The organism is Paenibacillus sp. (assembly GCF_031177825.1).
Taxonomy (GTDB): domain Bacteria; phylum Bacillota; class Bacilli; order Paenibacillales; family YIM-B00363; genus Paenibacillus_AE.
Genome location: NZ_JAPSKE010000001.1, coordinates 230,687 through 345,391, shown reverse-complemented (window position 1 = coordinate 345,391; position 114,705 = coordinate 230,687). Strand labels below are relative to the sequence as shown.

General features: G+C 60.5%; 111 protein-coding genes, 2 pseudogenes and 2 riboswitches (2 of these 115 only partly in view). Of the genes and pseudogenes, 79 read left to right on the top strand and 34 right to left on the bottom strand.

The window, feature by feature from the left end; translation table 11 throughout:
- Window positions 1–1,313, bottom strand: the 5' portion of a protein-coding gene (gene pulA / locus RIN49_RS01535; RefSeq protein WP_309118395.1) for a type I pullulanase. 1,198 nt of this gene lie to the left of the window's left edge; only the first 1,313 of its 2,511 coding nucleotides appear in the window; it begins with the start codon at window positions 1,311–1,313; its stop codon lies beyond the left edge, outside the window.
- Window positions 1,314–1,494: 181 nt separating this feature from the next.
- Between pulA and RIN49_RS01530 the strand changes: the two genes are divergently transcribed.
- Window positions 1,495–2,178 (top strand): metal-dependent hydrolase, encoded by a 684-nt coding sequence (locus RIN49_RS01530; protein WP_309118394.1) that lies wholly within the window; start codon window positions 1,495–1,497, stop codon window positions 2,176–2,178.
- 34 nt (window positions 2,179–2,212) lie between these two features.
- On the top strand, window positions 2,213–3,091 hold the full coding sequence (locus RIN49_RS01525) for a patatin-like phospholipase family protein (RefSeq protein ID WP_309118393.1): 879 nt from the start codon (window positions 2,213–2,215) through the stop codon (window positions 3,089–3,091).
- 343 nt (window positions 3,092–3,434) lie between these two features.
- On the opposite strand, the gene RIN49_RS01520 is transcribed toward RIN49_RS01525, so the two are convergent.
- From RIN49_RS01520 to RIN49_RS01510, 3 genes are read right to left on the bottom strand one after another with little or no spacing between them, the layout of a single operon-like run.
- Complete coding sequence (locus RIN49_RS01520; RefSeq protein WP_309118392.1) at window positions 3,435–4,436, bottom strand: ABC transporter permease; 1,002 nt, start codon at window positions 4,434–4,436, stop codon at window positions 3,435–3,437.
- The gene (locus RIN49_RS01515; protein WP_309118391.1) at window positions 4,433–5,383 is read right to left on the bottom strand and encodes an ABC transporter ATP-binding protein; all 951 of its coding nucleotides are present in this window, start codon (window positions 5,381–5,383) and stop codon (window positions 4,433–4,435) included. Before RIN49_RS01515 ends, RIN49_RS01520 begins: the two co-directional genes overlap by 4 nt.
- Before the next feature lie 3 nt (window positions 5,384–5,386).
- A complete protein-coding gene (locus RIN49_RS01510) occupies window positions 5,387–6,538 on the bottom strand; it encodes a COG1470 family protein (RefSeq protein ID WP_309118390.1) in 1,152 nt (383 codons plus the stop codon).
- A gap of 273 nt (window positions 6,539–6,811) precedes the next feature.
- Here RIN49_RS01510 and acsA point away from each other — a divergent pair, with 273 nt between their 5' ends.
- The 7 genes from acsA (at window position 6,812) to RIN49_RS01475 (ending at window position 15,144) form a co-directional block, all read left to right on the top strand.
- The gene (gene acsA, locus RIN49_RS01505) at window positions 6,812–8,539 is read left to right on the top strand and encodes an acetate--CoA ligase (protein WP_309118389.1); all 1,728 of its coding nucleotides are present in this window, start codon (window positions 6,812–6,814) and stop codon (window positions 8,537–8,539) included.
- Window positions 8,540–8,611: 72 nt separating this feature from the next.
- Window positions 8,612–9,358: an NAD-dependent protein deacylase gene (locus RIN49_RS01500; RefSeq protein WP_309118388.1), complete on the top strand. Its 747-nt coding sequence runs from the start codon at window positions 8,612–8,614 to the stop codon at window positions 9,356–9,358.
- A gap of 69 nt (window positions 9,359–9,427) precedes the next feature.
- Window positions 9,428–10,801 (top strand): DUF2252 domain-containing protein, encoded by a 1,374-nt coding sequence (locus RIN49_RS01495; protein ID WP_309118387.1) that lies wholly within the window; start codon window positions 9,428–9,430, stop codon window positions 10,799–10,801.
- 76 nt (window positions 10,802–10,877) lie between these two features.
- Window positions 10,878–12,131 carry a threonine ammonia-lyase IlvA gene (gene ilvA / locus RIN49_RS01490; RefSeq protein ID WP_309118386.1) on the top strand — a complete coding sequence of 418 codons (1,254 nt, stop codon included), beginning with the start codon at window positions 10,878–10,880 and terminating at the stop codon, window positions 12,129–12,131.
- A 66-nt stretch (window positions 12,132–12,197) separates the two neighbouring features.
- Window positions 12,198–13,595: an ABC transporter substrate-binding protein gene (locus RIN49_RS01485; protein ID WP_309118385.1), complete on the top strand. Its 1,398-nt coding sequence runs from the start codon at window positions 12,198–12,200 to the stop codon at window positions 13,593–13,595.
- A 390-nt stretch (window positions 13,596–13,985) separates the two neighbouring features.
- Window positions 13,986–14,783 (top strand): DUF2087 domain-containing protein, encoded by a 798-nt coding sequence (locus tag RIN49_RS01480; RefSeq protein WP_309118384.1) that lies wholly within the window; start codon window positions 13,986–13,988, stop codon window positions 14,781–14,783.
- Window positions 14,776–15,144: a GIY-YIG nuclease family protein gene (locus RIN49_RS01475; RefSeq protein ID WP_309118383.1), complete on the top strand. Its 369-nt coding sequence runs from the start codon at window positions 14,776–14,778 to the stop codon at window positions 15,142–15,144. Before RIN49_RS01480 ends, RIN49_RS01475 begins: the two co-directional genes overlap by 8 nt.
- Before the next feature lie 54 nt (window positions 15,145–15,198).
- Here the strand turns inward: RIN49_RS01475 and gcvPB are convergent, their stop codons facing one another.
- The 3 genes from gcvPB to gcvT are packed head-to-tail and all read right to left on the bottom strand — an operon-like array spanning window position 15,199 to window position 19,201.
- The gene (gcvPB, locus tag RIN49_RS01470) at window positions 15,199–16,662 is read right to left on the bottom strand and encodes an aminomethyl-transferring glycine dehydrogenase subunit GcvPB (RefSeq protein ID WP_309118382.1); all 1,464 of its coding nucleotides are present in this window, start codon (window positions 16,660–16,662) and stop codon (window positions 15,199–15,201) included.
- Window positions 16,659–18,035 carry an aminomethyl-transferring glycine dehydrogenase subunit GcvPA gene (gene gcvPA / locus RIN49_RS01465; RefSeq protein ID WP_309118381.1) on the bottom strand — a complete coding sequence of 459 codons (1,377 nt, stop codon included), beginning with the start codon at window positions 18,033–18,035 and terminating at the stop codon, window positions 16,659–16,661. Before gcvPA ends, gcvPB begins: the two co-directional genes overlap by 4 nt.
- A gap of 23 nt (window positions 18,036–18,058) precedes the next feature.
- Window positions 18,059–19,201 carry a glycine cleavage system aminomethyltransferase GcvT gene (gcvT, locus tag RIN49_RS01460; protein ID WP_309118380.1) on the bottom strand — a complete coding sequence of 381 codons (1,143 nt, stop codon included), beginning with the start codon at window positions 19,199–19,201 and terminating at the stop codon, window positions 18,059–18,061.
- A gap of 210 nt (window positions 19,202–19,411) precedes the next feature.
- Window positions 19,412–19,529, bottom strand: a riboswitch (glycine riboswitch).
- Window positions 19,530–19,640: 111 nt separating this feature from the next.
- On the opposite strand from gcvT, the gene RIN49_RS01455 reads away from it, so the two are divergent.
- Window positions 19,641–20,189 (top strand): mismatch-specific DNA-glycosylase, encoded by a 549-nt coding sequence (locus RIN49_RS01455; RefSeq protein WP_309118379.1) that lies wholly within the window; start codon window positions 19,641–19,643, stop codon window positions 20,187–20,189.
- Window positions 20,190–20,220: 31 nt separating this feature from the next.
- Here RIN49_RS01455 and RIN49_RS01450 read toward each other — a convergent pair.
- Window positions 20,221–20,493: pseudogene (locus RIN49_RS01450) on the bottom strand (calcium/proton exchanger); the annotation flags it as partial.
- Window positions 20,472–20,606: a hypothetical protein gene (locus RIN49_RS01445; RefSeq protein WP_309118509.1), complete on the bottom strand. Its 135-nt coding sequence runs from the start codon at window positions 20,604–20,606 to the stop codon at window positions 20,472–20,474. The pseudogene RIN49_RS01450 and the gene RIN49_RS01445, both read right to left, overlap by 22 nt.
- A gap of 121 nt (window positions 20,607–20,727) precedes the next feature.
- Between RIN49_RS01445 and helD the strand changes: the two genes are divergently transcribed.
- The 3 genes from helD (at window position 20,728) to RIN49_RS01430 (ending at window position 23,840) form a co-directional block, all read left to right on the top strand.
- Entirely contained in the window at window positions 20,728–23,004 is a 2,277-nt protein-coding gene (gene helD / locus RIN49_RS01440) for an RNA polymerase recycling motor HelD (protein ID WP_309118378.1), read from the top strand.
- A gap of 84 nt (window positions 23,005–23,088) precedes the next feature.
- Window positions 23,089–23,352, top strand: a complete 264-nt coding sequence (locus tag RIN49_RS01435) for a hypothetical protein (protein ID WP_309118377.1) — start codon at window positions 23,089–23,091, stop codon at window positions 23,350–23,352.
- Between the two features lie 98 nt (window positions 23,353–23,450).
- Window positions 23,451–23,840, top strand: coding sequence for a hypothetical protein (locus RIN49_RS01430; RefSeq protein ID WP_309118376.1), 390 nt, complete (start codon window positions 23,451–23,453; stop codon window positions 23,838–23,840).
- On the opposite strand, the gene RIN49_RS01425 is transcribed toward RIN49_RS01430, so the two are convergent.
- Both RIN49_RS01425 and RIN49_RS01420 read right to left on the bottom strand, forming a co-directional pair.
- A complete protein-coding gene (locus tag RIN49_RS01425; protein WP_309118375.1) occupies window positions 23,837–24,505 on the bottom strand; it encodes a potassium channel family protein in 669 nt (222 codons plus the stop codon). The two genes, RIN49_RS01430 and RIN49_RS01425, sit on opposite strands and share 4 nt — an antisense overlap.
- Before the next feature lie 22 nt (window positions 24,506–24,527).
- Window positions 24,528–25,850, bottom strand: coding sequence for a TrkH family potassium uptake protein (locus RIN49_RS01420; RefSeq protein WP_309118374.1), 1,323 nt, complete (start codon window positions 25,848–25,850; stop codon window positions 24,528–24,530).
- A gap of 101 nt (window positions 25,851–25,951) precedes the next feature.
- On the opposite strand from RIN49_RS01420, the gene RIN49_RS01415 reads away from it, so the two are divergent.
- The 13 genes from RIN49_RS01415 (at window position 25,952) to RIN49_RS01355 (ending at window position 38,777) form a co-directional block, all read left to right on the top strand.
- The gene (locus RIN49_RS01415; protein ID WP_309118373.1) at window positions 25,952–26,911 is read left to right on the top strand and encodes a phosphotransferase; all 960 of its coding nucleotides are present in this window, start codon (window positions 25,952–25,954) and stop codon (window positions 26,909–26,911) included.
- A gap of 97 nt (window positions 26,912–27,008) precedes the next feature.
- The gene (locus RIN49_RS01410) at window positions 27,009–28,217 is read left to right on the top strand and encodes a DUF445 domain-containing protein (protein WP_483874273.1); all 1,209 of its coding nucleotides are present in this window, start codon (window positions 27,009–27,011) and stop codon (window positions 28,215–28,217) included.
- A gap of 301 nt (window positions 28,218–28,518) precedes the next feature.
- The gene (locus tag RIN49_RS01405; protein ID WP_309118371.1) at window positions 28,519–29,241 is read left to right on the top strand and encodes a response regulator; all 723 of its coding nucleotides are present in this window, start codon (window positions 28,519–28,521) and stop codon (window positions 29,239–29,241) included.
- A 119-nt stretch (window positions 29,242–29,360) separates the two neighbouring features.
- The gene (locus RIN49_RS01400; RefSeq protein ID WP_309118370.1) at window positions 29,361–30,398 is read left to right on the top strand and encodes an HD-GYP domain-containing protein; all 1,038 of its coding nucleotides are present in this window, start codon (window positions 29,361–29,363) and stop codon (window positions 30,396–30,398) included.
- A gap of 207 nt (window positions 30,399–30,605) precedes the next feature.
- A complete protein-coding gene (locus tag RIN49_RS01395; RefSeq protein WP_309118369.1) occupies window positions 30,606–31,613 on the top strand; it encodes a 2-oxoacid:acceptor oxidoreductase family protein in 1,008 nt (335 codons plus the stop codon).
- 35 nt (window positions 31,614–31,648) lie between these two features.
- Window positions 31,649–33,955 carry a thiamine pyrophosphate-dependent enzyme gene (locus RIN49_RS01390; protein ID WP_309118368.1) on the top strand — a complete coding sequence of 769 codons (2,307 nt, stop codon included), beginning with the start codon at window positions 31,649–31,651 and terminating at the stop codon, window positions 33,953–33,955.
- 16 nt (window positions 33,956–33,971) lie between these two features.
- Window positions 33,972–34,241 carry a hypothetical protein gene (locus RIN49_RS01385; RefSeq protein WP_309118367.1) on the top strand — a complete coding sequence of 90 codons (270 nt, stop codon included), beginning with the start codon at window positions 33,972–33,974 and terminating at the stop codon, window positions 34,239–34,241.
- 51 nt (window positions 34,242–34,292) lie between these two features.
- Entirely contained in the window at window positions 34,293–34,781 is a 489-nt protein-coding gene (locus tag RIN49_RS01380; RefSeq protein WP_309118366.1) for a hypothetical protein, read from the top strand.
- Window positions 34,782–34,893: 112 nt separating this feature from the next.
- On the top strand, window positions 34,894–35,082 hold the full coding sequence (gene yhfH / locus RIN49_RS01375) for a protein YhfH (RefSeq protein ID WP_309118365.1): 189 nt from the start codon (window positions 34,894–34,896) through the stop codon (window positions 35,080–35,082).
- 163 nt (window positions 35,083–35,245) lie between these two features.
- Window positions 35,246–35,770, top strand: a complete 525-nt coding sequence (locus RIN49_RS01370) for an ADP-heptose synthase (protein ID WP_138196405.1) — start codon at window positions 35,246–35,248, stop codon at window positions 35,768–35,770.
- Between the two features lie 195 nt (window positions 35,771–35,965).
- The gene (locus RIN49_RS01365; RefSeq protein WP_309118364.1) at window positions 35,966–36,991 is read left to right on the top strand and encodes an ABC transporter substrate-binding protein; all 1,026 of its coding nucleotides are present in this window, start codon (window positions 35,966–35,968) and stop codon (window positions 36,989–36,991) included.
- A gap of 61 nt (window positions 36,992–37,052) precedes the next feature.
- Window positions 37,053–37,982, top strand: coding sequence for an ABC transporter permease (locus RIN49_RS01360; RefSeq protein ID WP_309118363.1), 930 nt, complete (start codon window positions 37,053–37,055; stop codon window positions 37,980–37,982).
- A complete protein-coding gene (locus tag RIN49_RS01355; protein WP_309118362.1) occupies window positions 37,983–38,777 on the top strand; it encodes an ABC transporter ATP-binding protein in 795 nt (264 codons plus the stop codon).
- Window positions 38,778–38,788: 11 nt separating this feature from the next.
- Here the strand turns inward: RIN49_RS01355 and RIN49_RS01350 are convergent, their stop codons facing one another.
- The 5 genes from RIN49_RS01350 to RIN49_RS01330 form a co-directional block, all read right to left on the bottom strand.
- Window positions 38,789–39,769 (bottom strand): YpdA family putative bacillithiol disulfide reductase, encoded by a 981-nt coding sequence (locus tag RIN49_RS01350; RefSeq protein WP_309118361.1) that lies wholly within the window; start codon window positions 39,767–39,769, stop codon window positions 38,789–38,791.
- Window positions 39,770–39,810: 41 nt separating this feature from the next.
- Window positions 39,811–40,269 carry a cobalamin B12-binding domain-containing protein gene (locus RIN49_RS01345; protein ID WP_309118360.1) on the bottom strand — a complete coding sequence of 153 codons (459 nt, stop codon included), beginning with the start codon at window positions 40,267–40,269 and terminating at the stop codon, window positions 39,811–39,813.
- Window positions 40,266–41,807, bottom strand: a complete 1,542-nt coding sequence (locus RIN49_RS01340; protein ID WP_309118359.1) for an acyl-CoA mutase large subunit family protein — start codon at window positions 41,805–41,807, stop codon at window positions 40,266–40,268. The genes RIN49_RS01345 and RIN49_RS01340 overlap by 4 nt, the downstream gene beginning before the upstream one ends.
- Window positions 41,808–41,873: 66 nt before the next feature.
- Window positions 41,874–42,386 (bottom strand): isoprenylcysteine carboxyl methyltransferase family protein, encoded by a 513-nt coding sequence (locus RIN49_RS01335; protein WP_309118358.1) that lies wholly within the window; start codon window positions 42,384–42,386, stop codon window positions 41,874–41,876.
- Window positions 42,387–42,430: 44 nt separating this feature from the next.
- A complete protein-coding gene (locus RIN49_RS01330; RefSeq protein ID WP_309118357.1) occupies window positions 42,431–43,513 on the bottom strand; it encodes a type III polyketide synthase in 1,083 nt (360 codons plus the stop codon).
- 125 nt (window positions 43,514–43,638) lie between these two features.
- Here RIN49_RS01330 and RIN49_RS01325 point away from each other — a divergent pair, with 125 nt between their 5' ends.
- The 4 genes from RIN49_RS01325 to RIN49_RS01310 all read left to right on the top strand — a co-directional run bounded on the left by RIN49_RS01325 (window position 43,639) and on the right by RIN49_RS01310 (window position 47,781).
- Complete coding sequence (locus RIN49_RS01325; RefSeq protein WP_309118356.1) at window positions 43,639–44,526, top strand: AraC family transcriptional regulator; 888 nt, start codon at window positions 43,639–43,641, stop codon at window positions 44,524–44,526.
- Window positions 44,527–44,637: 111 nt separating this feature from the next.
- Window positions 44,638–45,516 carry a phytanoyl-CoA dioxygenase family protein gene (locus tag RIN49_RS01320; protein WP_309118355.1) on the top strand — a complete coding sequence of 293 codons (879 nt, stop codon included), beginning with the start codon at window positions 44,638–44,640 and terminating at the stop codon, window positions 45,514–45,516.
- Window positions 45,517–45,694: 178 nt separating this feature from the next.
- The gene (locus RIN49_RS01315) at window positions 45,695–46,228 is read left to right on the top strand and encodes an NfeD family membrane protein (protein WP_309118354.1); all 534 of its coding nucleotides are present in this window, start codon (window positions 45,695–45,697) and stop codon (window positions 46,226–46,228) included.
- Between the two features lie 11 nt (window positions 46,229–46,239).
- A complete protein-coding gene (locus RIN49_RS01310) occupies window positions 46,240–47,781 on the top strand; it encodes a flotillin lipid rafts scaffold protein FloT (protein ID WP_309118353.1) in 1,542 nt (513 codons plus the stop codon).
- 70 nt (window positions 47,782–47,851) lie between these two features.
- On the opposite strand, the gene RIN49_RS01305 is transcribed toward RIN49_RS01310, so the two are convergent.
- Complete coding sequence (locus tag RIN49_RS01305; RefSeq protein WP_309118352.1) at window positions 47,852–48,112, bottom strand: DUF2533 family protein; 261 nt, start codon at window positions 48,110–48,112, stop codon at window positions 47,852–47,854.
- A 93-nt stretch (window positions 48,113–48,205) separates the two neighbouring features.
- Here RIN49_RS01305 and RIN49_RS01300 point away from each other — a divergent pair, with 93 nt between their 5' ends.
- Genes RIN49_RS01300 through RIN49_RS01290 form a run of 3 tightly spaced genes read left to right on the top strand, consistent with a single transcriptional unit; the run spans window position 48,206 to window position 50,944 of the window.
- Complete coding sequence (locus RIN49_RS01300; RefSeq protein WP_309118351.1) at window positions 48,206–48,940, top strand: ZIP family metal transporter; 735 nt, start codon at window positions 48,206–48,208, stop codon at window positions 48,938–48,940.
- 26 nt (window positions 48,941–48,966) lie between these two features.
- Entirely contained in the window at window positions 48,967–50,283 is a 1,317-nt protein-coding gene (locus tag RIN49_RS01295; protein WP_309118350.1) for a M48 family metallopeptidase, read from the top strand.
- Complete coding sequence (locus RIN49_RS01290; RefSeq protein WP_309118349.1) at window positions 50,264–50,944, top strand: hypothetical protein; 681 nt, start codon at window positions 50,264–50,266, stop codon at window positions 50,942–50,944. Before RIN49_RS01295 ends, RIN49_RS01290 begins: the two co-directional genes overlap by 20 nt.
- A gap of 6 nt (window positions 50,945–50,950) precedes the next feature.
- Here the strand turns inward: RIN49_RS01290 and RIN49_RS01285 are convergent, their stop codons facing one another.
- Window positions 50,951–51,277, bottom strand: coding sequence for a hypothetical protein (locus RIN49_RS01285; RefSeq protein WP_309118348.1), 327 nt, complete (start codon window positions 51,275–51,277; stop codon window positions 50,951–50,953).
- A gap of 252 nt (window positions 51,278–51,529) precedes the next feature.
- Between RIN49_RS01285 and RIN49_RS01280 the strand changes: the two genes are divergently transcribed.
- The 5 genes from RIN49_RS01280 to RIN49_RS01260 all read left to right on the top strand — a co-directional run bounded on the left by RIN49_RS01280 (window position 51,530) and on the right by RIN49_RS01260 (window position 57,424).
- Entirely contained in the window at window positions 51,530–52,519 is a 990-nt protein-coding gene (locus RIN49_RS01280) for a Gfo/Idh/MocA family protein (RefSeq protein WP_309118347.1), read from the top strand.
- Window positions 52,520–52,550: 31 nt separating this feature from the next.
- A complete protein-coding gene (locus tag RIN49_RS01275; protein ID WP_309118501.1) occupies window positions 52,551–53,474 on the top strand; it encodes an aldo/keto reductase in 924 nt (307 codons plus the stop codon).
- An 84-nt stretch (window positions 53,475–53,558) separates the two neighbouring features.
- Entirely contained in the window at window positions 53,559–54,632 is a 1,074-nt protein-coding gene (locus RIN49_RS01270; RefSeq protein ID WP_309118346.1) for a Gfo/Idh/MocA family protein, read from the top strand.
- A 12-nt stretch (window positions 54,633–54,644) separates the two neighbouring features.
- Window positions 54,645–55,574 (top strand): RluA family pseudouridine synthase, encoded by a 930-nt coding sequence (locus RIN49_RS01265; RefSeq protein WP_309118345.1) that lies wholly within the window; start codon window positions 54,645–54,647, stop codon window positions 55,572–55,574.
- Window positions 55,575–55,720: 146 nt separating this feature from the next.
- Entirely contained in the window at window positions 55,721–57,424 is a 1,704-nt protein-coding gene (locus RIN49_RS01260; RefSeq protein ID WP_309118344.1) for a putative bifunctional diguanylate cyclase/phosphodiesterase, read from the top strand.
- A gap of 7 nt (window positions 57,425–57,431) precedes the next feature.
- Here the strand turns inward: RIN49_RS01260 and RIN49_RS01255 are convergent, their stop codons facing one another.
- A complete protein-coding gene (locus RIN49_RS01255) occupies window positions 57,432–59,282 on the bottom strand; it encodes an LTA synthase family protein (RefSeq protein ID WP_309118343.1) in 1,851 nt (616 codons plus the stop codon).
- A gap of 120 nt (window positions 59,283–59,402) precedes the next feature.
- Between RIN49_RS01255 and RIN49_RS01250 the strand changes: the two genes are divergently transcribed.
- Window positions 59,403–61,094, top strand: a complete 1,692-nt coding sequence (locus RIN49_RS01250; RefSeq protein ID WP_309118342.1) for a DUF6044 family protein — start codon at window positions 59,403–59,405, stop codon at window positions 61,092–61,094.
- A gap of 39 nt (window positions 61,095–61,133) precedes the next feature.
- Window positions 61,134–61,352: a small acid-soluble spore protein Tlp gene (tlp, locus tag RIN49_RS01245; RefSeq protein ID WP_309118341.1), complete on the top strand. Its 219-nt coding sequence runs from the start codon at window positions 61,134–61,136 to the stop codon at window positions 61,350–61,352.
- 52 nt (window positions 61,353–61,404) lie between these two features.
- Here the strand turns inward: tlp and RIN49_RS01240 are convergent, their stop codons facing one another.
- The 4 genes from RIN49_RS01240 to RIN49_RS01225 form a co-directional block, all read right to left on the bottom strand.
- Window positions 61,405–62,418, bottom strand: a complete 1,014-nt coding sequence (locus tag RIN49_RS01240; protein ID WP_309118340.1) for an LLM class flavin-dependent oxidoreductase — start codon at window positions 62,416–62,418, stop codon at window positions 61,405–61,407.
- An 82-nt stretch (window positions 62,419–62,500) separates the two neighbouring features.
- The gene (locus tag RIN49_RS01235) at window positions 62,501–63,943 is read right to left on the bottom strand and encodes an adenylate/guanylate cyclase domain-containing protein (protein WP_309118339.1); all 1,443 of its coding nucleotides are present in this window, start codon (window positions 63,941–63,943) and stop codon (window positions 62,501–62,503) included.
- On the bottom strand, window positions 63,940–64,692 hold the full coding sequence (locus tag RIN49_RS28745; protein WP_375295192.1) for a response regulator: 753 nt from the start codon (window positions 64,690–64,692) through the stop codon (window positions 63,940–63,942). The genes RIN49_RS01235 and RIN49_RS28745 overlap by 4 nt, the downstream gene beginning before the upstream one ends.
- 40 nt (window positions 64,693–64,732) lie before the next feature.
- On the bottom strand, window positions 64,733–67,564 hold the full coding sequence (locus RIN49_RS01225; protein WP_309118338.1) for an ATP-binding protein: 2,832 nt from the start codon (window positions 67,562–67,564) through the stop codon (window positions 64,733–64,735).
- A 265-nt stretch (window positions 67,565–67,829) separates the two neighbouring features.
- Here RIN49_RS01225 and RIN49_RS01220 point away from each other — a divergent pair, with 265 nt between their 5' ends.
- From RIN49_RS01220 to RIN49_RS01175, 10 genes are all read left to right on the top strand, one after another.
- A complete protein-coding gene (locus RIN49_RS01220) occupies window positions 67,830–68,006 on the top strand; it encodes a YjfB family protein (RefSeq protein ID WP_309118337.1) in 177 nt (58 codons plus the stop codon).
- A 74-nt stretch (window positions 68,007–68,080) separates the two neighbouring features.
- Window positions 68,081–69,037: a D-2-hydroxyacid dehydrogenase gene (locus RIN49_RS01215; RefSeq protein ID WP_309118336.1), complete on the top strand. Its 957-nt coding sequence runs from the start codon at window positions 68,081–68,083 to the stop codon at window positions 69,035–69,037.
- Window positions 69,038–69,066: 29 nt separating this feature from the next.
- Window positions 69,067–69,789: a YwaF family protein gene (locus RIN49_RS01210; protein WP_309118335.1), complete on the top strand. Its 723-nt coding sequence runs from the start codon at window positions 69,067–69,069 to the stop codon at window positions 69,787–69,789.
- Between the two features lie 118 nt (window positions 69,790–69,907).
- On the top strand, window positions 69,908–71,371 hold the full coding sequence (locus RIN49_RS01205; protein ID WP_309118334.1) for a circularly permuted type 2 ATP-grasp protein: 1,464 nt from the start codon (window positions 69,908–69,910) through the stop codon (window positions 71,369–71,371).
- 35 nt (window positions 71,372–71,406) lie between these two features.
- Window positions 71,407–72,354, top strand: a complete 948-nt coding sequence (locus tag RIN49_RS01200; protein WP_309118333.1) for an alpha-E domain-containing protein — start codon at window positions 71,407–71,409, stop codon at window positions 72,352–72,354.
- Window positions 72,351–73,214 carry a transglutaminase family protein gene (locus RIN49_RS01195; protein WP_309118332.1) on the top strand — a complete coding sequence of 288 codons (864 nt, stop codon included), beginning with the start codon at window positions 72,351–72,353 and terminating at the stop codon, window positions 73,212–73,214. The genes RIN49_RS01200 and RIN49_RS01195 overlap by 4 nt, the downstream gene beginning before the upstream one ends.
- A gap of 83 nt (window positions 73,215–73,297) precedes the next feature.
- Window positions 73,298–73,379: riboswitch (cyclic di-GMP riboswitch) on the top strand.
- A gap of 94 nt (window positions 73,380–73,473) precedes the next feature.
- Complete coding sequence (locus RIN49_RS01190; RefSeq protein WP_309118331.1) at window positions 73,474–73,923, top strand: chemotaxis protein CheX; 450 nt, start codon at window positions 73,474–73,476, stop codon at window positions 73,921–73,923.
- Window positions 73,924–73,949: 26 nt separating this feature from the next.
- Entirely contained in the window at window positions 73,950–74,858 is a 909-nt protein-coding gene (locus RIN49_RS01185; protein ID WP_309118330.1) for a diacylglycerol/lipid kinase family protein, read from the top strand.
- A gap of 124 nt (window positions 74,859–74,982) precedes the next feature.
- Window positions 74,983–75,390 (top strand): VOC family protein, encoded by a 408-nt coding sequence (locus RIN49_RS01180; RefSeq protein WP_309118329.1) that lies wholly within the window; start codon window positions 74,983–74,985, stop codon window positions 75,388–75,390.
- Window positions 75,387–76,022 carry a ThuA domain-containing protein gene (locus tag RIN49_RS01175; protein ID WP_309118328.1) on the top strand — a complete coding sequence of 212 codons (636 nt, stop codon included), beginning with the start codon at window positions 75,387–75,389 and terminating at the stop codon, window positions 76,020–76,022. Before RIN49_RS01180 ends, RIN49_RS01175 begins: the two co-directional genes overlap by 4 nt.
- A gap of 12 nt (window positions 76,023–76,034) precedes the next feature.
- Here RIN49_RS01175 and RIN49_RS01170 read toward each other — a convergent pair whose 3' ends face one another.
- Window positions 76,035–76,229 (bottom strand): hypothetical protein, encoded by a 195-nt coding sequence (locus RIN49_RS01170; RefSeq protein ID WP_138196440.1) that lies wholly within the window; start codon window positions 76,227–76,229, stop codon window positions 76,035–76,037.
- A 34-nt stretch (window positions 76,230–76,263) separates the two neighbouring features.
- Window positions 76,264–77,571 (bottom strand): sensor domain-containing diguanylate cyclase, encoded by a 1,308-nt coding sequence (locus RIN49_RS01165; protein WP_309118327.1) that lies wholly within the window; start codon window positions 77,569–77,571, stop codon window positions 76,264–76,266.
- A gap of 110 nt (window positions 77,572–77,681) precedes the next feature.
- Between RIN49_RS01165 and RIN49_RS01160 the strand changes: the two genes are divergently transcribed.
- From RIN49_RS01160 to RIN49_RS01135, 6 genes are all read left to right on the top strand, one after another.
- Window positions 77,682–78,758 (top strand): TlpA family protein disulfide reductase, encoded by a 1,077-nt coding sequence (locus RIN49_RS01160; protein WP_309118326.1) that lies wholly within the window; start codon window positions 77,682–77,684, stop codon window positions 78,756–78,758.
- Between the two features lie 129 nt (window positions 78,759–78,887).
- Entirely contained in the window at window positions 78,888–79,103 is a 216-nt protein-coding gene (locus RIN49_RS01155) for a tautomerase family protein (protein WP_309118325.1), read from the top strand.
- A gap of 15 nt (window positions 79,104–79,118) precedes the next feature.
- Window positions 79,119–79,865, top strand: coding sequence for an alpha/beta hydrolase (locus RIN49_RS01150; protein ID WP_309118324.1), 747 nt, complete (start codon window positions 79,119–79,121; stop codon window positions 79,863–79,865).
- On the top strand, window positions 79,862–80,689 hold the full coding sequence (locus tag RIN49_RS01145; RefSeq protein WP_309118323.1) for a sulfite exporter TauE/SafE family protein: 828 nt from the start codon (window positions 79,862–79,864) through the stop codon (window positions 80,687–80,689). The genes RIN49_RS01150 and RIN49_RS01145 overlap by 4 nt, the downstream gene beginning before the upstream one ends.
- Before the next feature lie 77 nt (window positions 80,690–80,766).
- The gene (locus tag RIN49_RS01140) at window positions 80,767–81,657 is read left to right on the top strand and encodes a PhzF family phenazine biosynthesis protein (RefSeq protein WP_309118322.1); all 891 of its coding nucleotides are present in this window, start codon (window positions 80,767–80,769) and stop codon (window positions 81,655–81,657) included.
- 39 nt (window positions 81,658–81,696) lie between these two features.
- The gene (locus RIN49_RS01135) at window positions 81,697–82,362 is read left to right on the top strand and encodes an HAD family hydrolase (protein WP_309118321.1); all 666 of its coding nucleotides are present in this window, start codon (window positions 81,697–81,699) and stop codon (window positions 82,360–82,362) included.
- Here the strand turns inward: RIN49_RS01135 and ant(6) are convergent.
- On the bottom strand, window positions 82,342–83,217 hold the full coding sequence (ant(6), locus tag RIN49_RS01130) for an aminoglycoside 6-adenylyltransferase (protein ID WP_309118320.1): 876 nt from the start codon (window positions 83,215–83,217) through the stop codon (window positions 82,342–82,344). The genes RIN49_RS01135 and ant(6) overlap by 21 nt on opposite strands.
- Before the next feature lie 110 nt (window positions 83,218–83,327).
- On the opposite strand from ant(6), the gene RIN49_RS01125 reads away from it, so the two are divergent.
- Window positions 83,328–84,110 carry a Cof-type HAD-IIB family hydrolase gene (locus RIN49_RS01125; RefSeq protein ID WP_309118319.1) on the top strand — a complete coding sequence of 261 codons (783 nt, stop codon included), beginning with the start codon at window positions 83,328–83,330 and terminating at the stop codon, window positions 84,108–84,110.
- 61 nt (window positions 84,111–84,171) lie between these two features.
- Window positions 84,172–84,690 (top strand): DinB family protein, encoded by a 519-nt coding sequence (locus RIN49_RS01120; RefSeq protein ID WP_309118318.1) that lies wholly within the window; start codon window positions 84,172–84,174, stop codon window positions 84,688–84,690.
- 62 nt (window positions 84,691–84,752) lie between these two features.
- Here the strand turns inward: RIN49_RS01120 and RIN49_RS01115 are convergent, their stop codons facing one another.
- Complete coding sequence (locus RIN49_RS01115) at window positions 84,753–87,170, bottom strand: YcdB/YcdC domain-containing protein (protein ID WP_309118317.1); 2,418 nt, start codon at window positions 87,168–87,170, stop codon at window positions 84,753–84,755.
- A gap of 362 nt (window positions 87,171–87,532) precedes the next feature.
- Between RIN49_RS01115 and RIN49_RS01110 the strand changes: the two are divergent.
- The 11 genes and pseudogenes from RIN49_RS01110 to RIN49_RS01065 form a co-directional block, all read left to right on the top strand.
- Window positions 87,533–87,958: pseudogene (locus tag RIN49_RS01110) on the top strand (GNAT family N-acetyltransferase); the annotation flags it as partial.
- A gap of 10 nt (window positions 87,959–87,968) precedes the next feature.
- Entirely contained in the window at window positions 87,969–88,385 is a 417-nt protein-coding gene (locus tag RIN49_RS01105) for an NUDIX hydrolase (protein WP_309118316.1), read from the top strand.
- Between the two features lies 1 nt (window position 88,386).
- On the top strand, window positions 88,387–88,851 hold the full coding sequence (locus RIN49_RS28740) for a GNAT family N-acetyltransferase (protein WP_375295191.1): 465 nt from the start codon (window positions 88,387–88,389) through the stop codon (window positions 88,849–88,851).
- A 103-nt stretch (window positions 88,852–88,954) separates the two neighbouring features.
- The gene (locus RIN49_RS01100; RefSeq protein ID WP_309118315.1) at window positions 88,955–89,050 is read left to right on the top strand and encodes a putative holin-like toxin; all 96 of its coding nucleotides are present in this window, start codon (window positions 88,955–88,957) and stop codon (window positions 89,048–89,050) included.
- A gap of 229 nt (window positions 89,051–89,279) precedes the next feature.
- Window positions 89,280–90,095 carry a GNAT family N-acetyltransferase gene (locus tag RIN49_RS01095; RefSeq protein WP_309118314.1) on the top strand — a complete coding sequence of 272 codons (816 nt, stop codon included), beginning with the start codon at window positions 89,280–89,282 and terminating at the stop codon, window positions 90,093–90,095.
- Between the two features lie 9 nt (window positions 90,096–90,104).
- Entirely contained in the window at window positions 90,105–90,551 is a 447-nt protein-coding gene (locus RIN49_RS01090; RefSeq protein ID WP_309118313.1) for an NUDIX hydrolase, read from the top strand.
- Window positions 90,548–91,105, top strand: a complete 558-nt coding sequence (locus tag RIN49_RS01085) for a histidine phosphatase family protein (RefSeq protein WP_309118312.1) — start codon at window positions 90,548–90,550, stop codon at window positions 91,103–91,105. Before RIN49_RS01090 ends, RIN49_RS01085 begins: the two co-directional genes overlap by 4 nt.
- Before the next feature lie 15 nt (window positions 91,106–91,120).
- On the top strand, window positions 91,121–91,621 hold the full coding sequence (locus RIN49_RS01080; RefSeq protein ID WP_309118311.1) for an SRPBCC family protein: 501 nt from the start codon (window positions 91,121–91,123) through the stop codon (window positions 91,619–91,621).
- Between the two features lie 61 nt (window positions 91,622–91,682).
- The gene (locus tag RIN49_RS01075; RefSeq protein ID WP_309118310.1) at window positions 91,683–92,279 is read left to right on the top strand and encodes an AAA family ATPase; all 597 of its coding nucleotides are present in this window, start codon (window positions 91,683–91,685) and stop codon (window positions 92,277–92,279) included.
- Window positions 92,280–92,401: 122 nt separating this feature from the next.
- Window positions 92,402–92,872 carry a WapI family immunity protein gene (locus RIN49_RS01070; RefSeq protein WP_309118309.1) on the top strand — a complete coding sequence of 157 codons (471 nt, stop codon included), beginning with the start codon at window positions 92,402–92,404 and terminating at the stop codon, window positions 92,870–92,872.
- 27 nt (window positions 92,873–92,899) lie between these two features.
- The gene (locus RIN49_RS01065) at window positions 92,900–93,484 is read left to right on the top strand and encodes a histidine phosphatase family protein (protein WP_309118308.1); all 585 of its coding nucleotides are present in this window, start codon (window positions 92,900–92,902) and stop codon (window positions 93,482–93,484) included.
- A gap of 78 nt (window positions 93,485–93,562) precedes the next feature.
- On the opposite strand, the gene RIN49_RS01060 is transcribed toward RIN49_RS01065, so the two are convergent.
- A complete protein-coding gene (locus tag RIN49_RS01060; protein ID WP_309118307.1) occupies window positions 93,563–94,084 on the bottom strand; it encodes a hypothetical protein in 522 nt (173 codons plus the stop codon).
- Between the two features lie 115 nt (window positions 94,085–94,199).
- Between RIN49_RS01060 and RIN49_RS01055 the strand changes: the two genes are divergently transcribed.
- The gene (locus tag RIN49_RS01055) at window positions 94,200–95,285 is read left to right on the top strand and encodes a glycosyltransferase (RefSeq protein WP_309118306.1); all 1,086 of its coding nucleotides are present in this window, start codon (window positions 94,200–94,202) and stop codon (window positions 95,283–95,285) included.
- Window positions 95,275–95,772, top strand: coding sequence for a PIG-L family deacetylase (locus RIN49_RS01050; protein WP_309118305.1), 498 nt, complete (start codon window positions 95,275–95,277; stop codon window positions 95,770–95,772). Before RIN49_RS01055 ends, RIN49_RS01050 begins: the two co-directional genes overlap by 11 nt.
- Window positions 95,773–95,825: 53 nt before the next feature.
- On the opposite strand, the gene RIN49_RS01045 is transcribed toward RIN49_RS01050, so the two are convergent.
- Window positions 95,826–96,734, bottom strand: coding sequence for an NAD(P)/FAD-dependent oxidoreductase (locus RIN49_RS01045; protein ID WP_309118304.1), 909 nt, complete (start codon window positions 96,732–96,734; stop codon window positions 95,826–95,828).
- Complete coding sequence (locus RIN49_RS01040; RefSeq protein ID WP_309118500.1) at window positions 96,718–97,143, bottom strand: RrF2 family transcriptional regulator; 426 nt, start codon at window positions 97,141–97,143, stop codon at window positions 96,718–96,720. The genes RIN49_RS01045 and RIN49_RS01040 overlap by 17 nt, the downstream gene beginning before the upstream one ends.
- Window positions 97,144–97,364: 221 nt before the next feature.
- Between RIN49_RS01040 and RIN49_RS01035 the strand changes: the two genes are divergently transcribed.
- The 4 genes from RIN49_RS01035 (at window position 97,365) to RIN49_RS01020 (ending at window position 105,490) form a co-directional block, all read left to right on the top strand.
- On the top strand, window positions 97,365–100,259 hold the full coding sequence (locus RIN49_RS01035; RefSeq protein ID WP_309118303.1) for a PD-(D/E)XK nuclease family protein: 2,895 nt from the start codon (window positions 97,365–97,367) through the stop codon (window positions 100,257–100,259).
- Window positions 100,252–103,530 carry a UvrD-helicase domain-containing protein gene (locus tag RIN49_RS01030; RefSeq protein ID WP_309118302.1) on the top strand — a complete coding sequence of 1,093 codons (3,279 nt, stop codon included), beginning with the start codon at window positions 100,252–100,254 and terminating at the stop codon, window positions 103,528–103,530. Before RIN49_RS01035 ends, RIN49_RS01030 begins: the two co-directional genes overlap by 8 nt.
- A 146-nt stretch (window positions 103,531–103,676) precedes the next feature.
- Entirely contained in the window at window positions 103,677–104,000 is a 324-nt protein-coding gene (locus RIN49_RS01025; RefSeq protein WP_309118301.1) for a hypothetical protein, read from the top strand.
- A gap of 173 nt (window positions 104,001–104,173) precedes the next feature.
- Window positions 104,174–105,490 (top strand): deoxyguanosinetriphosphate triphosphohydrolase family protein, encoded by a 1,317-nt coding sequence (locus RIN49_RS01020; protein ID WP_309118300.1) that lies wholly within the window; start codon window positions 104,174–104,176, stop codon window positions 105,488–105,490.
- A 94-nt stretch (window positions 105,491–105,584) separates the two neighbouring features.
- Here RIN49_RS01020 and RIN49_RS01015 read toward each other — a convergent pair whose 3' ends face one another.
- A complete protein-coding gene (locus RIN49_RS01015) occupies window positions 105,585–105,878 on the bottom strand; it encodes a hypothetical protein (RefSeq protein ID WP_309118299.1) in 294 nt (97 codons plus the stop codon).
- Window positions 105,879–106,088: 210 nt separating this feature from the next.
- Between RIN49_RS01015 and add the strand changes: the two genes are divergently transcribed.
- Entirely contained in the window at window positions 106,089–107,111 is a 1,023-nt protein-coding gene (gene add, locus RIN49_RS01010) for an adenosine deaminase (protein WP_309118298.1), read from the top strand.
- A 2-nt stretch (window positions 107,112–107,113) separates the two neighbouring features.
- Here the strand turns inward: add and RIN49_RS01005 are convergent, their stop codons facing one another.
- On the bottom strand, window positions 107,114–108,142 hold the full coding sequence (locus tag RIN49_RS01005; RefSeq protein ID WP_309118297.1) for a phosphatidylglycerol lysyltransferase domain-containing protein: 1,029 nt from the start codon (window positions 108,140–108,142) through the stop codon (window positions 107,114–107,116).
- 207 nt (window positions 108,143–108,349) lie between these two features.
- Here RIN49_RS01005 and RIN49_RS01000 point away from each other — a divergent pair, with 207 nt between their 5' ends.
- A complete protein-coding gene (locus RIN49_RS01000) occupies window positions 108,350–109,459 on the top strand; it encodes a S1C family serine protease (protein ID WP_309118296.1) in 1,110 nt (369 codons plus the stop codon).
- 20 nt (window positions 109,460–109,479) lie between these two features.
- Entirely contained in the window at window positions 109,480–111,393 is a 1,914-nt protein-coding gene (locus tag RIN49_RS00995; RefSeq protein ID WP_309118295.1) for a stalk domain-containing protein, read from the top strand.
- Window positions 111,394–111,419: 26 nt separating this feature from the next.
- Here RIN49_RS00995 and RIN49_RS00990 read toward each other — a convergent pair whose 3' ends face one another.
- A complete protein-coding gene (locus RIN49_RS00990; protein WP_309118294.1) occupies window positions 111,420–113,708 on the bottom strand; it encodes a type IA DNA topoisomerase in 2,289 nt (762 codons plus the stop codon).
- Window positions 113,709–113,888: 180 nt separating this feature from the next.
- Here RIN49_RS00990 and RIN49_RS00985 point away from each other — a divergent pair, with 180 nt between their 5' ends.
- Entirely contained in the window at window positions 113,889–114,422 is a 534-nt protein-coding gene (locus tag RIN49_RS00985) for a YceI family protein (RefSeq protein WP_309118293.1), read from the top strand.
- Window positions 114,423–114,500: 78 nt separating this feature from the next.
- On the opposite strand, the gene RIN49_RS00980 is transcribed toward RIN49_RS00985, so the two are convergent.
- Window positions 114,501–114,705: the 3' end of an erythromycin esterase family protein gene (locus tag RIN49_RS00980; RefSeq protein ID WP_309118499.1), read on the bottom strand. It continues 1,076 nt past the right edge of the window; 205 of the gene's 1,281 nt are visible here — the last part of the coding sequence; the start codon falls outside the window, past its right edge — the gene reads right to left on this strand; the stop codon is at window positions 114,501–114,503.

Sequence of the window (114,705 nt, the reverse complement as noted above, 5' to 3'; positions counted from 1 at the left end):
AGCTCCCGTACGCGAGCGGCGGGATCCTGCGGGTCCGTCGCATAGGAGCCTTCCGGCGAGAACCAAAACGCGGGGTCGTACCCCCAGTTATACAGCCGCTCCCGATCCGTCTCGTCGACCGAGACGAAATCGTTCACCGGCAGCAACTGAATATGGGTGACGCCGAGCTCCGACAGGTAGTCGACCCCGGTCGGCAGGCCGTCTTGCGTCCGGGTGCCCTCCTCCGCCAAGCCCAAGAACGTACCGGGTCGCGAGGCGCCGCTGTCCGGGTGCATCGTCGCGTCGCGTACGTGCAGCTCGTATAGGACGGCGTCGGTCGCGGCGGACAGGGGGGGACGAACGTGCGCCGCCCAGCCGTCCGGCGCCGCGCGCGCCGGATCGATGACCGCGCCCCGGCGGCCGTTCGCCGACAAGGAGCGGGCGTACGGGTCGACCGCTTCGCGCCATTCCCCGTCGATCAACACCTTATATGTATAGAAGAGACCATGCCGATCCCCCGGCAGACGATGCATCCACGTCCCTTGACGCGAAGGCGTCATCGTTCTCTCCTCCGCCGCGTCGTTCGAACCGCCGGAATAGAGCGCAAGCGTCGCTTTCTCGGCCGTCGGGGCCCATAAGCGGAACGTCGTTTCGTCCGGGGCGTACGTCGCGCCGAGATCGTCGCCGTCGTATGCATATTGACGCTCGAACTCGGGATCGTCGAACCTCCCGCGGAGCGTGACGTTCGCCTCGGGCAGTTCTCCGAAGCGGACGACGTATCGCTCCAGGACGGACAGCGCCGCGGCCGTCTCGATCCGGTATGCGCGCGGACCGACGGCGACCGTCTCGACGACGGGGACGACCGCTCCGTCCGCCGTCGTCAGCGTCGGTTCGGGTCGCCGGTCGCCGCTCGGACGCCGGTTGATCGTCGCGCGAATCGTGCGCGGCGACGTCATCGTCGCTTCGACGACGCGGGGCCGTCTGCGCCGCCACGCCAGTTCGGCGTCCGTATATAACCGTTCGTCGCCTTCGACGACCCATACCTCCGCCGCGTCCCTCTCGTCCAGCTCCTCGACGTACCGGTCGTGTCCGACTTCCCGCTCGGCCCAGTCGTCGCCGCCGGCGGATCGGCGCAGCAGGAAGCCGATGCGGGTGACGCCGGCCATATCGTGCAAGTCGACGACGCACCTCGCCCCGAACGCGTCGCGCTCCCCGAACGGGAAGGCGCGGCCCTCCGCGCCGTCCGGCCAAGCCCAGACGTTCCATTGCTCGTAATTTTCATCGAAGCGGTAATAATGCACGATCACTCTCGCTCGTTCCGTTTGCATGAACATGATGTCGACTTCGCCTCTTTTCTGGATGTCCGTCCGCCCGGGTCGTCCTACCTCGCTGATACTCATTGTAAGCGAATCGAAACGGCATTACACTCGCGATTTTTCGATTTCGAGACGAGTATGTTATCGTTAAGGTAAGCCGTACTAATCATTCTATGGAACAAGCGAAGGAGAGATGAAATTGCGGATTACGTTTTTAGGGCATGCCTGCTTCTTGGTCGAAGCGGACGGCAAGCGCGTGGTTATCGACCCTTTCCTGACGGGGAACCCGACGGCGCCGATCAAGCCGGAAGAGCTGAACGTCGACGGCATCGTGCTGACGCACGGTCATGGCGACCATACGTCGGACGCCGTCGCCGTAGCGAAGGCGAACGACTGCCCGATCGTCGCGGTCGTGGAGCTGGCGACCCTGCTTGCGCGGAAGGGGGCCGAGACCGTCGGTATGAACACCGGCGGAACCTACGAGTGGAACGGGATTCGCGTGAAGATGACGCAGGCGTTCCACAGCTCTTCCTACGAGGATGAAGACGGATTGCATTACGCGGGGCAACCCGTAGGCGTCCTGCTGACGATGGGCGGGAAGACGATGTACCATACCGGGGATACGGCGCTGTTTTCCGACCTGAAGCTGATCGGGGAGCGGCATCGCATCGACGTGACGGCGCTGCCGATCGGCGGACACTTCACCATGGATCCCGTCGACGCGCTGGATGCGGCGACGTGGATCGGCGCGAAGCACGTCATCCCGATGCATTACGATACGTTCCCCCCGATTCGGCAGGACGGCGCGTCGTTCGTTCGACGTCTCGAGGAGCGAGGTTTGATCGGACACGCCCTGAAGCCGGGAGATACGTTAGAGGTGTAAGAGCAGAGAAGGATCGAGGGGCGGTTGGACAAGGATGGGGGAGAAACTGGGACTGGTGCTGGAAGGCGGAGGCATGCGCGGGGTGTATACCGGCGGCGTCCTCGAACGATTCATGGAAGACGATTTGTATTTTCCTTACGTGATCGGCGTCTCGGCCGGAGCGTGCAACGCCGTCTCGTACTTGTCGAGGCAGCGGGGCCGCAACCGGCGCGTCACGATCGATTACGTCGGGCACCCGGAATACTTAAGCATTCGCAACTGGATTCGTAAAGGAAGCATGTTCGGCATGGATTTCATCTTCGATCGCATCCCGAACGAAATCGATCTGCTCGATTACGAGACGTTATTCAAGATTCCAGAGACGTTCGTCGCCGGGACGACCGACCCGGAGACGGGGGAGGCGTCGTATTACGCGAACGACGTCTGGGCGCGGGACAAGCAGAGCTTCATGGCGGTGCTGCGCGCCTCCAGCAGCCTGCCGTTCTTCTCGCCGCCGGTGAACGTCGGCGGCAAGCCGATGTACGACGGCGGCGTCGCCGATCCGATTCCCGTGCGGAAGGCGCTCGAAGACGGCTGCGACCGCGTCGTCGTCGTGCTGACGAAGGATGCGACGTATCGGATCAAACCGTTCAAGCGGAAGCGGCTGGCGGGGTGGATTTATCGAAAATACCCGAAGCTCGTCGAGGCGATGGTCCGGAGGGAGCGCGTCTACAACGATACGATGGCGCTCGTGCGGCAGTTGGAGGCGGAGGGGCGCGCGTTCGTCGTTCAACCTTCGAAGGCGCTGCCGGTAGGCCGGATGGAGAAGGACCAGTCGCTGCTCGGTTCGCTGTACGAGTTGGGCGAAGCGGACGCCGAAGCGGCGCGCGAGAAGCTGCGCTCGTGGATCGCAGCGGGGGCGCCGGCGCGGTAGTGCGGATGCCCTCGAGTGTTTTCGAAGGCCACGATTGATTTCGTGGTCTTTTTCTTTTGCTGACCCGTGAATCGAGGCACTCCTCCTCAATTTTTAGGGGCACGTTGCCCCAATAATGGGAGGAAACCGTCCCCAATTGTACTCGCAACACAGGTCTCGGCTCGGCAGGCAGCATTGAATCGGGGCGATGCTCCTCAATTTTTGAGGCATGCCGACCCAATATTTGAGGAACTCCTCCCCAATTGCGGCCACATCACAAGTCTTGTTTGCAGCGTTACATCATGGCTTGAAAATGAAAAAGGAGCTCTCCGTTGGAGACGGAGAGCTCCTTTTTGCGTCCCGATCAACGCGCGCGAATTTCTTGGCGCATGAAGCCGAGATAGGAGATGCCGAAGCAGATCAAGGTGCCCGCGACGAGCGCCGTCATTTGCGGCCAGACGAGAAGCAGGCTCTGGCCGAGCGGCAGCGGCGCCGGAATGGCGCCGACCGCTTGCTCCATCGTCAGGAAGCCGCTGATCGTGCGCATCTCCGGCACGAGCAGCGTGCTGGTCGCCTCTTGGAACAGCGCGTTCGGGCTGGCGCGCAGCAGCCACTGCGTCCAGGTCGCCGCTTCGTATTCGGTCGGCGGCGAAAGCGCGCCGACGACGACGTTCACGAGAATCGGGTAGAACAGGACGAAGAAAATCCATAACCCGAGCCCCGACAACGCCGACGTCGCGGCGCTGCGCATCCGGACGGAGAACAGGATCGACAGGTTGAGCCAGAAGGCGACGTAGACGACGGACGCGAGCAGGAACAGGAACATGCGCGCGAATTGCTCCGGCGTCGGCGGAATGCCGGTCATCAGGATGCCGAGCGCCATGACGAGGAATCCCATCGCGACGAACAGCGTGCCGACGATGGCGAGCGCCGCGACGAACTTCGCGTTGATGATATAGTCGCGCGGCACCGGCTGCGCCAGCGTCCGGCTCAGCGTGCCGCGGCCGCGCTCGTTCTGGATCGCGTCGAACCCCATGCCGATGCCGAGCAGCGGGCCGAGGAAGCCGACGAACGTAATGAACGACGGGATCGTTCCGTCGGTCGCGGTGAACAGCCGCAAGAACAGAAACTGCTTCACCGTATCGTCCAACTCCGCGTTGCGGTCGAGTCCGTTCAGCACCGCGTAGATGGAGGCGATGCAGGTAAGGCCGACGATCAAGAGCAGGATGTTCGTGCGCCAGCTGCGGATATGATCCGACAGCTCCTTGCGCACCATCGCGGAGAACGGGTGGTACGTCCGGTCCCGTTCGGGGGCGGCGAGCCGCGCGCGCAGCGCGGCCGGCCAAGAAGCGAGCGGCGTCTTCACGCCGAACCCCTCCCTTCGAAATACCGGTGATAGATTTCGTCCAAGCCGAACGTCTTGCGCTTTAGCTCATGCAGCTTCGCGCCTCGTCCGACAACGAGGTTCGCTACGTCCGCGGCCACGTCTCGCTCCGCGTCGATGACGAAGCCGCCGTCGCTCGGTTCGGCGCGGATGACGCCGTCGATGGCCCGGACGGCTTCCAGCATCGCGTCGTCCGCCGGTTCGACCGTCGACTCGATGCGAATCGATTCTTCGCCGAACAACTCGCGGGACAGCTCGGGGATGCCGCCGAGTCCGACGAGCTTGCCCTTGACGAACAGGCCGACGCGATCGCAGATCGACTGCACCTGATGCAGGTGGTGAGAAGAGAGCAGCACCGTCATTTGCCGTTCGCGCGACAGCGCCTTAATGAGGTCGAGCAGCTGCCTCATCCCCTCCGGGTCAAGGCCGAGCGTCGGCTCGTCGAGGATCATGACCTCGGGCTCCTTCATGAGCACGTCGGCGAGCCCGAGCCGCTGCCGCATCCCGCGCGAGTAGGCGCCCACCGGCTTGTCGCGCGCATCCGTTAGGCCGACGCGCGTCAGCCATTTCTCGGCCCGCTCGCGAGCCTCGAACTCCGACAGCCGGTTCAGCCTTGCGGTGTACATTAAATTTTCGAAACCGGTCCGGTCTTCGTAAAATCCGACGTCGTCGGGAAGATACCCGACCTTGCGCTTCACTTCGATCGATTGGCGTACCGAATCGAGGCCGCAGACGCTGACCTTGCCGTCCGTCGGCTCCGAGAGGCCGAGCAGCATCAAGATCGTCGTCGACTTGCCCGCGCCGTTCGGGCCGAGCAATCCGAAGATTTCGCCCGGGTAAATCGACAGGTTCAAGTCGTCGACCGCTTTCTGTTCGCCGTATTGCTTCGTGACGTGGTACAGGCGGATGATCGGTTCCTTCGCCGTCATCGCTTATCGCCTCCCGTACGTACGGAACAGATAGCCGAGCCCCCCGAGGACGACGACGATGATCAGAATGCCGAACCAGCCCCATACGACGGACGTCTTGACGCTGACGCGGAACTGCGCGTCGGAAGACGCTTCCGGAGCGGAAGCCGTAACGCTAAGCGCATAGTCGCCCGCGAGCGCGGCGCCTGCGGCATTCAGCGTCGCGACGACGGTCCGCGATTCTCCCGGCGGAATGGCGTCGATCGTCGCAGGCTCGAATTCGACCGTCCAATCGATCGGCGTGCTGGAGGACAGGTTGACGTCCGTCAGCTCGACGGAGCCGGTGTTTTTCACGAGAAGCTCCAGCTTCTTGTCGCCTCCCGCCGTAACGTCCGTGCTGAGCAGTCCCGAAGGCGTCGTAAGTTCGATGTCGTATCGCCCGATAATCGCGGTTTGCAGCTCGAGCGTAGCCGACGTCGCACTCGTCTCCGCGACGATCGGAATCGTGTACGTGCCGGCTTCGACCTGCTGCGGCGGCGTGACCTTCACCGACACCGTCTCGGTCGCGCCCGCTTCGACGTCGACGGAGGAGACGCGTTCGCCGGAGACGGTGAACGACACTTCCCAGCCGGCGCCAGGCGTCTCCGCGCGGAGCGCGTACATTTGATTTTCCGCGGTGCGGTTTCGAAGCGAAGCGCTATAGGTGAAGGACGCGTCGGCATGGCCTTCGATGTTCGGCTGCTCCGTCGTGAGCTCTGTCTCGTAGATGCCTTGTTCCGTCACTTCGACGGCGAGAGGGAGCGTGTTGCCGTTGCCGGCCGACAGCGTGAACCGATAGACGCCGCGTTCCACCTGCAGCGGGACGTCGATGTCGAGCGTCGCCGTCGACGAGGCGTCCGGCTTCACCGCGATTTCGCGGGCGTTCTTGCCGCCGCTCGTCAACTCGTACGTCCAGCCGTCCGGGAGGCCCGTAACGGACAGCGTCGCCTTCTGCACGACGTCCGTCTCGTTGATCAGCTCGACGCTGTGGGTGACCGATTCGCCCGGCGTCACCGCGATGAACGGCTGGGCGGCGTAGACGGTCAATTCGCCCGCCGCTCCGGCGGTTCCGGCCGGCAGCAGCGAGCCGACGAGCAGTAAGCCCGTCAACATCCATTTTCTCTTTGTTTTCCTCATCTTTCGAAAACCCTCCTTGGCGCGTTGTGGAAAATTTCCGATTACGATAGTAGGGGAGAAAGCTGAAACGAAGATGAAAGAAAACTTAAAAAAAAGTAAAATGTGACCGTTTTGTGACCCGGAGATCTGTGGTATGGTGGTAAATGAAGGGGTGCTTTCGGCGGATTTCTCATTTTTGGACGAGAAATGGACTGGCGCATCTTTGGAAACGCTTATATAATGCTTATAAAACGCTTACTTTACCAACCGTCGGATCGAGAGGAGTGCAACGCCATGCAAGAGATGCATACGCACGAAATTATTCCAAGCGCAGGCAAGCCATCGAACTTATCTTCTTACGAACAAACTTACGCTACTTTCCGGTGGGAGGACATCCATGCCGAGTTTTCCTGGCACGCCACAGGAAAGGTGAATATGGGGTACGAAGCGATCGACAAGCACACGACGACGCATCGCCGGGATAAGACGGCGCTCATCTACGCGGACGACGGCGGCGCTCAGACGTTCACGTTCGAGGAGATGCGCAAGTTCTCGAACCGGTTCGGCAACGCGTTCCGCTCGCTCGGCGTGCAGAAGGGCGACCGCATCTTCTTCTTCATGCCGCGGACGCCGGAAATTTACGCGGGCGTCATCGGCGCGCTGAAAATCGGCGCGATCGTCGGACCGCTGTTCGAAGCGTTCATGGAAGGCGCGGTGGAAGACCGCCTCGCCGACGCGGAAGCTTCCGTCATCGTGACGACGAACGCGCTGAAGTCGCGCATTCCGAAGGAGCGTCTGCCGCATCTGAAGCATATCGTGTTGATCGACGGCGAGGGCGAGCTCGAAGACCGCGAGGCGAGCTACAAGGCGTTGATCGACGCGGCTTCCGAAGAGCTGGACATCGAATGGGTCGACCTCGAGCATCCGATGATTTTGCACTACACGTCCGGATCGACGGGTAAGCCTAAGGGCGTGCTGCACGTGCACGGCGCGATGCTGCAGCAGTATATCACGGGCCACTGGGTGCTGGACCTGCGGGAAGACGACGTCTACTGGTGTACGGCCGATCCGGGCTGGGTAACGGGCACGTCGTACGGCATCTTCGCGCCGTGGCTGAACGGGGCGACGAACCTGATCCGCGGCGGACGGTATTCGGCGGACCGCTGGTATTCGACGATTCAGGATTATAAGGTTACGGTGTGGTACAGCGCGCCGACCGCCTTCCGGATGCTGATGTCCGCGGGAGACGACGACGCGGAGCGATATGATCTGACCAGTCTTCGTCACGTCTTGTCCGTCGGCGAGCCGCTGAATCCGGAAGTGATCCGCTGGGGCATGAAGGTGTACAAACAGCGGATTCACGATACGTGGTGGATGACGGAGACCGGGGCGCACATGATCGTAAACACGCCGTGCATGGATATCCGCCCGGGCTCGATGGGGAAGCCCATTCCGGGTACGAAGGCGGCGATCATCGACGACGAAGGCAACGAAGTGCCGCCGTACACCCTCGGCAACCTGGCGCTGCAAGTCGGTTGGCCGTCGATGATGCGTCGCATCTGGAACAACCCGGCGAAGTACGAGGAGTACTTCAAGCTGAAGGGCTGGTACGTCTCCGGCGATTCGGCATACATGGACGAGGACGGATACTTCTGGTTCCAAGGCCGCGTCGACGACGTCATCAATACGTCCGGCGAGCGGGTCGGACCGTTCGAGGTCGAGAGCAAGCTCGTCGAACATCCGGCGGTCGCGGAGGCGGGCGTCATCGGCAAGCCGGATCCGCTGCGCGGCTCGATCATTAAAGCGTTCGTCTCCCTCCGGGAGGATTACGTCGAAACGCCGGAGCTCCTCGAAGAGCTCAAGCAGCACGTGAAGACGGGGCTCGCCGCGCACGCGGCGCCGCGGGAGATCGAAGTGATCGACAAGCTGCCGAAGACGCGTTCGGGCAAGATCATGCGCCGGGTATTGAAGGCGAAGGAGCTGGGCTTGCCGCTCGGCGACCTTTCCACGATCGACGACTAATGGTATCGTTATAGCAGGGCGGAGCGGGCTGAAGAGCCCGTTCCTTTTTTTGTAGAGGAGGCTTCTGGCGAGATGGACAACGGAACCGAGTTGAAAAAGGTGAAAGAATGGATCGCGGACAGCGAACGCATCGTCTTCTTCGGCGGCGCCGGGACGTCGACCGAAAGCGGCATTCCCGACTTCCGGTCCGCGGCGGGCTTATACAACGAGGCGCAAGGGAAAGGCGTGCCGCCGGAGGTCATGCTGTCGCATACGTACTTCATGGAGCATACGGAGTCGTTCTTCGAGTTTTACAAGAGCCGGATGATATATAAAGATGCGGCTCCGAACGCGGCGCATCGCGCGTTGGCGGCGCTCGAGCGGGGCGGAAAGCTGAAGGCGGTCGTCACGCAAAACATCGACGGGCTTCATCAAGCGGCGGGAAGCCGGACGGTGTTCGAGCTGCACGGGTCCGTTCGCCGGAACCGGTGTATAGATTGCGGCGCGTTCTACGATCTTGAGAGCATGCTGGCGCTCGACGGCGTCGTCCCACGGTGTTCGGCGTGCGCCGGCGTCGTGAAACCGGACGTCGTACTGTACGAGGAGCCGCTCGATCAAGCGACATGGGCGGGGGCGCTCGAGGCGATTCGCGGGGCGGATCTGCTGATCGTCGGAGGAACGTCGTTGACCGTATATCCGGCGGCGGGACTCGTCGATGAATTCCGCGGGGCGCGTCTCGTTCTGATCAACCGCGACGAGACGGGGTACGACCGCCGGGCCGGAGCGATCTTCCGCGAATCGATCGGCGAGACGCTGCGGGAATTGACGTCCGCGACATGAGACGGTTGTGGAGGGAACCTTTTCCATGTATGATGACTCCATAAACCGACGGGAAGAGGTGGAAGCTCGATGAATCGGTATAACCCCGAACGCGTTCGTAAGATGCGCAGCACGATCCGCGCCCAGATCGTCGAGGCGATTTTGGACGACTTCGACGAAGGGCTGATGGAGCTGACGACGGAAGCCCGCGCCGCGAAATACAAGAAGATGGCGGAGAGCGCCTTCCGCTTTTACCGCGGAAGCGCGTATTTGTTTTATTTCGACGTGGCGCACGTGCCGTTCCCGTACCATACGCCGACGGATAAGCCGACTTGGATACAGGGAGACTTGCATTTCGAAAATTTCGGCGCGTTCCGAAGCGGCGGCGGCGAGATCGTTTACGACATTAATGATTTCGATGAAGGCTATCTAGGCTCTTATTTGTACGATCTGCTTCGGATGAGCGTCAGCATTAAGCTTGTTTGCGAGTCGCTCCAGTTCGACGAGGAACAGACGGACGAGGCGATCCATACGTATCTGAAGTCCTATAACAAGCAGATTCGCCGGTTCGCTGCGCGGAAGGACGATATGCAGTCGATGCTGTTCACGGCGGAGCATACGTCGGGTCCGATCCGCAAGCTGCTGAAGAAGCAGGAAAGCCGTTCATCCGCCGCGTTCCTCGAAGAGGTGACGGAACGAACGTCGGCGCTGCGGAAGTTCAGCCGCACCGCGGAGCTCGTGCCCGCCGAAGCGGAGGAGCGCAATGAATTAGAAAATTCATGGCGTGAATATTTAACAACTTTAAATGAATCGACGCGGGCTGCCGACGAGATGTTTTATGCCATTAAAGATGTGGCGGTCAAACACGGCTCGGGCACGGCATCGATCGGCCTCGACCGGTATTACGTGCTTATCGAGGGCCATCGGGATACAGAAGGAACCGACGACATCGTACTCGAAGCGAAGGAGGTACGGGCGCCGGTACCTGCGTACTTCCTGCCGTACAGCGAGCCGTTCTGGGAGCGCTACGCGCATCACGGTCGCCGCGTCGCCGCCACGCAGCGGGCGATGCAGCACGCGGCCGATCCGTTCTTGGGGTGGTTTACGATCGCCGATCGGCACTTCTACGTCCGCGAGCGATCTCCGTTCAAGAAGCGGCTGAAGCTCGAGAAAATCCGTACGCACGACGATCTATTGACGACGCTGAAGCTGATGGGACGCATCACGGCGAAAATTCATTCCCGCGCCGACAACGAGTTGCGGGATCGCGAGGGCATCCTCGATTACCATGCGGAGGCGGAAATCGCCGAAGCGATGGGGCCGGATCCGGACAAGTTCGCGGATACGCTGTCGCTATGGGCGATGAATTACGCCGCGCAAGTACACGAGGATTACGGAATTTTCCAACAGCTCGTCCAGCGCCGATTCGACGAGCGGCGGCTTGATAAATCGGAGCTCGTATGAAATTATGGTTTCACAGGCGGCTCGGCCGGCGAGCCGGGTCCCCGCTCAATTCATAGACAGAAGGTGTCATGCCGCAGTGGACGCTCCCCTTATCCGAATCGAAGATATTCTCATCGCCCATTCCCGGGTGAAGGAACAGATCGTAGAAACCCCGTTGCAGCGCAACGCGGTGCTGTCGCAGCGGTACGGCTGCAACGTCTATTTGAAACGCGAAGATTTGCAAATCGTGCGCTCCTTCAAAATTCGCGGAGCCTATAACTTTATTCGAAGCTTGCCGGAGGACGTCGCGCGCCGCGGCGTCGTCTGCGCCAGCGCGGGCAACCATGCGCAGGGCGTCGCCTATTCCTGCAGCGCTCTCGGCATTCCCGGCGCGATCTTCATGCCGGCGACGACGCCGAAGCAGAAGGTGTCGCAGGTCGAGCGATTCGGCGGGAAGCAGGTCGCGATCCGGCTCGTCGGCGATACGTTCGACGATGCCCTGGCGGAGGCGGTCCGCTACGGCGAGGAGCGCGACATGACGTTCGTGCATCCGTTCGACCATCCGGCGATCATCGCCGGACAAGGCACGGTAGGCGCGGAGATCGTCGGCGCCTCGCAGGAGCCGATCGACTACGTGTTCGTCGGCGTCGGCGGCGGCGGTCTCGCGGCCGGCGTCGCGTCGTACGTGAAGAAGCTGAGCCCGGGGACGCGCCTCATCGGCGTCGAGGCGACGGGCGCGCCGACGATGCGGACCGCGCTCGACCGCGGCGAGATCGTCTCGCTCGAGGAGATCGACCGATTCGTCGACGGCGCCGCGGTGAAGCGGGCGGGCGAGCTGACGTACGCGATTTGCCGGGAGCTGCTTGACGACATGATCGTCGTGCCCGAGGGCAAGGTATGTACGACGATGCTGGAGCTGTACAACGAGAATGCGATCGTCGTCGAGCCCGCGGGCGCGCTGCCGGTCGCAGCGTTGGACGCGTACCGCGACGCTCTGAAGGGCAAGACGGTCGTCTGCGTCATCAGCGGCGGAAACAATGACATCGACCGCATGCAAGAGGTTAAAGAGCGGTCGCTGTTGTACGAAGGGTTGAAGCACTACTTCGTCATTAACTTCCCGCAGCGCGCCGGGGCTTTGCGAGAATTTCTGGATGGCGTCCTCGGGCCGGACGACGATATCGCCCGCTTCGAGTATACGAAGAAGAGCAGCAAGGAGAACGGCCCGGCACTCGTCGGCATCGAGCTGAAGTCGCCGAGCGACTACGAGCCGCTCGTGTCCCGAATGCGGGAGAAGGGGATCTCCTTTCTAACGTTGAAGGATCACCCGGATTTATTTCAGTTATTGGTGTGAACCTTTTCCGCTTTCCGTACGTCTATATTTTTGGAAAAGATAGGCGGACTACGGAGGGGAAACGAATTGACTTTTGGAAGGTTCACTTGGAAAATCGGGACGGCGATCGCGCTGATCCTGACGTTAGGGGCGGCGCTGGCCGCATGTTCGTTCGGAGGCGCGCCGGACGATCCGGAAGAAGAGAGCGCAACGATTAAAGTGATGTATTGGGACGAGCGAGCGTTCTATCAACAGTTCGGGAACCTGTTCATGATGCAGCACCCGAATATCGAGCTCGAGGTCGTCTCGACGCAAGGGATGTACAGTCCCGATACGAACCCGATCGACGCGATGCGTAAGCTGATCGAAGAAGAGCAGCCGGACGTCCTGCTCATTAACGAATATTTCTTCGATCCGTTGTTCCAAGACGGTATGCTGTACGAGCTCGAGACGTTGGTCGCTCAAGACGAAGGCTGGATCGAGGGGATGCTGCCGGCGGCGTTGGACAAGCTTCGGACCCTCGGGAACGGGAAGCTGTACGGTCTTGCGCCGAGCTTCTCCAGCAAAGCGATTTTCTACAACAAGGCGATGTTCGAAAGTTACGGCATCGCTCCGCCGACCGACGGCATGACTTGGGACGAGTTGATCGCGAAAGCGGAGCTATTCCCGACAGACGGCGAAGCGGACGAGCGGGTGTACGGCTTGGACGCGTTCGGCGGCGCCGGCGTCGGCGCATTTCTGCAGCTGGGCCGGGAGCAGGGGCTGCAGTATCTCGACTTGAACGCGAAGAAGGTCACGCTCGACACCGACGCCTGGAGACGCGTCGCGGAGACGGCCCTGCGTCTGACCTCCTCGGAAGCGATGTACGCGCCGGAACCGTTCAACCCGCAAATGGGCCAAACGTACGAGGATCACTTGCGCATGGATTTGTTTTTGACCGGACGGCTCGCGATGAAGCTTAGTTATTCGTATTATTTGCAAGAGTTGGCCGAAGGCATGAATCGGTTGGAGGAAGCTGCCGAGCTCGATTGGGACGTCGTGACGGAACCGATCAACCCGGATGCGCCGAACGAGACGTCGTCGTTCCAATTCAACGACATCTTCGCGATTCATGCCCGCTCGACGAACGTAGACGCGGCATGGGCGTTCGTCAAGTTCGTTCATTCCGACGAGTTTACGAAAGCGACGTCCCGGTTCCCGGTCGTGAGCGGACTGCCGATCCGGACGGAATATATCCGGAACGACGAGGGCAAACGCCTTGAAGCGTTCTATGCGTTATCGCCGAGCTCGGAGAGGCAGACGATTCCGGGGGTCGAAAAGATTCCTTCGGGGTTCGACGCGGCGTTCTACCCGTTGATGGAGAAGCATTGGACGGCGCTGACGAAAGAAGAAACGACGATCGACGAGGCACTCGCGTTCATGGAGACGGAAGGGCAAGCGGCGTTGGATGCAGCGTTCGCTAACGAAGAAGAAGGAACCGAATGACTGGAGGCCGGGGCGCGCAACGCGCTCCGGTCTTTTTTTTCTATGGCTGACCATGGAAAAGAGGATTTTCGTAATATTCCTCAGAGCGACTTGCCCAAAATTGCGAGGAGTAGCGCCCCAATATGTTGGCTGCTTACCGAGACGAACTTACGTTAGGGATGCAATTGGGGAGCAGTTCCTCAATTATCGGGGCGGAGTGCCCTAAAAATTGAGGAGAGGCGCTCCAATTCACGAAGTCCGAACTCTATTAGCGGATCTGGTCGCTAGAAAGGTTTGATTCACAAACAAAATGAAAATATGTTGGTGAAATGTTGACCCGGTTCCAACATCGGTGTATATTGTTTGTATGGTGGCAAACAGATACAAACCATGTAGGGAGAGTGTAAAGAGGTGGATTTGGAACGGCAGTTTTGGAACGCAAGCCCTGAAGAGCTGAAGCGCGGATACGGCACGTACCCGGAACAAGGCGGTCACCGCTGCCTCGTGTGCGGCGAGTTCGCCGAATTCGGGCGGGTATTCCCGATCGGCGAGCACTGGTACGACGCGGAAGCGTACATGAAGCGGCATATCGCGGCGGCGCATAAATCGATGTTCGAGTATTTACTGTCGCTCGACAAGAAGTGGACCGGTCTGACGGACGTGCAGCGGGAAGTGCTTCAGCTGTTCTACGAAGGGCGCAGCGACGCGGACACGGCCAAGACGCTGGGAAGCAAGCCGGCGACGGTGCGGTATCATCGGTTTCATCTTCGGGAGAAAGAGAAGCAAGCCAAGGTATTCCTCGCGTTGATGGCGCTGCTCGACGAGCGGCCGAAGGCGAACGCGAGCGCAGGCGACAACGATCAAGAGGAGTTCGTCCCGATTCACCGGACCGCGACGACGATCGACGAACGGTACGCCATGACCGCGGAAGAGAACGAGAAGGTGCTGAAGACGTACTTCCCGTACGGCCTCGAGGGACCGCTCAAGGAGTTCCCGTCCAAGGAGAAGCGGAAGATCGCCGTGCTGCGTCACCTGATGACGCGGTTCGAACGCAATCGGATATATTCGGAGAAGGAAGTGAACGCGGTGCTAAAAGACGCGTTCTCGGACTATGTGACGCTGCGCCGATATATGATCGAGTACGGCTTCATGGATCGCAAGGACGACGGCAGCGAATATTGGGCGAAGGGAGAAGCGATGCATGGATAAGGAAAAGAAGAAGGCGTTGGCCGCGGAATACGTGCTCTCGGAGAGGCCGGCCGGCGCGTTTCGGCTCGTGCACGTCGAGAGCGGCAAGTCGTTCGTCGGAACGACGCCGGACGTGAACGCGATGAAAAATCGAATTTTGTTCCAGCTGAAGATGGGATCCAATTGGATCAAGGCGTTGCAGAACGATTGGAACGAGTATGGCGAGGACGCTTTCCGTTACGAAGTGTTGGAGTTGTTTAAACCGCCGGAGGACGGCATGTACAATTTGAAGAAAGAGCTGGAACGAATGGAGCTCGAATGGCTCGAACGGTTGCAGCCGTACGGAGACAAAGGGTACAACAAACCGCCGAACGATTCCTAATCGGGGCCGCCCCCGCAGACGTCGACAACGTCCGCGAGGGCGGCCCCTCCTTCGTTACGGGACGCCGCAGACGCAGTGGAGGACCGGCCGCCGCGCCGCCGTCGCTTCGTCCAACCGTCTGACGTCCGTCGTATACGGCGCGTTCTTGACGAGTTCCGGATCCGACTTCGCTTCCTCGACGATCCGAAGCAGCGTATCGGCGAACGCGTCGAGCGTCTGTTTGCTTTCGGTTTCCGTCGGCTCGATCATGAGGCACTCCTCGATATTGATCGGGAAGTAAATCGTCGGCGGGTGGTACCCGAAGTCGAGCAACCGCTTCGCGACGTCCAACGTTCGCACGCCGGTCGACGTCTTCAGCGACTTCGCCGACAATACGAATTCGTGCTTGCAGATCCGGTCGAACGGCACGTCGAATGCGGACGCCAGTCGGCGGAACAAGTAGTTCGCGTTCAACACGGCGAGCTCGGAGACGCGGCGCAGGCCGTCCGGACCGTACGTTCGAATATATGCGTACGCGCGGACCAGGATGCCGAAGTTCCCGTAATACGCCTTTACGCGGCCGATCGTGGCCGGGCGGTAATAATCGAAATAATACGTTCCGTCCTCGCGACGCTCGACCGTCGGGGTCGGGAGGAACGGCGCGAGATGCGCCTTCACCCCGACCGGGCCTGCGCCGGGACCGCCGCCCCCGTGCGGCGTGCTCATCGTCTTATGCAGATTCAGGTGCACGACGTCGAACCCCATGTCGCCGGGGCGCGCGATGCCGAGGATGGCGTTCGAATTCGCGCCGTCGTAATACAACAGCCCGCCGGCGTCATGCACGATCGATGCGATCTCTTCGATATGCTCCTCGAACAAGCCGAGCGTATTCGGGTTCGTCAGCATGAGCGCCGCCGTGTCGTCGCCGACCGCCGCTCGCAGCGCGTCGAGATCGACGAGGCCCCGATCGTTCGACGGGATCGTCACCGTCTCGTAGCCGGCCGCCGTTGCACTTGCCGGGTTCGTGCCGTGGGACGAGTCCGGTACGATCACTTTCGTGCGCGTCTCGCCGCGGCTTTCGTGGTACGCCCGGATGAGCATGAGGCCGGTGAACTCCCCGTGCGCGCCGGCCGCCGGCTGCAGCGTCACCCGGTCCATGCCGGTCACCGCCGCGAGGTCTCGCTGCAGCGCGTAGAGCAGCTCGAGCGCGCCTTGCATCGACGATTCCGGCTGGTACGGATGGATGCGAGCGAAGCCGGGATACCGCGCGACGTCTTCGTTCAGTTTCGGATTGTATTTCATCGTACAGGAGCCTAGGGGATAAAAGCCGTTGTCGACGCCGAAGTTCCGCCGCGACAACGCCGTATAATGACGGATAACGTCGACCTCGTACACCTCCGGCAGCGCCGGCGGCTCGGGCCGAAGCAGAGAGGCCGGGATCCACTCGTCGAGCGGCGTCTCCGGCACGTCGCAGGCGGGGAGCGAGTAGGCGACGCGTCCCGGTGCGCTGCGTTCGAAAATGAGCGGCATGTCTGTCATCCCAAGATCGCCTCCAATGCCGACGCGAATGCGTCGATCTCCTCTTTCGTTCGCTGTTCCGTCACGGCGACGAGCATGCAACCGGCGAGCGCCGGATCGTCCCGGCCGAGATCGTACCCGCCGAGGAAGCCTTCCGCGAGCAGCCGTTCGTTCGCTTCGCGCACGGTCGGCCCGCCGTCGGGCAGCCGAATGACGAACTCGTTGAAGAACGGAGCGGAGAAGGGGCGCGTCACACCGGGAACGGACGCCAGCCGCGCGGCCGCATAATGCGCCTTCCGGACGTTGAGCTCGGCCACGTCGCGCATGCCTTGCTTCCCCATGACCGACAAATACACGGAAGCGCACAGCGCGAGCAACGCTTGGTTGGAGCAAATGTTCGACGTCGCTTTCTCGCGCCGGATATGCTGCTCGCGCGCCTGCAGCGTGAGCACGAAGCCGCGCTTGCCGTCCCTGTCGACCGTCTGCCCGACGACGCGGCCGGGAATGCGCCGCATCAGCGCTTCGGAGACGGCGAAGAAGCCGCACGTCGGTCCGCCGAGCGACGGCGCGATCCCGAGCGGCTGCGCGTCGCCGACGACGATGTCCGCGCCGCGCTTGCCCGGCGGCTGCAGCGCGCCGAGCGACAACGGATTGGCGCTGACGACGAGCAGCGCGCCAGCGGCGTGCGCGGCGGCGGCGAGCGCCGCCGTATCCTCGATGCCTCCATAGAAGTTGGGGGACTGAATCATCACGGCGGCGAATGCGCCGCCGCCGCCTGCCCCCAACGCCGCGGCCAAGGCGGTCGCGTCCGTCGCGCCGCTAGCGTCGACGGGGACGACCGCAAGCTCGAGCCCGAGGCCGCGCGCCGTCGTCGCCAGCACCTGCCTCGCCTCGGGATGCACAGCGGCGGACACGGCGAGGCGCTTCCGCTTCGCGGCGCCCGCCGCAAGCGCCCCCGCCTCGGCGAAGGCGGTCGCGCCGTCGTACATGCTCGCATTGGCGACGGAGAGGCCGGTCAGCTCGCAGATATACGACTGGAATTCGAAGATGGCCTGCAGCTCGCCCTGCGAAATCTCCGGCTGATACGGCGTATACGCCGTATAAAACTCCGACCTTGACGCGATATGCTGAATGACGACGGGGAGGTGGTGGTCGTATACGCCGGCGCCGAGAAAGCTGACGTACGATTCCAAATCCGCGTTGCGCGCGGCCAGCGACTTCATATGCCGCAGCAGCGCCCCTTCGCCGAGCGCCTCCGAGACGTCGAGCCGCCCCCGGAAGCGGACCGACGCCGGGACGTCCGCGAACAGCGCTTCGATCGAGTCGACCCCGATCGCTTCGAGCATCGCCCGTTCATCGTCCGCCGTCGCCGGCAAATATCGATGATTCCGCATCTGCATCGAGCTCCTCTCTATCCTTATAACGGCTTGCGCGCGCGATCCGCCCGTCGATAAAACGGCGTCGAGACGACCTTCGCCTTCAGCCGCTTGCCTCGCACGTCGACGTACAGCTCCGTTCCCTCCGCGGCGTACGCGGCGTCCACGAGCGCGAGGCCCAGATTGCGTCGCAGCGTGGGCGACTGCGTGCCGGTCGTCACCTCGCCGACCCGCGCGCCGTCCGCGGCGAACACCGCGTAATGCGTCCGCGGTATGCCGCGGTCGATCATCTCGAGCCCGACCAGTCGCCGAGCCGGGCCCGACGCCTTCTGCGCGGCGAGTGCGTCCCGGCCGATGAAGTCGCCCTTCTCCAGCTTCACGAACGCGCCGAGTCCGGCTTCGAGCGGCGTGATCGAGGGCGACAGCTCCTGACCGTACAACGGCAGCCGCGCCTCGAAGCGCAGCGTATCGCGCGCCCCGAGGCCGACCGGCGCAAGTCCGTGCGGCGCGCCTGCGGCGAACAGCGCGCGCCAGACGTCCGGCGCGCGCGAGGCGTCGACGTACAGCTCGAAGCCGTCCTCGCCGGTGTAGCCGGTGCGCGAGACGAGCGCCGGGACGCCGCCGACGCGCACGCCTTCCGCGAAGCGGAACGGTCGCAGCGCGGCGGGGTCGAACCCGTCGACGCCGTCGCCTCCGCAAGAGGCGTCGCGCACGACATCGACGGCCGCGGGGCCTTGCACCGCGAGCAGCGCCGTCTCCGCGGAGACGTCCCGAATCGTGACGTCGCCCGAAGCGTGCCTCAACATCCACGCCAGATCCGTCTCGACGTTCGACGCGTTCACGACGAGCAGGAACCGATCTTCGCCGAGCCGGTAGACGAGCAGGTCGTCGACCGTGCCGCCGTCCGGGTAACACATCGGCGTATACATCGCCGCGCCGGCGGAAAGCTTCGCGACGTCGTTCGCGACGAGCCGCTGCAGGAACGCAACCGCTTCGGCGCCCGTCACCAGCAATTCGCCCATGTGCGAGACGTCGAACAAGCCCGCCCGGTGCCGCACCGCTTCATGCTCCTTCAGAATGCCTTCGAATTGCACCGGCAGCTCCCAGCCGCCGAAATCGATCGTCTTCGCGCCGAGCGGCGCATAGAGGGGATAGAGGGGCGTTCGCTTCAACGGTTCCGCCATGTCGGACAACACCTCCGCTTCGTTTGGGGGAAAACAGAAAAGGACACAGCTAAAGCGTATTGAATACGATCTCAATACAATCCTTAGCTCTGTCCCTTGTACCTGAGAGTTGCCCCGCCCGGTCTCGGTAGGACCGCGCAAGTTTCCCCTTGGGTGATTCGGCCCGCGCCGCGAGGAGATCCCGCCGCCGCCGAATGCTCTCCAGAGTCGCGTCCGGCACAGGTCCTTTTGCCTGAGAGATTCTCCCGAATCCGGGGTTACTCCTTCGGCGCCTCCGCCCGCCCCGCTTAGCGCGACGGCGAGCGTCGATCTCTCCCTGTACCCTCATTCGCTGTTATGCCGTTGCGTGTCGACCCGTTTAGCGACTTGCGCGCTTGCGCCGCCGCGCGAGCGACTCTACACTAAGTATATCCACCAATGCCCAGGAAGGTGACCGCCAATGCGCGAAGAAGAACGACTGCAACCGATTCCGGACCATCTCGCGCCGGGGCTCGACGTCTTGTTCGTCGGCTACAACCCCAGTATCCGCTCGAGCCGAACGGGCCACCATTACGCCAACCCGAGCAATCGATTTTGGAAAATGATCCACGGCGCCGGCCTCACGCCGAGATTGTACGCCTCCCACGAAGGGGAGGCGATGCTGGAGCTCGGCTACGGCTTCACGAACATCGTGCCGCGCCCCACGCGGACGGCGGAAGAGATTACGAAAGAAGAATATGCGGCGGGACGGCGGGAGTTGCTACAAAAATTGAAGTTGTACCGCCCGAGGGCCGCTTGTTTCGTGGGCAAAGGCGTATACGAGCAATTTTCCGGACGGAAGACGTCGGGGTGGGGCTTTCAGCCGGAAGCCTCGGAGCAGGTGCCGGGGGTGCGCGAGTTCGTCGGGCCGTCGTCGAGCGGTCTCGTTCGGATGAGGCTCGAGGAGATGGTCGACGTCTACGCGGAGCTCGCCCGCTGGAGGCGAGAAGAGCTCGGCCGCCGTTCGTAGGGAACGAGACCGAGCTCTCCATTTTCCAAAGTTATAACAAGTAGAAGCCGATCCCCATGATGAGGTAGGCGCCTAACAGCGTCAAGCCTTCGAACCAGTTCGTGTCGCCGTCGTTCGTAATGCTGATCGTCAGCAGCACGGCGGTCGCCATCGCGATAAGTTCCGGCAAGGAGAAGACGAGCGGCATCGGCGTCTCGAAAACCAACGACACGAATACGAGCACCGGCGCGACGAACATGGCGACCTGCAGCGTCGAACCGACGGCGATCTCCACCGCGACGTTCATCTTGTACTTGAACGCAAAATGGTGACGCAGTAGATGACGAACAGCATCGTCGGCTCCCAATGGAGCAGGCTGCCGGCGATCGATAACGGAAGGCCGGCGGCCAATAAAACGAAGAACAAACGATTGCCCATCGTAGGCGAAACCTCGCTCCCGCAGTAAAGTCGGACTATATGATAATGGTTTCGCCACATCTATGGAATAATATAACTTTCAAGAAGAAAACAGGTTTTACGCATGGGGGGAACATACGTCATGAGTTTGCCGGAAGAAGAACTAAGGCGCGAGGAGCGAAGGCTCGAGGCTGTGTTGGAGCGGGTCGAGCAAGAGATCGAGGAGGCCGGATTGACGGCCGGCGGCCGCAAAGAGCAGCTCGTCGGCGGCAAGCGCGAGCTGTGGGAAGACCTCGTTTACGATACGGACGATTGGTTCGAAGCGGCGGTGCAGCTGACCCAGCAGGCGCAGGAGCTGTCTCAGCACGCGACGAGCTACCGGCTCGCTCAAGGCCGAGCCGAACATCTGCAGCGGCTGCTGTCGAATCCGTATTTCGCCCGGTTCGATTTCCGCGAGACGGGGAGCGGAACGGACGAGCCGATCTATCTCGGCACGATGTCCATCGCCGACGAGGAGACGCACGAGGTCATCGTGTACGACTGGCGCGCGCCGGTAGCGGGCATGTACTACGATTATGGGCCGGGACCGGCGTCGTACGAGGCGCCGGATGGGAAGGTGACCGGCGAGATGACGCTAAAGCGCCAGTTCGTCATCCGCGGCGGCAAGCTGCTCGCCGCGTTCGATACCGGCGTCACGATCGGCGACGAAATGCTGCAGCGGATGCTCGGTCAAGGCGCCGACGATAAGATGAAGTCGATCGTCACGACGATCCAGCGCGAGCAAAATCGAATCATCCGGGAGACGGATCATCGATTCGTGTTCGTTCAAGGCGCCGCCGGCAGCGGGAAGACGTCGGCCGCGCTGCAGCGGGTCGCCTATCTATTATACAAGTACCGGAATTATTGGGAGCCGGAGCAGGTCGTGTTGTTTTCGCCGAACGACGTGTTTAACGATTACGTCTCTAACGTCCTGCCCGAGCTCGGGGAAGACGCGATTCCGCAGACGACGTTTTACGATTACGTCTGGCGCCGGCTTCGCCACGTCGGCGACGTGGAGCATCCGTACGATCAGTTGGAGTACTTGTTGTCTTCGCCGGAGGCGGACGATCCGCGCCGGGAGGGCATCCGCGTCAAGGCGTCGCTCGCGTTCGCGGAGCGGATCGACGCGTACGCGAAGACGCTGGCGGAGCGGGGCGTCGTCTTCCGCTCGTTAACGCGGAAGGACAAGGTCGTGTTCGACGCCGCCGAGCTCGAAGCGATGTTCTACGTCGAGTTCGCGAAGCAGCGCCCGCCGCACCGGCTGGAATCGATGAAGGAACGACTGCTCGAGCGGCTGACGGAGCTGGAGCGCAAGCGCGCGGTAGCCTTGTACCGCAAGTGGTTGAAGGAGCCGAACTATCTCGGCACGGAGCAGGAGCTTAAGCGCCTCGGACTCGCCAAGGCGAAGAAGGCGTATGCGCCGCTCCGCGAGCAAGTCGCGGCGTACGCGTTCCTCGACGTCGTCGGCACGTATCGGCGGCTGCTCGCGGACATCGACGCCGGCGGCGCTTCGTTCCCCGTCGCGGAGGCGGAGTGGGACGCGATCGCCCGGGATACGAACGATCGGCTGGACGTCTCCGCCGCGTTGCCGTACGAGGATGCCGTGCCGATGCTGTATTTGCTCGAAGCGCTGCACGGCGCCTCGCGCATGAACCGGGTCCGGCACGTCGTCGTGGACGAAGCGCAAGATTACACGCCGCTGCAGTGGGCGTATTTGCGCCGGCTGTTCCCGAACGCGGGGGTGACGGCCGTCGGCGACGCGAATCAGGCGATCCACGGCGTGGAGCTCGAGGGCGGCCATATGGCGTCGGCCAAGGCGTTCCCGGCGGAGGAAACCGTGGAGATTCGGCTGAAGAAGAGCTATCGGTCCACGCGGCAGATCGTCGCGTTCGCTTCGGCGATGCTTCCGGACGCCGCGGAGAACGAGCCGTTCGAACGCGACGGTCCGCCGCCGGACGTAACGGTCGTTCCCGAAGCGGCGGAGGCGTCGGACTTCGGGAATCTCGCGGCCGAACGGATTCGGAAGCTCCTCGCCGAAGGCAGCGGTTCGGTCGCCGTCGTGGCGAAGACGGCCGCGGCGGCCGAGGACGCGCATCGGCTGCTCGCCGCGCAAGGCGTCTCGGCGTCCCGTCTGACGAAGGAGACGAAGACGTTCCCGTCCGGGATCGTCGTGCTGCCGTCGTACCTCGCCAAAGGGCTCGAATTCGACGCGGTCGTCGTTTGGGACGCCGGAGCGGACGCGTATGCCCGGGAGAGCGAGCGGAAGCTGCTGTACACAGTATGCACTCGCGCGCTGCATCGGCTCGTCGTCCTCGCTAGAGGCGAACCTTCGCCGTTCCTCCGCGTCGTTCCGGAACGATTGTACGCGAGTTCAAGATAAGTTCACGATTTCGACACACTCCCTGACGCTTCGACAATTTATAATGGATTGTAAAGAGCCTTAACAAACGGGGAGGGCGTCGTGGTGAGCTTGGCGGAACCGACGGTGGTGGATGTGGCGTTAGAAGAAGCGGCGATCGAGGAACGGGCGATGCTGAAGCAGGACGTACATACTCGGCTCGTGCAATTGAGAAAGTTGACCGAGTTGGGCGTGACCGGCGGGCTTTCCGATTCGCTCGACGACGTGAACCGGAAGATCGAACGATACAACGAACTCGTCCCGGACAGCCAGCGTCGACCGTTCGTCTCGTGCGAGACGTTCGTCGCTCAGATCGATTCTTGGGAATAACTTCCTTCTATGGAGCCGACTCTTGTTTTGTGATACACTCGACAAAACATGAGGCGGCTTTTTTTTTATTCCGCTTTCCGGCAAGGAGGGGTCCGGCGATGGATTACGGGTTCATGCAAATCAAGTCGCTCGAAGGCGAATTAAAACTGTCGCATAAGAAAAGAGACTTCGGAATCACCGTCTCCACGAAGGAATTAGTGTATCAGAAGCCTCATGTCAATTATGTGATTCGACTGGACGCGATCGTCACGATCACGCCGTTCGAAGAAGCGGGATCGCCCGGCGCGCGGCGCGGGTGGAAAGGCATTCCGACGTATGAATTAAGCGGTCTGGCGATCGGCAAGGATCACTATCGCATCTATGCGAGGGAAGCCGTCATGCATTCCCGCAGCGGCATCTACACGCTTGGCGCGACCGAATTCATTTTGCCGATGGCTCCGGATTTGCTCCGCGCCGTCGCGATGTACGGACAGCTGAACGCGTTCTAGCTCGTATAGTGTTCTTGGAAACGGTCGACGTCCCTCGGTTCCCCGACGACGAAGAGCGTATCGCCCGGTTGGAACGTCTCCGACGGGGCGGGGGAGACGATCGGCTTTTGCATATGTTCTCGATTGATCAGAAGGACGGTAACGCCGAACTTCTTGCGCAAATCCAAATCCATGAGGCTCCGGTGCAGGAATGACGCCGGGGCCTTTAATTCGATGCCGCTGCAATACGGGGATAATTGAATATATTCCATCAGCCCCGGCATCGAGAGCTGCCTTGCGGTGCGGCGTCCCGACTCTTCTTCGGGATAGACGACGCTGTCCGCGCCGACGATCTCCGATAAGATTTCCCCGCGGAAGTGGTCGTTCGACTTCACGACGACATGCTTGCAGCCCCGCTTCTTCAGCTTCGCCACGATGACGAGCGACGCTTCGAATTCGGTCGCCATGGCGACCACGATCGAATGAAACACCTCGACGTTCAACTCGTCCAACACCGCGTCGTCCGTCGCGTTGCCTTGGACGACATACTCGGCGTACGCCTCTACGGCCTCGAGCAGCGCCTCGTTCTTGTCGCAGCCTACGACGTGGTGCCCCGCTTGGTGCAGTTCTTTCATTACGGCGCTGCCGAAGCGTCCGAGTCCGATGACTAAATACTTCCTTCGCATGGTTTCCGTTCCTCCCGGTTTCTTACCCGACGATAATCGATTCTTTAATATATTTAACCGCTGACTTCTTAGGTTTCACGATACTGTAGATGATCGAGATGATGCCGATGCGGCCGACCATCATCATCAGGATGAGCCACAGCTTGCCGAACGGCGACAGACCGCCGGTCACCCCGTGCGAAAAGCCGTTGTTCGTGATGGCCGACATCGCTTCGAACACGATGGCGAGCGTATCCGTGTCGCTTTCGCTGACGAATAGGACGAAGCAGGACAAGAAGAAGAAGATCAAGACGAAGAAAAAGATGAGGTACGCCTTCTGTACGTCTTCTTCGTATAGCGACTTGCGGAACAGGATGACGTCGCTGTTCCGCGTGATCGCGCTCCGCGCCTTCGCGAGAAGAATCGCGAACGTCGTGATCCGGATGCCGCCGGCGGTGCTGCTCGCGGAGCCGCCGATGAACATGAGCACCATCAGCAGCAAGACGGTCGCCGGCATCGCCGCGCCGAGATCGACGTTGCCGAGGCCGCCGCTTCGGGAGACCACGGACAGGAACAACGTGTTCAACGCCCGCAGCCCGTACGGCATGTCGCCGACGGTGCCTCGGTTTCCCCATTCGAGCGCCGTGATCAGCACGGCGCCGACGACGAGCAGCACGGCGTGGAACAGCAAATTCACCTTCGTGTATAAGCTTTTCTTTTTCCCGCGGAGATAGATCAGCTCCCAGACGGTAGGGAAGCCGAGGACCCCGAGGAATACGAGCAGCGCGGTGACGACCATGAACACCGGCGAACGATTGAACGGCTCGATCGTACCCCCGAATACGTCTAATCCGGTATTGGTGAACGCGGAGACCGCATGGAACGCCGCGTCCCGGATCGCCGTTCCGACATGCGGCTCCGCCCGAAGCACGTCGGGCATTAGAAACAGGAAGCCTATAAATTCGGAAAGGGCCGAAAACATGGCGATGAAGAGGATGAGGCTCTTCACGTTGCGCAGGCTGCGCTGGTTCTGATCGAAGCCCATCAGCGTCAGCTGCGGCAGCGTCGCGTCCCGGTACATCAGGAATAAGTAAGATCCGATGATGCCCATAAATCCGATGCCGCCGATCTGCATCTCCAGTATCATCAACCATTGGGCGGTCGGCGTCAAGACGTCGGCTACGACGATCGTGCTGAGGCCGGTCGTGCTGAGGGCGCTGGACGAGATGAACCATGCGTCCAGGAACGACAGCTCGCCGTACCGGAACGGGGGGAGCCAATACAGGAAAGCGAACGCGAGCGAGATCGCAAGGTACCCGATCGTTATTTTTTTGAACGGCGATTTCGTAAACGAGATTTTTTTCATTAAGGATTCCTTTCCGACGTCGAGCGGATCACGCTTATTTTACCATAATCGTCGTCAAGCATTATAATCGATATGGACGAACGGGGAAAGAGGGGAACAAGTTGACAGCGAATCACGACGAGGCGCTGCTGCGGGAGCGGTTCCGCGCCATCGGCTTGGACGCGTACCGCATCGAGCGGCGGGAAGGCCTCTTCGCCGCGACGTTGTACGACGTCTGGACCGCCGCGGCGGGAAGCGACTCTCAACGCTACATATATAAGCTGCCTCCGCCGGAGCGCAACGGCGAATTCGACGTCGTCGGCAAGCTCGGCGCGGAATTGGCGCCTTGGCTGCCGGAAGGGATCGTTCGGTTCGAGTCGTCGCCGAAGGCGATCGCGATGCGGTACGCGGGAGAGCCGATTCTGCCTCCGGATCGGGCCGGGACGGTTCCCGCGGCGGAACGGCTGGAGGCGTACGAGCTCGTCTCGGAACGGCTCGCCGAGCTTCACCTTCGCACGGCGGCGGCGGCGGAGCGATGGGCGAGCGAAGGCAAGGCGGCGCCGTACGCCTACAGCCGGGAATGGGCGGACGCGCTGCTGATGCAGGCGGAGAGCGTGCTCGATCGCGGCGAATGGGCGGCGTTATCGCGCATCGCGAGCGACTTCTACGCCCGGTACTCCGCGTCGGTCATGCGCGGTCCGGTCGTATTTACGCACGGCGACCCGCACTGGGGCAACGCGCTGCGGCTCGGCGATCGCGTGACGTTGATCGACTGGGAATGGACGAACGTGGCCGCGCCGATGCGCGACATCGCCATCCTCGTGCAGGAGGAGCCGGACGACGAGATGTTGTCGGGCGTCGCGGCGTCGCACGCGACCCGGCTCCTGGCGAACGGCTTGCCCGGCGAATACGACGACGTCATGGCCGACTTCGACCTCATGATGGTCGACAATTCCATCATGACGCTCGCATGGGACGTGGCGTTGTTTCGTCGGGGCGACATCGGTCCGGAGCGGCTGCGCGAAGCGTCGGAGCGTCGGCTCGCGAGGATCGAGACGTTTTGGAATCGGACGCGGCGCTAGTGTATACTGCTGACAAGGCGACTATCGATTCGAATCACAGGGGGAAGACGGCTTGAAGAAAAACGCGAAACATACGGCGGCCATCTCGTTAGGCATTATGGGCGCGGGCTTCGCGGCGGCGTTCCCGATCGCGCATCTGCCCTACGGCTTCGTGCTGCAGAGCGGGTTCGAAGCGGGACTCGTCGGCGGGCTCGCGGATTGGTTCGCGGTGACGGCGCTGTTTCGCCATCCGCTGGGCATTCCGATTCCGCACACGGCCCTGCTCCCGAAAAATCGCGGCAAGGTGACGAACGCGCTCGTGAACGCGATCCAGACGAACTTGTTACATAAACAGAGCATCCTCGAGAAGATGAAGGAGGCGCGCATCGCGCACCGGCTCGCCGATCGGGCGAAACGGGAGCTGGAAGCGGACGATATCGGCGAACGCGCGGCCAAGCTGCTCGGCGGCGCGATCCGCGCGCTGCCGAGGGAGCGGGTCGCGGAAGCGCTGGCCGGCGCCCTTCGGGACGCCGTGCGGGGGATGGACGCGCGCGCGATGCTCGAACGCATCGGAAGCGCCGCCGCGGACCGCGGTTACGAGGAGCCGCTGCTCGATTACGCGCTGTCGCTCGGCGAGCGGTTCGCCATCGGCGAAGAGATGCGGCGGCGGATGGGCGCGATGGCGCTCCGCTCCATCGAACAGATGCAGCTCGGGGGCTTCATGGGCTTCGCCGTCAACGCCTTCGCCGGGTTTATGAACGAGGACAAGCTGGGCGGCATGCTGCAAGATTTCCTCGTTTCCTTCTTGTACGATATGAGAAGATCGGGCAACCCGTATCGGGAGTCCGCCTTGGACGCGCTTCGCGGCGCGATGAGGGGGCTCACCGACAACGAGCGCGTGCTGGAAGAGGCGGAGCGGCTGAAGGCGCGCATCGCGGAAGGCGGGGAGTGGGACGGAACGATCGCCGAGCTCGTCGGAAGCGTGCTGAACGCTGCGGAGCGCCGATTGTCCGATCCGGCGTTCTGCCGAGAGAAAGTCGCGCCTTACGCGCGGGAAGCGCTGGCTCGGCTGGAAGAGACGGATTGGATCGCGCGCGCCGACGGTTGGATTCAGCACCAGGCCGCGGCGTTCGTCGAGAAAAATCACGGCGTCATCGGCCAACTGGTCAAGGAGAACGCGGACAAGCTGGACGACGACACGCTGATCGCGATGATGGAAGAACACGTGGGCAAGGACCTTCAATGGATCCGGGTCAACGGCGCCGTCTGCGGCTTCGCGATCGGTCTTGTGCTCGGACTCGTGCAATGGTTCGCCGTCGGCGGTTAAACGCCGACGAGAATAAGGAAGCCGGCACCGTCGAATCGTACGACGAGCCGGCTTTTTCTTTATTTTAGTAGGAACATATGTCTCTATTTTTGAAGAAATAGGTGATTTTAACCAACTTCGAAAAAGGTTGCACTTCCAAAGTAAAATTACATAAAAAATTAACGCGTTTCAAAAGATTCCCCAAAAGTTTACAATCTTATATATAATGATTGGAAGAAGTTAGAAGTGCGCCGCACGGGGAGGCCGAACATTCCAAAGAATGGCGGCTTGCGGCGACGTAACGGAGGAACGCATGGTACCCATGGAAACCAAAAGGATCGCGATAGCCGAGCAGCAGACGCTGCTTCGCGAAGGAATTCGTAAAATCATAGATTTAGAGCCCGACCTGAAGGTGTGCGCCACCGCCGACAACGAGGAAGATTTGCGCGAAGCGGTGCTCACGCTTCGACCGGCGGCCGTCATCGTCGACACGTCCTTGCACGGCGACGGCGGCATCGATCTGACGTCTTGGATCAAGGAGCGGAGACCCGAGACGAAGGTGATTCTGTTCGCGAACGACATCGAAGAAGACGACTTGCTGCAATCGATCGCGGCGGGAGCGAACGGCTTTCTATTAAAAGACATCCAGTGGGACGACTTGCTGATGCAAATCCGCCTCGTCCTGAAGGGGCAGATGTTCTTGCCGGAACGGCTCGCGGCCAAGCTGTCGAACAAGCTGTTCCGCATCCTGACGGGGGAAAGATACGGGACGCGTCACGTCCAGTCGCTGTTGGAGCGGTTTCGGCTGACGGAGAAGGAATACGAGATTTCGCTGTTGATGGCCAAGGGATTGAACAACCGGCAGATCGCGGAAGCGCTCATGTACAGCGACGGGACGGTGCGCAACTACGTGAGCAGCGTCTACGAGAAGATCGGCGTTCGCGACCGGGCCAAGGCGGTCATCTTCCTGCGAGATTCCGGTTTCCAGGGGAGAGAAGAGACGTCCGCCGATCGCGCCTCGCACGAAAGGGCAACCATATTGTGACAGTAGTCACTATGGAAAAAATTGTTTGTTTGGTAATATACATATGACGTTAATGCATGATTTTAATTAGTTGACGTTATTACATTATATTACAACGCAGCAGCGAGGGGGGCCGGGAGATGCTTGCGAGCTTGATCGGCTACGTGGTGAAGAACGACGTCTTTAACGAACAAGGTTTGCTTGTCATCCCTGCGAATACGCAGCTTAGCGAAACCCACATCGAGCTGATCAAGAAACACGGCATCACCATTCTCCCGCATCATTTGAAGGCGCCGCCGGACGTCGCCGGAGGCGCTCCGACGCCGAAGCTCGCTGAGAATACGAACGACGTCGTCGTGTCGCACGCGACGGAAGAGATGAAAGACGTGTTCGTCCGCTTCCGCGCCGGCGAAGGGCCGTCCGTCAGCGAGATGAAGACGAATTTGATACCGACGATCCAAGAAGCGATCGAATTCCCGACGTTGTTCGGACTGCTCTCGGGCCTGCAGGCCAAAGACGATTACACGTTCCGGCATAACATCGGCGTCGCGGTCATCTCGACGATGATCGGCAAGTGGCTTGGACTCGATTCGGACAAGCTGCAGACGCTTACGTTGGCCGCCGCGCTGCACGATATCGGCAAGGTGAAAATCGAAGACGATATTTTGAATAAACCCGGCAAATTCACCGACGAAGAATACGCCCTCATGAAGCGGCATACGACGTACGGGCACGAAATCTTGTCGGGAAGGAACGATTTGCCGCCCGAGGTGCCCCTCGTCGCGCTGCAGCATCACGAGCGCATGGACGGCAGAGGGTACCCGTTCGGCATCTCGGGAGACAAGATGTCCTACAACAGCAAGATCGTCGCGGTGGCGGACGTCTTCCACGCCATGACCTCCAACCGAGTATATCGCGGCGAAATCCCGTTTTACAAAGTGCTGCTGCAGATGAAAGAAGATGCATTCGGAAAGATGGACCCGTTTATCTGCAATCTATTCGTACACCGGATGATGGAGATGTCGATCGGCAGCGAGGTGCTGCTGTCGAACCAAGCGACGGGGAACATCGTGCTTGTGTTCCCCGACGATCCGATTCATCCGCTCGTGCAGGTCGACAATCAGTTTTACGATCTGCGCCAGCATTCTCAAATCTATATCGAACGACTGGTCGGGTAGCGCGAAGTTCGATAGGATCAGGGCAATCTGTGTTATACAATAGAGAGTATCTGTTTATATCAATGACGCCGGGGCGTATGCCGCTACCGGCGTTATTTTTGCCTTTAGAGGAAAAAAGTTGTTCGCAACCGCATCGTTTCCTGTTATACTTCTATTAAGTTTCTGTTTCAGAGATTGGTCGGAGGGATCAGGGAAGGGGAGGGCTTCATGGCACAGTTACCAAAAACGAACGATCTGGGCTTTTTCGAAATTCGACTGGAATCGATCGGCGGGCTCGGAGCGAACTTGGCCGGGAAAATGCTTGCCGAATCAGGTGTGGTTGGAAGCGGATTCAACGGGGTTAGCTTTTCGTCTTACGGTTCGGAAAAGAAGGGGTCTCCCGTGAAGGCTCACATTCGGTTCTGCGATACGAACGCGGACATCCGGGACACGACGCCGGTCGAGCGGCCTCATATCGTGGGCATCTTTCACGAAAATTTATCGAAAACGATCAACGTCGTCAGCGGCATCTATGCGGATAGCATCGTTCTGGTCAACTCCGCGCGCACGCCCGAAGAGCTGAAAGAGAAGATGAAGCTCGTCGGCGGCACGGTCGCCGTCATCGACGCGACGGGTATCGCGCTCGAAGAGAAAAATCGGGCGAACATGGCGATGCTCGGAGCGTTGTTCCGGCTCTGCGACTTCCTCGACGCGGAGCATATGCGCGGGGTTATCCGCAAGTCCCTCGAGAAGAAATATCCACAGGCCGTCGAACCGGCGCTTCGTACGTTCCAACGCGGCTACGACGAGGTGCAATTCCGCACGTTCGAGCTGCCGGAAGGCGTCGAGATGCCGCTTCCGAAGCGGTGGGACATTCCGGTCCTCGGTTACGAGACGCAGCCGATCGGCGGCGTCGTCATCAATCCCGGCAACAGCATTCTGAAGGACCTCAGCATTTCCCGCAGCGGGATGATGCCGCACTTCGACGACGATAAGTGCATTCATTGCGCGGCGTGCGACACGGCGTGCCCTGATTTTTGCTTCGTCTGGGAAGAGCAACCCGACAAGAAGGGACGTCCGCAGATGTTCCTGCAAGGGATCGATTATCAATATTGCAAGGGGTGCCTCAAGTGCGTTACGGCTTGCCCGACGGAAGCGCTCAGCTCCGAACGCGAGACGGACGGTTACGGCGAGGAACACCGCGTGCCACATAGATTCAATTTGGTTCAAGCGTAAGGATTTCAAGGGATTGAAGGGAGAGGTGAACGAGCGTGGCGATCGAATTCGATAAGGAAGTGAGCGCGGGCACCGTCGAGCAGCGGATCGTGTACGAATCCGGCAACGAGATGGCGGCCTATGCGGCGCACCAAATCAATTATCATATTATGGGATATTTCCCGATTTCGCCTTCCACCGAGGTGGCGCAATTCCTCGATTTGATGAAGGCGAACGGACAGCACGACATTAAGCTCATCCCGGCGGACGGGGAGCACGGCTCGGCGGGCATCTGTTACGGCGCGTCGACGGCGGGCGGCCGCGTATTCAACGCGACGAGCGCGAACGGATACCTGTACATGCTGGAGCAGATGCCGGTACAATCCGGCACGCGATTCCCGATGGTCATGAATTTGGTGTGCCGTTCGGTATCCGGACCGCTGAACATTCACGGCGACCATTCCGACTTGTATTTCGCCTTGAACACGGGCTGGCCGATTTTGATGTGCCGCGACCCGCAAGCCGTATACGACATGAACATCATGGCGATCAAGCTGGCGGAGCATCCGAAAGTGCGCCTGCCGGTGCTCGTCGCGTCCGACGGCTACTTCACGTCCCACCAGAAGCGCCGCGTGCAGACGTTCGCAAACAAGGCGGACGTGCAGGCGTTCGTCGGCGAACAGCCGCCGCAAGGGTTCCCGCACGTGCTCGACCGGAACAATCCGATCACCGTCGGCCCGTACATGAACGAGCCGGATTATATCAATAACTGTTACCAACAATCGGTCGCCATGTACAACGCCGAAGAGGTATACGACGAAATCCGCAAGGAATATGCGGCGTTGACGGGTCGCGACTACCCGATCCTCGACCTGTACATGATGGACGACGCGGAAGTCGTGTTGTTCACGCTGAATTCCGCATCGGAAATTACGAAGGTCGCCGTCGACCAGCTCCGCGCCAAAGGCGTGAAGGCGGGTTCGATCGCGCCGAACATGATTCGTCCGTTCCCGGGCAAGCAGATCGCCGAAGCGCTGAAGAACGTGAAAGCCGTCGTCGTGGCGGACCGCGCGGATTCGTACGGCGCGCAAGGCGGCAACATGACGCTCGAGGTGAAGGCGGCGCTGTTCACGAACGGCGTGAAGGACATCCAAGTGATCTCCCGCGTCTACGGTCTCGGGGGCAAAGACTACTTCTTGGAAGACGCGCATGCGTTCTTCGAGCTCGCGATCGACGCGGCCGCGAAGAACAAGGTGGAAGTGCCGTTCGACTATTACGGCCACACGCCGGGCGATCCGGACAAGGCGCCTAAGCGGATTCTCGAGCCGATGGCGTACGAGGACCTGAAGACGGGTCTCATTACCGTCAACAAGGACGAGGAGACGGGCCAGCTGAAGGTCAAGGTTCCGCCGATCCGGCAGCTCACGAAGAAGCCGAAACGGATGGCTCCGGGCCACGGCGCGTGCCCGGGCTGCGGCATCTTCTCGGGTCTCGAGCTGTTCTTCAAGGGCATCGAAGGGGATATCGTAGCGCTGTACCACACGGGCTGCGCGATGGTCGTCACGACGGGCTTCCCGTATTCGTCTCACAAGGCGACTTACATTCACAACCTGTTCCAGAACGGCGCAGCGACGCTGTCCGGCGTCGTGGAGATGTTCTGGGAGCGCAAGCGCCGCGGGGAACTCGATCAGTACGGCTTGAAGGACGACTTCACGTTCGTCATGATCACGGGCGACGGCGGCATGGACATCGGTATGGGCCCGGCGATCGGCGCCGCGCTTCGCAATCATAAGATGATCGTGCTCGAATACGATAACGAAGGCTATATGAACACGGGCGCGCAATTGTCTTATTCGACGCCGCTCGGCCACCGCACGTCGACGTCCAACGTCGGCAAGCACCAAGGCGGCAAGCTGTTCCACCATAAAGATACGGCGCAAATCATGGCGGCGACGAACATTCCGTACGTCTTCACCGGCTCCGAGTCCCAACCGCAAGATTTGCTGCGTAAAGCCGCGAAGGCGCAATATTACGCGCAAAACGAGGGCATGGTATATGGTAAGATATTGATCACTTGCCCGCTGAACTGGCTGTCGGAGGAGAAGGACGGCCAGACGATCATCGACAACGCGGTCAACTCTTGCTTCTTCCCGTTGTACGAAATCGAGAACGGCGTGACGAACATTACGTACAATCCGGAAGAGAAGAACAAGCGCGTTCCGCTCTCCGACTGGCTGAAGCAAATGGGCAAGACGCGTCATATGACGAAGCCGGAGTACGAAGCTGCGTACAAATCGTTCGAGCAAGAAGTGGATCGTCGCTGGAGCCGCCTCAAGGCGAAGCACGAGAACCCGTACTTGTAAGAAACGGGGAACGCGTATGCCTTATTATTTGCGGCACCGGGATACGGGCGAGATCGCGGCCGGGATGTTGCGCAACGTGTACGACCTCGACTATTACGGGGCGGCGTGGTGGGCAACCGAGGAAGAGGCGGCGACAGCCGCCGCTTCCCGTCCGGAGTGGATTCCGACCCCGGTGACGGAAGCGAAGCTGAAAGTGTTCAATGTAAAGCTGAATAACGATGCCGGCCGGAAGTTGTTTATCGACGACAACGGGACGCTTCGCGTCGAGAAGGGTTCCGCCGAATAACGGCGGAACTTTTTCGCTTGTTGCGTCGCGTCGGCAGGGGGAAGGAATCGCATGACGATCGCATCGACGACGAATTATTATGAATGGCTGGGAACGCCGGACCTGCAGGATGAGCTGAGGGAGACGGTCGTTCGCATCGGCTACGACGCATTCCGCGTCTTGGTCGACCAATTGGAGAAAGCGCTGAAGGAAGTCGAAGAGGGCGGGTTCGACGATTACGCCGCCCGTCTAGCCGCGGGGGAGCGATTGTTTCCGGAGCCGTCCCGCTTCAGCCCGACGTGGCAGGTCGTGTGGGCGGAGCTCGGCGAGAAGCTGCGTTGGAAGCGGTACGCCTACGAAGCCGTATCGCCCGCGGACCGCGAGGGCGAGTGGCAGATCGTCATGGATAACCCGTTCACGAACAACGAAGTGGTTTGTTATCCGACGCTCAGCTTTATCGAAGCCGCGTATTTGTTCGGTTACTTCAAGCCGACGCTCGAGAAGAACGAATATTTGCGCCTGCAGAAGGTCGTTAACGCGCTGCAGCTCACGGGAGAATAACGCCGAATCAAGTCGGGGGATGTCGACGAAGCGGTTGCAAAATAAGGCTTGTCGTCCGAGCGTCTGTTCTATTACAATAGGTACAGAGGCGAATACAAGGCGGTGAAACCGAATGCAGCAGCTTTCCGTCGTCCACTTCTTCGACAGCCTGCCGCCGAAGCTTTGCCGCACCTGCGGCGAAGTGTTGCACGAGCAGGCGGACTGCTATTGGAACCATTGCTTCGAGTGCATGGATTTGCATGTCGTCCCGTTGTCCTTGTCGCCCCGGTTCGCGGCGAATTCTTCGCCCGCGCCGGCCTAAGCACCGATCGAAACATCGAGTTTGCCTCCGGCGAAGTTGTTGTCGTCGGGGGCGCTTTTCGTTCTGTCCGGGAAATCGGGCGGAATGAATCTTAACTTTTTGGGACATTTATGATATGTATGTATAGAGTCGATTTCGGATTGTCCGGGAAGGAGGGCGCCTGATGAAACGGCGTTTTGTCATCGAAGCGGTCATGGCGGCCATTTACGGAGAGATTATGGTCCCGAACCGTCCGGTAGAATATTTGCTGCCGTATTCCACCGTGCAAGAGCTGTACGATATGAAAGAAAATTCGGAGCCCGTCATGCCGGACCCGGCGGACGACGCGCACGTCAAGAAGAAAATCCTAGAGATGATCGCCTTCTTCGAGGATTCGTTCAATCGAAAGAAGATCGAACGGTCGTTCTCCGCGCCTTGGAAACAGAGCCCGCCGCTCGTCGTGAACGAGCAGGTGTCGTTCGTGGTCGTGAATTCGATCGAGAACGCGCAATACGGAGAGACGTTCGATCCGATCGAGACCGAGCTGCTGCTTACGTCGCTTCGGGAGCAGGTTCCGATCTTGACGGACCAGCTGGATTTCCTCGAGCGCGTGATCGAAACCGAGGTGCCGGTCCAAGTGTTCGATATCGAAGATTTCGAATATGCCATGGAAGCCGACGAACCTGTCGAGGACTGGAAGACGACGTGAACGAACCGGAGCAAGCGATCCGCATACGGCCCCTCGGCCGGCGGCGCCCTCCGGTTTTTTCTTTTATCCGAAGCGGACGGTCGCTGTGGCGCGTCGACGCGTAGATACGTTTTCTTATTGACGTTAACCACCGCTCAATATAGAATGTGAGATAAGTTTTTATACAGATTGCATATCATTGAGGGGGACTTACGGATGAGTTTACGGACAAGCTGGAAAGCGATTTCGCTCGTGCTCGCCGCGGCGACGTTGACGTTCGCGGTCGGCTGCGCCAATCAAGGAAGCGGAGAGAAGGTTTATCAAGTCGGGATTTCGCAAATCGTAGAGCACCCGTCGCTCGACGCGACGCGGGAAGGCTTCATCGCGGGACTCAAGGACGCGGGTCTCGTCGAAGGCGAGAACCTCAAGATCGATTATAGCAACGCGGGCGGCGACAAGTCGTCGAATGCGACGATCGCGCAAAACTTCAAAGCGGACAAGAAGGATCTCGTTCTCGGCATCGCAACGGATTCCGCGATTGCGCTCGCGGACGCGATCAAGGACGCCCCGGTTATCTTTACGGCGGTTACCGATCCGGTCGGCGCGGGACTGCTCGAAAATCCGGAGAAGCCGGGCGGCAACGTGACGGGCGTCTCGGATACGCATCCGGACGAAATCGCGAAGCTGATGGATTTCATCGCGGCGAACTTCCCGGACGTGAAGACGGTCGGCACGGTCATTAACCAAGGCGAACAGAACGCGGTCGTCTCGATCGAACGGGCGCAAGCGGCGCTTGACGCGCACGGCGTGAAGATCGAGACGGCGGGCGTCGCGAACAGCTCCGAGGTGAAGCAGGCGGCGGAATCGCTCGTCGGCCGCGTAGACGCGATTTACGTTCCGAAGGACAATACGGTCGTCTCCGCGTTCGAAGCGGTCGTCGGCGTCGCCAACGACAACAAGCTTCCGCTCTTCGTCGGCGACATCGATTCCGTCAAGCGCGGCGCGTTCGCGACGTTCGGATACGAGTATTACGACATCGGCTACACGACGGGCAAGATGGCGGCCGATATTTTGCTCAACGGGAAAAATCCGGGCGACGTGCCGGTCGGCTTCCCGGAGCAGCTCGACTTGTACTACAGCGAGCCGGCGGCCGCGGCGCAAGGCGTCGAAGTGACGCAAGCGATTCGGGACTTGATTTCCGACGAAGCGGTACAGGTGATCAAGGAAGTCGCGCAACCATAAACAATTACCGGAGAGTGACCCGTGCGCGGGCCACTCTTACCTTTTACGGAGGGGTATTTCCATGGCTTTCTTAAGTTCCTTGCTCGGATCGATCGTCGGGTCGGTGGAGCTCGGTCTGCTGTACGCGATCATGGCGCTCGGCGTGTACCTTACGTACCGGGTGCTGGACTTTCCGGACTTGACGGTGGACGGGAGCTTTACGACCGGCGCGGGCATCGCGGCGGGCATGATCGTCGCGGGGTATTCGCCGTGGCTCGCCACGGGCGTCGCCTTCCTCGGCGGCTTGGCGGCGGGCGCGGTCACGGGCCTGCTCCATACGAAGGGCGGCATCAACCCGCTCTTGTCGGGCATTCTCATGATGATCGCCTTGTATACGATAAACTACCGCATCATGGGTCGGCCGAACATTCCGCTGTTGAATCAAGAGACGGTGTTTCCGGACGGGGAGCTGTTCCTTAGCGCGACCTACGCGCTGATCATGGCTCCGATCGTCGTGCTCGTCCTGAAGCTGCTGCTGGACTGGTTTCTCCGCACCGATCTCGGTATGGCGATTCGCGCGACAGGCGACAATGCCCGGATGATCCGCAGCTTCGGCGTCAACACGGACAATACGATCGTTACGGGCGTCAGCCTCTCCAACGGCCTCGTGGCCATGGCGGGCGCTTTCGTGGCGCAGTACCAAGGCTTCGCCGACTTGCAGATGGGCATCGGCATGATCGTCATCGGCCTGGCATCGGTAATTATCGGCGAAGTGATCTTCGGCGTACGCTCGATTTGGCGGACGACGCTCGCCGTCATCCTCGGCGCCGTCGTCTACCGGATCGTCATCGCCCTGTCGATTCGCTACGGCTTGGAGGCGTCCGATATGAAGCTGATGACGGCGCTGATCGTCACGATCGCGCTCATCGTGCCGATGGTGAACAAGCGGAGAAGACAACGGCTCGTCGGGCGCAAACGCAGCCTCGAGCTGACCGAGGAGGCGGGGACCTAGATGTTGACCTTATCCAACGTTACGAAAATCTTCTACCCGTATTCCGCCGACGAGAAGATCGCCTTATCCAACGTGTCGCTGACGCTCAAGGAAGGGGACTTCGTCACGGTAATCGGCAGCAACGGGGCGGGGAAGTCGACGCTCATGAACGTCGTGTCGGGCGTGCTCGCGCAGGAACGAGGCGACGTGTCGATCGACGGGACGATCGTCAACGGCATGTCCGAGCATGAACGAAGCCGGTGGATCGGCCGCGTGTTCCAAGACCCGATGGCGGGAACGGCTCCCCATATGACGATCGAGGAAAACCTCGCGCTCGCGCATCTGCGGGGCGCGTCGCGCGGGCTTCGCGCCGGCGTGACGAAGGAGAAGCGGACGATGTTCGTCGATCGGCTGCGCAGCCTCGGGCTGGGGCTCGATACTCGGCTGACCGCCCGCGTGGGGCTCTTGTCCGGCGGGGAGCGTCAGGCGCTCAGCCTGCTGATGGCGACGTTCACGCAGCCGAAGGTGCTGCTGCTCGACGAGCATACCGCGGCGCTCGATCCGTCCCGCGCGGCGCTCGTGACCGAGCTGACCGATAAGATCGTCAACGAAAACCGGCTGACGACGTTAATGATTACGCATAACATGGAGCAAGCGATTCGGCTTGGGAATCGCTTGATCATGATGGATAAAGGGAAGATCATTCTTGATATCGGCGGGGAGGAGAAGCGGGCGCTCACGGTCGAATCGCTTCTCGATCGATTCGCGGCGATTCGCGGCGAGAAGCTCGCCGACGAACGCCTCGTATTGGGGTAATCGAATAGAGGTTAATCGGATCGCCCGGCGCTTAGGTGCCGGGCGATCGCCGTTCCATGGTGCCGACCGGTCTCGATGAACACTTCGTTCGCGTCCTCGCCGGAGGCGACGACGCCGGCGACGTACAACCCCTTCACGGTCGTCTCCATCGTCTCGGGGTCGTACACCGGGGCGCCCGTCTCCGGCTTCGTCTCGGCGCCGGCGCCGCCGAGCAGCGTTCGGTCGGGACGGAAGCCGGTCAGCGCCAACACGAAGTCGGCGTCCCGCGTCTCCGCGCCGCCGTCCGCGTGTCGGATCGTCACTTGGCCGGGCCGGATTTCGACGATCCGGGCATTGTACAGCATCCCGATCGCTCCCCTGGCGACGGCGCCTTCGAACAGCGGCCGCACCCAAGGCTTGATCTTCTGCTTCGCAGCGTCGCCGCGGTAGACGATGAACGGCTCGGCGCCGACGCGGCTGAGCTCCATCGCCGCGTCCACGGCCGAGTTGTTGCCGCCGATGATCGCGACCTTCGTGCCGGCGTACGGATGCGCCTCCGTGAAGTAGTGCGAAACATGCGGCAGCTCTTCGCCCGGGATGCCGATTACGTTCGGGCGATCGAAGTATCCGGTCGCGACGACGACGGCGCGGGATTCGTAAAACCGCTTGATGCCGTGCCGTTCCGTCTCGACGAGGAAGAAGCCTTCGGCGGTCTTGCGGATCAAGGTCGCCTCCTCGTACGGGCGCACGTCCAGCTTGCGCCGTTGGGCGACGTTGCGGTAATACTCGAGCGCCTCTCGGCGCGTAGGCTTGTCGTGCGGCGTTGGAAACGGGTATCCGCCGATTTCGAGCAGCTCGGGCGTGCTGAAGAAGTGCAAATTCGTCGGATATCGGTAGATCGAATGGACGAGATTGTATTTTTCGATGACGACGGCGTCGATGCCGGCGTCTTGCAGCGCGATCGCGGCCGCCAGTCCGCAGGGACCGGCGCCGACGACAATGACGTCTTCCATGGCGAACCCTCCACTCCCAAGAAGGAAAAATGAGTTTTCGATTATCCTACCTCATTTTCGCCGAAGATGCTATTCGCGGAGCGCAGCGCGTCGCGGAGGAACGCGGCGGCTTCGCTCACGCGCTGATGCGGCCGGAAGACGGCGGCGACGCCGGCGGCGCGCAGCGCCGGCTCGTCGGCGGCCGGGACGATGCCGCCGACGACGAGCAGCCCGCGCCAGCCGGCGTCCCGCAGCGCGTCGACGAGCCGCGGCACGATCGTCAGGTGCGCGCCGGCGAGTGACGACAGCCCGACGCAGTCGGCGGCGACGTCGACCGCTTGCCGGGCGACTTCTTCCGGCGTTCGGCGAATGCCGGTGTAATGCACGGCGAAGCCTTCTTCCCTCAAACCGCGAGCGACGACGAGCGCGCCGCGGTCGTGGCCGTCGAGGCCGCACTTGGCGATCAGCACCGTGGGCGGTTGCTCCGGCGGGGAACCGAAGGCGGGATGCGTCGGATTCATGGCGCGATGCCTCCTTCCGGGAAGACTGGCTCTCGATATTCCCCGAACAGCCGCGCGAGCGCCCCGTAGATTTCGCCGACGGTGCAGCCGGCGTTCGCGGCGTCCAGCATCGTCGGCATGACGTTGGCGCCGCGTTCCGCGGCGTCCAGCACGGCGGCGAGCGCACGACCGGCGTCCGCCTCGGAGCGGGCCGCGCGATGTCGGCGTACCGCCTCGACGGCGCGCGCCTCTTCGGCGGCGCCGCTTCTCGCGCGCGGGCGGTCGGCCGCCGCGACGAGGCGCGGGGCAACGCCCTCGAAGCGGTTGACGCCGACGATCGCGCGCTCGCCGCTCTCCACGGCGACGTATTCGCGGTACGCCGCCTCGCGCACGGTCGATTGGACGAAGCCGCTCTCCACGGCGGCGAGCGCGCCGCCGGTCCGGTCGACCGCGTCCACCCACCGGAGCGCTTCCGCCTCGAGCCGGTCGGTCGCCGCCTCGACCGCATGGGCTCCGGCGAGCGGATCGATATGGCCGGCGAGGCCGGACTCGAACGCGAGAATTTGCTGCGTGCGGAGCGCGAGCGCGGCGGAAGCCGGCGTCGGCAGCCGCCACGCCTCATCCTTGGCGTTCGTGTGCAGGCTTTGCGCGCCGCCCAATACGGCCGCGAGCGCCTGCAACGTCACGCGGACGACGTTATTGTCCGTCTGTACGGCCGTAAGCGCCGAGCCGGCCGTCTGCGCATGGAATTTCATGCGCCACGACTCCGGCTTTCCGGCGCCGAGCCGCGCTCGGGCGAGCTTCGCCCACAGCCGGCGCGCCGCGCGGAATTTCGCCGCCTCCTCGAGCAGATCGCAGCCGGCGGAGAAGAAGAACGACAGTCGCGGCGCGACCGCGTCGGCCGACAGCCCGCGGCGCATCGCAGCAATCGCGTACGCCAGACCGTTCGCGATCGCGAAGCCGATCTCCTGTCCGGCGTCGGCGCCCGCTTCGCGCAGATGGTAGCCGCTGACGCTGACCGGATGCCACCGGGGGAAGAAGCGGCAGCCGAATTCGATGAGGTCGACGGCCATTCGCATCGACGGCGCGGGCGGCAGCAAATACAAATTCCGCGCGGCGTATTCCTTCAGCACGTCGTTCTGCACCGTACCGCGAAGGGCGTCCGCTCCGACGCCGGATCGCCCGGCCGTCGCCGCGGCGAACGCGAACAAGGCCGGCGCCGTCGCGTTCACCGTCATCGACAGGCCGACCGAGCCGAGCGGAATGCCCTTCAGCACCGCCTCGAGGTCGGCTGCGGTCGCGACGGAGACGCCCGTCCTGCCGACTTCGCCGGCCGCGCGCGCGTCGTCGGGGTCGATGCCGAGCTGCGTCGGCAAATCGAAGGCGAGCGAGAGACCCGTCTGGCCCTGGGCCAGCAGCCGCTTCAGCCGCCGGTTCGTCTCTCGGGCGGTGCCGAAGCCGGCGTATTGCCGCATCGTCCACAGCCGCTCTCGGTACATCTCGGGATGGATGCCCCTCGTATACGGGAATTCTCCCGGTCGTTCATCTTCTCGCTCCATGGGCATGGTATGTTCTCCTCTCAGGCGGCTCCGGAAGCGCAATCGGCTCGGGCGTCGCGGCGGCAGCTATGCGGATTCGGCTCGAAGCGCCGCTTCCTCCGCGGCGATGCGGCGGCGAAGCAAGAGAACGTTCAGCGCCGGAAACAAGCAGGCGGCGCCGAAGCAGCCGAACAACAGCGGGAACGCCAGCATCTCCAGCGTCACGACCAAGTAATTCGGATGCTTCATCCACCGGTACGGACCCTTGCGCACGAGCTTCATGCCGGGGACGACGAAGACGCGCGTATTCCAGTACGGTCCGAGCGAGCGAATGCACCAGACGCGTCCCGCCTGAAGCACCAGGAACGACGCGGCGGCGGCCGCCATCCAAGGCGACGGCTCCGGCCGGCGCCAAAGAAACTCCGCGAAGACGCAGGCGAAGAACGACATGTGCAGCAGGACGATCTTCGGATAATGCGCCGCATCGACCTCGTACCCGCCCATCCGGCGGATCCGTTCCGCATTGCGGGCCGCTAGGCGCAGCTCCGCCAATCGTTGGACGACGACCGCCCCGAACCAGAGCGCAAACCATAAACTCATCGAAGAAATTCGCCTCTTTCCTATAATCGTAGTGAGGATGTACTTTAAAATCGCAGCAGCAGCAGCTCCGAGCTGAAGCCGGGACCGAGCGCGCCCGCGATGCCGAACTCGCCCGAGCGGAGCGCGTCGGCCTCGCCGAGCAGCGCCTCGAGCACGAACAACACCGTGCAAGACGACATGTTGCCGTATCGCCGCAGCACGCCTTCGGCCGCCGCCAGTCGTTCCGACGGCAAGCCGAGCGCTTCGCCGTACGCGCGAAGCACCTTCGTCCCGCCGGGATGCAGCGCATAATGCGCGAGGTCCGGGATCGTCAGACCGGCGGGAGAGAGGAGCGCCTCCGTCACGCCGCGCATCTCGCGCGTCACGAGGCTTGGGATATCTTTCGAAAAGACGACTTTCAACCCGTCGTTCGTGACGTCCCAGCCCATGACGTCGAGCGAGTCCGGCCAGATCGTGCTGCGGGTCGAGACGATGCCGGGGACCGCGCGCCCGCCGGAGGACCGCGCGTCGGCCGCCGCCTCGCCCTCGACGAGCGCCGCGGCGGCGCCGTCGGCGAATAGGGACGTAGCGATAAGATTGCTTTTCGAGGCGTCGTCCCGGATGAACGTCAAGCTGCACAGCTCGGCCGCGACGAGAAGACAGCGGTGCCGGGGAAACGCGCTCACGTATTCGGCGGCCCTAGAGAGGCCGGCGGCGCCGCCGGCGCAGCCGAGCCCCCAGATCGGGGTCCGCTTGACATTCGGGCGCAGACCCAGCCGATTGAACAAGCGCGCGTCGATGCTGGGCGTCGCCGTGCCGGTCGTCGTAACGAACAGGATGTGATCGACTTCGGTCGGCGCGACGCCTGCGCGCTCCAAGCAGCGCCGCGCCGCCCGTTCCGCAAGCGTTGCGGCGTGTTGGACGAACAGCCGGTGCTTCTCTTCCGCGTCGTGGGGGACTAGAAACCATTCGAGCGGCATGCAGAAATGCCGCGCGTCGATTCCGCTGTTCTCGAAAATAGGCAATAATCGGTCCAACTGCGGGACGCTGGCGCCGAACATATGCCGAACCGCTTCCTTGACGTCGGCTTGGGGAACGCGGTAATCGGGGACGGCCGTGCCGATGGCGGCGATCGTCGCATGCAGCATCGTGACACCTCGCTATTCGAATTCGTCATCCTAGGTTTTCCAGTTGTTAGGATTCCTTATGCATCGGGAGACGGTATACGTCGTCCGGCGAGCCGTGGTATATTTTCCACGAGGGGTGGATCGGTATGGAATTTCGTCTGTCGGCGGGCGGCGCGAATTACGCGATCGAGCATGTAACGACGAATGTGATGCGGAATCGGCGGAACGAAGCCGTCGCGATGCACCGGCATCCGGTATTTCATTTGATTTACGTGTTGGAGGGGAAGGGGAAGGTGACGGTGGGCGGCACCGAGACGACGGCGGCGCCGGGACTGCTGTACATTATTAATCCGAACGTGCCTCATAGCTTCCTGTTCGGCGACGGAGAGCCGCTGACGGATCTGGAATGCACGTTCCGGCTGCTGGACGAGCGGGAGGAGCCGGCGGAGGTCGATTTCTTCGACTTGATCGAGACGTCCCGGGGGCGACGCTTGCCGGAAGCGTTCCGCTCGCAGCCGATCCGCGTGCCCGCGAGAATGAAGCCGCTGCTGACGGAAGGCTTCGAGCGCGTACTCGAGGCGTACCGAAGTCCGCTGCCGCGGGGCGGCCTCGCATTGGCGGTCGCGGACCTGTTGTCGCGGGCGGAAGCCGTAGCGCTCGGCGTAGGCCGCGAGGAGGAGGAGCCTCTTGACTCGTCGGAGGCGTTGATCGAGAGCGTCAAGCAGTTCCTTCAGGCGAACCGGGGGCGCCCTGTAACGCTTGGAGAGACCGCCGACTTCGCCCATATGACGCCGAATTCCTTATGCCGCGCCTTCAAGGAGCGAACCGGCGAGACGCCGATGGGGTATCTGCAGGCGGCCCGGATGCGCGAAGCGGAGAAGCTGCTCGCTCTCACGGACTTGCCCGTGTATACGATCGCGGAGAAGCTCGGCTACGAGGAACCGTCTTACTTCGCGAGGGTGTTCCGCCGAACGACCGGCGAGTCGCCGCAAGCGTTCCGCAAGCGGCTCTTGGCCGGAAACCGGATAAAATAGTCCGCATGACGGAAAAGATCGTGCCTACTGCGAAGAAGAGGGTTGCCCTATACTGAGACTGTCAGGTACAGGAAGGCAACCATCTTACGTATCGAGGAGTGGGTCTGATCCATGAGCTTAACCCGGGAGCAAGTCGCTGATTTCCAAACGTACGGATACGTCATCGCCGAAGACGTCTTTACCGATGCCGATCTGGCGCCGGTCATCGCGGAGCTGGAGCGGGAGATCGACCGGAGGGCGCGTACGCTCCATGCGGAGGGCAAGATCGCGTCGCTGCACGAGGACGAACCGTTCGAACGGCGCTACGCGCTGCTGCACCGCCAATGTCCGGACATCGGCAGACGTTTCGATATCATGTTCTTGCTCGGCTCCGCCATGTTCGACTTCCTGCGCAACGACAAGCTGCTGGACGTCGTCGAGAGCTTGCTCGGCCGCGAGCTGAGCTGTAACCCGATTCAACATATCCGCGCGAAAATGCCGTGGACCGGCGAAGGCGAACAGCCCGCAGGGTACGAGAACGTGCCGTGGCATCAAGACGCGGCCGTGACGTCGAGCGATTCCGAGGCGTCCGAAATCCTCACCTTCTGGATGCCGCTCGTCGACGCGACGGCGGATACCGGATGCATGGAGATCATGCCCGAGGCGTTCAAGCTCGGCTATCTCGAGCATCAAGCGGAGGGGGGCACGACGATCGTGCCGAGACGGCTCCCGCACGCGAAGCCGGTCGCCGCGGAATGCCGCAAGGGCGGCATCGTCATAATGAACAAATATACGCCGCATCGCGGCACGACGAACCGGTCGAACATCGTGCGCTGGTCGCTCGATCTCCGATATCATAAAACCGGCGCGCCGTCTGGAAGATCGCATCAGCCGTCGTTCGTCGTCCGAAGCCGCGCCAATCCGGACAGCGTCTTGAAGGATGCCGAAGCGTGGAAGCGCATGTGGCGCGAAGCGCTGGAGAAACCGGCGCAGCCGATTCACAGAGTGTAATGATAGTTGCATCGACGACGCTTCCGGACCCCTCTATCGGGACCGGAAGCGTCTTTCGCGTTCCGCATGGAAGAAAGTGAAAGCTTTATCTCGTGAAACGTTTTCCGCTTTGCGTGCGTATATAGATGGAGAACGATTCCACATTCGGAAATGAAAAGGAGCGTGCGTCTCGATCGACATGTTGGACGTGTATTGGTATTGTTTCCTCGGCGGCGCGGCATTCGCGGTATTGCTCGTGCTGTTCGACACGGTCGCGGGCGGTTGGGTCGACGGCGTCTTCGATGCATTGCCGGACGCGCTCCATCCGATGCTCGTCGTCGGCGGCATCGTCGCCTTCGGCGGAGCGGGCATCCTCCTGACCGAATACGGCTCGTTCGGCGTCTGGACCGTCGTCCTGTTATCGGCGCTCGCGGCGGCGCTCCTCGCGATCGGTTTGTTTTTCTTCTACGTCAAGCCGATGAGCCAGGCGGAAAATTCGGTCGCTTATTCGATGAAGGAGCTGGAAGGCAAGCTCGGCGAGGTGTCGGTTCCGATTCCTGTCGGCGGGTACGGCGAAGTGGGCTTTACGTTCGGTCACGGCTTGGTGTATCACACCGCGAACAGCGACGAAGCGGAGACGATCCAAGCCGGCGAGCGCGTGCTCGCGATCGACGTGAAGGACGGCGTCGTCACCGTGTGCCGTTGGACGGAATCTTATCCTATACATACCTAGGAGGAGAAGGAATGAATTTCTTAACGACGGAGTCTTGGTTGTTCGTGCCGGTCGTCGTCATCGGCGTGATCGTGTTTCTCGGTCTTGCGTTCTGGGCGCGGTATAAGACGGTCAGTCCCGACGAAGCGATGGTCGTGACGGGTTCGCTGCTCGGCTCGAAGAACGTGCTCGTCGACGATTCGGGCCGGAAGATCAAGATCGTTCGCGGCGGCGGCGCATTCATCTGGCCGATCTTCCAGAAGGCGGAATTTTTATCGCTCTTGTCTCACAAGCTGGACGTCTCGACGCCCGAGGTGTATACGGAACAGGGCGTGCCGGTCATGGCGGACGGCGTCGCGATCATCAAGATCGGCGGCTCGACCGAGGACGTCGCCACTGCGGCGGAACAGTTCATGGGCAAGCCGACGGAGGCGCTGAAGGGCGAAGCGCAAGAGGTGCTCGAGGGTCACCTGCGGGCCATCCTCGGGATGATGACGGTCGAGGAAGTGTACCGGAACCGCGATAAGTTCGCGCAGGAAGTGCAAGGCGTAGCGGCGAGAGACTTGAAGAAGATGGGCTTGCAGATCGTCTCGTTCACGATCAAGGACGTCCGCGACAAGCACGGATACTTGGATGCGCTCGGGAAGCCGCGTATCGCGGCGGTCAAGCGCGACGCGGAAATCGCGGAAGCGGAAGCGATCCGGGACTCCCGGATCCAGAAGGCGCGCGCCGACGAGGAAGGGCAGAAAGCCGAGCTGCTTCGCGATACGAACGTCGCGGAGGCGAACAAGGAGAAGGAATTGAAGGTCGCGGCGTTCCGGCGCGAGCAGGACGTGGCGAAGGCGGAAGCGGATCAGGCGTACCATATTCAAGAGGCGAAGTCGAAGCAGCTCGCGGTCGAAGAACAGATGCGAATCGAGATCGTGCGCAAGGAACGGGAGATCGACATCGAGGAGAAGGAAATTTCCCGCCGCGAGAAGCAATACGACGCCGAGGTGAAGAAGAAAGCCGACGCGGACCGGTACTCGGTCGAGCAGGCGGCGGAAGCGGCGAAGTCGCGGGCGATCCGCGAGGCGGAGGCGCAGCAGTTCCGGATCGAAGCCGAGGCGAAGGCGCTTGCGGAACAGAAGCGGCTCGAAGGACTTGCGATCGCCGACGCCGAGCGGGCCAAAGGGACGGCCGACGCCGAGGTCATCCGGCTCCGGGGTCTTGCGGAAGCGGAAGCGAAGGAGAAGCTTGCCGAGGCGTTCGCGAAGTTCGGCGAGGCGGCGGTGCTCGACATCATCGTGAAGATGCTGCCGGAGCTCGCGGGCAAGGTGGCGGCGCCGATCTCCGCGATCGACAAGCTGACGGTCGTGGATACGGGGCACGGCGAAGGTGCGGCCAGGGTGAGCAATTACGTGACCTCGCTCATGGCTACCGCGCCGGAGATGCTGAAGAACGTATCCGGCATCGACGTCGAAGGGCTGATCAAGGGGCTTACGCAGAAGTCGACTCGTCCCGCGGCTTCGGCTTCCGGAGCGGCCGCGATCGAAGCGGCGGCTGCATCGGAGCCGTCGAACGAAGGGAAGTAACGGAACGAAAAAACAGGACCGAGCGGCGGGATTGCCGTTCCGTCCTGTTTTTATTTTCGCGGAAAATCGTTCATGCCTTGGAAGAAAAGACGAATTGTTTCACCATTTCGATCGTAACATATTTCCTAGTGGGGGAAATTCCGTGTTTGGCATGCGCGTGAATGCGAGCGGTCGCTTCGTTGATGCGATCGACGTCGAACGGTTCTCCGTTCCTGCATTTCGTTACGGCTTCTTCTATAGCCTCCTCGCGGAGCGCATCCAGCCGTTCGAACTCGACGAGGTGCAGATGCTGCTTCTTCGAGTGTTTCGAGATCGACTCGTGGACGTTCAAGGGGGGTCCTCCTTATTTTCAACCTATGATTCCCAATGGTACTATAGTAGAAATCGTAACTCAACTGATTCATGACAGCTAGGAGGCTGCACCATGCAAGAAGTCCTCGTTGGAAGCATCGTCTCCGCCCTGGCGACGGGACTCGGCGCGCTGCCGATCTTGCTGATGAAGGTCGTGACGCACCGATGGAGAGACATTCTGCTCGCATTCACCGCGGGCATCATGGTCGCCGCCACGGTGTTCAACCTGATTCCGGTCGCGCTCGACCATTCGAACTTGCTGACCGTCACGATCGGCATTCTGCTCGGCACGTGCGTGCTGAGCGTCATGGAACGGTATATGCCGCATATCGACCTTGAGCATTCGAAATCGTCGACCGTGCAATTCGATCAGAAGAGCATGCTCATCATTACCGCGATCACGCTGCATAACTTGCCGGAAGGCCTGTCCGTCGGCGTCAGCTACGCGAGCGAGAACGCCGGCCTCGGTCCGATCATCGCGCTCGCCATCGGGCTGCAGAACGCTCCGGAGGGGTTCCTCGTCGCTTTGTTCCTTGTGACGCAGAAGGTGAAGAAGTGGCAGGCGTTCGCGATCGCTACCCTAACGGGCACGGTCGAAATCGTGACGGGACTGCTCGGGTTCTTCTTAACGTCTTACGTCTCGAATTTGGTGCCGTACGGCTTGGCGTTCGCCGCCGGCGCGATGTTGTTCGTCGTTTATAAAGAATTGATCCCCGAGAGCCATGGGGACGGGAACGAAAGCTCGTCGACGTTTTCCTTCATTTTCGGACTTATCACTATGATCGCGCTCATCGAATGGTTCGGGTAACTACGCATAGGCGGTGATACGGAACAATGAATCGAAGCTCACATCGAACGCCGAACCGACAGCCGAGCCGCCCGACGCATCGCGGCGTACGGGCTTTCCGAAAATATATGCTGTTCTTCCTGCTTGCGACCGGGGCGATCGGCGCGTATTTATGGATCGCCTACCGCGCGCCTTTGGCCGAAGCGCTGGCGAACACGGCCGCCGACCCGCGGATGTTCTTAAGCGAGGCGGACGTGGAGCGGGCCGCGTCGTATTCGATGCTCCGCGACCTGTTGTTTTTCGTCGGGTACTTTTGGGAGTGGGGCATGCTGCTCTGGCTCATGACGAGCGGGTACGCCCGCACGTTGTCGCAAGGGCTGAAGAAGCTGATCGGCGGCGTATGGCTCCGCTTCCCGGCGTATATCGCTGGCATCGCCGCGGCGCTGTTCGTTCTCGGGCTTCCGCTGCGTCTGTTGTCGTATTCGATTTCGCGGAATTACGACGTCTCCACGCTGTCGTTCGGCGGCTGGTGGAGAGACCAATGGGTGCAGCTCGCCGTCGATTACGCGCTGATGCTCGCCGTGGGGGCGGTCGTCTTCGCGCTGGCGCGCAAAGGCGGAACGTGGTGGTTCCGGTTATGGCTGCTCTCGATTCCGTTCCTCGTCTTTCTGATGTTCATCCGGCCCGTAGCGATCGATCCGCTGTTCTACAAGTACGAGCGTCTCTCCGATCCGGCGTTGGAGCATGCGGTGCTCGAGATGACGGCCAAGGCGGGGGTGCCTGCGGAGCGGGTATACGAGGCGAACTATTCGGAGAAGACGAACGCGATTAACGCATATGTCGACGGCATCGGCCCGTCGCTTCGCATCGTGATCTGGGACACGGCGCTTCACAAGCTTACGGCGGAGGAGATCGTCGTTCTGACGGCGCACGAGGTCGGCCATTACGTGAAGAAGCATCTGCAATGGAGCGCGGTCGGCGGCGTCGCGTCCATGTTCTTCCTGCTGTGGATCGGGAACAAGACGTACCGCTTCGCGCTCAAGCGCTGGAGATCGTTCCTGTTCATTCGTCACCCCGCGGATTGGCCGGGCCTTCCGCTCATGCTTCTCGTCGTCTCCGTACTGACGTTCGTTACGACGCCGCTCGCGAGCGCGGTGTCCCGGAACGCCGAGCTCGAAGCCGACCGATACGCGTACGCGCTTACCGGCGACGCGGACGCCGCCGTGACGATGTACCAGAAGCTAGCGGCCTCCTCGCGGGGGACGCTGCACCCGCCGGCGTTGACCTACTGGTTCCGCTACACGCATCCGTCGCTCGGGGACCGTATTACGGAGGCGCTCGGCTATGACCGTACGCTGCCGTAAGCTGACGTTGTTCGCGTTGGCCGGGGTGTTCACGGCGCCGAATTTCATGGACGAGTTCCTCGCGGAGACGGCGAGGCGATGCGAGCGCGCGGGATGGGACGTGACGTCGTTCTCGCTGATGCCTTACGGGGATTGGACGAGGTCGAAGCTGCGGCAGGCCGCGGAAGTCGCGGCGGACGCCTGCGCGCCGGTCGTCGGCGGCAAACGGGCGGCGGCGGAAGCCGCCCGTCTGTGCGGAGCGCCCTCGAGCTGCGGCGCCGTCGCGCTGGTCGGCCACAGCGGGGGCGGCGTCGCGGCGGCGCACGCGGCGGACGAGCTGTCGAAGCGCGGCTACCGGATCGGCGCCGTCGCGATGATCGGTTCGCCGAAGACGCCGCTGCCGCGCGGCATCCGTTCGAAGACGGCGTTCTTCTACGCCGCCGACGCGCGCGGGATGCCGGCGGATCCGATCGCGCGCATCGGCGCCTGGGCGACGAGGACGCCGGCGCGGGCGATGGGGCTTAAGCTTATCGGGGGTCATCGCGACTACTTCCGATCGCATGCGCCGTTCCTGAGCGCGGACGGCCGTTCGAATTTAACGGCGTCTACGGAAGCGGCGGCGGCATGGGTACTCGAGGCGTTGGCGTCCGAGCGGGACGGCGCGCCGAGCGGCGAGGAGTAACGACGGTCAGCGGTCGGGCGGGCGGTTCTCCGGTTTCGGCGCGAACTTCTTTAGCTGCTCCCATTGGCCTTCTCTCTCGAGGATGACGGCTTGCATCTCCCCGAAGATGTCGTAGTGCGGATAGCTGTCGCGATGATGAATGTATTGCGGGGGCAGACCGTGCGAGACGGCCCATCGGCGGAGCTTCTCGAGATCCGAGCAGCCGACCTTCGTTACGGACGTGACGCCGGGAACCTTCGGGTGAAGCCAATAATGGGTCAAGAAGGCGATGCGGCCTTCGGCGACGTCTTTCTTCCAGGCCGCGAGTTGTTCTCTTGAAACGCCGAACGCCATTCCTCCAACCTCCTTGTTCGAATGCTTGCGCGTCGCTCCGGTATGGGACCGGGGCGTTTTTTTTGGCTTGATCATACCGCATCCGCGTCCGGGGGACAAGCGTCGGAATGAGTTGCGCCTTCGTTCTTGTTTCGTATAGTGATATGAATATTGTGCTATCGTTTCTCAATAATGTTTTATATCGCGATTGAATTACGTTTTTTATAATATGAATATCGTCGCAAAGAATTTCAAGGATTGGAGCGTGTCGTCATGGCAAGTCGTCAAATCAAATGGGGCATCTTAGGCTGCTCGAGCATCGGGGAACGCGCGGTCATCCCCGGCATCAAGGGTTCGGAGTCGGGCGTCGTCGCGGCCATCGCGAGCCGGACGGAAGCGAAGGCGAAGGAAACGGCCGAGCGGCTCGAGATTCCGAAAGCGTATTCTTCGTACGAGGCGCTGCTCGCGGACGACGAAATCGACGCCGTCTATATTCCGCTGCCGAACCATCTGCACATGGAATGGACGTTGAAGGCGGCGGAAGCCGGCAAGCACGTCCTGTGCGAGAAGCCGATCGCGCTCACCGCCGCCGAAGCCGAGCGGATGGCGGAAGCTTGCGAACGGGCCGGCGTCGTGTTGGCCGAAGCGTTCATGTATAGACTGCATCCTCGGTACGAGAAAATTCGGGAGATGATCGCCGCCGGCGACATCGGGGAGCTGCGCGGCATCCACGGCACGTTCACGTTCAACGGCGCCGCGAACAAGAGCAACGTGCGCTTCGTGAAAGAGTGGGGCGGCGGTTCGGTGTACGATATCGGCGTCTATCCGATTTCGGCCGCGCGTCTCGTCACCGGGTTGGAGCCGGAAGCGGCGACCTGCCGCGCGCTGTTCTCGCCGGAGCACGGCGACGTCGATATGATGGCTTCGGGGCTCGTCGAGTTTCCGAACGACGTCTCGCTGACGTTCGATTGCGGCATGTGGGCGGAATTCCGCAACACGCTGGAAATTCTCGGCACGACCGGTCGCATCGAGGTGCCGTCCGCGTATATCGGCCCGCAAAATATCATTCTTCATGCCAAAGGCCAGAGCACCGAGTTGGAGATGCCGACGCTCAATACGTATACGCTGCAGGCGGACGCCTTCGCGAGAGCGGTGAACGGCGAAGCTCCGCTCCCGTTCGCGCCGCAAGACGCCGTCCTGAACATGCGCGTCGTCGACGCTTGCCTGAAATCCGCTCGCGAGAAAGCTCGCGTGACGTTATAAGGAGGACCTTCCCATGGTACAACAACGCACGATCGATACGATCGACCTGCCGGGCGTCAGCCGCGGCGTATCCCGCCTCATCCTCGGCACAGACTACTACGCGCCCGAAATCATGGAGCGCATCGCCCCGATCATGGACGAATTCGTCGCGATCGGCGGCAACACGTTCGATACCGGCCGCATCTACGGAGGCGGCAAGAGCGAGGCCGCGCTGGGACAGTGGATTCGCGAACGCGGCAACCGCGACCGAGTCAACGTCTGGACCAAGGGCGCCCATCATGACGCCGACGGTCCTCGCGTGAATAAAGCCGCGATCGACGACGACATGGAGCGAAGCCTCGAGGCGCTGCAGCTTGATTTCGTCGACTTGTATGCGCTGCACCGCGACGATCCGGACGTCGAGGTCGGGCCGATTCTCGAAGCGCTGAACGCGCACATCGAGGCGGGGCGCGCGAAGGCGATCGGCGCTTCGAACTGGTCGTATCAGCGGCTGCAGGAAGCCAACGATTACGCCGCCGCCCACGGTCTCGTCGGCTTCAGCTTCAGCAGCCCGAACTTCAGCCTCGCTCGCGCGAACGAGCCGTTCTGGAAAGGCTGCGTTTCGGTCGACGACGAGACGTGGGCTTGGCATCGCGATACGCAGCTGCCGCTGCTGTCCTGGTCGTCGCAAGCTCGCGGCTTCTTCTCCGGGCGATTCACGCCGGACAACCGGGAGAACGCCGATCTCGTCCGCGTGTTCTATAGCGACGATAACTGGGCGCGCCAACGCCGCGCGAGCGAGTTGGCCGCCGAGAAGGGCGTCACGACGATCCAAATCGCGCTCGCGTACGTGTTGAACCAGCCGTTCCCGACCTGCGCGTTGATCGGACCGGCCAATCTCGACGAGCTGCATTCGTGCAGAGACGCGAGCTTCCTGACGCTGACCGAAGAAGAAATTCGCCGTCTCGAGGGCTGAGCCGGCGAGGCGGGCAAGCTACCATTCCTTCGCCGCGAAGATTATAATGGGAGTAATCGAAGCGAAGGATGGTAGAACTCGAACATGAGCAACGATAAGATCGTGAAGATCGGCGTGATCGGCGCCGGGAATATCGGCAATGAGCATATCAAGCAGTTCGCGGCGATGAAGGACCAATGCGAGGTCGTCGCGGTGACCGACGCGTACCTTCCGCTTGCGAAGCAGCGGTCGAAGGACAACGGGATTCCGAACGTATACGATAGCGCGGAGGCGCTGCTCGAGAGCGACGTCGACGCCGTCGTCGTCGGCGTGCCGAACCAATTCCACGCGCCGGTCGCGACGCTGGCGCTCGAGAAGGGCAAGCATGTGCTGCTCGAGAAGCCGATGGGCATCGATCTCGAGAGCGCGAAGGCGATCGTGCGCAAGCAGCGAGAGACGGGCAAAATCGTCATGATCGCGCATCAGATGCGGTGGGAATGGCTCGCGACGAAAGTGAAGGAGCAGGTCGACCGCGGCGAGCTGGGCACGATCTATACGGCTAAGGCCGGATGGTATCGCCGGAAGGGCATTCCGGGCTGGGGCACGTGGTTTACCCGCATGAGCGAATCGGGCGGCGGTCCGCTGATCGATATCGGCGTACATATGCTGGACTTATCGCTGCACTTGATGGGGAGTCCGAAGCCTGTCGCCGTCTCCGGCGCGACGTACGCGGAGTTCGGCCCCCGGAAAAAGGGGATCGGCACGTGGGGCAAGCCGAATTGGGACGGTTACTACGACGTCGAAGATCTCGCGACGGCGTTCATCCGGATGGAAGACGGACGGACGTTGACGCTCGAGGTGAGCTGGGCGGTGCATATGGACACCAACAGTACGCCGTTCGTGCACTTGATGGGAACGGACGGCGGCGCCGCGCTGTACGGAAACCGAGGCAAGTTTTTGACGGAACGATTCGATGCCCCCATGGAGGTCGAACTCGCGCGTCCGGAGCAGGACGAGGGCGCTCGGAAGCGGATGTCGGATCACTTCCTAGCTTGCGTTCGGGACGGCAAGGAGCCGATCACCTCGGTTATGACGGGCTATACGAACAACCTGATTCTAGACGCGATCTATCGATCTTCCCGTTCGGGCAAGGAAATTACGCTCGACTGGTCGTTATAAGGCGGACCGCGAATGATCACACGAACCGTCACCCCGTCGGAAAGCGGCAAGAAGCTGCACCGGTACTTGTGCACGTTGATGCCCAACTATCCGCTCGGCCAAATTTACAAGATGATCGATCAAGGCAAAGTGCGCGTGAACGGAAAGCGCAAGAAGCAAAACTACGAGATGGCGTCCGGCGACGAGCTGACGATCTTCGTGGACGAAGAGACGTTCCAGCGCTCGGTCGGGGCGGAGAAGAAGCCGAAATTCGTCGGCATTCCCGCGAACATCGATGTCGTCTACGAAGACGACGAGCTGTTGGTGGTCAATAAGCCGGCGGGGCTGTTGACGCATCCCGACCGAACGGAGCAGAAGGATACCTTGATCGCGAGAGTCCATGCGTACTTGTACCGGAAGGACGCGCTCGACAGCCGGCTGTTCTTGCCGGCCTCCGCGAATCGGCTCGACCGCAATACGAGCGGACTCGTGTTGATCGGCAAGACGGCGGGCATGCTGCATAAGCTCAATCAATGGGTGCAGCGGCGCGAGATCGGCAAATATTACGTGACGATCGTGCAGGGACGCCTCGAGGGCAAGGGCGAAATTTCCTCTTCGCTCGAACGGGACGAGAGGTCGAACCGGACGCGCGTTTCGACCGCGGAAGACGCGAAGGAATCGATGACCCGGTACGAAGCGCTGCATTCGACGTCCGGTTATACATTGGTCGAGGTCGACCTCGAGAGCGGACGCACGCACCAAATTCGCTCCCACTTCCAAAGCATCGGACATTCGCTCCTCGGCGACGTGAAATACGGCGGTCGGCCGTACGAGGGGGTTAATCACCAGTTGCTCCACGCCTGGAGGATTACGCTGCCCGACGGCCGGACGTTCCGAGCGCCGCCGCCGGACGCGTTCGGCTCCATCCTCCGAAAGCTGCGATTGACGCTTCCTCACGCCTGACGATAACGACCCTTCCTCGACGCGATCGGGGAAGGGTCGTTCGTTTACTATCCTATGGAAAATTGTCGGGGGCAAAGCAGGAAACCGACAATGATTGTCGAATAATGTCAAATAGAGTCAGTCACTGTCGCAGAGGGTGGAGCAGCTTGAAACAGATACAAGTCTTACACGAAGCTTCTCAGGTCGTATTCGAGCATCTAGGTCAGCTTCTCGGCGCGAACACGTTCTTCCTCGCGGAAAGCGATCTTGAGACGAATCGGATCGTCAGCGCTTGGAATCGGAGCGATGCGACGTTCGCGGAAGGCGATACCCTCGCTTACGAGAAGTCTTATTGCAAGCTCGTGTTGGACAAGGACGAACCCGTCATGATCCCGGATACGGCCGCGCACCCGCTTACGCAACATCTTCGTTTGACCTCCTTGCTCGGTCCGCGTTCCTTCATCGGGCTGCCCGTACGACGACGGGACGGAAGCCGATTCGGGACGATCTGCGCGTTAGACCGTCCGAACGGGTTTACGCCGCCCGCTCTGACTTACCTTGAACAGGCGGCCGTCTTCCTCGGCGTATTGGTCGACGTGGAAGACAGCCTCTACATAGACGAGCTTACTTCGTTATATAACCGTACTTATTTAGAGATGTTTTACGATCATCTTTCCGCGGACGCGGAGCTGTCCGCCGTCTTTATCGACATCGACCGCTGCAAAGCGGTGAACGAAACGTACGGCCGCTCCTTCGGCGACGCGCTGTTGAAGCGGTTCGCGGATCGGCTGAAGCATACGGTTCGCGGCATCGGCGTTCCCGCCCGTTATGCGGGAGACGAATTTATGGTGCTCTTGTTCCATCGGAGCGCGGAGCAAGCCCATCGGATCGCGGAGTCGATCTACGAGCAGCTGACGGCGCCGTTCGACGTGATGGGCCACGAGATACAGATTACGGTCAGCATGGGCGTCAGCATGGAGGGGACGACGCTCTCGGATCATATCATTCGATCCGACGCAGCGATGTATCAGATCAAGAAAAACGGGAAGGAAGGCATCGCGGTGTACGAGGACGAGCTCGAGGAGCTCATTCCGGAGAACGGACTGCGTCGAGGCGTGAAGCATAACGCCTTCCATGTGCTGTATCAGCCGATCGTCGAAGCGGCGACGGGAGAGACGGCCGTCGAAGCGCTGATCCGGTTGAAGCATCCCGAGATGGGGGTCGTCGGCCCGAACGCCTTCTTGCCGCATGCGGAGAAGTCGGGATATTTGCTCGAGATGGATTTACAGACGCTCCGGAACGCATGTCTTCAACTTCAGAGCTTGCTCGGGTGGAGAAGTCGGATTTCGAAGCTCGCCGTCAATTGCGACGCGATCGAGCTGCGCCGGCCGGATTTCCCCGAGCTTGTCGCGGCCGTCTTGCGCGAGACGTCGTTCCCGGCCGATCGGATCGAATTCGAATTGAACGAGCGAATCAGCATGTTCGACATCGAAGCGATCGAACCGCAGGTAATGCGGCTGCGCGAGATGGGCGTGACGTTCGCCTTGGACGACTTCGGCCACGGCTATTCGACGCTGGGGCTGCTGATGAAGCTGCCGGTTCAGAAGGTGAAGCTCGATCGGTTATTCGTCGAGGCGCTGCCGCACGATCCGAGAAGCCGCGCGATCGTCGAAGGGCTGCTCGCGATGTGCGAACGTCTCGAGCTGGCGGTCGTCGCGGAAGGCATCGAGACGGACGAACAACGGAAGACGCTGCGCGCCCTCGGCTGCCGATGGATGCAAGGGTACCTGCTCAGCCGGCCGGTGCCGCTCGAGGAGCTTGAAGATGCTTTGGATCAAGCGGCCGTCCGCTGCGGAATTTCGTCTCCCTAAGCGTCGGCTACAGCTTCTTGGCGGTGGCGGCATCGAACCGGAACAGGTCGCCGTACACGATCGCGTCGGACGTCGTCAGCCGATCGATCGCCATCCGCTTGAACGGTTCGCACGCCGCCGCGTCGACGGCCTCGCCGGTCGACTTGTCGTAGCAAGCGTTCTTCGTGTACACGAGCTTGTCCGTCGCGAAGCTTCCGTCCCGGAAGACGACGAATTCGGGCCGGCTTCTCGCGAACAAATCTCTTCCGAAGTAGAACCGGTCCGACGGGACGATGCCGAGCAAATGAAGCAGCGTAGGATACAAGTCGATCTGACCGGAAACCGTCGGCATGACGCGCCCGTCGACGCCGGGAATATGGATGATCAGCGGCACGCGCTGCAGCTGGATCGTATCGAACGGCGTGATCCGCTCCTTCCCGAGAAGCTGGGCCATCGACTTGTTATGCTTCGACGAGATGCCGTAATGATCCCCGTACAGCACGAACATCGAACGTTCGTACAACCCCTCCCGTTTCACCGCTTCGAAGAAAGCCTCCACCGCCGAATCCAAATATCGCACCGTAGGGATATACCGGTTCAGCGTTCTCGACTTCGACGTATATTCCGGCAAGAGCCGATTCGCCTCGTCGAGCTCGAACGGATAATGGTTCGTAAGCGTGATGAGCTTGGCGAAGAACGGTTCCGGCAGCCGTCCCGCCATCGATACGCTCTGGCGGAAGAACGAAGCGTCGCTCAGCCCCCACCCGATCCGATCGCTATCGTCGACGGCGAAATCGTCGACCGAATAAAACCGTTCGTACCCGAGCGTATCGTACATGCGCCCGCGATTCCAAAACGACGGTCCGTTCGCGTGGAACGCGACGGGCGTAAAGCCATGCTCCTTCAGCGTCTTCGGCAGCGTATGGTACTCGTTCTGGGCGTGCGTGAAGAACACCGCCCCGGTCGGCAGCGGATACAGCGACGTATCGATTAGAAATTCCGCATCCGATGTCTTGCCTTGCGCCGTCTGATGATAGAAATTTTCGAACGAAAAGCTCTCCCGGCGCAGACGGTTTAAGAACGGGGTCACTTCCCGGCCTTCGATGCGACGATCGAGCATGAAGCTCTGCAGCGATTCGAGGGAGATCAAGAACACATTGCGGCCGCGGGCCAACCCGAAGGTCGCGGGATCGACGCCGTCCGGCGGAAGCGTCTCGAAGAAGCGCGCCGCCTCCGTGAAGTCGGGCTCGCGCGCCAACGCTTTCCGCGATCCCGTACGCGCGCTGACGACAGCGTCGTACAGGTGATAATTGTACGCGCCGATGCTGCGCACCAAAATTTGCCGGTCGAACGCCCGCGTGAGCAGCTCCGGCCGGGCGCTCTCGGCCATCGAGTAGTTGGCCGACAATACCGCGGCCAGCAGGGCGAGAGCGGAGAGCAGCTTCAGCTTGGACCATGGCACGAGCTTCGGGCGGAATCGGCTCCCCAACGCCGTAAGCGCGAAGCCGTCCGCGAAGACGAGAACGTCGCCGGGCTGCAGCAAGTCGTATACGCTCTCCCACAAATCGTCCATATGCTCCGACAGAAGCAGAACCGGCAGCGTGAGGAAATCGTTAAAGAATCGATAAAAGACCAAGTCGGCGAACAGCAGCGCCGACGACGCGAACGCGGCGGCGACGATGCCGAAGCGGAGGCGGCCGCGAAGCGCGACCATGCAGACGAGCGCGATCCCGAGTACGGAAGCGATCGGATGCACCAACATCATCAGCTCTTGTTTCCAGCCGGAGACCGGTAAGGAGAAGGCGAACCGCTGCACTACATAAGATTTCAACCATATCGCGAACAGACCTACATAAAGAAAAGCGTTTCTGTTAGACAACGGCGCTCCCCCCGAAAATTGGAAAATGACAGACGTTATCGTTGCCTTCCCGTTCCGAAAATATTCCGCTTTCTCTTTGGAATACTATGTAAGCGGCAGTAACGACGGGGAGGGAACGGCGTGCGACGAGGAAAAAACCGAATTCACCCGGGGCTGTGGGCGGCGGGGGCCGCGCTGGCGGCTTACGTCGCGCCTCTGTTCCTGCTCGGGGAACGGGCGCATCTGCGCGTGCACGACAATTTGGATTCGAATATCGCATGGTACCGGGTATTGATCCGGAGCGGTCAATGGTTCGGGGCGCATGACGCCGTCATTCCGCAAATTATGAACGGCTTGCCGCGGAACGCCTTCGGCACGGAGTTCAGCCTGCTGGTCGCGCTGCACGCCGTATTCCCGTCGATGCTCGCTTACGCGATCAGCCAGACGATCGTGCGCGTCTTCGCCTTCTTAGGCATGTATTTGCTGCTTCGGGACTTCGCGCTTCGCCGCGACGACGCGGGCTGGATTCGGATCGGCGTCTCGCTTGCGTTCGCGCTGACGCCGTTCTGGCCTTCGGGCATGCTCAGCACGTTAGGGCAGCCGCTGGCGCTCTGGGCGCTGCTTCATATCCGCGCCGGCGGAGGAAGGGCGCGTCACTGGTGGACGATCGTCGCGCTGCCGCTGTACTCGAGCTTCGTACTTGGCTTTTTCTTTTTCCTCTCCGCGATGTTCGTTTGGTGGGGGTGGGACGCGATCGTAAAGCGCCGCTGGAACCTCCGGTTTTTGGGCGCGGTCGCGCTGATGACGGCCTTGTTTCTATGCGTCGAATATCGGCTCGTTCTGTCGCTCGTCCTATCCGAGGCGCCGACGAGCCGCGACGAGTTCGTCTCGTCGAAGCTGCCGTTGTGGCGATCCGTTCGGCTCGCCGCGAAAAACTTCGTCATCGGCCATACGCATGTGCGGACGCTTCACGCGGCGATCGTATTGCCGATCACGGGCATCGCCGCGCTGCTCGCGGCCGGCGTCAAGCGATGGAGGACGGACGTCGACGGCCGACGGCTGCTGTGGCTGCTCGCGTGGAACGCGGCGTTATCGACGTGGTACGCGTTTTGGTTTTACGAAGGGTGGCAGCCGCTGAAGGAACGGTGGGGACTGCTCAATACGTTCAACTTCGCGCGATTTCATTTTCTACGGCCTCTGGTGATCTATGCGGGGTTTGCGCTCGCTTGCTCGCTGCTGTGGCGGCACGGCGGGAGCAAAGGGCGCGCGCTCGTCTCCGTCGGGCTGCTCGGTCAGCTCATCCTGCTCGGGCTGCACAACGAGGAGATCGAGTTCCGGCATCGGCCGTCGTTCCGGGAGTTTTACGCCGAAGCGCAATTTCGGGACATCCGGGACTATATCGGCGCGCCGCCGTCGAGCTACCGCGTCGTCAGCGTCGGGATCCATCCGGCGATCGCCCAATTCAACGGCTTCTACACCTTGGACACCTACAACAACTTCTATCCGCTCGCCTACAAGCATGCGTTCCGGAGCATCATTGCGCGGGAGCTCGAGAAGAACGAGAAACTTCGGGAATATTTCGATACGTGGGGCGGCCGTTGTTACGTGTTCGTCGACGAATTGGGGAAGAAGTACGATTATAAGGCGAACTCCAAGAAAATCATTCGGAACTTCGAGTGGGACGTCGACGCGTTCCGCGCGCTGGGAGGGCGGTACGTTCTCTCCGCGGTGCCTATCGAGAACGCCGAATCGAACGGCTTGGCGCTGCGGCGCGAGTTCCGACATCCCGACTCCGCTTGGCGTATCTATTTGTATGAAGCAGTTCCTTCATAACGCATACTAACCTCGCTGGGAAAGGGGGGGATATGCGACATGGCGAAGCCGGATAACCGGGAAGACAACGTGCCACATCTGCAGAAGGCGATTCAGAACACGCTGAAGAAAAAACACGACACCGAAGATTACTTGGGGGAGTTCGCGGACGAGATTCCCGTTTCCGAAAAGGAGACGCTTCTCGCGAAAAACGAACGCCGCCAAGAGGCGATCGAGAAGTTCCGCAGCGAAGTGAAGGACGAAGCTCACTCCGATTGATTCGATTCGAACGCGACAAGTACCCCGTCCGCATGCCGGACGGGGGTTTTTTTTACTGCGAGCCGATCGTCGACTCGGCGAGCAGCTCGTAGGAGCGCAGGCGCGCCTCATACGTCGGCGCGTACGTGACGACGATCAGCTCGTCGACGCCGTACGCGTCCGCGAACGCCGCGAGCTTCTCCCGGATCGCTTCGGGGCCGCCGACCAGCATTCGCTTGCGGTTTTCCCGGATGCGCATCCGATCCCACTCGGAATACGGGTAGTCGCGCACCTCCTCGGGGGTCGGGAACGGTCGGCCGAACTGACCTTGCTCGAACAGCAGAAATCGCAAATCCAACGCCGTCGCATACGCCTCGGCGTCTTCGTCGCGTTCGGCGCAGACGACGTGAACCGCGACCATCACGCGGGGAGCGTCGCCGAGCGGGCCGGGGCGGAAGGCCTCCCGGTAATCCCGGACGACCTGCACGCCGTCGTCGCCGTTGATGAAATGGGCGAAGACGAACGCCCCCCCGAGCTTCGCGGCGATCTCCGCGCTGACGACGCTCGAGCCGAGCAACCATAGCTCGGGGGCCGTGGCGACGACCGGCGTCGCCCGAAGCCCTTGGAGCTCGTGTCCCTCGGGAAGGCGGTCATGCAAGTAACCGTGGAGCTCGAGCATCGCGTCCGGCAGCCGATCGTCCATGATCTTCGTTCGACCGTACCGCAGCGCCTTCGAGGCGAGCGGCATGCCGCCCGGCGCGCGTCCGAGTCCGAGATCGATGCGGCCGGGGGATAATGCCTCGAGGACGCGGAATTGCTCGGCGACCTTATACGGGCTGTAGTGCGGCAGCAGCACGCCGCCCGAGCCGACGCGGATGCGCGCCGTGTTCGCCGCGATCGCGGCGATCAGCACCTCCGGCGCGGAGCCGGCGAGGCCGGGGGTGTCGTGGTGCTCCGCGACCCAATACCGCCCGTACCCGAGCGCCTCGGCCCGCTTGGCGAGCCGGATCGTCTGACGGAGCGCTTCCGACGCGTCGGCTCCTTCCAAGAGCGGTGACTGATCCAATACGCTGATCTTCAGTTTCAAGACGCATACCTCCTGTCGCGCTTCGCATATTCGCTTCCGCTTATTATAGACGAGTGCGGCTCGCGAACACGAATCTTGCAGATCAAGCGACGGCCATCCAGCGGATCCGCGCCTCGCCGAACGGCACCGCGACGGACCACACGCCCTCGGGCGGACGAAGCTCTCGGCGGAAGGTGTGCATCGCGACGGGCGGCTCGATCGTGACGAAGTCGGCGTACTGTTGGAACATGCGCAGACTGTTGCCGGCGACAATGTTCAGCGCTTCGCCGAGGGCGTCCATGAGCAGCGGCATCTCTTCTTCGGCGCTCCAGCCTTCGAAGCTCATCCGATGCAGAAGCCGGAGCCCGCCGTCCACCTCCACGCTCAGAAGGAGTCCGCCGTCCATCGCGCCTTCGAGAAAGACGCATGCCGTCAGATCGAGCAACGGGGCGGAAGGGGACCAGGTCGGAACGGCGTTCTTCCAAGCGTCCTCCGGGAGACGCAAGCCGAGATGATACGCGAAGTAAATGCGCGCCGCCTCGACCAACCGCTCGAGCAAGGCCGGCGTTCCGGCATCCGATCCGGATGACGCCGAACGCGCGGCCGACGGAACGGGGGAGAGCGCGGCGTCGATCCATTCGGTCAGCCGGCGTTCGCCGCGTTCCAGCTTGTCGCCGACGTCCGGATAGACGAGCGGCGCTTCGATCCGCTCGACCGGCGGGCGGTCGCAGCGATCGACGTACGCGCGGCTTACGAGGTCGTACCGATTCGCGGCGTATACGTCGCGGAACGCGCGCTTCGCCTCCGCATACGCGCCCCGCTCGAATAAGCTTCTCGCTTCCTCGAACCGTTCCCTTGTTCGATGCTTCTTCTCGAAGATGTCCGGCGCGTCCGCCTCGAACAGCTCGTAGATGCGTTCGACGCGCTGGCGTCCTCGCACCTGGACGGCGTCGATCTGCCGCATCGCGTACTTGGTCGGATCGGCGAGCCGGTCGATGGTGTTGCCGGTGAGCAGCAGCGTCGTCCCATATGCCTTATTCAGATCTTCCACTCGGGAAGCGACGTTCACCGCGTCGCCGATGACCGTGCCCTGCAGCCGCCGCTCGCCGCCGACGATGCCGAGCAGGAGGGGGCCGCTGTTCAGGCCGATGCCGATGCGGATCGGTTCATAGCCGGCGCGCAGCCGACCGAGGTTGTACTCTCGCAAAGCGCCGAGCATATGCAGAGCCGACTTTACGGCGTCGTCCGCGCCTTCGCCGAACAACGCCATGATCGAATCGCCGATGAACTTGTCGATGAAGCCGCCGAACGCCTCCACGCTCGGCTCCATGCGAGATAAGTACGAATTCAAAAACCGGAGGGTTTCCTCCGGTTTCCATCGTTCGGACAGCGTCGTGAACGCGCGGATGTCCGAAAACAGCACGGTCATCTCGAGCCGTACGTGGTCATCGTGCCGCAGCTCGTCGAACGATCCCTTATTCAGGTAAGTCAGCATCTCGTGAGGCACGAATCGCCGGTATGCCTCGTTGCCGCGTTCGCCGTTCATATGACGATCTGCGACAGATCGGTGTAGATCGTGGCGAACAGCGATTCGTCCAACGACTTCAGCCGCGCGTTGAGCAGCTTCCCGGTCGACACCGTCTTCGAGGTGCCCCCGGCCTGCAGCACTTGCTTCGCGTACCCCGCGATGCGGACGAGCGCTTCGTCGGCGATGCCTTCGGCTTCGTCGAAGTGGAACACGACTTTAAGCGGCTTAATGAACTGGAAGCCGGCGATCGCGCCGCCGAGAGCGTCGAGCTGCTCGCCGCCCATCGACGCGCGCAGCGTAACGATGAAGACGCCGTTCTTATTGGCGATCTCGAACGGAGGGGCTGCGTTCCCGGCGCCGGCGCCGGAAGGCGCGGACGCCGCGGCGATTTCGTCCTCCGCCGACTCCTGGTGAAGCACCTCGTTGATCGTGTGCAGCACCTTCTCCGCGGTGATCGGTTTCAAAATGTAGTGCTTCGCCCCGTTCTGAATCGCGTCGAACACCATGCTGCGCTGGTCGAGCGCGCTGATCATGACGATGTTCGCGTCCGGATACGAGGCGATGATTTTCTTCACCGCGTCGATGCCGCTCATGACCGGCATCGTGATATCCATCGTGACGATGTCCGGCATCGTCTTCACGTACTCTTTGTAAGCCTCGATGCCGTTCGACGCCTCGGCGACGACCTCGTGTCCCGCTTCCGTCAGCATCATCTTCAAATTGCGCCTCATTAAAATCGAATCGTCTACGATCAATACCGTTGCCATATCGAGGGTCCCGTCCTTTTCCGAATCAGGTTATTCCGAATCACATTTTGATAAAACCGATCGCGATCGCGCCCGAAGCGCCGCCGAGCTCGATCGACCACATCTCCGACTCCGCCACCTTCATCGAAGCGCCTTCCGTAAAGACGGTGATCGGCGGGTCGATCGAAAGGTAGGTTTCAAGCTCGTCCATTCGCTTCAGCGAGTTGCCCAAGACGATATTCGCCGCTTCGGCGAGCGTATCTTCCATATACAGCCGCGTCTCTTCGGGCGACAGTTCCCCGTACGCCAGCCGCCGCGTCAACGTATTCGCCGTCGACTCGTCCATCGTCAGGACGAACATGCCGTTGCAGACGCCTTGAACCGACATGAACGTCGAGAAATTAAGCAGCGCCATCTTGCCGCCCGTCTCGGCCCGAACGTCGCCGTTCGGACGGAAGTCGAGGTCCGCGTTCTCCCGGAAGAAGCTCGCCGCCGTCTCGGCGATCGGAAGCAGCAGGGAGGAGGGCGTCACGTCCGGCATGCCCCCGAGGGCGTCGTACGGCAGCGTCACGGTGAAGGCGGTGCCGGCGCCCGGCGTCGACGCGACGGACACCGTGCCGCCGAGCCGCTCCGCCTCGTAGCGGAGCGAGGAGAGGCCGACGCCGCGTCCGGACCATTCGGTCACCTCGTCCTTGGAGGACAGCTCGCCGAGGAACGCCAGCTGCATCGCTTCCGCAGGGGAGAGCGCTTCGATCGCTTCCGCCTGGAGGACGCCTTGCTCGAGCGCCTTCCGCTTCAGCTTCTCGACGTCGATGCCGCGGCCGTCGTCCCGAATGCGCACCTGGATCGTATCGTCCTGCAGCGACACCGAGCACCGGATCGTCCCTTCTTCCGGCTTCCCGGCCTCGACGCGTTCGTCGGGGCCTTCCAGTCCATGGTCGACGGCGTTGCGAAATACGTGCACGAGCGATCGGGCGAGCGGCAGGTACGCGTCGCCGTCGACGAGGAAGTCGCCGCCTTCGACGTCGAACGGCTCGATCATCTTGTCGAATCGCTCCCCAAGGCCTACGACGTATTCCGGATAGGAGGACAGGAGCTCGCGGAACGGCTTGTACCGGATCTTCCGGAGCTCCGGAAGCAGCAAGCTGCAATCCGCCGGGGACAGCGTAGCCATCATCTTCCGTTCGATTTCCAACAGTTTCGCGCGGTCGACGAGGAGGACTTGATCTTGGTCGAAGAACGAGTCGCCTAGCACGCTTCGGAGCACCTCGTGCTCCTCTTGCAGCCAATCGCCCATTCGTAGCTCGTTCAGCTTCTCTAGCGCTTCCGCGGGCGCCGGCGGCTCCGGGCGCTTGCTCCAAGCGGAGACGAGCGATTCGACGCCGTGCAGTCGCGCCGCGAGGCGCGACATGCCGATCTGCGCGAAGCTGCCCTTGAACGTATGGACGGCGCGGAACAGATCGAACAGCGCCGACTTCATGCCGGCGGGGGGACATGTCTCGTCGAACGGCGCCGCGACCCATTCGGAGAAGGAACGCGCGAGCGACGAATACCCGTTGTAATCCACCACGACCTTGACGACCGTCTGCAGCGTATTGCGCTCTTGTTCCATCCGGTTTTGCAGCTGACGCTTCTCGGTGATGTCGGTCAACATGACCATGCAGCGCTCCGAGAGCTCGCCGTCTTCGCCGCGATCCGCGATCATCGCGTATTCGATCTGCACGTCGATCGAACCGATCCGCGTCTCTTCCGGGAGAAGCGGGAGCAGCACCTGCCGCCGCGCGGCGTCCCGTTCGTCGAACAGCTTGCGCAGCAGCCGCTCGATGAACAGCCGCTGCTCCTCGTCGCCCTGCGAGAGCATAACCGGGAACGAGAGGCCGGCGATCGGTCCGCCGTACAATCGAGCGCACTCGCGGCTGTATTCCTCGTCGACGAGCAGTTCCGGCCCGAACGTGAGGAACCCTTGCTTCGCGTTGTCGAGCAAGCTCCGGACGCTGCGCTCCCGCGCGGTGAGGAGGCGCTGGGCTTCTTGCAGTCGGCGCTTCGATTGGACGAGCTCGTCGTTCTGCGCTTCCAGCTCGTCGTTCTGCTCCTCCACGGTCGTCTTCTGCTGTTGGAGTTGCTCCGCGTAACGCTGCATATTTTCCATAATAAGATTCGTCGAATCCATTAACGACTCGATTTCGCGAAGCGGCCGCTTCAGCTCGATCTTGGCGTCCATCGTCGATTGGAAGTCGCCTTCGGCGATCGCTTTGACCTTCTGTTCCAGCTGCGTGATTGGCGCGATGAGCGGCACGGTAAGGAGCCTCGCGATCAGCTTCGTGAGCATTAACGCGACGATGCATAAGGCGAGCATCGCGAAGCCGAGCAAGAACGTAATAGCTACCGGAATTTTCGGATTGATGCCGACCATGATCGAACCGACCGAAGCGCCCGTCGTCTCGTCGACGAGCGGAAGGACCGTCTCGGTCTTGTAATACTCCACGAGCTCCCGGAACGGGCCGTCTCCCAATTGGGCCATCGGCGGGATATTCGAATAGGGCACGGCGCCCCCGAGTCGAAGCTCGACATAGACGGCGTCCTCCGGCTTCGGCGCGCTCTCGAACCGGCCGTCTTCCATCTCGATCTCCACCATCAGCGAGAACTGTTCGTATTTGGTCACTTCCTCGACGCGTTCCGTGATCCAAGCGTGTACCGCGGGGTCCCGGGGGTCGAGCTCCGACAGCCGCTCGACGCCGAAATATTGCAGCGTGATCGGAGAGGAGAGATCCTTCTGTATCGACTTCGCGAAATACTCCGACAGCGAATAGCTGATCGGCCGCAGGACGCCAGTAACCAGCAGGAGGAGAACGCAGGCGAACAAAAATAGATTGATCAGCGAAGAATAGTTCATATTGCGGACGATCCGCTTGCGCAGCGTTCTGCGATTCTTGCGCTTCTTCGGTGGGGCCTGGGGCCTTGGGATCGCGCCGGGAGGAACTTGCATACATTCACCTGGTTTCTCTTAATTAGTCAGAATGGGTCTATTATACCAGAGGGAAGGGTAGTGCGGTAAACCTTCTCGAGTCTAGTTCGCGGCCGGTCGCCCGAATAGGCATTGATTCCCAGTTTGCGGTCGGATATAATAGAAGCGATTGAATCAAGGAGGGTGAATCCGCATGGAAATCTCGCTCGATACCGCAATCTTGAAGCGAGACGTGTCGTATGCGATGTACGGCAAGGTGAAGGATTTGGCCAAGCAGCAGGCTTCGCAGTTGTTGGCCGACTTCGCCGGAGCGCAGCCGCAGCCGGCGCCGCACCCGAATCTCGGGAAGGTGCTGGACGTAACAATTTGACGGGTGATCCCTTGGGCGTCTTCGCCCAGGGGATTTTTATTTCTGGGCAAGCGAAAATAAAGGAGGAGTCGAGAATGATTAGAACGATCGCGATCATACCGAAATTGAAGGAGCCCGAGTTGAACCGGATTCGCGAAGCGGCGCCGGGTTGGACCGTGCTGGCGGGAACGGAGGCGACGGACGACGCGGTGCGGGAAGCCGAGATCGTCGTCGGCTGGCGGGACGGGCTCGAGTCGGCCGTGTTGTCCGAGACGTCCCGCGTAAGATGGCTGCAAAGCTGGAGCGCCGGCATGGATCATTTGGAAATCGATCGCTACCTGGAGCGAGGGATCGAACTGACGAGCGCGAACGGCGTGCACGCGTACCCGATTTCCGAAACCGTGTTCGCGATGCTGCTCGCCTTCACGCGCAAGATCGACGTATACATCCGCAACCAACAACATCGGAAATGGGACCACGCCGGCCTTAAATCCGAGATGCACGGCAAAACGATCGGCATCATCGGCGTCGGCGCGATCGGGGAAGAGACGGCGCGCATCGCGAAGGCGGCGTTCGGCATGCGCGTGCTCGGCGTGCGCCGGTCGGGCGCGCCGTCGCCCGCCGTCGACGAGATGTTCGCGGTCGAACGCTTGCTCGACATGCTGCCGTCCTGCGATTACGTCGTCGCCGTCGTCCCGTCGACGTCCGAGTCGAAACATCTGTTCGACGCGCGTGCGTTCGCGGCGATGAAGGAGACGGCTTTCTTCGTGAACGTCGGGCGCGGCAGCGTCGTCGATACGCAAGCGCTGATCGACGCGTTGAACGCGGGGCGGATCGCCGGAGCGGGGCTCGACGTCTTCGAGGAAGAGCCGCTGCCGGCGGACCATCCGCTCTGGGCGATGGATAACGTCATCGTGACGCCGCATACGGCCGGGTCGACCGAGCGGTACGCGGAGAGAGCGGTCGATATTTTCCTGCGCAACCTCGAGATGGTTCTGGACGGCCGGCCGCCGGCGATCAATCGGCTCGACGCGCAAGGCAAGCGCTACTGATATCGGAACGGAGAGGGGAGAGTCGGAACATGAGGGAACCGTTCGTCTTATTCTCCGCGGCGCACGGAGCGGGTCTGCTCGCGGCGGCGTTATCGGTGGCGGCGATCGTAGGCTTCCGCGCCGCGCTGCGCCGTCCGGCGGCGAACCGCATCGCGCGGTACGGGCTTGCCGGCTTGCTCGCCGCTTCGGAGGTCGCGCTATACTCCTGGTATACGATAACGGACGCTTGGGGGCTCTATGCGCTACCTTTCCAGCTGTGTACGATGACGTTATGGTTTTCCGTGTTCGCTTTGCTGACACGGAAACGGTCGTTGGTTGAGATTTCTTTCTTTGTGGGCATCTTAGGCGCGCTGCAAGCGCTGGCGACGCCGTATTTGACCGTAGGCTTCCCCGACTTCCGCTATTTCCACTTTTTCTTCGCGCATATCGGCATCGTCTGCGCCGGCGTCTTTCTTACCGCGGTGGACGGGATTCGTCCGACCTGGCGTTCCGCGCTCCGTTCGCTCCTCTGGTTGAACGCGCTCGCCGTCCCCGCGGGCATCGCGAACGCGATCACAGGCGAAAATTTCATGTTCCTCGCGCGGAAGCCGCCGACGGGCTCGCTGCTCGATGCGCTGGCGCCGTGGCCTTGGTACATTCTCGAGCTCGAGGCGGTGGCGCTGCTGATGATCTTCGCGCTGCTCGGCATCGTGAAGGCGGCGGACGCCGTCGCATCGCGCCGACGAAAGCGAAATCGACCCGATCCTGCCTGATTATGTAATTTTTATGTGATGTAAATTTGAATAATCCTCTAACAATGTCATTTACAATAACATTTACTGTTATTAATATGGAGATAGATGACATTTTACAGAAGAGGAGGCCGTTCGCATGAACCTACCGCAATCGCAGTTCGGGTTGCCGTTCGCGGCGGCGACAGCTGCATATTACGACGAGATGCACGACGCCGGGGGGCGGGTCAGGCCGCACTACGAAGAGGTCCGCCGAACGTTCGAGCGCATGACGCCGGAGCTCGCGGCGCGCCGGCAAGCCGCGATGAACGATCGCATGCTCGAAGAAGGGATCACCTATACGCTCTACGACCCCGGTCAAGCGGATCCGCTCGAGCGGACGATCCCGTTCGATCTGATCCCTCGCATTATCCCGAACGCGGAGTGGCGCGAGCTCGAGCGGGGGCTCGTGCAGCGCACGAAAGCGTTGAACTGCTTCCTGGCCGACGTGTACCACGAGCAGCACATCTTGCGCGACGGCATCGTTCCCCGCAAGCTCATCGTCGCGAATCGTTATTTTCGGCCGGAGATGATGCGCCTGCAGGTGCCGAACGGCATCTATACGACCTGCGCCGGCATCGACCTGATCCGCGACGAGCGGGGCAAATATTTCGTGCTCGAAGACAATCTGCGTTCGCCTTCGGGCTTCTCCTACCTCTTTACCTCGCGTTCGATCATGAAACGGCTGTTCCGCGAGCTGTACTTCTCGTATCCGATCGAAGAGGTCGACCACAGCTTGAACCATTTCCTCGCCGCGCTGAAGTGTATGTCCCCAACGGATCGCTCGAACCCGACGATCGCCCTGCTCACGCCGGGCAGCTATAACTCCGCCTATTTCGAACATACGTATTTGGCGCAGCAGATGGGCATCGAGCTTGTCGAAGGCCGCGATCTGGTGTGCATGGACCATAAGATCTACATGCGAACCCGGACGGGGCTGCGCCGCATCGACGTCGTCTACCGGCGGATCGACGACGACTTCCTCGATCCGCTCGCCTTCCGACCCGACTCGCTGCTCGGCGTCGCCGGCGTCATGAACGCGTACCGCGCGGGCAACGTCGCGATCGCGAACGCGCCGGGCACCGGCGTGGCGGACGATAAGGCGATCTACACGTTCGTTCCCGACATGATCAAATACTATTTGAACGAGGAGCCGATGCTGTCGAACGTCCCGACGTATCTGCTGTCCAGGCCCGACGAGCGGGAGTACGTGCTCTCCCGGCTCGGCGAGATGGTCGTGAAGGAAACGTCGCTCTCGGGCGGCTACGGCATGCTGATCGGTCCGACCGCCACGGACGAGGAGATCGCGTCGTTCGCGGTCAAGATTCGAGAGAATCCGTCCAACTACATCGCGCAGCCTACGATCAAGCTGTCCACGGCGCCGATTTATCGGGACGGCGGTTTCGTCCCTCGCCATATCGATCTTCGCGCGTTCGTGCTGTCGGGCCGGGAGACGCACGTCATCCCCGGCGGGCTGACGCGCGTCGCCATGAAGGAAGGTTCGCTCGTCGTCAACTCCTCGCAAGGAGGCGGCGTGAAAGACACATGGGTGCTGGGGACGTAACGTTTTCCAAACATATCGGAATGGGGGCGGCGGCGATGATGAATCGCATTGCGGAATCGTTGTTCTGGATCGGGCGGTACACGGAGCGGGCGGAAAACCACGCGCGCTTGATCGACGCGTTCTATCACATCCGGGAGGAGACGTCGTCGGGCGAGCGGCTGTGGATCCGCATCGTGCAGGCGCTGGGCGATCCGGCGGTGTTCGAAACGATGTATCGCACGTACGGCGAACGCGAAGTATTGCACTACATGATTCTGGATCCGAATCATCTGAATTCGATCCAATCCTGCGTCCATCAGGCGCGCTCGAATCTCAAGGCGATCCGCGACCGGCTGCCGGAGGAGCTGTGGGATATTCTGAACGGCTTCGCGCTTTGGCTCAAGAGCAACGAAACGGACGAACTGCTGCTCGATTCGCCGTTCTTGTTCCTGAAGCGCGTGAAGGAATGGCTCGGCGCGTTCTACGGCGCGGCGCATCATACGATGATGCGAGACCGCCACTGGCATATGATGGAGAGCGGACGGTTTCTCGAACGGGCGGAAAATACGGCAAGGCTGTTCGATTCGGTATATCATTCGATTCTGGAGGACCCGAAGAAGACGCAGTTTTACTTGTTCTCCGCGGTTCGGGCGATCGGCGGCGCGGACGTGTTCCGGCGCCTTCATATGGATCTCTTTACGGTGGAAAACGTCGTCTCGCTGCTCATTCTCAACGAGAAGTTTCCCCGTTCGGTGCAATTCGGCCTCGGGGAGCTGGAAGAGCAGCTTCGCTCGCTTCGCAACCTCGAAAGTTCCGACGCGGCGTACGACAAGGCGATCCGGCTCGTCGTCAAGGCGAGAGCGGAACTGTCGTGGCTGGAAGGAAGCGACGGCGGGGAAGCCTCGCTTCATGACAACTTGGTGCATTGCATGACGGTCATTCACGGGCTCGGAGGCTTGATCGGGAATGCGTTCTTTCGCGCGGAGCAGGGGGCGGGCGCATGAAGTTCAAAATTTGTCACGTCACCACGTACCGATACGACGAACCGGTCACGGACAGTGTCAATGAAATCCGACTCGCTCCGCGTACGAACTACCGGCAATCCTGTTACCATCACTCCGTCGCGATCGAACCGAACGCGCCGCTCCTTACCTACGAGGACGGCTTCGGCAACCGGATCCACGCGTTCACGGTCAATGCTTCGCATCGGGAGCTCGTCATTCGATCCGAATCGACGGTCGTCACGCACGACAACGACGGCTTGCGTAAGCGAGTGTTGACCCCCGAGGAGGATTGGGCGGCGCTCGCGAGCGACGCTGTGCAGAACAAGTACGCCGAGTATTTGATCCCGACGCCTTACACGGAGGCGAACGACGCCGTCGCCGCGTTCGCGGCGTCGTGTAGGCGGCCGGGCGCAGGCGTCTACGAGCAGACGATGGAGCTCGTCTCCAGCATTTACAAGGAGTTCGAGTACCGGCCGAACGCGACCCGCATCGGCACGACGCCCGCGGAGCTGCTCGAGGGGCGCGCCGGCGTCTGCCAAGACTTCGCGCATTTGATGATCGCCGCATGCCGCCTATCGGGCATTCCGGCGCGGTACGCGAGCGGGTATCACTTCATAGGCGACCTGCAGTCGCGCGCCGCGGATTTCGAGCAGGCGTCCCACGCATGGGTGGAGGCGTATATACCGGGCACCGGCTGGCTCGGCTTCGACCCGACGAACAATCACCGCGTCGACGGCCGGTATATCAAGCTCGGACACGGTCGCGACTATCTCGATATCGTGCCGGTGAAGGGGATCTACCGCGGGACGCCGAACCAGCGGCTGTTCGTCGACGTGGACGTGCAGCTCATCGACAAATAAAAGGGGAATTGTAAGCGAGCTAAATTATTATAGTGCCAAAGTATGGACTGTATGGTAGAATAAGCCCATATTACAAGTCTTCTAAATCGAAAAGGCAAACCTATCGAAAGGTAGGGGCGCAAAGCCACAGGCCTAAGGCTGAGCTAAGGCAGCTGGGTTACCGAAATTGCGGAGACGTTTCGTTCGTTCTCGAATGAACGCCCGTCGATTCGGGCGTTTTTTTTGTTGCGAAAATGGACAAAGAGGGGGAGATATCTTCATGCAGGCCGAACTCATTAACCCGTTCTTGACTTCTTCGATACAAGTCTTCGAGACGATCATTCAAGTGAAGCCGACCGTGGGTAAACTGCAGATGAAGCAGATGCAATATACGGATAATTACGTATGGCTCAAGATTCGCATACACGGCCAGATGGAGAAGGAGATTATGTTCGGCTTCCCCGACACGATGGCGATGAATATCGTGTCGGCGATGCTCGGCGGCTACACGGTCACGGAACTCGACGACATGTGCCGGAGCGCCGTCGCGGAGCTGGGCAATATGATCAGCGGCAACGCCAGCACGATGCTGTATCACAACGGCATCGCCGTCGACATTACGCCGCCGAGCCTCGTCGGCGACGGCGCGATCGATTGGGGCAAGAAGGCTGTCAGCATCCCGTTATCGGTCGAGCGGATCGGAGACTTCGATATCAATATTCTCGTCTGACGTTGAAGCACGGAGGAACGCTGCCCATGGGTAGGCTGGGGTTTATCGTCAACGCCGCTTCCGGCAACGGGCGAGGGGCGAAGGTTTGGGCCGCGGTCGAAAGGGAGCTTTCGGCGCGGGGCGTGCCGTACGACGCCTTCCGAACGGAAGCGTCCGGCCACGCGACGGCGCTCGCGCAGCGGATGGTCCGGGAGCGGGCGTACGACTCGATCACGGCGATCGGAGGCGACGGCACGGTGAACGAGGTCGCGGCGGGGCTGCTCGGCAGCGGCGCTGCGCTCGGGCATATCGGCGCCGGCTCGGGCAACGATTTCGCGCGGGCCATGGGATTGCCTTCGGAGCCGGGCGAGGCGGTCGAGGCGCTCGTACGCGGGGAGCGGCTCGAGATCGACGTCGGCCGCGCAGGCGGGCGCGTCTTCGTCAATTCGTTCGGCTCCGGCTTCGACGGAGAAGTGGCCGCTAGGTCGAACGGCTCTCCATGGAAGCGGTGGATGAATAAGATCGGGCTGGGCGCCGTCTCCTACGGTATGATCGTATTGGCGGCGCTCGGCGCATACCGCCCCGCGCGGGTCCACGTCGCGCTGGACGGCCGATCGTACGACTTCGACAACGTATGGCTCGTCGTCGCGGCGAATTTGCCGTATCTCGGCGGCGGAATGCATATTTGTCCCGGCGCGTCCGCGACGGACGGCGTCATGGACGTGTGCGTCGTGCACGGCCTCGGGCGGCTGCGGCTGCTGCGCCACTTCCCGCTCATCTACCGCGGCGCGCATGTCTCGTTGCCATACGTTACAATGCTGCGCGGCGAGCGCCTGAGTTTGAAGAGCGATCGCGCGCTGGCCTGCCACGTGGACGGCGAAACCGCCGAACCGTTCGCTTCCGAGCTGACGCTCGTTCCGCGAGGGCTCTCGTTGATCGTTCCGGAGCGCCGATAATGAGAGGTGCAACCGGTTTCGCCGATTCGGCGGGGCGGGTTGTTTCGGCATGTTCCGAAGGAGTCTCCGGTCGTTCTATGCTACAATGGAAGCGTTGCACTCGGAATCTGGGGAGGAACGAACCATGTATGAAGCGCTGCACCATGTCGCGGTCGTCGTCGTCGATCTGGAACGGGCCAGACGATTCTACGGCGGCGTGCTCGGACTCGAGGAATTGGACAGCCGTCCCGCCTTTCCGTTCCCCGGCGCGTGGTATGCGCTCGGGGCGGATCAGCTGCATCTGATCGTGCATGACGAGGCCAAGACGCTGCGAGGCGCCTCCGCGATCGATTCGAAAGACGGCCACTTCGCCGTTCGCGTGCGCGACGCCTCGGAAGTGAGAGCCCGCCTCGAGGCGGCCGGCTGGCCGTTCGACGATCGCCCTCGGAGCATCACGGGGTGGCACCAGTTGTTCACGACGGATCCGGACGGCAACGTTCTGGAATTCAACAGCAAAATTCCCTCGCGGGAGGAAGGCGACAAGAACGAATGACAAAGAAAACCGTAGTCGCCCTGGTAGGAGACTATTATCATCGCGCGTCGTGGGCGGAAGCGGCGCTTCGCCGCGCTGCGGCCGGCCTGGATGACGTACGATTGCAGTTCGTCGAGGAAACGGGATTCGAAGCGGCGTTGGAGGAAGGTCCCGGGATGGTCGTCTTGTTCAAGGAGGATCGCGTCGATCCGAACGCGGACGAGCCGCGTCGCTGGATGAGCGAAGCGCTGCAACGGAAAGCGTCGGCCTACGTTGAAGCGGGAGGGAGCTGGCTCGCGTGGCATTCCGGTCTGGCGAGTTACGATCCTGAGGGGCCTTACGTGAAGATGCTTCGAGGGTATTTCGAATTCCATCCGGCGCTGCATCAGCAGGTGCGTTACGTTCCGACGGCGGCGGACGAAGCCGCTTACGAATTGTACGACGAGCATTACTTCGTCGCGTGCGACGAAGCGAACACGCACGTCTTCCTGCGATCGTCCTCCGTGGACGGCGATTCGATCGCAGGCTGGTCTCACGCGTTCGGCCGAGGCTTCGTCGCTTGTTACACGCCGGCGCACAACGAAGAGGCGTTGCGCGGGGAAGCCGTCGCCTCGACGCTTCGCAAGCTGCTCGCGCGCGGGCTCGGTCTGTAGCCAGGGTAGAGACTACTTCTTGTTCGCGCGGTTCCGATTGAGGCGCGTGTACGTAAACAGCGCCGCGAGCACCATCGCGCCGATGGCGATGCTCTCCGTCGTCTCCGGATCGACGCCGAAGGCGGCGCAGACGAGTTTCGCGAGATTGTTCGTGGCGAAGGCGACGAGCAAGATGATCAATGGGCGGAAAAAGTTATACTTTTGCAATCGGGAAGCCTCCTCAGGAAGTCGTGCGTTTCGGTTATTCGTTACGGAACGAAAGCTTATCATATACTTCTACGCGATTCTTGCCGTTGCGTTTCGCCGCATACAGCGCCCGATCCGCCCGCTCGATGAAAGGGACGATACCGGCCGAGGTCGGGCGCGTCATGCTGGAGACGCCGACGCTGATCGTGACGACCGGAAGTACGTCCGATTGCGGATGGGGGATCGCCAGCGATTCGATGGTCGTTTGAAGCTGCTCGGCCACGATCTCGGCGCCGAACACGTCCGTCTCCGGCAGCAGCACCGCGAATTCTTCGCCGCCGAAACGCGCGAGCAGATCGCCCGGCCGCTTCAGCATCCGGCCCGCCGCCGCGGTGACGCGCTTCAAGCAGTCGTCTCCGGTTAGATGGCCGTACATATCGTTATATTGCTTGAAGTTGTCGATGTCGAACAACAGCAAGGCGATCGGCAGCTTGTTGCGCCTCGCGCGATTGACTTCGCGGATCATTACCGCGTCGAAATATCGCCGGTTCGCGATGTTCGTGAGCCCGTCCAGCTGGGACAGCCGCTGAAGCCGTTCCTTCTCGATGCTGCGCTTGGTTACGTTCCGCAGCACGACTTGGAGCAGCTTCTTCCTGTTATGCTCGACGAATGCGGCGGTGCCTTCGACGTCGATGACTTCCCGTGTTTTCCTACGAACGAGCTTCGTCTCGAACGCGGGGAGCTCGCCGGACCCCATGCCGTAGATGCGCTGCATCAACAACTCCATCTTGCGTTGCGCGTCGGGCATCAAGTAGTCGAACAAATTCGTGCCTAGCAGCTCGTCCGGATGATCGGCTTGCACGAGACGAGCGCACGCTTCGTTGCAGAAGACGATCTCGCCTTCGTCGTGGATGAAGATCGCGTCCGGAGACAGATGCACGAGCGTGCGGTACCGCTCCTCGCTCTCCCGGATGAACCGTTCGGTCCGCTTGCGCTCCGTAATGTCTCGGGTGACGCCGAGCAGCGATTCCGGCCGACCGGAGGCGGCGTCGAAGAACGGCGTCAGCGTCGTCTCGACGATGCGTTCGTTGCCGAGGAAGGTGACCGGTTCCTCGTACAGGATGGTGCGGCGGCAGTCGACGGCCTCCGTAAACTTGTCTTGCACGAAGTCGACGACGTCCCGCGGCAGCGTCTCCTGAATCGTGCGGCCGATTATCGCCTCCGTCAGGCCGGTATGACGCAAGTACGCGGCGTTGACGGATTCGAAACGGAACTCGTAAGGAGCCGAGCCGGTCGCGCGCACTAAAAACAGTAAATCGTCGGTTGTATCGATATAGAGCTTCGAGAGCTTCGTAATGTCCATCCATTTCCCTAACCTTTCACTGATGCGGGGACGAAACAACGCCACTAAACAATAATTAGTACTATACCATATTATCGAAGAAATCAGGTTATGAATTGAGAGGGATTTCCTTGTTTATTTTGCAACTCGGGCCGCTCAGCCTGAACGGTCCGTTGCTCCTGCTGCTGGCGTTCGGCGCGGCCGGCTATTCGGTCGTCCGCGCGTCCGGCATCGGCGGGGAGGCGAAGGACCGCATCCGTTCCGACTTGCTCGGAGGCGGCATCCTCTGGCTTCTCGTTTGGAAAACGTCCCTTCTCTGGCTCGATCCGCAAGGCGTTCTCGCCGCGCCGTCATCGCTCTTGTATCTCGAAGGCGGAACGACGGGGCGGTACGCGGCGACCGGGATCGCCGTCGTTTACGTAGCGCTGCGCTGGCGCGCCTCCTCGCGTCTGCTCGCGTCGGGCGCGGCGGCGCTGGCGTTGTACGCCGCATCGGGCGCGCTCGCGATGCAGCTCGGCTACGCGGCGCTCGGGCGGCCCGAATTCGCCCCTGCGACCGCGGCGGCAGGCGCGCTCGCGACCGGCGTCTGGTTCGCGGTTCGGCAAGCCTGGCGCCGTGCGGAGACGGTTCGCAAGGCCGCGAGCGAATCGGCGGTCTGGGTCGTCGCGGCGGCGCTGCTGCTCGGCGTCGCGGCGGAAGCGGCGCACGTCTACGAGGCGCGGGAGCGCGAAGCGTCCGCCGGCGTCGGTTCCGCGGCCGGGCAGCTCGCGCCGGACGTCGAGCTGACGCTGCCGGACGGCACGAGCTCGACGCTGTCCGCTTACCGCGGACGTCCCGTGTTCGTGAACTTCTGGGCGAGCTGGTGTCCGCCGTGCCGCGCGGAGATGCCCTCCTTGCAGCGGCTGCACGAGGCGTTCGATCCGCGGGGCGTCGTCGTGCTCGCCGTCAACATGACGACGACGGAAACCCGCTCCGAAGCTGGGGGACGCTACCTCGCGGAGCGCGGGCTCACGATGCCCGCCGTATCGGATGCGAGCGGGGAGGCGCAACGCGCGTTCCGCGTCCGCGCGTATCCGACGTCGTTCGCGATCGACGCGGACGGCGTCATCGTCGGGCGATACGAAGGCGCGATGCATTATCGGGCGATGGCGGAAGAGGTCGAGCGGCTGCTGTCGTCCTCGACCGCCGATAGGAGGGAGCGGCCATGAATGGAATCGCCACCGTCACGCTGAACGCGGCGATCGACATCACGCGAAAAAACGCTGAACGCGCATTGACTATTTTCGAGATGGAGAGCAGACTATTGTAAAATCCTGTGGGATTAAGGAGCGTTATCGATGCCTTATATCAACCTGCAAATTACGAAAGGCGCGACTCGCGAGCAAAAGGCTCAAGTCGTTAAGGAGTTTACGGAGACGCTCGTTCGCGTGTTGGGGAAGAAGCCGGAACATACCCATATCGTGATCCAAGAGATCGAGGACGAAATTTGGGGATTTTCTGGGATTTTAACGGACGATTTTCGAAAACAAGGCGCTGCCGGCCAAGATTCCTGAGAAAGGAGGGTTCCTATGGCATTGTTTCAATGTCAGTTTTTCGCCGAAACGCTCGGCGTGCAAGCGACGATGAACGTGATCCTGCCGCAGCGCCGAGGGCGGCCGCCGGAAGGAGGGCACCCGGTGCTCTACCTGCTTCACGGCAACTCGGACGACCATACGATATGGCTTCGACGCACGTCGGTGGAACGGTACGCCGAGGCGAGAAACCTCGCGGTCGTCATGCCGGCCGTCAATCGCAGCTATTATACGGATATGGCGTACGGCCCGAACTATTGGACGTTCGTGAGCGAGGAGCTGCCGGAGACGGCGCAATCGTTCTTCCCGATCGCCGAGCGTAGGGAGGGGCGTTTCGTCGCCGGATTGTCGATGGGCGGCTACGGCGCCTTCAAGCTGGCGCTGCGCCATCCCGATCGGTTCGCCGCGGCGGCGAGCTTGTCTGGAGCGCTCGATGTACATCGCATGTGGGACATTCGCGAAGCGGACATGAAGCTGATCTTCGGGAAACGCAGCCGCATTCGGGGCAGCGACGACGACCTCTTCGCCTTGGCGCGAAAGAGGGTCGAAGAGGGAGCGACGCTGCCGAAGCTGTATCAGTGCTGCGGCACGGAGGATTTCCTGTATCAAGATAATGTACGGTTTCGTGCGCACGCCGAGGAACTCGGCTGCGAACTGTCTTACCGCGAGGAAGCGGGAGATCACGAATGGGCCTACTGGGATCGGAACATCGAACGCGTGATCCAATGGTTGCCGCTGCCATGATCGCTACGATTTTATTATTGTTGTCGATCGGCATCCTCGCGTCGACGTTCGGCAGTATCGTGGGCTTAGGCGGAGGTATTATTATCATCCCGGCTCTTTTGTACTTGGATCCTATCCTCTTGCATCAGGGCATCTCCACCGCATCGGCCGTCGGAACGTCCATGGTCGTGTTGGTCGTCACCGCGCTGTCGTCGACGCTCGCATTCCATAAGCAGAAGAAGGTGGACGTTCGGAGCGGCTTGCTATTCTTCGCCAGCAGCGGTCCTGCAGCGTTATTCGGCGCTTCGTTCACGGGACTGATCGCGCCCGGCCCGTTCCGGATCGGCTTCGGCTGCTTTATTTTGTTCGTGTCCGCACTGCTCTTGCTGAAGAGCCGCTTGAGGCCGTTGCCGATCTCCTGGAAATATCGTAGATCTTACACGGATGCAGCGGGTATTACGCATCATTATGGATACAACCTATCGCTGGCTCTTCTTGTCGGCTTTGGCGTCGGTTTCGTATCCGGCCTGTTCGGCATCGGCGGCGGATCGTTGTTCGTGCCGCTCATGATCCTGCTCTTCGCCTACCCCGCGCATCTCGCCACGGCCACATCGATGTTCGTCATCTTCTTAAGCTCGATCACGGGCAGCCTTGGCCATATGCTCTATGGCGAGATCGACTGGTTCAGCGCTTTATTCCTCGCGCCGGGCGCCTGGATCGGCGGCCGATGGGGCGCCGCGATCGCCAATCGATTAAGCGGGAACGCGCTTCTGTGGGTAATGCGAGTCGCAATGGCGCTGCTCGGCGTGCGAATGATATGGAGCGGCGTCTCGTTGGGAGAGTAATGTGCGGACTACGAAGAACAGACGTTACAAAAAGAACAAGAAAGAAAGCTAAAACAACAGCGAGAGCGAGGACAAGGATGCCGACCCAAAAAGTATTCCATTATGATGCATTCTCAGCCATTGCAAACAAAGGAAATCCAGCGGGCGTTGTTTTGAATGCCGATACATTAGAAGCAGCCGAAATGCAATCCATTGCAAGGGAGGTTGGATTCAACGAGACCGTCTTTGTTCTGTCCTCAAATAAGGCGGATCTAAGAGTACGGTATTTTACACCCGGTCATGAGATGAATTTATGCGGTCATGCAACGATTGCGTCTTTGTATTGCTTATGGACGAAGGGGCTGTTGAACTATCATGAACAAATAACGATCGAAACGAAGATCGGGACGCTCCCGATTTTTTTTGAAACGAACAACGGACAATTATTTATAACGATGAAACAAGACCGACCGGAGTTCATTCCGTTTCATGGTTCGATTTCCGACCTTGCCCATAGCATGGGTTTGTCTCTAGAGGATATAGATGCTACAAAGCCGATTGTTTATGGAAGCACAGGTACTTGGACGTTGTTGGTGCCTATACGAAGTTTAAGTTGTTTCAACCGAATGGAACCAAAGAACGCTTTATTCCCAAGTATATTGCGCGAAAATCCGAAATCGTCGGTTCATCCTTTTTGTATTGAAACTTACGATAAGGAAGCAATGATGCATGCAAGGCATTTTTCATCTCCTTACTCAGGTACTACCGAGGATGCGGTGACAGGTACAGCATCAGGTGTGATGGGGGCGTACTACTTAACGTACCTCGAGCATGAGGAACGCTCTATAAACTTTATCGTTGAACAAGGTTATGAGGTAAATAAAGAGGGTAGAGTTTTTGTGAAAGTTCGCCGACACGACTCCACCATTGAAGTGTTTATTTCCGGAACAGCGGTTTTCGTCAAAGAGCTTGAAGTTCAGTATGCGTAATCGGAAGTGATGAGAAAATTATGATGTTAAATAACAAAAATGGAGCGGGACTCGCGGATGTGTAAAATAAAAGGCGTCATTTTCGACATGGACAATACCATATTACGGTCGAGAATTGACTTTGAGGGCATGAAACAGGAGACCTTTAATTTTCTAGTTACCCGTGGAATACTCCCAAGAGAACTTGAACTAACAAATCATACGACTTCGACGATAATAAAAGAAGCAACGAAGTCCACTAGAATGACTGAAGAAGTGCTCCATGATCTGTGGGAGATCCCTAAGCGGTTTGAGATCGAGGGCATGAAGGGCGCCGAATTGGAAGCCGGGGTCACCGATACTCTTGACGAGTTGAAAGGAAGATGTCGGTTATCCATCGTTACGAATAACTCGAATCAAGCCGCAGAAACAGCGCTCAAAGACAACAACATCCTAGATTATTTCGATTACATCGTCGGCAGGGAAACCATGGGGGTCTTAAAACCAGCCCCTGACGGATACAACATGATATTGGAAAAGTACAACGATATTTCAATTCGGGAATGGATTTCAGTGGGCGATTCTTGGATCGATGGGATGGCTTCCTCGGCGGCTGGAATTACATTTATATCGTATCAAGGCGATGTAGAAAAGATGAATAAGATGGGTGTAGTTCCATATGCAACGATAACGGCATTTAGCGAACTACTTCTGATCGCTCGATAAGAAGACGGAATTACAAATATTATGCGTATAGTTGGTGATGGCTTCATCGTAATCGGGATAAGTATATCCGAAAGTATACGCCACAGACTTCGAGTATTTTCTAAATAACTCGTAACAAACCATTAAAGACCGCCACATTTCTTGGTATCCGTTCTCGGAATAGGTCGACAGCAAAGTTTCCCAATCTTCATTCGAAAGATAACGTTCCAAAAATTTATAGTTCTTCCCCACGCTAAACGTGAAGCCTTGCTCCGATCCGACATGCCAGGTCATCATTCTCAACAAATTAGGTCGAGCAATTTCGTTTAAATGGTCGATTGCAAAAAGGATTTCTTTTCTCGCCAGCCCTTTAACGATGTAAGTCGAAACCATCCAGAACTCATTGCAGCAATCGTCAAATTCTCTCGCGGTCGGCTTTTTAATCCAATAGGCGGAGTCCGAAGCAAGCACTTTATTTTTAACGAGAGTATCTTTATCAAGTAGGACCTCAAACAAACCGTCGCTCTTTGTAACATAATCCTCAACCTCGTTTATCGGTATAAGCGTCAGGTCTAATTTATTCCCGTCATCGAAGAGAATTAAGTATGAAAACCAATTCCCTAATTCCGGCGGAAAAAGCTCCATATCCTCGGGTTTTTGCATCATCATCCGCTTCCCGAAAATGTCGAGCCATTGATCGCTAGTCTTGAAGGAGTCGATATCTGTTACAAAGTAAGAAATGTCATAATCTTGAAATGGATCGGAGGGAATATTTCGATTTGTACGCGAACCTTCCAAAATCGCCAATCGGATTCTATCGTCGTTCTTTGCAAAATCCATAAGCATTTTCAGCATCTCTTGTTCGTTTCTTACCATACAGTCGTCCTCCGTTCCAACCCATTTTTATAATGAACCGTAAACCGTCGCAGGCATGTATTACAATTTCGACGTTGTGTTATCGTACGTTTTGAGCGGAGGGAGGGGCAATGATGTTCTCGGCGGTTGTGCTTGATCTCGACGGCACTTTACTCGATAGAAACAAAAATGTCTCAGAGCGTAATCAAAAGGCCATTATGAATTGCTATGCGAACGGCATGAAAGTAATCTTTGCGACAGCGCGACCTCCAAGGGCGGTTAAAGCATTATTGCCGGAAGAGCTGTTATCGATCGGCTCTTTCATTTTCTACAATGGGGCATTAATTTCTTGTAAAACAACAGGTACGGATGTACATGTTCCGATTGACGTAAACCTTTCCAATGAGCTATTAGACTTCTGTCTTCAAAGCCAGGCGAATATCGAAATTAGTGTCGAGGTGAAAGATGAATGGTATAGCTTGACAGAAATGGATTATTCGATGATCCAGAGAAGAGAGGGAGATCCAATCGTCAAAACCTTAAGCGAACTAAAGGAGTATGAGCCGACAAAAATACTGATCACGTCGTTCGGCGATGGCGCTCCTATTTTATCAAAATTTGCGTCCGATTTACATATGGTCGTTACAGATCATGGAAAGTTATTGCAGGTCATGAGTAAGAAGGCTTCGAAGGAGAATGGGATTCAACTGTTATGCAATCGGCTGGGAATCGACTTAGCTCGGATCATAGCATTCGGAGACGATCATAATGACCGGGGAATGTTTTCGATTTCCGGGTACTCGGTGGCTATGGGAAATGCGATCGGGGAGTTGAAGGAAGCAGCGAACGAGGTTACTGCGAATAACGACGATGACGGCGTGGCCCTCGTTCTCGAAAGAATGTATCGAGTATAGATTATGAAACAAAAGTTTGGCGATTATTCGCCATTTTGGAATGAGGAGAGGAAGGGATAGGATGCTTTACGATCTCCAAGGAGAAGCCAGTATGACGCCGATTGTGGGAATGTTATATTCCGCAGTAGTACAAAATAGCCAGCGACTACAGCTAATTACTAAAGGCATGTCGCAAGAAGAAGTAGATTTCAAGGGGCCGAATCATACCCATAATAGTACCGCTCAGTTGCTCAGGCATATCGCGTATGTGGATCTGAACTGGGTTTATAGAATGAAAGGGCAGCCGCTTCCTGTTTCTTTACAAGAGGAATATGGACCCATGATCGATGCAAATCATAGGCTTCCGATGGTGAAGGGGGTGTCATTGAACACGCTGGTGTCTAAATATGAACACGTGATCCGAATGCTGAAAGATACATGTACTCATATAACGGATGAAGACCTAGATAAAATCGTTACCTTCGGGCATGAAAACGAGAAACAAGCAACCCTGCGTTGGGGTCTATGGCATATGGCGGACCATAGCCGCTACCATCAGGCTCACATCAATCAGCTAAGAAAGTGGTACAAGGGAATGTAACGCGAGGCGAGCGAGAAAAAGCGGGGAGACGCGTGCGTCTCCCCGCTTTTTTCGACTCAATCCTATCGGCCGTTCACCGGTTGGTCTACCGACGATTGCAGCCGAACGAGCTTCATCAAGAAGCTTGCCGCTTCGGCGCGCGTGACTTTCTTGTCCGGGTTCCAACGGCCGTCCTCGATGTTCAGCAGCTGAAGCTTGACGGAGAGCGCCGCGGCGCCCGGATGCTCGATGCTTCCGACATCCGAGGCGCCGCCGATGACCGGGTCGTCCCCCAGCAGTTCGGCCAGGCGATCATAGCCCAGCACGTGCGCCGCCCATATAGCCAACTCTTCTCGGGTCAATCCTTCGTCGGATCCGAACGACGAGCCGGCCTCATGCTCCGTACCGATCCAGCCCATCATGGCAAGAACGCGAAACGCCTTGTGCAGCTCGTCGTCGACGGAGACGTCCGCATAATACGGCTTCTCTTCCGTACCGTTCGGACCGTAGTATCCTTCGTTCGCATAATGCGGATTCAGGGCAGCCGCGAGCCAACGGGACCACTGCGCCCGCGTAATGACGCCATCCGGATTCGCGCGGCCGCCTTCGTCCGCGTCCAGGACCCGGAATTGCGCCAGCGTCCGAAGGTCCGATTCGGCGGCATGCCCCTCGATATCGATCGGGTCGACCGGCTCGCCCGTCGGCTGAGGGATCCCGAAGCCCCTTGAGACCCACTTGCCCGTTGCCGCATCCAAGACGAACGCTTCGTTGCCGGATTTCCACTCGTGGCGGTACGTCAGCCGAATCTTCTCCTCGACCCTCTCGCCGTTGTCCACGTAATATCCGCCGAAGCGGTCGTATCGCAGCGCCAGATCGGAGCGTTCGAGCCAGAGGCGTTCGGCTTCCGCTTTCCCGAACGCCGCCTTCTTCGGAAGCTCGGACGCTTCCGGCACCGGACCGGAGCTCCACGCAGCGTAGGATACCAATTGTCCGTCCTTGCTCAGCTGCAGCCGGACGCTGGCGTCCTGCAGCGGGTATTCGTTGCGGAACGGCTGGTAAACGAACGTATACTCGTCCTCGGATGGATTCGGAGGCATGCCGGGCGTCGATCCCTCGATCCGCTTCAACGTTTCCTTCGCATCCGGGAACAGCTTCGCGACAAGGTCGTCGGCTTTCCGCTTCGCTTCCGTTTCGGAGATCGGCTTGCCGGTCTCCTGCTCGGGCTTGGGAAGCGCGCCATACGGCGAGAACAGGTCTTTCCGAATTTCGTAAACTTGCCCGTTCTCCGCGTCGACCGTCGCCGTGACGCCAGGAGGGAAGCCCATCGGGGAGGGGCTGCCTTCTCTCCATGTCAGCCTCCATACAGAACGCTTTACGTTGAAATCTTCCTGCAGCGAATGCTGTTCCAATTCATAGTCGTCCGGCAAGCGGTACACCGACGCGACGATTTCCTCGGCTTGCGCCCGGGTGATCGTCTTCCCCTCCGGTCGCGCCGGCTGGTAGGCCGCTCCTGCGGAGGGCGCAATCGCCTCGTACCGAACTGCTGCGTCCCCCTTAGGGATTTCCATGCCGTCGAAACCGATCCAATCGCCCGTGATCGCGTCCATTACGCCTGAATGAGACGGCGCAGGGACCCAAGCGAGCGCCCATTTCGGCTCTTCGCGGTAAGGGTTCAAGTTGACGTAAGCCAGCTGCAGTTCAAGATGCTCCTCGTAGGCCGCCATGACCTTCTCCTTCGCGATCGGATTCGCCGCCGGCGGCATGTCGTCGGGGAGAGGCTGATACGACAGCTGCGTCGCGTTGCCGTTCCCGTCGATTCCGACGTGGACGGACCGGAACGTCACCGGAATTCCGTGATGTTCCGTCTCGAAGTAGAACGAATACCGGAACGGTCCGAACAGCGCCCCGTCATACGAATCGGCGTCTCTTACCGACAACGCGACGCCGTCCAACGAGGGAACGGCTCGCTTGACGAGCGCTTCGGCGGTCTTCCGCGCTTCTTCGCGACTCACTTTAGGCGGGTAGAACGACGGTTCCCCGAGCACGAATTCCGGTACATACATCGACAATACGTCCCCCGTCATCGCGTCCATCTCGGTGGAAAATCCGTGCGTACCGCGACCGTCGGCGCTCGTGACCGACCAATTCAAGTTCCACACCGCTTCCCTCGCCGGAGGGAAGCGGTCGCTGCCGAACCGGATATGATCGAGCTTCGCCTCGCGAAGCGCGGGAAACAGCTTCTTCATGCGCGCTTCCGCTTCCTCGCCGGAGATGTTCGCCGTTTCCTCCGTTACCGACATCGTCGCGGAACCGTTAGGCGAGGTTTCGTCGCTTGCATCGACGGCGGTATCGACGACCGTACCGACGCTCGCGCCTGCGCTTGCACTTGCGCTCGTCCGCGCCGCCCAAGCGGGCAGCGCCGCCCCCATCACCATCGTGAGCGTCATCGTGCTCACGACCGCCGCTTGAAACCGCTTCATTTTCTTGCGCTGATTGCCCATGTCATCCTCCCTTATAAATGAAGTTCACGTAGGTAATACGTAGTTATTAATGGCAAAGATTCCCTAAAGTGGATTAATGCACCCAAAGTCCTGGTTCTCAGTCCGACAAACGCCTGTTCGAAGTTACCTGAATAAGGTAATATCGAGAGGTGGGGCATCTAAGTTGTCCTGGGAGGGGGGGCGTTATGGAACATCCGACATGCGATTCGTTGGTCGTTCGTCAGTATATGGAACGGGATATCCCGCATTTAATAAAAATGAGGTTTGATTTTACTGCAGAATCCAAAGAAATCGACGCAAGTCTATACGAAGCTTTTTATCAAGAATGCCTCGATTTTTTCGAAGACCTTAAGGACTCGAATAACTGGGAAACGGCGTTAAAGCTTCGCGTAACCGAGGATCAACGGAAATTCGTGCCATCCGTTGCCGTCTCGCTTGCCAAGGTTTATATAAAACCGGATGGAGAACATGTCGAATATATCCCCTTCGCCATATACAACAACGACAAAATGGTAGGATTCATCATGCACGCTTACGAAGAGAACACGGAAAACATGTACTGGATTAACGGATTTTTCATCGACGAGAGAGAACAAGGGAGAGGATACGGCGGAAGCGCTCTCTCCCTAATGATCTCTTGGATACAAAATAAGTTTACGCAATGCAAAGAGATACGACTTACCGTACATCGGGAAAACGGCAAGGCGAGAAGCTTTTATCTTCAACGAGGCTTCGAAGGTACGGGGGCATGGTTCGGAGAAGAAGAAATATTGAAACTGAATGTATAGGAGGGGTCGAATGAATCCGCCCAAGCATATCGTTTCAGCGGCTGCGATCGTCTTGAACGAAAACAACGAAGTATTGCTCATTAAAGGACCGCGCAGGGGGTGGGAGATGCCGGGCGGCCAAGTCGAACTTGGCGAATCCCTCGCTCAAGCTGCAATCCGGGAAACGAAGGAAGAGGCCGGGATCGATATCGAGATCGTCAAGTTCTGCGGCATTTTCCATAATGTAGAGGGTTGTATCTGCAATACGCTGTTTCTTGCGAAGGCGATCGGAGGAGAACCGACGGCAACGAGCGAAAGTCTGGAGACGGGCTTCTTCCCGATCGAAGAGGCTTTGCAGATGGTCGACTACTTAAACTTCAAGGACAGAATCGAAATGAGTCTGAAACTTGAAGGAAATCCGATTTATGTAGAGTTTAACGGGTATTAGCATGGAGTACCGTATCCGGCAAGTGGAAAGTTCCGTAATCATTCGTGATTTGGACGAATTGCTTGCTCAAAGTAAACTTGAAGGGTTTCGCTTTGTCCAACGCCTCGTCGACGAGTACATAGAGGGGCATAACCGTTTCGATCGACCAGGCGAGTCGCTATATGCCTGCTATGCGGATTCGAGGATCGTCGGAATTTGCGGGGTGAATCGGGTGTCGGCGGGGGATGGAATTCGCGTAGGGCGCGTACGAAGATTTTATGTGCTGCCTGCTTTTCGGAGGTTGGGGGTCGGGAGAAAGTTAATGCAAGCATTACTGGCCGATGCGGCGGGCACATTCGATGTGTTGCAGTTGAGGACGGATTCGATTCCAGCCGATCGATTCTATCGATCTCTTGGCTTTACGAAAGACGACGATCACGAGGAGGTAACCCACTCCATCAGAATCCTAAATAATAGAATTCTATAAAAGGGAACAAATGTTCTTCCTTTAGCTGGCACATAATGGTATACTTGTGAGGTACAATTGAATCTTGGGTGGGCATAGTTTCCCTTCGAAGGGAGGTGGAACTATGGAGTTAAAGGACGCAATCTCGATTATGCTGTTATTCGCATCTTTCGTCGTTGCCCTTTTAACCTACATCGGGAATAACTACCGAAGAAAGTAAAAACCCACCCCAAGGTTGAGAGCCGAAGGTGGGTTTTTTCTTGAGTACAGCTTGAGGGAATACCCCGCCCAAGCCAATTGTATAGCCGAGTGTTCGCCGCACTCGGCTTTGTTTATTAAATCATATCATAAAGAATTTTCGAATGAAACCCTAAAAAAGGCAATTTGGCCCCGCCGGACAACGATTATTGGAGCTTAAGTCGCATTTCAGAACAGGAAAAAGAGGTGTCATGCGGTTGGGATCGCTCATGACGGAACCGTTGTATGGAACGCTGGAGCGTTCGGAGTCGGAATACATGCTCGATCGAATGACCGCGATCCGGGAGAGAGCGGGGAATCCGGAAGGCGTCGAGTTCGAACGATTCGGCGGCGCGTTGGCATTCTACAGTAAATCGATGCCCTGGCCTCAGTTCAATACGGTGAAGCTGCTATCCGAAGAAGAAATCGATGTTTTGGACGACATTATCGAATTCTACCAAGCTCGCGGTCGGATTCCGCAATTCGAAATTACGCCGGGCAACGGAACGAAGAAGCTATTCCAAGCGCTTCATTCCCGTGGATATTACCAATCGGGCTTCCACGCATCCTTGTATGCCGAACCGACCGGGTCTGGCTTGCCGGCAGTCGACGATTCGATCCGAATCCGAGAGATCGGGAAGGAAGAGGCTGAACTCTATGCGACGATTCATTGCAGAGGCACCGGCTTAGGCGACGATGGAATTCCTTACGTTGCTAGTAATAACGAAGTGTTGATGGGGCGCGCGGGCTGGCGATTCTACGTCGCGGAATGGCACGGAGAGCCCGGCGCGGTCGGCGTCATGTTCGCGAAGGATCGGACGGCATCGCTCACCTTCGCGGCGACGCTGCCGGAATTCAGAAACCGGGGACTGCAGACGGCGTTGATCGCGAGACGGATGCGGGAAGCCCGGACGGCGCGGTGCGAGCTCGTCGTAGGACAAGCCTCCTATGCGTCGCAGAGTTCCCGGAACATGGAGAGGACAGGAATGAGATTGGGGTATACGCGCGCGACTTGGTCGAAAGGGTGAGGAAGTACCATGGGATACATTAAGGAGCTAAGGAAATACGTCGGTACGGCGCCGCTGATCATGGCCGGCGCTTGCGTGATCGTCAGGAACGAGGAGGGGCATATTTTGCTGCAAAAGCGAGCCGATACGCTCGACTGGGGGACGATCGGCGGCGCGCTGGAGCTGGGCGACTCCTTCGAGGAAGCGGCGGCAAGGGAACTGTACGAGGAAGCGGGATTGACCGCGGGCGGATTCAAATTCGTCGCGTTGTTATCCGGGAAGGATATGTATTTCAAGTACCCGCATGGGGACGAAATCTATAACGTGATGGCGGTATACGAGGCGGAAGGCGTCGAAGGGGAGCCGAAGGTGAACGACGACGAAGGGTTGGCGCTGGCGTACTTCCCGTTGGATCGGCCGATTCCGGGGCTGCAGCCCTTCTCCGAGCTTGTTCTGAAGAGGGCGGGGTACTTATGAAGACGATCTATCTCATCCGCCACTGCAAGGCTGCGGGCCAGGAAGCGGAAGCGCCGTTAACCGAAGAAGGGATGAAGCAAGCGGAGCGACTAGCGGAAGCCTTGGCAGGGAAGGGGATCCAAAAGATCGTATCCAGTCCGTTCCGACGCGCCGTTCGTTCGGTGGAGCCGCTGTCCCGGCGGCTCGGGATCGACGCCGCCGTCGACGAGCGTCTGAGCGAGCGCGTGCTGAGCGGACGGGATCTTCCCGACTGGATGGAGCATCTGCGGCGATCCTTCGAGGAGATGGACGTCGCGCTCGAAGGCGGCGAATCTTCCCGCAGGGCGACGGAACGGGCGTTGGCGGTCGTGAAGGAGCTCGCGAACGGCGAAGCGAACGTCGTCGCGGCTGCGACGCATGGCAATCTGATGGCGCTGCTTCTGAAGGCGTTCGACGCTTCCGTCGGCTTCGAGACTTGGAAGGCGCTTAGCAATCCGGACGTGTACAAACTTTCATTTCAAGACGGGGACTTCGTGGAGATGGAACGGGTATGGGATGAACGTGCGGGAGGATGAAAGCGAGGCGACGAGATGATTCGAGTGGAGACGAGCATCGTCGTCGATGCCCCGATCGAGACGGTCTTCGACTTGGCTCGGGATATCGACGTCCATACTCGGACGGTGTGGAAGCGCACGAAGGAGCGGGCCGTCGCCGGCAGAACGAGCGGCAGGATCGAATTGGGGGAAACCGTTACGTTCCACGCGACGCATCTCGGGGTGAGGCAGAAGCTGACCTCCGAAATCGTCGAATTCGATCGTCCTCTCAGATTCGTGGATCGGATGGTTCGCGGCGCGTTCAAGCGCATGAGACATGAGCATGACTTCGAGCCGATCGGCGACGGAGCGCAGACGTTAATGAAGGACACGCTGACGTTCTCGGCGCCGTTAGGCCCGCTGGGTTGGCTCGTCGAGAGGCTGATATTAAGACGGTACATGACCCGATTTCTTGAGGATCGCAATGCGGCGCTGAAGAAGCTTGCGGAAGAGACGGAATCCGGATCCCGTGAACAAGTAAAATCTTTACGGACCTAACGGTATCGGATAAGATAGTGCATAGCGGTTTTGGTATCGTATCCCATCGGAGGCGAAACGCATGATCGTGTGGATTAACGGGGCGTTCGGGGCCGGGAAGACGCAGACGGCGTTCGAGCTCCACCGAAGAATTCCGAACTCCTTCGTGTTCGATCCGGAGAACGCGGGTTATTATATCCGTAAGAATGTACCGTCTTCGGCCATGCGGGACGACTTCCAAGATTTTCCAATGTGGCGCGAGACGAACTACGGGATGTTGAAATATATCGACGCGTCGTACGACGGGGTCGTACTTGTTCCGATGACCGTAGTGAATCCGGGCTATTTCGCCGAGATGGCAGGTCGGTTGCGGAGCGAAGGGGTCGTCGTGCACCACTTCGCGTTATGCGCCTCGAAAGACGTCTTGCTGCGTCGGCTCCGAAGTCGAGGCGACGGCGAGCGCTCCTGGGCCGCGAGGCAGATCGATCGGTGCATCGAGGGCTTGCGCGACGAGACGTTCCGACATCACCTCGATACGGACGGTTGGAGCGTGAGCGACAACGCGGAGCGCATCGCGGCGCTCGCGCGACTCGAGCTGCTGCCCGACGATCGGAGCGCTTGGCGCAAATCGTGGGATCGGCTGCGCACGCAATGGAATCATATTCGCTTCTTTCAATAAGAACAAGGAGTATGGAATGGGACGATTCGGCATCGCGTACTTATGATTTTGGTGCGTTTTCCAACCAAGAGACCACATCGCGCATTGACCTGTAAAGACTCATCCGAAACGGAGGTACGTCTTTGGAGATCCGAGTGTTTGGGGACGTAGGGGAACGGCTGGTCATTAAGGTACGAGGGTATGCATACCCGGATGCGAATTGTTATTGGGACGGCAACTGGCTCGCATGCGACGTAGAGGCGGCGACGCCGGGCATCGCGGCTTCGTACCCGACCGCGATCCGCACCGAAGAGTTCCGGGCGCTCATGGTCGAGATCGAACGGCTGTCGTCCTCTCGAAGCGGGAAGGCGCGTCTGGAAAATATGGACGATACGATCGGGTTGACGCTGCAAGTCGATAAAGCGGGAAGGTTGGCGTGGTCCGGCAGGCTGACGCCTCCGACCGGCCGGCGGACGACGTTGGCGCTAGGGTTCCTCGCCTCGGCGGAGGCGTTGCCGGAGCTGATCGGGCAGCTGCGGGACGTCGTCGATCGGTACCCGGTGCGCGGAACGGCGTCGGGCATCCTCGTCGAAAGCATTCGAAGCACGGATTGATCGAAAGAAAGAAGGGGCAGCATTCGCATGACGACGATCGGTTGGATTCGTCACGGCGTGACGGATTGGAATATGGAACGAAGAGCGCAAGGACAAACGGATATTCCGCTCAACGACGCCGGCCGGGCGCAAGCCCGGCTCGTCGCGGAGAGGCTGAAGAACGAAGAAGCATGGGACGTCGTCTACGCGAGCGACCTGTCGCGCGCGAAAGAGACGGCGGATACGATCGGGGCGGCGCTGGGGCTGCCCGTACGCGTCGATCCGCGGCTGCGGGAAATCTCCTTCGGGACGCTGGAAGGAACGACGCCGGACGAGCGCGTGCTGCAGTTCGGTTCCGCTTGGGAGTCGATGGACTTCGGTCGGGAGATGCCGGAAGCCGCAGCCGCTCGCGGCGAATCGTTCGTCGCGGACGTTCTCGACCGCCATCCGGGAGAACGGGTGCTGATCGTCAGCCACGGCGCGTTGATCGGGAACACGTTGCGCCGATTGGCGCCGGAGGCGGAGATGAACGAGCATCTAGGCAATACGTCCGTAACGATCTTTACGTTCGCGGACGCGAAATGGACGTGCGAGCTATACAACTGTACGAAGCATATCGGAGAACGGACGTAAGGAAGCCTGTCCGCTGGAAGCCCAAGAAGGCCGCCTCGAAGTCGCAAACGACTTGGGGCGGCCTTCGATGCGTTGCGTTCACCCGTCGGAACCGGTCATGTCGTCCACCATGGCGCGCATCGCCTTGACGACGGTTTTCTTGTACCGCACGGCGACGAGCAGCACCTTCACCTGCTGCAGCCGCGTCAGCCGCTCGAATCGCGGTTCCTCCTTCGCGAACGCGCGGATGATCGACCAGCCGGCGGGCGTGATTTTCTCCGGGTGGAATTTCGGAAACTTCCTCGGCAGATTGCGGTTGCGGAATTTCCGGATCCAGGACGGGACGGATGCGGCGGGCGAATCCTTGGATTCGTCGAGCACGCAAGGGGCGTACAGTTTATTCGTATGAGCTTTCATATACCGGTAACGGTCGTGTCCGCCGACGACGGTAAAGCTGCCGTCCCGGCGGTTTCTCTTCACGGCAAGCAGGTTCGAGCTATCCCAGACGACGGCGCGCAGTTGCTTGATGCGTTCGGTGATGCGGACGGTGGCGGACGCGTCGATCTTCTTCAGAGGTATATACTGAATCGTGAATCGCATATACATCCTCTCCTTGCTCATGTATATGACCGCCTTTCGTTGTCCTATACGCCGCGCCGCTCGGCGACTGTCCCTTGCAACCCGACCTCGTCGAACATAGGGTGAATATCGTATAAGGACATAGGAGGGCGAATGTATGGGGAAAGCGTTGCGGGTCGCGATGGCGATGAAAAATTTCAACGTCGGCGGCGTACAAACCTACGTTTATACTGTGACGAAGACGCTGCTCGAACTTGGCGTCTCGGTGTTGGTCGTCGCTGCGGCGCCGACCGGTCCGCTGCTGCCGAAATTCGCCGCGCTCGGCTGCGACGTTCGCGGCATCGACGCCGAACATGCGGCTTCGTTGCCGAGGTCGTTGCTTGAAGAAGGCGTGAGCGTGATCAACGCGCATCATGCGGACGTGGCATTGCTGTTATCGGGAGCGGCGGCCGCCGCGGGAATACCGCTCGTATTCACGGTCCATTACCGAGGCGATGGCAACCTCGCGCTGAAGTCCGCCGTATCGCATTACGTCAGCGTCAGCCCGGCCCTGCAGGCTTGGCTTCGAGCGAACGGCATCGAGTCGGTCGTGGTACCGAACGCCATCGATACCGAGCGCTTTCGCGACAGAGGCAGCGGACTCCGTTCCGTCTGCGGGATCGATCCGGGCGTTCCCGTCTTGGCGTACGCCAGCCGATTGCATCGAAAGAAAGGGGAGATCGGCAAGCTTGTGCTTGAGGCGTTCGACCGAGAGCTCGCGGAGACGTTCCCGGAGGCGCACCTTCTAATGGCCGGCGACGGTGCCGACGCGGAGTGGCTCTCGGGGCTCGCCCGCAAGTCGAGGCATGCCTCTCGCATCCATACGTTGGGCTACGTCGAACAAATGCCGGAGTTTTATTCGGCGGCCAGCGTCGTCGTCGGGACAGGGCGAATCGCGTTGGAAGCGATGTCCTGCGAACGGGTCGTCGTCGCCGTGGGCGTGAAAGGCGATGTCGGGTTGGTAACGCCCCCTCTGTACGATTATGCATGGCGGAAATATTACGGAGATCATGGAGCCGATTGGAGACCGACGGCCGGTTCGATCGCGGGAGCTTCGCGAATCGCCTTGTCCAGTCCTTCGCTGCGGAGCGAATGGGGGAGACGGGGGCGGGAGGAGATGATTCGCAGGTTCGACCGTCTTCAGGTCGCAAGAATCCTTATGCGATTGTATGAGCGAGTAAGGAGGGAAGGCGATGCCGGATAAGTTAATGATCGTCGCCCATCCGGATGACGAAAGCATCTTCGGCGGCGCCGCGCTGCTTGAGGGGAGAGGGTGGAAGGTCGTTTGCGTCACGAACGGCAACAACCGGGTCCGGCGCGAAGAATTCGCTAAGGCGATGCGTTACGTCGGTGCGGAGCGCGACATCTGGACATTTCCGGATCGGCGGCGCGGCGATTTCGATCGTCCGGCGCTCAAGGAGGCGCTGCGCCGAACGATCGAGGAACGACCTTACCGCGTCATCGTTACGCACGGGCCTGAAGGAGAATACGGACACCCTCAGCATGTGGCGTTGTATGAAGTGCTGCAGGAGCTGGCGGGGGACCGGCTGCGAACGTTCGCTACTTGCGAACACCCATTGGACTTGGCGATCTTGTACCGAAAGTTGAAATTGTTACGATTCTATAAGAGCCAGGACTTGGACCGTTACAAAGCTTACGTGTTATTCGAAAAAGGAAACCTTCTCGGGTAGGCGCCTATCAAAGGCGTCCCGTTCGCGTCCGGAAGGTTAATTCCATTGCGAACCTAAGCGTTCCAGGCTTCCTCGAGCAGCTCGGAATTGATGGCCACGCCGGCCAACGAACCCATGGAAGCGGCGGCCACGACCTGATACAGTTCCGTCGCCGCGTCGCCGGCGCTGAAGATGCCCGGAACGCTCGTCTTGCCGAAAGGGTCGACGACGACGGAGCCGGATTCCGATACGCGGCAGCCCATCGCCATCGGAAGCTCGGAGCCGGCGGCAAGCCTTGGCGCGAAGAAGATCCCCGTGCAATGGATGCGCGTACCGTCTTCCAGCTCGACGTGTCGGACCATGCCGTCGACCGACGCGATGCGCCGGATCGGCGACGCATAGGAGGGGACTTGATGCCTGGAGAGCTCCTCGCGTTGTTCCTCCGTCCATCCCTCGGGTCCGTTGGTACAAAGGGTGAGCCGACGCGACCAGCCGGAAATCGTCTTGGCCATATGCAGCGCTCTTGCGCCGTTCGCGATCAGGACGAGCGGCTGATCCCGCAGTTCCCATCCGTCGCAATACGGACAGACGAAGGCACTCTTCCCGTATATTTCCGACAAACCGTCGATATGTACCGGGAGGTCTTTCTTGCCGACGGCGAAGAGCAGCTTCTTGCTCCTTACGATCGTTCCTTGCGCGGTCGCGATTCGGAAGTCCCCGTCGACGCCGGAGATCGACACCGCGGCGTCTTCGACGAAACGAACGGAAGGGTAGGCCTCGATTTGCTCTCGCGCGATTCGCCGAAATTCGGCCGGCGGAATGCCGTCTCTCGTTAGGTAACCGTGGGATTCGCGGGTGACGCGGTTTCGCGGGCGCCCTTCGTCGACGACGACGACGTCTTTTCTCGCTCGGCCGAGCACCAACGCCGCGCTTAAGCCGGCCGGTCCGCCTCCGATCACGCAAGCGTCAAACAATCGGTTCATGTTCCTTCCTCCTGTCGAGCACCCATTGAATGGTATGTTCTCGTAAATACTGAAGCAGTCGTTCCTCGGCGCCGTCCATCACCTGATGAATGAGGCATTGCGGTTTCGAAGGACGCTGCGCGTCGGTATGGAAACATTCGTATAGATGTTGGCGGCCTTCGATGACCTGAATGACGTCTAAGAATGAAATTTTTTCGGGAGACCGAGCCAGCTCGTATCCGCCGCTCGCTCCCGTCACGGCGCGGACGAGGCCGTCCTGCCTTAGTTTGGACATGACCTTAGATAAGTAGCTTTCAGGGATGCCGAGCGATGCGGAAAGCTCCTTAATGCCTACATTGACCCCGGGCTCCGATCGGGCGAGTCGAACCAGTGCGTGAAGCGCGTAGCTGGTGCTTTTGGAAAATTGAATGATGCGCACTCCTTTCCGTACGTAATTAGTGACTATTATAGACCTGTAATGTCCATTATTGCAATAGCACGCGCTATATGAGAACATATGTTTGGTGGCAAACAGCGGTCGGGTCGTTCCGGTATGCTATAGGTAACTGCTTTCGCGGAATGGGAGGAGTTCCCTCCCGATCAGTAGAATTTGTAAGGTTATACGCAGTTTGGAAAAAGGAGCGAACCCTCATGACGATCGCGATGCGCCAGTTATATGAAATCGTGCAAGGGAGTCCACTCGCGAAGAAGATTTGGGTCGTCGACAGCTACGCGGCCGGTCGTCAGACGGTGCAACGCATAGCCAGGGAACTCGGGCCTGTGACGAACTTGGAGATCGCGACGGTCGAAGGGCTCGCCCGGTCGCGGGCTTTGCCGGCGCTGGCGGCGGCCGGCTTAACTTACGCTTCCCGCGGGGAGACGTATTGGATCGTCTTCTCGCTCATGCGGTCGGCGACGGCGCCTTGGAGCGGCTATGTTCCGCCGGCGCTCGTCACGTCGGGCGTCGCGGACCGGTTTCATCGCGCGCTGACGGAGCTTCGGGAAGCGGGCGTTTCCTCCGAAGACGTCGCGGTCGAGGCGTTCGAGCAGCGGGCGAAGGGCGAATACATTCGCGGATTGTATTCCGCCTACGAAGAAGCGCTGGCGCGACACCGTATCGTCGACTTCGCAGAACTGACCCGCTTGGCGGCTCCGGCGCGGACCGACGCGGCGTCCGTATTCCTCCTGGACGGCGGCGTTCGGTTGTCGGAGGTCGCTTGCGCGATGCTGGAGCGGCTTGCCGGGGATCGCGGGGCGCTGCGGCTTTCGCCGGAGCCCGACTTCCTTGCGCCGGAATCCTACTTCCCGATCGATGCCGTCGATTGGTTTCGAGCGCTCGGTCCGCTTTCGGAGTCGAAGGAAGCGTTGCGGCGGGCGGCGGCGAGCGGCGTACCCTGGGACGATTGCGAGCTGCTGTTGTCCGATTATGCGGGGTACGCTCCGATTCTTTACGGGCTTTGCCGTCGATTCGACATTCCCGCGACGTTCGCGGGAGGCTTGCCGATTGGATTCTCTCCGCTGGGGAAGGCGGCGCTGGGCTACTTGGATTGGTTGGCGTCCGGTTATCGGGCGGATGCGCTCGCGAGCGCGATGAAGCTTGGCGGCGTGAGGCCGCCGGAGGACGCCGAATTCCAGCGTAGCGACGCGATCCGGCTGCTGGAATCGTCCGGCATCGGGTGGGGGCGGGAACGGTACGTTCTGCTGACCTCGCATCCATATGAACGAGATTCGGACCGCTCCGCGGCCGATTGGCTCGACCGCTTGATCCGGGGGTGGCTGCTGCCCGTGCCGACGAAGGCGAGCGATTGGTCCGCGGCGGCCGTCGCCGACGGATTGGCCGCCTTCCTGGCCGACTGCCGGCCGCCGGCCGCAGCCGCCGACGCGAGCGTCGTCGCGGCCGTCGCGGAGCTGCGCGAGCAGCTCCAGCGGTGGGCCGCGGATCCCATCGGCGCGGCGGACGCTTTGTCCGTCGTCCGCCGGCGGCTCGAGGGTTGCGCCGTGGAGGCGGAATCGTCGCCGCAGCCCGGCAAGCTTCACGTCGCTTCGCTCGAGCAGGGGGGCCTCTCCGGGAGAAGGCTCTCGATCGCGCTCGGCATGAGCGAAGAGCATTGGTCGGCGTCGGTTCGTCAAGATCCCGTGCTGTTGGACGACGAGCGCGTTCGATTGTCCGACGCGCTCGAGACGTCGGGCGGCCGCGCCTTGCGGGAGAGAGAGGCGCGAGGTCGTCGACTCGGTTCCGTTCGCGGCCGCGTCGTCTTCGGATACAGCAGTCTGCGCCTTGCCCAGGACGCCGAATCGAGCCCGGCCTACGAACTGCTGCAGCTGTATCGCGCGGCCCGCGGGGAGCCGGAAGCCGACTTCGAGACGCTGGACGCCGCGATCGGCGAGCCGGCGGGTTGGATCGGCGCCGGCGGCTTCGCGGCGGATCTCGAGGACGGCGTGACGCGAGCGCTGCAGTCGCCGGATCGGATGCTGAGAGACGGCGCGGCGGAGGTGTTCCGGTTATTTCCTTCGCTGGCGAACGGCGCGGCCGCGGTCGCCGCTCGCATGAAGCCTGTCGTCGGTCCGTACGACGGGCTCGTGCCTTCGCTCGCGCACGGCGCCGCGATCGGGGACGGGACCGAAGCCGCTTCCCCGATCCGATTGATAAGCGCCAGCAAGTTGGAGACGTATGCGAAGTGTCCGTTGATGTTTTTCTACCAGGACGTATTAGGCGTCCGCCCGAAGGAAATCGTCGAGTACGACCGGACCCGATGGCTCGACGCCATGCAGCGAGGACAGCTGCTGCATGACATCTTCTGCGACTATATGAGCGAGACGGCGAAGCAAGGAGGGCATGACCGGGGCAGGTTGGAGGCCATTTGCGAACGGAAGCTGCTGGAGGCGGCCGCTCAGGTACCGCCGCCCAGCCCGCATATCTACGCGAAAGAATGCGATGCCGTCCGGAAAGACGTAGCCGTATTTTGGCGGATGGAATCCAGGCGCGAGTCGAAGCCGCGCTGGTTCGAGCTGGAGCTGCACAAGGACGAAGAGGCGTTCGCCTTGGAACTGGCGGACGGATTCCGTCTTTCGTTGCGCGGCTACGTGGACCGGATCGACGAGGTCGGAGAACATCGATACAAGATTATCGATTATAAGACGGGGCAGCCGAAGTATTACGACGAAGGGGCTTTCTTCGCCGGCGGTACGCAAATTCAGCACGCGCTGTACGCTCTGGCCGTCGAGCAGTGGCTGCGACGAACCGGGGCGGATCCGGAAGCGCGCGTGACGGAAGCGGCGTACGCGTTTCCCACCGAACGCGGCTTGGGCGAGGAGGTGTCCCGGCCCCAGGAAGGGCGCCGCGACGACACCGTGGCGCTGTTGCGGCGTACGCTGGAGGCGATCCGCGGAGGATTGTTTCCGCCGACCGATAAGCCCGAGTTATGCCGTCGATGCGACTATGCGGCCGTCTGCGGTTCGCATGCCGAATGGAAAAAGCATGCGCGCGCCTTCCCGGAAAACCGGGATCGACTCGCGCCATTGTTGGAGGTGAACGGCAGTGTCTGACGTTACGTTGATTGCCGCGGACGAGGAGGCGCGCCGGCGCATCGCGACCGACCTGGATACGTCCTTCGTGGTAGAAGCGGGGGCCGGTTCGGGGAAGACGACGTCGCTCGTCGCCCGGATGATCGCGCTGGTCGAATCGGGGAAAGCCGAGGTGCGGCGAATGGCCGCGATTACGTTCACGAATAAGGCGGCCGCCGAGCTGCGCGGCCGATTCCGGATGAAGCTCGAACAGCGACTTCGGGACGCCGAGGACGAGACGACGCGGTCGCGGTTGTCGCTCGCGCTGCGCCAAATCCCCGAAGGGTTCGTCGGCACGATCCATGCCTTCTGCGGCAGACTGCTCCGAGAACGGCCGATGGAAGCCGGACTCGACCCCGAATTCGCGGAAATGGACGAAGCGGAAAGCCGGGAGCGCTTGCAGTTGTATTGGGACGATTATTTGCTCGAGCTGCGGGAGAGGAACGAATCGGCGATCGACGCGTTGGCGGGGGTAGGCGTTCATGTCGAAGACTTGCGCGCCGTGTATCTGTGCGTCGCGATGTACGAAGACGTCGACGTGTTCACGGAGGACGCGCCGAGGCCCGATTTCGACCGGCTCCGGCTGTCGCTGCTGCCGCTGATCGACGAAGCCGTACGCGCGCTGCCGACGAACCGTCCGGAAGGCGGGTGGGATCCGCTGCAGCAGGCGCTGCGCGCCGCCGCAGCGTTCCGGCGCAGCCGCGACGTCGAAGACGACTTGACGCTGCTGGCGCTGGCTTCGACGTTCGACAAGGCGATCGGCGTCACGCAAAAGCGCTGGCCGGACCCGAAGACGGCGAAGGCGCTTAAGGAGAGGTTCGCGGAGTGGCGGGCCGATGTGCTGCTTCCTTTTCTAAGAGCCTGGAAGGAGTACTTGCACCCGCAGGTGGTCCGTTTCGTGCTGCCGGCGGTGACTTATGCGCGGAAGCGGCGGTTGCAGGAAGGCGCCTTGTCGTTCCAAGACCTGTTGATGAAGGCGACGACGATGCTTCGCGAGCGTCCCGAGGTGCGGCGCTACTTCTCTTCGCGGTACGCCCGACTGTTCGTGGACGAATTCCAAGACACCGATCCGGTGCAGGCGGAGATGATGCTGCTGCTCACCGGAGCGGACCCGGAAGTCGACGAGTGGCGGAGGCTGCGTCCGAAGCCGGGGTCGCTGTTCATCGTCGGCGATCCGAAGCAGTCGATCTATCGATTCCGCCGCGCGGATATTTCCACGTATAATCTCGTGAAACGGATCATGCGGGAATGCGGGGCCGTCTTGCAGCTCACTCGGAATTTTCGCTCGGTCCGTTCAGTCGGCGATTTCGTCAACTACGCGTTCGAAGGGAAATTCATGCCGCCCGGCAAGTCGGACGATACGCAGGCGGACTTCGTCCGAATGCTGACGACGCGCGCCAATCCGACGGGGAAGAGGCAACGGCACGGCGTATATACGTTAACGTCGCCCAAGGCCGAGTACGATCGGAAGGCGGACATCGCTTCGGAAGACGCGGATCGGATCGCGCGTTGGATTTCCTGGGCGTGCGACGGCAATCTGCAGGTGGCGGATCGGGAAGGCGGCATGGAGGCGACGCGTCCCGCCCGCCCCGACGACTTCCTCGTGCTCTTGAAGTATCGCGAGTTTATCGGTTTGTATGCGGAGCGGCTCGAAGCGTACGGCATTCCTTCCGACACCTCCGGGAGCCAAGTGATGTATGACGAGCTCCGCGCGTTGCGTTTGCTGGCGGCTTGCCTCGAGGATCCGTCGGATCGGGTGCCGTTGCTCGCGACGCTTCGCGGCCCGCTGTTCGGCGTCAGCGATGAAGCGTTGTATGCTTACACGATGGAGGTCGGACGGATCTCGTTGTACGGGAGCGCGGACGGAGAGGAAGCCGACGAAGGCGCTCCCGCCGGGGCGCCGGTCAGAGCGGCGTTGGCCGCGTTGCGGGCGATGCTGAGCATCGTGCGCAAGGAGCCTGCGCTAAGCGCATTCCTGCGGCTGACGGAACGACTCGGCCTATTGCCGTACGCCGCGGGGTCGCCCTCGGGCAGCATTCGCGCCGGTACGCTTACGAAGCTGTACGAGACGATCGCGGGTCATCCGGAGGCGGCGTCCGACTGGGGCGCCTTGACCCGACTGCTCGGCGAGATCGCCGATGCGAACGGACTGGAAGGCGCCTCCCTGTTCGCGGGGACCGGCCGCGCGGTTCGCATCATGAATCTGCATAAGGCGAAGGGGCTGGAGGCGCCGATCGTCTTCCTGGCGTGTCCGTGCGGCGACTCGGACCGCGACGCGACCGAGCATATCGACCGGTTGCAGGAGCCGGCCGCCGGGTACTTCGCCATTACGCGGCGGAAGGAATTCCAGACGGAAGTCATCGCTCAGCCGGTCGGTTGGCCCGAGGTCGCCGAGAAGGAGCGCCTGTATATGCATGCCGAACGCGATCGGCTGCTCTACGTTGCGGCGACGCGGGCGAAGCAGCTGACGATCGTCAGCCGGTATCCGTATAAACCCGCGATCGACCCGTGGAGCCATCTCGGGCCGGCGTTGGAGGGTCAGCCCGAGCTGGACGACGTGCAGCGCGGGGAGCGTCCGAGAGAGCGTTGGGACGGTCCGTTCGACGCGGAGGAGGCGCTGCGCGCATGGCGCGAGGCGCACGCCAAGGCGTCCGCGCCGTCGTACTCCGTCGCGAGCGTCACGTCGCTGGCGAAGGGGGGCGCGGCCGACGCGTCGCCGCCCCGGCCTTCCGCAGGGCGCGGCGCGGCGTTCGGCACCGTCGTGCATCGCGCGTTGGAGGCCGTCGGCAACGGCTTGGCGCGAGGCGAATTGGACGCGTTCGTGCGCGTCGCGTCGGCGGAAGAGGCGCTCGACGCTACGTACGCGGCCGAGGCGCTCGCGATGGTCGACGCCGTGTTGGCGAGCGACTTGTGGCGCCGCGCCGAGCTAGCCTCGCGCCGCTATCACGAGTTCACGTTCACCGCTGCGGCTCGCGAAGACGGCATGGATTACATCGTGAACGGAGTGATCGACCTCGTCTTCGAGGAAGACGACGGCGGATGGGTGATCGTGGACTTCAAGACGGACGGCATGGCGGTCGAGGACGAGGCGGCGTTCGCGGCGTTTTATGCCCCTCAGGTCGAGGCGTATGCAGAGTATTGGAGGCGGCTGACCGGCGCGGATGTGAAAGAAACCGGGCTGTTGTTTCTTCACACCAACCGTTATGTGCGCACGGAGCCGATCGCCGCTCCGTCCGAGCCGGAAGCAGGCTAGTCGCCTGAGCGGCCCCGCCTGCAGTCGGCCGGCGGGGAGGAGGATGAAGAAGAGCGTACGAACATACGTTCCGTGACAACCGGTTGTCGTCACCCTCCACTACAATTCTAAGTAACGAAGCATAACGAGAGAGGGAGCGACACGAAATGAACATTCATCTGACGGAGCAGGCGTATGCGGCATTCGCGGGTCGGGAGGGAGCGAACGCGAACGCGCAAGGGCGCGAGGAGCTCCAAGCCCGACTACGGGCTTGCGCGGAAAGCGGCGCCTTCGCGAGCGTCCAATGGCAAGGGAGACCGGCTTTGTACGCGCTTGACGCGTACTGGAGGTACGAGGCGCAAGCGGACGTCGTCGCGTTGACCGACTGCGTCGGCGTGTTCCGCGCCGTGACCGTATCCCGATGGGACCGGTCGGATCGGCAGCCGGAGCGCCGGCTGCGGAACGCGGCGGTCGCGGAACGGCAAGCCTGAACGAAACCCACGATTCGGCGGGAAGGCGCCGGGATCGTGGGTTTTCTTTTGTTCGTTTTCCGAGTTCGTTCCAACGTGTTATAATAGGTCACACTGGATTTACATCCGGTCTGGAACCTCCCTCTTCGCGATCACATACCGTATAGCAGGGAACATCATCGGGGGAATGCGGAATGAACATTCGCAAGCTTCGTCTATTCGATACAGAGAACGCCTTGTCCAGCGAGGACCGGGACGAATACGAGAAAGATTACGCAAGGCTGATTCAGTCGCCCGCGTTCCGAAGGCTGCAAGGCAAGTCGCAAGTGTTCGGCGCCGGTTCAGGCGACTATTACCGCACGAGATTAACGCATTCGCTCGAGGTGTCGCAGATCGCCCGGGAGGTGGCCCGCAGGCTCTACAAGACGGAATCGTTCTTGTCGAAGAAGGAGCACCCCGGGCTCATGATGGACCCGGAGGTCGTGGAATGCGCCGCGTTGGCGCATGATTTCGGCCATCCGCCGTTCGGCCACAAGGGCGAGGAAATTCTGAATCTCCTTCTGCGGGAACGGTACGGCATGGCGTACGAGGGCAACGCGCAAAACTTCCGCATCCTCATGTTTCTCGAGAAACGCGCGGGCAGCGAACGCGGCCTCGACTTGACGGCGGCAGTGCTGCTGGCGATCAACAAATACCCGGTGTCGATCGAGGAACCGGGCCGGCTCAAAGGCGTATACGGCATGGAGTGGGAAGGCATCAAGCAGCTGCGCGACGTCTGGGGCATGCCCGAACGGCGGGCGACGCTCGAAGCGCAGTTGATGGACTTGTGCGACGATATCGCGTATTCCACGCACGATATCGAGGACGGGATGCGGGCGGGGAAAATTCAGCTCAATCCGAATTTCTTCGAAGACGAGCGGCTCGTCGATAACGTCGTGCAGGAAATCGTGGACGATGCGGGCAACAGCGGAGTGAGATGGGACGAGGTCGACCGGAAGTCGATGGTGCGCCGCGTGCTCGCCGATTACTGCCGGCAGTGGGAATCGATCTACGCCCAGTGCGGCAGGGAGGCGTCGCGGGCGCGTCGCGAAATCAAGGCGCGTTGGGTCGGCAAGTTCGCGAATCAGGTCGGGATCATCGACGATCCGAACATCGGCTGGAAGCGCGTGACGTTCGTGCGGGACGGGCAGGAGGATCTGGATCTGCTGCGAACGATGGAAATTTTGAAGAAGCTCGCTTGGGTGACGATGATCAAGGACGTGCGCGTGCAGCGTCTGCAGAAGCGCAACGAGATTATCGTGCGGCGGCTGTGGGACAGCTTCAGCGACGTAGAGACGGGGAAGCTCATCCTGCCTCCGGATTGGATCGAAAGCTATCGGCAGCATAAGAACAAGTGGCCGTGGGAGCGCATGGTGGCCGACTATATCGCCGGCATGACCGACGCGTACGCGGAGAAAGTGTATTCGGAGCTGTACGCGAGCCGCACGGGCTCGATCTACGAGCGGGATTGACAGACGGAAGGACGTACCGCTTCGGCGTCGCATCGCGACGGTTCGAAGGATACGTCCTTCTTCGCGTGTGTGGAAGGGAAAGCAAGCCGCCGGCTTAAATCAACTGGATCACATGAACGACGTTCTCGTGCGAGTGCACCTTCAAGACGTGATTGACCGGGTCGTATTCGATGGTGCCGGAACCGATCGACAGCTTCGGCATCGAACCGAGCCCGTAGAAGATGTCGTCGGCCAACGTGCGCATAAATTCGGCCTGCTCGGCCGATGCCAAAGCGGACCAGTCGTCCGCATCCATCTCGAATGCTTCATAGCTGTCGTCGATCGTTCCGATGGCGTTCGCCAGATCGGTGACGATGTCTTTGTATTCTCGGTTGAATTTGACGCCCACGTCGGGTCGCCTCCGTTCTGCAGAGAGTTGTTCTTATCATAACAGTCGGACAACGGAGATGCCAATCGGGTCGAAAGCGGAGTGCATGGAAGATATACGTTATGTTTTACAGCTAAGTGCGAAAAATACCTGTCATTAATATTTACATCGGAAACGCTATTGAATATAGTAGTAAAAATACAATCGAGGCGAGAGAGGACGTGGGCTGCCATGGACATTACGAAGCTGCCGAAGGTGGATTTGCATCTGCATCTGGACGGAAGCGTCAAACCGGAAACGATCGTCGATCTGGCGAACGAGGACGGCATCGAGCTGCTCGACACCGACAAGGAGACGATCTCCTCGCTGATGCAGGTCAAGGGACAATGCGCCAGCCTCGAGGAGTATCTCGGCAAGTTTCTGTTCGTCGGGCGATTTCTGCATACGCCGAACGCCTTGGAGCGCGTCGCGTACGAGTTGGTCGAGCAAGCCTCCGAGCAAAATTGCAAATATATCGAGGTGCGCTTCGGGCCTCAATTGCACCGGGAACGAGGGTTGTCCGCCGTGGAGGTCGTTCATGCCGTGATCGAGGGGCTGCGCCGCGGAGAGGAGACGTTCGGGGTGAAGGCGCGGGCCATCGCCGCATGCCTCAGATCCCACTCGGACGCGTCGAACCGAGAGGTGATCGAAGCCGCCGCTGAATACTTAGGAAGAGGGATCGTCGCCGTCGACCTCGCCGGCGACGAAGCGAGCTTCCCCGCGGAGCGGTTCGCGGACGTATTCCGGCACGCGCGGCGCCGCGACATCCCGATCACGATCCACGCCGGAGAAGCGGCGGGACCGAAGAACATCTACGACGCGGTGACGAAGCTGGGCGCCTCTCGCATCGGACACGGCGTCCGTCTGCGGGAGGACGCCGACGTGCTAAGGCTCGTTCGCGAACGCCGCATTCCGCTGGAGATGTGCCCCGTCAGCAATATCCAAACGAAAGCGTCGCCGGGCTGGTTCGCTTATCCGATTCGGGACTATTTCGATCAAGAGCTGATGGTCACCGTCAATACGGACAATCTGACGGTTTCGGATACGAACCTAGGCAAGGAATATGCGATGCTGCAGGAACACTTCGCCTTCCGCCCGCAGGAGCTGAAGCGGCTCATATTGAACGGCGTCGACGCTGCGTTCTTGCCGGACGCGGAGAAGATGGCGCTGCGCGCGTCCATGGCATCGGAGTTCAATCGGCTCGGCATCGCCTAACCTCAATGCGTCGACCGCGCCGCGGACGTCCCGCATATTTCCGGCGAACGGGAACGGTTTCGGCGCCGCCGATGCACGAGCAGCGCGACGAGCGCGAGCGCGACGAACGCCGACCCGCCCGAATACGCCAAATACCGATCCTCCCACCCCGGCTGGAATTTCGCTTTGAAGCGCTGCAGTCCGTCGAAGTTGTAGTAGCGCGCCGCGACCCGCCGCACAAGCTTGAGCCAAGGTCGACTGTCGCTTGCGTTCGCCATAGGCGACGCGCCGAGACTGCACTCGGCGTACCCGGAAGCTTGTCCCCAAGTCAGAATGCGTACGAACAGCGTCTCCATCCCTCCGGAAGGGCTGCCATCCCGATACCGCATGAGATCGATGGCGAGGCCTCGCTCCCCCTCCGGACGTTGGAATGCGGCCAACGTGACGAAGGCAAGCAATTCGCCTCCGGGCGAACGAAGCGTCGCGACCGGATGCGCCGCGACGTATGTGTCGCAATAGCTCCCCACGGAAAACGATTTCTCCCGTTTCCCTCCGAGCCACGCGTCGGATACCGATTGGATTTCGGACATCAACGCGTCGGCATGAGGCGGGAGCGAGATCTCGCTTCGGTAGCCCTCGCGTTCGATTTTATGGATTTTAGTTCGAAGCTTGACCCAACTTTTCCCGTTCGTATGGAAACCGGTCAACGCCACGGAAGCTTCCTCGCCCGTTTTCATCGTATGGAACCCGTAACGTTCTAACCAAGCCGCGTATCGCGGTCCCATCTGGTAGAAGATGCAATCGCGCCCGGAAGTCTTGCCCGATGACAAAAATTCCGCCAATGCGGCTCGCCCGTCCGTCTCCGATCCGACAGGGTCTCCTAGGACGACTCTCTTGCCGGCGATAGAAGCATAGAGCAAGTAGGCGGAACGGTCGGCAGACCAGAATCGCCGCTTGTCTTCCTGATAATGCAAATGGGATACGCTGTTTCCGATCGCGGCGCCGGCGCGCTCGGACGGGTGTGGGAAGGAAAGGGAAATCGATGCGTTCATAAGCCAAGGGTTCCTCCATCGTCGAGTAGGTCTTCGTTGTACTTCGGTATCATAACATGATTCTTTCGATATAGGACCGTAAACCTGAGTGCGGAGCGATGCAAAACATTTGCGCGTCTTCATATTGTCTGAATCTAGCAATCGTGATACGTTTAGTGCATTATGTCTTTTTGGTAGAGGCGGGATAGGTTGAGGAAGAAGAGGACCATGGCATGGGCCGCGGCGATCGGCGTCGGCGTCTGCGCGTTCGCGGCCGCGCAAGCGATCGCCTCCGGGGCCGCGGGCGGGGTCGTCTCGTTGTCGGCTCGAACGATCGACGGCGAGGTGTACGTGAAGGCGAGCAGTCTGACGAACGCGCTCGGCGGCTCGGGGTCGTACGATGCCGCGACGAAGACGTATCGATACGAGCCAGGGGAGTCCACCGCCGACCTGATCGAGAAGGCGGGGCCTTCCGTCGTCGCGATTATCGGCAAGCCGGATACCAATGCGCTTCGGTCGAGCGACCGCTTCGCGTTAACGCACGGCTCGGGGGTCGTCGTCTCGGCGGACGGCTGGATCGTGACGAACGCGCACGTCATCGAAAGCATGAAGGAAATCATCGTTCTGGCGCACGACGAGAAGCAGTATAAGCCGACGAAGGTATTCAAGGACGCCGCCAGCGACCTTGCGCTGCTGAAGGTATCGGCGACGGGGCTCGCGCCGGCGGCGTTCGCGGACAGCGATCAGGTGCGTCCCGGAGAGACGGCGATCGCGATCGGCACGCCGGTGAACTTCTCGCTGCGCAACTCGGCGACCGTCGGCGTCATCAGCGGCGTCAACCGCTCGGTGAACTCGACGTACCGGCTGCTGCAGACGGACGCGGCGATCAATCCGGGCAACAGCGGCGGACCGCTGCTCAATGCGAGCGGCGAAGTCGTCGGCATCAACACGCTGAAGTTCGTCGACGTGTCCGTGGATAATACGGGATTCTCGATTCCGGCGAACACGGTCGCTTACATCGTCGATCATTTGAAGAAATACGGCGCCGTGAAGCGGGCGTACGTCGGGTTCGAGCTCGAAGAGAGCTGGGAAGCGGTCGTCGGCCTGTCGACGAGCAAGCCGATGACCGTCACCTATGTCGATCCGGCGTCCCCGGCGGCGAAAGCCGGCGTGAAGAAGGGCGACGCCTTGTATTCGATCGATCAAGCGAAGGTCGTCACGAAGGTCGACTTGAACGAGAAGCTGAAGTCGTATATGCCGGGAACGAAGGTTACGGTTACGATGCTCTCGGGCGGCGATATCGTGCAGCGTACGATCCCCTTGCAAGACCAACCCTAAGCGGCGGAGGATACGAAATCATGAAGAAGAAACTACTATCGAGCGCGGCGCTCGCGGCCCTCGCGTGTTCGATCGGCGTCGGGGCCTATGCGGCCGAAGCCGACAAGGTCGAAGTGAAATTGACGATCGGGAAAGCCGAGGCGGTCGTAGGAGGGCAGGCGCTGCCCGTGAAACCGCCCGTCATCGTCAACAACTCGACGTTGGTGCCGCTGCGCGTCATCTCGGCGGCGTTCGCCTCCGACCCGCAATGGCTGCCGGATACGCAAGGCATCGTATTGACGTACGGCGGCAAGACGATCGAGCTGACGATCGACAGCGTCGTCTCGACGGTGAACGGCGAGAAGCGGAACGTCCCTAGCGCGCCGAAGCTGATCGACGGCACGACGATGGTGCCGGTGCGGTTCATCTCCGAGACGTTCGGCGCGGAGGTAAGCTTCCAAGACGAAGGCGGCGTACAGTCGATCGCGATCAGCGGCAGCTTGGCGGAAGGGACCGCTCCGTCCGAAGAGGCGCCGGTCATCGACGGCGACGAAGGCAAGACGAAGATCGGGGACAGCCATTGGGGATGGACGATGAATTACCCGTCCGGACTCGTTCAAGATTTCCAAGCGCTGAACGGCGAATGGATTTATTTCTCGGACGCGAACGGGGAGTACGGCATCGATATCGAAGTGGATACGACGCAGCCGAAGATGAAGGAGAGCGGATTGCTCGCCGCGTTGACCGACACCATCTACGACGGGACGATCTTGGACAAGCGGCTGGTACAGAGCGGCCCCGTTCCTTATGCGAAGGTCGTCTCCCGGTCGTCCGCAGGCTCTTATTTGGAAAACCGCCTTTACTTGAAGGACGGCGTATTGTTTTGGTACGGCTTCGAGGCGTACGACGAGGCGAACTATAAGAACCAAGCGAAGATGCGCGTGTACCAGGATTTGATCGACAGCTTCGAGGTGTCGTTCGACGCGGCCGACGACGAGACGAAGGACGTATCCTCCGTGAAGGACGGGTACATACAACATAAGGATGACGTGTACGGCATCGCGATGGAGCTCCCGGCCAGCTGGACGGCGTCGAGCGATACGACCGGCCTGAACTTCTATGCGGCCGATGGCGATCTAAGCATGTATTTCACAATGAACTCGTTGGAAAAGGGCGACACGCTCGAAGCATGGGCGCAGCGCCACGAGAAGCGGTTCGCGCAAGAGCTGCTGCCGGCGTATCGGGAAATCGGGAAGCTGCCGGATACGAAGGTCGACGGCGCGCGCGCCTTGGTTCGGTTATGGTCCGAGCGCGCGGACGATAGCTCCGACTGGACCGATACATATGACGTCTACGTGATCAAAGGCGGATATAAATACAATTTCTCGTTCTTTTACGGCAAAGACAATCGAGACGAAAGCCGCCCGACGATCGAACGCATCATCGAGTCCATTCGAATCGACGAGAGCGTCGCGGAGAACAACTTCGGGTATTTGGACGACGCGTACGGCATCGATATGGACGCAACGACGGAGATCGTCAACGAGGTGTACGGTTACTCGTTCAACGTACCGTCGTTCTGGACGGAAGGCTATTACAACTCCGACGAGAGTTATACCTATGAATATCGCGGCGGCTCGCTGACGATCGAAGCCGACGACACGACGACGTACAAGGAGGCCGTCGCCTCCGAGGAAGATAACGTCAAGTTCGCCATGGAGTACGACAGCACGACGAAGATCGTCGAAAATGTCGCGATGACGTTCAAGGGCGTCCCGGCGAAGAAGATCGTCCTGCGCTCGGGCGGCGGAGAGGGCTCGCTCGTCTCGACGACGTACGTGCTCGAGAAAAACAAAGTCGTCTATACGATTCGAGCCGAAGAGCTCCAAAGCTCCAGAACGCCAGAGAATATTAAGCGGATGAATGACGCGATCGATTCGTTGACGTTCGAGTAAACAACAAAAAACCGGCGGGGAGGAGCTTATGACTCAAGCTCCAACTCGCCGGTTTTCGCGTTTTTCAATACGATGCGAGCTTCGATCGGTTCGCCGCGCTCGTCTTTCCATTTCAGCTTGCTCGTTCGGCCCTTCTCGATCAACGAGCGAACCATCGCGTCGGTGAGCGTCCGTCCGAAGCTTTCCTTCCAGATGACGAAGGTACAGCCCGTCTTATAATGGCTGCAGCCGTACCCCTTGCGGCCCATGAAGATCGTACCGCCGCAGCCGTCCCGCGGGCAATTGCCGATCGTGGAAGGCGCCGTCGCCGCTGCGGTCGCCGTCGCCGTTCCGGCGGAGGAAGCCGTTGTCGAGGGCGTAGCCGACGAGCCGGCTTTGGCGGTCTTCGACGACGCCGCGCGCGGCTTCTTCGCGCCGGGGCCGGAGCCGGCAGCCGGCTTCCGCTCGCGTGTCGCGGGGCGTTCCGACTCGAAGGCGGAGCGGGATACGCCGGCCGACATCCGCACCTTGTCGACGATGAAGGCGGCGAACTGCTTCACCTTCGACATGAACGCCTCGTCCGCCGCGGTGCCCCGCGAAATTTCCGTCAGCCGCCGCTCCCAATGTCCGGTCATCTCCGGGGAGGCGAGCAGCTCGACGCCGGCGCCGCGGATGAGCTCGATCGCCATGCGGCCCTTCTTCGTAATGACGATCCGCTTGCCTTGCATCTCGATGTATTCGACCTGCTTCAGCCGCTCGATGGTGGCCGCCCTCGTCGCCGGCGTACCGAGCCCCGAATCTTTCATCGCTTCGCGAAGCTCGTCGTCCTCGATCTGCTTGCCGGCGCTTTCCATCGCCTTCAGCAGCGTACCTTCCGTGAACGGCTTCGGAGGCTGGGTTTCCTTCTCTTTCACTTCGGAACTAACGTTCTTCACGCCGGCCGTCGCGTCGATCGAGAAGGGGGCGTCCGTCTCCGCCTCGTCTTCCTCTTCGTCGTCCTTCGCCTTGCCGCGCGGCTTCTTCTTGTCGAGCGATAAATCGGCGTAGACGACCTTCCAACCGAGATCGAGCAGCTGCTTCACCGACGTCTTGAACCGCTCCTGCTCCACCTCGGTCAGCACCGTGTGCTGCTTGTATTCAGCGGCAGGGTAGAAGTGGGAGAGAAACCGGCGTACGATCAAGTCGTAAACCTTCTGCTCGTCCGGCGTCAACGTGCCCGGCCTCTTGTGGGTCGGCAGGATGGCATGGTGATCCTCGACCTTGCTCGGGTTACACACGTTCGGGTTGCCTTTGTGTACGAAGCGCTTGGAGGCGCCGGCGACAAGGGCGTCGTACGCGGTGCCGCGGAGCGCATCGAGCGCGCGGTGCATCTCGGGAATGTTCTGCTCGTTCACGTAGTTCGAATTCGTCCGCGGGTACGAGATGACCTTATGCTTCTCGTAGAGCGATTGCGCAACGTCGAGCGTCTTCTTGGCGGAGAAGCCGTATTTGGCGTTCGTCTCGCGCTGCAGCAGCGTCAAGTCGAACAGCCGATACGGATATTCCTTCGTATCCTTGACTTCGTAATTTTCGATGCGGCCGGGCTTGCCCGACGTCTTCGCGGCGATCTTGTCCGCGGCCTCGCGGGAATGGAGTCGTTCGCCTTGCCAGACGCCCTTATACGTAACGTCGCCTTGCTCGAAGACGGCGTGCACCTCGTAATATTTCGTCGCGCCGAACGCCTCGATCTGCATTTGCCGGTCGTACACGAGCGCGAGCACCGGCGTCTGCACCCGGCCGACGGACAGCAGCACGTTGTGCTTCGTCGTGAACGCGCGGGAGCCGTTCATGCCGATCAGCCAGTCCGCTTCGCTGCGCGCCTTCGCGGCTTTCGTCAAGTTTTCGTATTCGGCGGCGTCTTTGAGCGAGGCGAAGCCGGCGCGGATCGTCTCCGGCGTCAAATCGGAAATCCACAGCCGATGCACCGGGTGAGAGAGCTTCAAGTATCGCTGAATGAGCGAGAAGATGTGTTGGCCCTCCCGCCCGGCGTCGCAGGCGTTGACGAGCCGGTCGCAGCGCTTCGCCAGATCGGCGATGACGTTTAGCTGATCCTTCGTCTTCGAGTTCGGGATGAGCTTGAAGTTCTCCGGAATGATCGGCAGGTGGGCTAAATTCCACTTTTTATACTTGTCGTCGTAATGGTCGGGCTCGGCGAGGGTGATCAGATGTCCGATCGCCCAAGTGATAATATAACGCTCTCCTTCGAGATAGGATCGCTTGTTCGCCGCCCGCGGTTCGATCGCGGCCGCGATGTTCCTCCCCATATCGGGCTTCTCGGCGATGACGAGTGTCTTCATACGCGCGTTCAAAATCCTCTCTCTCTATCTTGTCCGAATCTATCGTATCATATTTCGGACCGTTCCGAGGCAAGGAAAATGAAAACGATGCTTGACAAAACATCTCAAATTCGAATAAAATTTAAGTATTACGAATTTGAGATAAGTTTGTAATCATACATTCTTAGGAGGAAGATGAACATGGCATTGACGAAATGGGCGGTAGACCCGACGCACAGCAGCGTGGACTTCTCGATTAAACACATGATGATTTCGAAGGTGAAGGGGACGTTCACGAGCTTCGACGCTTCGATCGAAGCGGATCCGCAAGATCTGACGACGGCGAACATTTCGTTCACCGTCGATCTGGCCAGCGTGAACACGAACAACGCGGATCGCGACAACCATTTGCGCTCCGCCGACTTCTTCGACGTCGAAAACCAGCCGAAGCTGACGTTCGTCGCGAAGTCGATTCGGAAGACGGACGTCGGGGAGTATACCGTGACGGGCGATCTGACGCTGCACGGCGTAACGCGTCTCGAGACGTTCGCCGTGACGTTCGAAGGCGAAGGCAAAGATCCGTGGGGCAACGAGAAGGTCGGCTTCAGCGCGAGCGGCTCCTTGAAGCGCAGCGATTACGGGTTGACTTGGAACGCGGCGCTCGAGACGGGCGGCTTCCTCGTCGGCGACGACGTGAAGGTATCCATCGAGCTCCAAGCGGTGAAACAAGCCTAATCTCATAGCGAACGAACCGAAACTCCGGACGCGATGCGCCCGGAGTTTCGTCGTTGTTCTAGGGCGGAGGGCGCCGCGTTACTTCGCCGGCACAGGCTCGCGGGACGGCTCGATCGGCCGAAGCGCCTTCGTCTCGTCATAGAAGACGAAGGCGTCGTACCGGTCCGCGATGACGGACGGCACGTAGTTGCCGAACCGCTCCCGTCTCGGGTCGTACACGACGCCGATCGCTCGGTGCGGGATCGTCGCTCGGAACGGCTCCGGATCGTTCCGCAGCAGCACG

Coding starts and splice junctions, on each gene's coding strand:
- RIN49_RS01525 (WP_309118393.1), top strand. CDS start 2,213: ATGGGGGAGAAACTGGGACTGGTGCTGGAAGGCGGAGGCATGCGCGGG.
- RIN49_RS01515 (WP_309118391.1), bottom strand. CDS start 5,383: ATGACGGCGAAGGAACCGATCATCCGCCTGTACCACGTCACGAAGCAA.
- RIN49_RS01510 (WP_309118390.1), bottom strand. CDS start 6,538: ATGAGGAAAACAAAGAGAAAATGGATGTTGACGGGCTTACTGCTCGTC.
- acsA (WP_309118389.1), top strand. CDS start 6,812: ATGCAAGAGATGCATACGCACGAAATTATTCCAAGCGCAGGCAAGCCA.
- RIN49_RS01500 (WP_309118388.1), top strand. CDS start 8,612: ATGGACAACGGAACCGAGTTGAAAAAGGTGAAAGAATGGATCGCGGAC.
- RIN49_RS01495 (WP_309118387.1), top strand. CDS start 9,428: ATGAATCGGTATAACCCCGAACGCGTTCGTAAGATGCGCAGCACGATC.
- RIN49_RS01475 (WP_309118383.1), top strand. CDS start 14,776: ATGGATAAGGAAAAGAAGAAGGCGTTGGCCGCGGAATACGTGCTCTCG.
- gcvPB (WP_309118382.1), bottom strand. CDS start 16,662: ATGACAGACATGCCGCTCATTTTCGAACGCAGCGCACCGGGACGCGTC.
- gcvPA (WP_309118381.1), bottom strand. CDS start 18,035: ATGCGGAATCATCGATATTTGCCGGCGACGGCGGACGATGAACGGGCG.
- gcvT (WP_309118380.1), bottom strand. CDS start 19,201: ATGGCGGAACCGTTGAAGCGAACGCCCCTCTATCCCCTCTATGCGCCG.
- RIN49_RS01455 (WP_309118379.1), top strand. CDS start 19,641: ATGCGCGAAGAAGAACGACTGCAACCGATTCCGGACCATCTCGCGCCG.
- RIN49_RS01445 (WP_309118509.1), bottom strand. CDS start 20,606: ATGGGCAATCGTTTGTTCTTCGTTTTATTGGCCGCCGGCCTTCCGTTA.
- helD (WP_309118378.1), top strand. CDS start 20,728: ATGAGTTTGCCGGAAGAAGAACTAAGGCGCGAGGAGCGAAGGCTCGAG.
- RIN49_RS01430 (WP_309118376.1), top strand. CDS start 23,451: ATGGATTACGGGTTCATGCAAATCAAGTCGCTCGAAGGCGAATTAAAA.
- RIN49_RS01425 (WP_309118375.1), bottom strand. CDS start 24,505: ATGCGAAGGAAGTATTTAGTCATCGGACTCGGACGCTTCGGCAGCGCC.
- RIN49_RS01420 (WP_309118374.1), bottom strand. CDS start 25,850: ATGAAAAAAATCTCGTTTACGAAATCGCCGTTCAAAAAAATAACGATC.
- RIN49_RS01410 (WP_483874273.1), top strand. CDS start 27,009: ATGGGCGCGGGCTTCGCGGCGGCGTTCCCGATCGCGCATCTGCCCTAC.
- RIN49_RS01405 (WP_309118371.1), top strand. CDS start 28,519: ATGGAAACCAAAAGGATCGCGATAGCCGAGCAGCAGACGCTGCTTCGC.
- RIN49_RS01400 (WP_309118370.1), top strand. CDS start 29,361: ATGCTTGCGAGCTTGATCGGCTACGTGGTGAAGAACGACGTCTTTAAC.
- RIN49_RS01395 (WP_309118369.1), top strand. CDS start 30,606: ATGGCACAGTTACCAAAAACGAACGATCTGGGCTTTTTCGAAATTCGA.
- RIN49_RS01385 (WP_309118367.1), top strand. CDS start 33,972: ATGCCTTATTATTTGCGGCACCGGGATACGGGCGAGATCGCGGCCGGG.
- RIN49_RS01380 (WP_309118366.1), top strand. CDS start 34,293: ATGACGATCGCATCGACGACGAATTATTATGAATGGCTGGGAACGCCG.
- yhfH (WP_309118365.1), top strand. CDS start 34,894: ATGCAGCAGCTTTCCGTCGTCCACTTCTTCGACAGCCTGCCGCCGAAG.
- RIN49_RS01370 (WP_138196405.1), top strand. CDS start 35,246: ATGAAACGGCGTTTTGTCATCGAAGCGGTCATGGCGGCCATTTACGGA.
- RIN49_RS01365 (WP_309118364.1), top strand. CDS start 35,966: ATGAGTTTACGGACAAGCTGGAAAGCGATTTCGCTCGTGCTCGCCGCG.
- RIN49_RS01360 (WP_309118363.1), top strand. CDS start 37,053: ATGGCTTTCTTAAGTTCCTTGCTCGGATCGATCGTCGGGTCGGTGGAG.
- RIN49_RS01355 (WP_309118362.1), top strand. CDS start 37,983: ATGTTGACCTTATCCAACGTTACGAAAATCTTCTACCCGTATTCCGCC.
- RIN49_RS01350 (WP_309118361.1), bottom strand. CDS start 39,769: ATGGAAGACGTCATTGTCGTCGGCGCCGGTCCCTGCGGACTGGCGGCC.
- RIN49_RS01345 (WP_309118360.1), bottom strand. CDS start 40,269: ATGAATCCGACGCATCCCGCCTTCGGTTCCCCGCCGGAGCAACCGCCC.
- RIN49_RS01340 (WP_309118359.1), bottom strand. CDS start 41,807: ATGGAGCGAGAAGATGAACGACCGGGAGAATTCCCGTATACGAGGGGC.
- RIN49_RS01335 (WP_309118358.1), bottom strand. CDS start 42,386: ATGAGTTTATGGTTTGCGCTCTGGTTCGGGGCGGTCGTCGTCCAACGA.
- RIN49_RS01330 (WP_309118357.1), bottom strand. CDS start 43,513: ATGCTGCATGCGACGATCGCCGCCATCGGCACGGCCGTCCCCGATTAC.
- RIN49_RS01325 (WP_309118356.1), top strand. CDS start 43,639: ATGGAATTTCGTCTGTCGGCGGGCGGCGCGAATTACGCGATCGAGCAT.
- RIN49_RS01320 (WP_309118355.1), top strand. CDS start 44,638: ATGAGCTTAACCCGGGAGCAAGTCGCTGATTTCCAAACGTACGGATAC.
- RIN49_RS01315 (WP_309118354.1), top strand. CDS start 45,695: ATGTTGGACGTGTATTGGTATTGTTTCCTCGGCGGCGCGGCATTCGCG.
- RIN49_RS01310 (WP_309118353.1), top strand. CDS start 46,240: ATGAATTTCTTAACGACGGAGTCTTGGTTGTTCGTGCCGGTCGTCGTC.
- RIN49_RS01300 (WP_309118351.1), top strand. CDS start 48,206: ATGCAAGAAGTCCTCGTTGGAAGCATCGTCTCCGCCCTGGCGACGGGA.
- RIN49_RS01295 (WP_309118350.1), top strand. CDS start 48,967: ATGAATCGAAGCTCACATCGAACGCCGAACCGACAGCCGAGCCGCCCG.
- RIN49_RS01290 (WP_309118349.1), top strand. CDS start 50,264: ATGACCGTACGCTGCCGTAAGCTGACGTTGTTCGCGTTGGCCGGGGTG.
- RIN49_RS01285 (WP_309118348.1), bottom strand. CDS start 51,277: ATGGCGTTCGGCGTTTCAAGAGAACAACTCGCGGCCTGGAAGAAAGAC.
- RIN49_RS01280 (WP_309118347.1), top strand. CDS start 51,530: ATGGCAAGTCGTCAAATCAAATGGGGCATCTTAGGCTGCTCGAGCATC.
- RIN49_RS01270 (WP_309118346.1), top strand. CDS start 53,559: ATGAGCAACGATAAGATCGTGAAGATCGGCGTGATCGGCGCCGGGAAT.
- RIN49_RS01265 (WP_309118345.1), top strand. CDS start 54,645: ATGATCACACGAACCGTCACCCCGTCGGAAAGCGGCAAGAAGCTGCAC.
- tlp (WP_309118341.1), top strand. CDS start 61,134: ATGGCGAAGCCGGATAACCGGGAAGACAACGTGCCACATCTGCAGAAG.
- RIN49_RS01235 (WP_309118339.1), bottom strand. CDS start 63,943: ATGAACGGCGAACGCGGCAACGAGGCATACCGGCGATTCGTGCCTCAC.
- RIN49_RS28745 (WP_375295192.1), bottom strand. CDS start 64,692: ATGGCAACGGTATTGATCGTAGACGATTCGATTTTAATGAGGCGCAAT.
- RIN49_RS01225 (WP_309118338.1), bottom strand. CDS start 67,564: ATGAACTATTCTTCGCTGATCAATCTATTTTTGTTCGCCTGCGTTCTC.
- RIN49_RS01220 (WP_309118337.1), top strand. CDS start 67,830: ATGGAAATCTCGCTCGATACCGCAATCTTGAAGCGAGACGTGTCGTAT.
- RIN49_RS01215 (WP_309118336.1), top strand. CDS start 68,081: ATGATTAGAACGATCGCGATCATACCGAAATTGAAGGAGCCCGAGTTG.
- RIN49_RS01210 (WP_309118335.1), top strand. CDS start 69,067: ATGAGGGAACCGTTCGTCTTATTCTCCGCGGCGCACGGAGCGGGTCTG.
- RIN49_RS01205 (WP_309118334.1), top strand. CDS start 69,908: ATGAACCTACCGCAATCGCAGTTCGGGTTGCCGTTCGCGGCGGCGACA.
- RIN49_RS01200 (WP_309118333.1), top strand. CDS start 71,407: ATGATGAATCGCATTGCGGAATCGTTGTTCTGGATCGGGCGGTACACG.
- RIN49_RS01195 (WP_309118332.1), top strand. CDS start 72,351: ATGAAGTTCAAAATTTGTCACGTCACCACGTACCGATACGACGAACCG.
- RIN49_RS01190 (WP_309118331.1), top strand. CDS start 73,474: ATGCAGGCCGAACTCATTAACCCGTTCTTGACTTCTTCGATACAAGTC.
- RIN49_RS01185 (WP_309118330.1), top strand. CDS start 73,950: ATGGGTAGGCTGGGGTTTATCGTCAACGCCGCTTCCGGCAACGGGCGA.
- RIN49_RS01180 (WP_309118329.1), top strand. CDS start 74,983: ATGTATGAAGCGCTGCACCATGTCGCGGTCGTCGTCGTCGATCTGGAA.
- RIN49_RS01175 (WP_309118328.1), top strand. CDS start 75,387: ATGACAAAGAAAACCGTAGTCGCCCTGGTAGGAGACTATTATCATCGC.
- RIN49_RS01165 (WP_309118327.1), bottom strand. CDS start 77,571: ATGGACATTACGAAGCTCTCGAAGCTCTATATCGATACAACCGACGAT.
- RIN49_RS01155 (WP_309118325.1), top strand. CDS start 78,888: ATGCCTTATATCAACCTGCAAATTACGAAAGGCGCGACTCGCGAGCAA.
- RIN49_RS01150 (WP_309118324.1), top strand. CDS start 79,119: ATGGCATTGTTTCAATGTCAGTTTTTCGCCGAAACGCTCGGCGTGCAA.
- RIN49_RS01145 (WP_309118323.1), top strand. CDS start 79,862: ATGATCGCTACGATTTTATTATTGTTGTCGATCGGCATCCTCGCGTCG.
- RIN49_RS01140 (WP_309118322.1), top strand. CDS start 80,767: ATGCCGACCCAAAAAGTATTCCATTATGATGCATTCTCAGCCATTGCA.
- RIN49_RS01135 (WP_309118321.1), top strand. CDS start 81,697: ATGGAGCGGGACTCGCGGATGTGTAAAATAAAAGGCGTCATTTTCGAC.
- RIN49_RS01125 (WP_309118319.1), top strand. CDS start 83,328: ATGATGTTCTCGGCGGTTGTGCTTGATCTCGACGGCACTTTACTCGAT.
- RIN49_RS01120 (WP_309118318.1), top strand. CDS start 84,172: ATGCTTTACGATCTCCAAGGAGAAGCCAGTATGACGCCGATTGTGGGA.
- RIN49_RS01115 (WP_309118317.1), bottom strand. CDS start 87,170: ATGGGCAATCAGCGCAAGAAAATGAAGCGGTTTCAAGCGGCGGTCGTG.
- RIN49_RS01105 (WP_309118316.1), top strand. CDS start 87,969: ATGAATCCGCCCAAGCATATCGTTTCAGCGGCTGCGATCGTCTTGAAC.
- RIN49_RS28740 (WP_375295191.1), top strand. CDS start 88,387: ATGGAGTACCGTATCCGGCAAGTGGAAAGTTCCGTAATCATTCGTGAT.
- RIN49_RS01100 (WP_309118315.1), top strand. CDS start 88,955: ATGGAGTTAAAGGACGCAATCTCGATTATGCTGTTATTCGCATCTTTC.
- RIN49_RS01095 (WP_309118314.1), top strand. CDS start 89,280: ATGCGGTTGGGATCGCTCATGACGGAACCGTTGTATGGAACGCTGGAG.
- RIN49_RS01090 (WP_309118313.1), top strand. CDS start 90,105: ATGGGATACATTAAGGAGCTAAGGAAATACGTCGGTACGGCGCCGCTG.
- RIN49_RS01085 (WP_309118312.1), top strand. CDS start 90,548: ATGAAGACGATCTATCTCATCCGCCACTGCAAGGCTGCGGGCCAGGAA.
- RIN49_RS01080 (WP_309118311.1), top strand. CDS start 91,121: ATGATTCGAGTGGAGACGAGCATCGTCGTCGATGCCCCGATCGAGACG.
- RIN49_RS01075 (WP_309118310.1), top strand. CDS start 91,683: ATGATCGTGTGGATTAACGGGGCGTTCGGGGCCGGGAAGACGCAGACG.
- RIN49_RS01065 (WP_309118308.1), top strand. CDS start 92,900: ATGACGACGATCGGTTGGATTCGTCACGGCGTGACGGATTGGAATATG.
- RIN49_RS01060 (WP_309118307.1), bottom strand. CDS start 94,084: ATGAGCAAGGAGAGGATGTATATGCGATTCACGATTCAGTATATACCT.
- RIN49_RS01055 (WP_309118306.1), top strand. CDS start 94,200: ATGGGGAAAGCGTTGCGGGTCGCGATGGCGATGAAAAATTTCAACGTC.
- RIN49_RS01050 (WP_309118305.1), top strand. CDS start 95,275: ATGCCGGATAAGTTAATGATCGTCGCCCATCCGGATGACGAAAGCATC.
- RIN49_RS01045 (WP_309118304.1), bottom strand. CDS start 96,734: ATGAACCGATTGTTTGACGCTTGCGTGATCGGAGGCGGACCGGCCGGC.
- RIN49_RS01035 (WP_309118303.1), top strand. CDS start 97,365: ATGACGATCGCGATGCGCCAGTTATATGAAATCGTGCAAGGGAGTCCA.
- RIN49_RS01025 (WP_309118301.1), top strand. CDS start 103,677: ATGAACATTCATCTGACGGAGCAGGCGTATGCGGCATTCGCGGGTCGG.
- RIN49_RS01020 (WP_309118300.1), top strand. CDS start 104,174: ATGAACATTCGCAAGCTTCGTCTATTCGATACAGAGAACGCCTTGTCC.
- add (WP_309118298.1), top strand. CDS start 106,089: ATGGACATTACGAAGCTGCCGAAGGTGGATTTGCATCTGCATCTGGAC.
- RIN49_RS01005 (WP_309118297.1), bottom strand. CDS start 108,142: ATGAACGCATCGATTTCCCTTTCCTTCCCACACCCGTCCGAGCGCGCC.
- RIN49_RS01000 (WP_309118296.1), top strand. CDS start 108,350: ATGGCATGGGCCGCGGCGATCGGCGTCGGCGTCTGCGCGTTCGCGGCC.
- RIN49_RS00995 (WP_309118295.1), top strand. CDS start 109,480: ATGAAGAAGAAACTACTATCGAGCGCGGCGCTCGCGGCCCTCGCGTGT.
- RIN49_RS00990 (WP_309118294.1), bottom strand. CDS start 113,708: ATGAAGACACTCGTCATCGCCGAGAAGCCCGATATGGGGAGGAACATC.
- RIN49_RS00985 (WP_309118293.1), top strand. CDS start 113,889: ATGGCATTGACGAAATGGGCGGTAGACCCGACGCACAGCAGCGTGGAC.